The sequence below is a fragment of the Bradyrhizobium sp. BRP20 genome, from assembly GCF_020194215.1.
Lineage (GTDB): Bacteria > Pseudomonadota > Alphaproteobacteria > Rhizobiales > Xanthobacteraceae > Bradyrhizobium > Bradyrhizobium yuanmingense.
In genome coordinates this window covers 1-114,758 of record NZ_JADYVY010000021.1, presented here as the reverse complement: position 1 = coordinate 114,758, position 114,758 = coordinate 1, and the positions used below count along the sequence as shown (strand labels likewise).

The following is a 114,758-nucleotide window of genomic DNA, read 5'->3' as shown; positions in this document are numbered from 1 at the left end:
CGATTGATAAAGGTCGAAACAACGCGGTGTTTGCGAATAGTTTCGGAGACCACTTCTGGAACATAGACGTGCGTATAGATGTCCGCCTCGGGATACATCTCGCAAAGAGCTTCGAGGACTTTCTCGCCCCCGCGCATCCCCACAAGCCAATAGTGAATGATCGCGACTTTCATGCAGTCAATCCTTCGCGAATTGATCAAAGATGTGCTGTGATTGCGCATTGGGATCGAGCGGACATCTATGCTTCAGCGTGGTAGGACTTTAGGGGCAGGCGGACAGCCTTCGGCCGGACCAGGCCCGCGCCCGTACACATGGACATAGTCGATCAACAGCGTGGAAGGATTGGGTGTCTGATCGATCGGCCAACCACCGCCGAGGGCAAGGTTCACAAGAGGGTAGAGTGGACCGTCGAGTTCAGGTGGGGTTGGTTGGCTCCAGACCGGGGTTCTGTCGAAGAAGAACACAACGGCCTGGGGCGAGATATCTACGCCGAAAGTGTGGAAGTCTTGCACGAGCGCATCGTTCGGTACCGTGACCTTCTGCCCCTCGCCCCGGGTCTTCTGCGGTTGTTGCTTGTACCAGATGTGCGTGGCGGCCTGATAAGCGGATGTGAACTGCCCATAATACTCGATGACATCGAGTTCGACGTTTCCTTCCGTCACCGTGGCGGGCTTCAGAGCGGCAAGCCAGAATGCGGGCCACGTTCCCGGACCGGGCGGCATCTTCATACGTGCTTCGAAATAGCCGTACCGGGTTCCGGTCCCGGCGCCGGAAGCATCGGCTGCCGCCAGAAGACCCGACGTCCACTTACCGTTCCGATCCTTTGAAGCGGTGATGGTGAGAACTCCGTCTTCCACCTTGAATGGCCCCCTCGGTCCCGGATTGGCAAATGCCGCGTCGCCGAAATCGCCCGACCAAGGGGTGTGTGCGGTCCAACGGGCAGCGCCCAGGCGGGTCGCTGAGACACTGAGGTCGTTGAAGTCTTCAAGCAAGACGGGGTGAAGTTCACAGGATGCAGGCTGCTCGGCTGCGATCACAGAACTGAGTGAAATCCCGACCGTGAGCACGACCGACGTAGCTGCCCAGGTCGGGCGTTTTGTTGCATGCCCCTTCTCGGTCATCTCGCTCTCCTTGATCCTGCATCGTGCACTTCGACCATCACACCGCCCCTGCGCGGCTGCTGACCCGAACACCAAAGCCAAACAGCGCGCCGACATACACACTGGCGCCGAACAGAGAGATCACTCCCAGTTCAAAAAAGGCAGCCAGATGGATTTCAGGCAGCTTGTATCGCAGGCCCATCACCAGAAGGGTCATCACCGCAGATGCGGCGGCGATTGGCCATAGATTGGACGCCTCAGACGCGACGCTGGTTCCGACCAATTGCCGGGCTCCCATCAAGGAGAGGACGAACATGATGAACGAAACCGCGGCCCGTGCCGCCACCACGCCTGCAAGCGAATAGAAGTAGAAGCCCAAACACATAAGAACGATCTTGGTGCACAGCTCGACCATTGTTAGGCGAAACACCAGATGGGTTCGATTGGTGGCCAGCGCCAACGAATGCAGGGGCTGATAGAACGCGCTGAGGACGGTCGATAATGCGAGCCACCGCAAGTAGATTCCAGCCTCGCCCCACTGCGGGCCCAGCAGGACCTCGGCGATCAAGTCCGAGGTCAATGACATTCCGATGCAAGCCGGCGCGGCAAGTGACATCGTGAGCCGAGACGCCTTCGAATAGGCCTGACGGAGCCGATCCTGGTTATGGTTGATCTGCGACAGTGCGGCCATGAGAGGCTGCATCGCCGGGCCGATCAGGCTCTGCGTTGGCATCACCGATAGATCGCTGGCGATGGTGTATTGACCCAATGTGGCTTTGCTCGATGAATAGCCAAGCAGGATTCGATCAAACTGCCAGCTCAGGGCGATGATGATCTGGGCGCCGCTGAGCCAACCGAGAAAGCCCGAGAACTCCCGAAACTTCGACAGCGAGAGGTTTGGTCTGTAAGGGGCCAACAGGTAAGATATTGATGTGGCCCCTACGGACGCTGCGACGCCGCTGGCGACAATGGCCCAGTAGCCAGCGCCAAGTTCCACTGCTGTCGCGGCAATGATCGCCGCGGCGAGTTTGCCAAAGATCTCGGCAACAAAGACCGGCTTGAAAGCCAGGCGGCGGGTGTATTCGACCATTCCCGGACTGTACAGGCTGCGAGCTGAGGGTCCGATGGCGCCTACGATGATCAAGCTGGCCAGGCGGGAATCCTGGTAAATCTGCGCAAACGGCCACGCCACCAGCAAAAGCACCAATGTCAAGACGAGGCCTCTGAGAGCGCTCAAGGTGAAGGCAGTATCCAAGTGCGACTTCGTTACACTTGGCAAGCGGGTCAAGGCCTGCAGCGTTGGTACCTCCAGCACCATATCCGCGATGATCGTCACGGTCGCGGCGAGGGCGGTGAGGCCGAAGTCAGCGGGCGTCAGGATGCGTGCGAGGACCAAAAGAGTGACGAAATCGATAGCCCGGGCTGTTAGCCTGGACGATACAGTCCAAGCGGCTCCCAACAGGGTTTTGCGGGCAAGCACGACTCAATGTCCGCACGTTGCGACGAGGTACTGCCTGGTCGTCGATGCGGAAAGAGTGCCGGCTAGCGCGGCTTCATGAGGCAGCGGCGTCATCGCGAGTGCCTTTAGTTGGAGTTGCTGGTCGTGGGCCGGAGCTCTTGTCGGTCGGCATGATGGTTGCTGCGCGCTCGGGTTCAAGACGGCCCCTCAGAACGTCGGCGAAACCGAGCACGTTGCCGTGAAGTCGGCCCCGCCGATCGATGAAAGGTTCAGGTCTGGCGGCGCGCGCCAGGTTGATGGCGACGTTCCGAAAGATTTGCATGGTTGCCTGCCGAGGCGTCATCGTGCCTTTGCGCAGCAAGTAGATTGGATTGACGACTTGGGAATAGCCCAGTCGGTCTCCGGCAACACGGCCCACCTTCTGGCCCATATGCACGCCGCGGGCGCGGGGAGATTTGATCAGGCGGCCGCCTCGCTTTGCAAGCGCCGCGCCAAAATCCCGGTCTTCCTGCCATCCATAGAGGACGAGCCGCTCATCAAAGGTTATGTTGCCGATCGCAGACATGCGGAAAGCCATGTTGCAGCCGTACGGGCTGAATGGTTCGATGCGCGGTGCTTCGGGCGATAGCGTGCTTTCCGTCAAGATGCGCAGCGCTTCATCAAAGGTGAGACCCGGTCCGAGGATGCCGTCAGCATAGAGATAGCCAGTGAAGCCGACGACCTCTGGCTCGTCTCGGAACGTTTGCGCGGCCGCGGCCAACCAATCAGGATCCGCCAAAAAATCATCGTCAAAGAACACGATCACGTCGGCCTCATTATTGAGCGCGGCCAACGCGGTATTCCGCTGAGCCGGTAAGCCGCCGGGGCCGGTGACGAGCTGAACGCCGGGCAGCTTGGCGGCATCGCCCGCATCCTCACGGTTGACACAAGACACGATGACGGCGTCCGGCTTAAGGGTTTGGGTCTCCAGCAAGTGAGTCAGGGTAGCCGTCACCGTTTGGGGTCGTCCTCGTGTCGCGATTGCTACCGCCACTCTGGGCATGCATCCAACCGTGGTCTCACGCGCTCTCAGGCCCGATGTAGGCTCTCGCATCAGCTCGACATATCCAGCAGCAGTGCGCGCCCAGGAGAACATCTTAATGCGCTCGCGGCCACGCCCGACCAGTTCATCGCGCCGATCGCCGGATGTCGAGAGTTGCCGAATGCACTGCACCCATCGTTGTGGATTGTCGGGGGGAGCGAGCAAGGCGGCATCGCCGCACACTTCGCTCATGCTCGCCCGATCCGAGGCAATGACAGGACAATCACGCGCCATGGCTTCGACGATCGGAAGCCCGAAGCCTTCTGTCCACGATGGAAAGATCAAGCACAAGGCGCGATCCATGAGATAGGCGAGATCGTCATCCGTGACGCGGCCGAGCAGGGTCAGGCCGCGTGCGTCGGTTAGACGTTCAGGAGAAAATATGTCGGCGCCGCCGCCGGCGACGATCACGCCGATGTTCATTGCGGCGAGCTCCGGCGCGATGGTGCTAACCAGCTGCAGGTTCTTATGCGGAGCGCGCGATCCGAGCGCCAGCACGAACCGACCCTCGGCCGCAAGCTGGCAATCCACGCGCGCGAGGCTGGGGTCCCAGGCCAAGGCGTGCTCATGTCCATTCGGAAGCACTGGAATGTCCGCGGCGCGTAGCGGCAGGTGCTGGGCAAGTTGTCGGGCCGAATAGGCTGAAACGGTGCTGATCCTTGCCGCGCGCTTCGCCAGCAGCGGTTGCAGGGCGCGATAGATCGCGCGAAACGCTGGCCGATAGCTCTCGGGTGCATCGAACACGTTGGCGTCGTGAATACACACGACCTGATCCGCTTTGACGGCCGGCGCTGTGTTGCCGAGATTGAGCAACCGTCCGGGCCACCGCCCGGGAAGAACCAATTGCTCCCAGAGGTGTCCGCCGAGCGGCCCCGCCGGGATGAGCGGCATGGCCTGAAGCCGAGGATCGGGGGCGGCCGTGGGGGCAATGATCGGAACGCTTGCGCCGGACCCGACGAGTGCCTGATTCATTGCCGCCGTGACGCACCCGGCGTAGCGCTGCACGCCGCTCGTGGGCTGCGTCAGATAGCGGCCATTGACGGCAAAACTGCTGGATGCATTCATGCTTTGGCTCCCGATGGTTCGGACCGCGTGAGCAACACTCCTTCGAGGTGATCCCGCGGTGAAGCGCAAGCCAGCGCGGCGAGGGCGTAGAACAGCAGACCTTGCTCCACGGATGGAGCCGCCAACGTGTCACCGATGATGAGAGCCAAACATGCATTGCGCGCGGCTAGGCGAGCGTCGGTCTCATAAGTACGCGGGCCATTCAATGGTGCGAACAGGGCTGTTGCCGCGAAAAGGAGGTAGAAGGCAGTTCCAGGAATACCAACGTTGGCAAGCAGTGCGATCGGAAAACTCGATGTGCGGATAGTTCCGAGCCCAACGCCGAAACCAAAGGAGTCAAAGAAGTTCTGTAGGGCAGCCGCGTTCCACGAGCTGCGCTCGACGGCCGAGGTCGAAGAGGATTTGTTGAGAACCAACGTATCGACATAGCTACGCGCCGTTTCGCTGGCTCGCTCGTCGAGGAGCACGCCCAAGATCACGATGACCAAGAGGATCGGCGTGCATAGCACGGCCGCGGAACTGAGCGGACGGTTCGGTTGAAAGCCCGATCGCCGCAGAAGGCCGGCGTAGAGCATCAAGCCGACCAGTGGAGCCCCAGCAAATCCTGTCGAGGAGGTTGACAGAACGACCAGCGCCAGCGATGCAAGCGCCATCGGGCCGGTGAGCATTGGCATCCTGCCGCTCAGAAAGAGGGTGCCGGTGAACGCGAACGCTCCGAGAGTGGCGCGCGCGAATGCGGAAGCTTCGGGAAATGAACCGACGATCCGCTTTACACCGTTGACCTGATCATCGGCGTGCATTGTGTACCGGGCATTCCGCATGAAATCGAGGAGACTTTGAGTGCCTGTCGCATACGTTCCGATGTCCAGCATGGCGAGCAGGACGTTTCCGGCGCAATAGCCGAGTACTGCGGCGACAACGGCGCGAAAGCCGGCATGAGTCGTTGCGATCGCGGCCGTGATCCCGAAGCAGGCAAGATCCGCTGCCATGTAGACGGACTGAGTAAAATTGCTGGACACGGGCCCAAGCGGGACGGTTGAGCCGGTGTCCGCGTATTCCGATGCGCCAAGAGGAACGATCTGCGTTGTGCCAGCCAGTAAGCGCGGCATCAGGACAGCAGAGCCGACGCCAAAGATCACCAAGCACAACAGCCAGAATCCGGGTTGGCCGAAGCTGATGGCTCGCATCGCAGCGGCAGCCTCGTGGCGCCGAGCGAGCACTGCCGCCATGGCAAAACTTAAGAACAGGTGTGCCGGTTGAATGTTTGCGCCGCCGACGAGGACGGCGGCGGCCGCGCCAAACAGGGCAGTGGCCATCAGCACGCCGAAAGTGGCGCGATAACCGAGCGGCAGGCAGAGCAACCCGAGTAGGATGGTCAAAATCCCGATCGGTTCTAGCGACATGGCGCACCGCCGGGGTTTGACTCGAGTACGCTGCGACACGTCCTGACCATGGTCGCGGAGCCAGCGCGGCTGACCGGAGACGGCACGTGAAGTGCTGCTGGATTCGGCATCGGCTTTCTCAATGCTGGCGAGCCATCATGCCCCTGATAGAATGTATGGAATCAAGCATCGGCAGCAGAGCGTGCTTAAGGACGGGGAATTGCCGAGCTATTGCGCCCTCACGCCAGAGTTCAAATCGCAGCGATGCCAGCCTGCTCAACACCGGCTGGGGTTGCTCGACGCGCAATGCCTGCAGCACATCGGATCTGCCAAAGTCGACGGATCGGCCCGGCACTTCGAGGCATCGCAATTCACCGGCGGTAGGCCGCGTAATGGCCCGCTTGAGCCGAACCCAGGCGGCATCGGCATCGCGTAATGCCGCTGCCCCGCCGTCGATCGGAAGGCTGTCTACGTAACTGAGCGCGCCGGACAGCAATTCGTTTCCGAGGCTGGCATCGCTGATCCCAAACCGGATGTCGCCGCAATTGGCCGCGACATCCTCTCCCTCGTCGAAAAAAGAAGTGACCGAGGGGATCCTTGGCTCGAACAGGCTCTCAATCAGATGCCAATACCGCAGGACTGAGGAACGGACGTCGAGCGGACTATAGCGATTGCGCTCAACCAAGAGACCGAAAACCTGCTTGAAATGTTCTTCGCTGTGTCCCTTATAGTTTGATCGGGCAAACTGAATGGTTTCAATTTGTAGCGTCGGAAAGGCACTGGCCAATAGCCGCTGTGTGCTTCCGTAGAGACCGGTATCGCACAGCAGAATTCGGCGAGCATCACCCCGGAGTTTGGCAAAGTGCCGCTCGAACAACGCGTTCTGCACGCGGATGTCAGACAAAACCGCCTTCGCGCGATCGTCGAACAACATGGTCAAGAATACGTCTGCACGAAATGGCTGCTTCCATTCCTCTGGCAGCTCGTAGCGTCCTCCACCAAGGGCACAAGCTACATCAAGAAACGAGCGGCCGCGAAACTCACGGGCAATCTCCTCGAGCGCGGAAGCGCTGCGAACCAACACCGCAGAGCGCGCCGCAACGAGGCGTGAGACCATGAAGTTCTGCCGTGGCATGCCGAGCGGCAGCGAAAGCCGAGCGACGACTCGTTCGAAGACTTCCCTTATTCCAACACCGCCGCGGGCGCAAAACAGCAAAGTCGCCTCGTCGCATGCGTCCACTTCGGCGGCGTATAGCCAAATCAGCAAACAAAACTGAGTGACGATGGGCCCAAGGACAACACGTCCAAACGCGTACGCATTTTCGGGTGTCTCCGCTGCCGAGCATTTGCCGCGCCTTCGTTGCGACAATGCAGCCCCAGCGGCAACCAAACCGCCATTCGCCTTTCGTAAATAGCTGAACCAGACGGGCCGGGGTGTATGAATGACAGCTAGTCCATGTGCCGCGGCGCGACGGACGTCGGCGTGCAGATCATCGCCGATGTGCAGAATTCGGCTTAAGGACACCCCTTCTGCTTCGGAAACCCGGGCAAACAGGGCACCGTCACGCTTGGTGCATCTCTGATCGGCGCTGCTGTAGATCTGATCAACAACATCGCGCCCATGAAAATGCGAGATTAGTCTATCGAGGTCTGCAGACGACAGCATGGTGTCGCTGACGGCGACAACGCGGTTGCCCGCCGCTCGGCGTGCGCGCAGAAACCCGGCCAAGGTCCGGTTTGCAACGAGCGAGGTCTTCTCGATGTCGAGTTCAATTGCCAAGCGCGCAGCGCCCAAGGAATCCGGAAGACCCAGCAAGCGAAGTTGCCGATCGATCACGTCGGGCAGTCGGACTTCACCGGATCCGCGCACGGCGAGCGCTCGGAAGGCAATTCGCTCGGCTTCTTGTCTGGCTCTCGCCAGCAGAACAGGTTCGATTTGCCAGCCGCGCTCCCGAAGAAAGTTGCTGAATAAATGCTCACCTTGCACAATACGTGAGCGAGCGGAGCGCACGGTTCGCAGCAGAAGCGTATCAAAGACGTCGACGGATATCAGATCGATTCCATCGGCGGCTCTGACGCGCTCGGCTAGCCTATGTGATTTCATAAATTACCAAACTCCAACGCACCGAATGACGCAAAACACGCGTAACGGTCGCAAATTGATTTGTGCTTAGGCGGGCTCCGCAATTAGATGTTGCTCAGATCAATAAATTGCTTGTAGCATTTTGCGTGCCAACTCTGAGAGGGTTTCTATTTAAGAATTATATGGATTGGCGATTACTAGCGGAACTCTCGCGATCTCAGCTGACCATTCCAGTGATGGGTATTTAGAGCACAATGATGCGATCGCTTACTAAGCATGGAATGTCCGCGGTTGCTTCTGTTGCCTCCAAGGCTGCACAAAGCGCGTCGTTGCGCAGGATGATCTTCAATGGCATCCGGTTGCGGCGCCCTGAAGTGGAACGTTTTGGTCGCTTGGACGAGATCCGCTTCTTGGCCTATTGCTTTCTGAATCGCGATCGATCGCGATCGCAAATATTTCAAGACCTCTGGGTCAGCTACGAGCTCGGAGAGAAGCAGGGCGGGTTCTTTGTTGAGTTTGGTGCAACCAACGGCGTTACGAATAGCAACACCTGGCTGTTGGAAAAGGAATACGGCTGGCAAGGAATTCTAGCTGAGCCAAATCCAATCTGGCACGACGCGCTCGCACAGAACCGGGCTTCGCGCAAGGATCATCGGTGCATCAGCTCTAGTTCAGACAAGAAGGTACGCTTCTTGGTAACGAACGAAGTGGATCCGGAGCTCAGCGGGGTAGCCGAATTCGCCTCGGGTGATCATTTTGCAGCTGTGCGTTCAGCCGGACAAGAGATCGAAGTCGAGACGGTTTCGCTTAACCAGCTGCTAGCGGACTGCAATGCTCCTCGCAGGATTGACTACATGTCGATCGATACCGAGGGGAGCGAGTACGATATCCTAAAGAGCTTCGATTTCTCCCGCTACAGCATCGATCTACTCAGCGTGGAGCAGAATCGGCAAACGGAAGCTGCGATTCAGGCGCTTCTTGCGACGCACGGATACAAGCGGGTTTTCGAGGAGTTCTCGCAGTGGGACGGCTGGTATGTGCATTCGGAGCGCATGACCTCTCGGCGTGGCACGAATCTTGACGGGCAATTGGCGTAAGCCCCGTGCAGGTAGCGTTGGTCGAGAAAGCGAATGGCTGACCAGACCCGGACTGAGCTTGAATGAAAGAGTTTTCAGCACGAGCAAGAATGCCGCACATGTCATCGTTAGAGCCCGCGGCTGAAGCAAAGCGCGTCAATGTCGCGATGCTGCTCAGCTGCAGTTCCTTCGAAGGGTTTTTTGGATGGGTGCAGGGTCAGACGCGCGCCAGTTATCTCGAGCGCTATCGAAACGATTGGGCGTGGTACTATGCTCGCGGTTTGAGCCGAAACGGGATTAGGCCGATGCTCTACATCCCCTCACTGCGGGAGTCGGGAAAGTTCGCCACCGATGTTGGGGTAGACGTTCGATTTCTGCCGCTCGAGAATTGGTACCAGCTGATCGAACGGGTATGGGTCAAGCGCCTGTCGCGCCGTTCGCGTTGGTCCCTATATGCTGAGGAACGGTTGAACACGATTGCATTTATGCAACCGCTTCGGAAAGCGCTGGCTGCGGATAGAATTGATCTGCTGTACGTGCAGGAATATTGGAGCGGCAGGTTCGATCACCTCGCAGGACGAATTGATCTGCCAATCGTCGGTGCAGATCATGGTGGACTATCGGATCGTGTCGTGAAGCTGTTTAAACGCGATAGCTTTCGCAAGGCGGCGTTGCTCTATGGTCAAACCGAGCAGGAATGTCGCATCGTCACTCGACATGGCGGTCGATCCCGTTTGCAGCCGAACGGCTGCGACGTATCGGAATTCTTTCCGGATGCGGCCGCGAGCCGTTCCAAGACAATCCTGACGATCACGCGTTTGACCAACAGGCAAAAACGCACGACCGACCTAATTCGCGCACTCGCCAACCTCCCCGAGGAATGGACGCTGGATATCGTCGGCACGGGGCCCGACAAGGACCTGATGCAGGGGGTTGCGGCCAAACTCGGCCTGTCGCATCGGGTGCGATTTCATGGATTTGTGGACCGATCCGAGGTGCGCGCGTTGCTGTGCCGGTGCGGCGTATACGTGATGCCCTCGGCGAACGAGGCGGTGGCACTTGCTGTACTGGAGGCAATGGCTTGTGGTGCGGCGGTGGTTCTGAGCCGCATACGGGCGTTTGAGCAATTGGTCACGCACGGAGTCAATGGAGTGCTGTTTCCCGTCGGTGACGTCAGAGGTCTATCCGCTGCCATCCTAGATGCCTGGCGCGATCGCCAATCACTTGGCCGGGCAGCAAGCGAAACCGTCCACGAAAGCTACAATGCGGAGAAGTTGTACGCGGAGCTTGCAGATAGTTTGCGAAGATCCGCTCATCAAACTGTAGCTACCCCGACGGAATCAAGCTTGAACTTGGAGTCTTTATCTTAGCGGCATGAGGCGGGAAATCATAGGCGACGGCTCCCTCATCGTTTGAGAAGGTTTGCGCAATGAAGGAATTATACGAGGGTGATGCTTACGGAAAGAACAATCCGACGTGGCACGAGGAGGATGCGCCGTGGAAGGCCAGTCACGTCGCGCAGATGATCCGGCGAAACAATATCCCAACCCAGCGCATATGCGAGATTGGCTGCGGGACTGGCGAGATCTTGTTGAACCTGGAAAGGACGTTTCCGGATGCGCGGTTATCGGGGTACGAAATCTCGCCCGATGCGTTCAGGCGCGCAGCAGAAAAAAGTACTCAACGCACAAAGTTTCACTTAAGCAACCTTCTCGGCGAACACGATTTGGAATTTGATGTTATCCTCGCAATTGACGTGATCGAACACGTTGAGGACTACATTTCATTTATAAAGCAGTTGCGTCGGTTCGGAACATTTAAAATCTTTCACATCCCGTTGGATCTCTCCGCGCAATCCATCCTGCGGGCTTGGCCGATTGCCGACCTCAGACGCAATGTCGGACATATTCACTACTTCTTCAAACAGTCGGCGTTGGCCACGCTCGAGGATTGCGGCTACACGATTGTCGATCATTGTTACACCGCCAGTCGGTTGGAATTGCCCAATCAGGCATTCACAAGTCGTCTCATGCGACTCCCCCGCCGCTTGATGTTTGCGTTCAATGCGGATCTCGCGGTGCGTTTGCTAGGCGGCTACTCGCTGTTGGTCCTCGCAAAATGAGGACCGGCGCAAGTCGGCTGGGTTGCGGTCATAGGCTGAGCCGGGTGATCGGCCTCAGTTGGAGGCGATCGATCCTGAATTGGAGCTGCGCTTATCCGCTGCAGCCAGCTCGTCTGGCGCAATCAGCTTGCGCTGATAGGCACGAAACAGCGCGCGGATAATGACGCCGACAAAGTAGCCGCCTTGCAAGATGGCTTGGGTGGCTAAGACGGCAAGAACGGTTTCAAGCCCGCCGAGGCGCTGATTAAGTGTCAGGAAGATCGTGACAAACAGGACAAGCAAGGCAAAGGGGAGCAATGCCCGAAATCGGAAGCGCAGCCCCAACACCGCTCCGAAAATTGCCAGTCCGATAGCCGCGTATTCCATTACAGTGCCCCGCGATACGCGAAGTCCCTTCGAAGAGCTGAGCTGAAACAACGTCCTTGCGATCGGTTTCGCACCCCCTCGCGCCGGCCGGAGTTCGACACCTCGCCTCGCTTGCCCAACCGACGAACCCGTCAAGTGACAGATCACCTGTTGCGAGAACGTAAACTCGCAGTGTGGCAAGATCTTGTGGCGGTGCAGCACTCTCGGAGCGCCAAAGCCAGTTTGGTGCATCCGAACAACAGCTTAGGTCAGCTTGCCAGGCCAAGCTCTGTGAAAGCCGCCGACGAGCCACAATAGCAAGCAGAGGAACCAGATCAAGTTAGAGGTTCCCCCCGTCAACGGATTTTTTCGGCACGGCGCTTTGGTGTTTCGGCCGATGTCACCTTGGCAGGGTATTTGCAGCGCAAGCATCGTTGGTTGTTTTTTAGCTTGAGGTCAATCGTCCCGGTGAACGCGCCGGACCAAGCACTGGGGTGTCTTGCCTCTTCCCTGGCTATTTGCCGCAGGTGTGCATGCGTATTGTACAATTACTCAATCATACACGCCGGCTGAATGGTCATGTGCATGCCGCCGTGGACCTCGCCTGTGCGCAGGTGAAACTCGGCCATCAGGTCGCGATGGTGAGCGGCGGCGGCGATTTTGATGCCTTGCTCGCGGAAAACAATGTCGAAAACATCCGCATTGGGTTGGAGCGGCGACCGAAGCAGCTGCTGCAGGCCACGCTGTCGCTCTATCGGCTGATGCGCGATTGGCGGGCAGAGGTGGTTCATGCCCATATGATGACCAGCGCTGTCGTCGCCTGGCCAATTTGCAAGTTGCTCGGAATCCCGCTCATCACGACCGTTCACAATGAATTCCAGTCAAGCGCAGTCCTCATGGGCCTCGGAGCGAGAGTGATCGCGGTTAGTGCAGCCGTTGGCAAGTCAATGCGAAGACGAGGGATCCCACAGTCCAGGATCCGCGTGGTCCTGAATGGAACAATCGGTGCAGCGCGTTTCGAGCAAAAGGATCGCACGCCAGCCTCGCTTCAATCACCGGCGATTGTGTTCGTTGGCGGACTGCATCCGCGAAAAGGGCTATCGGACCTCTTTTCTGCGTTCGATATGGTTTACGCGGCGCTCGGAGCAGGACGCTTATATATTGTCGGCGACGGTCCGCACCGCGAGCAATATGCCGTCCAGGTCAGCTCGATGGCATGCGCGTCGGCGGTGACCTTCTTGGGTCCTCAAGATAATCCTTTTCCGTTCCTGTCAGGGGCCGACATATTCGTGTTGCCGTCGCACGCTGATCCCGCTCCGCTGGTGCTGTCGGAAGCGCGGGAAGCTGGCTGCGCCATCGTCGCGACCGATGTCGACGGAATTCCTGAATTGCTTGAACAGGGACAAGCAGGCGTTCTCGTTCCCGTGGGCAACCCGCAAAGACTTGCCGAAGTATTGCGCTGTTTACTCCAGGACCGACAAGCCGTGCTGGAGTGGAAAAAGAAAAGTCAGTTCAATCTAGAGTTTCTTACAATTGAGCGAGTCGCTCGTCAAACGCTGGCGATTTACGAAGAGGCCTCAGGTCCCACTCATGCTCACGCCTGAAGCAAGCGATGTCAGTGACCCAGCTACAGCGACGACGTGCTCGAGAATAGAGGCTAGCGATGCTCCCCAGCTCGCCGTCATCATCACCTGCTTCAATTACGAGGCTTACATTGAGCGAGCGATCAAGAGCGTCTTAGACCAGAACTGCGATGCCTGCGAACTCCTGGTGGTGGACGATGGCTCAACTGACGCCTCCTGGGAGACGATCACCCGCTATGCGGTGACTGCATTTAAGATCCAAAACCGCGGGCAGCTAGGGGCCTGCCTGTTTGGGCTGGAAAAGACCCAAGCAAGATTCATCTTGTTTCTCGACGCCGATGATGAGCTCAAGCCAGGTTCACTGGCCAGAATCTTGGCGGAATTGGACGAGCGGGTTGCAAAACTTCAATTTGGTCTGACGCTCATCGATGCCGAAAGCAGGCCTATCGGATCGTTTTCGTCGCTCGAATCGTTTCGGGAGCGCGACCGATTGGTCAATGAGGTGCTCAAACGCGGCGTCTACAAGACGCCACCGACGTCTGGGAACGTATTTCGTCGGGACGTCTGCGAGCTGCTGCGCGAAGTGGACTATGACAAGGCCGTTGACGGGGTGGTTTTGTTTGTTGCTCCGTTCCTTGGGGACGTTGTCAGCCTTTCCGAAGAGCTGGGAAACTACCGCGTGCACGGCCTCAACGATTCGCAGCTCGGACAGCTTCCAAGCGCTTCGTTGCTACAGCGCGATATCAAGAGGTTTGTGGCGCGTACAGAGCATTTGCGCGCGATTCTCGCTCGAGTGGCTCCGGGCCGAAGATTGGTTGAGCCGGAGGGCGCCTTTTACTATCGCGAGCGCAGCTTCTGTCTCCAGATTGTATCGGGAAGCAGCTCACGCGCTTCGATGTTGCCGAAACTGATGGCCAGTGTTGGCTCTGAGCCTTTCCCAATCGTTCAAAAAATTGCGCTGGTTGCTTTCTTTGCGCTTGCGGCCATGCTGCCTCGCGAACCAGCCAGAGCATTGATGGCCTACAGGTCCCGAAACCGGAGACGATCGGGACTGCTCCGCTTTGCTTCGCGGCGCTAGATAGGGCGTTGCTAGTGGCCCGGTGGCGGTCCTTCTCGATGCCGCTGTTTAGGCCGTCGGACCGGTTGCCGCCACGTGCCGAGCTATCGGTTCCACCCTTCTATCAAACTAGATCATGGAAGCTGAAGAGTTGGCCGAGCACGTTTCCGATCGCGCCCGGCGGCAGGTTCGTTCCGTTGAAGCTGACGGAGTCCACGTAAAGATTGCGGTCAGTTTCGGGGGTGCCGTCCCAGCGGTCGTTGAGAAGGTGGACCAGGACAGTGTGATCGCCGGGTCCCCAATCGCCGTGCACGGCAATAGTCTCGGATTGACTTGCCGCATGCGATGCATGGGCCGTCAATGTCCCGCCGACCTGGTTGCCATCGACCGAGATGGTGTAGAGCGCGTCTCCAAGATAGGCATCTTCGCTGATCTTGAACACGAGTTGATCCGGACCGGCGCCGATCGATGTTGATGAGCCGTTTTGTGTTTGTGGAGGCGTACCGGTTGAATTTGTCGGCGGTGGGGGCGTTATCACCGGCGTGGTCGTGTCGGCCGATGCAGCATCATGGAAGCTGAAGGTCTGTCCGAGCGCGTTTCCGATGGCACCTTGTGGAAGGTTCGCTCCGTTGAAGCTGACGGAGTCCACGTAAAGATTGCGGTCGGTATCCCGGGTGCCATCCCAGCGGTCGTTAAGGAAGTGAACCAGGACAGTGTGATCGCCGGATCCCCAATCCCCGTGCACGGCAATGGTGTCGGATTGACCGGCCGCATGCGATGCATGGGCCGTCAATGTCCCGCCGATCTGGTTGCCATCGACCGAGATGGTGTAGAGCGCGTCTCCAAGATAGGCATCTTCGCTGATCTTGAAGATGAGTTGATCCGGACCGGCACCGATCGATAGTGATGAGCCGTTTTGTGGTTGTGAAGGCGTACCGGTTGAATTTGTCGGCGGTGGGGGCGTTATCACCGGCGTGGTCGTGTCGGCCGATGCAGCATCATGGAAGCTGAAGGTCTGTCCGAGTACGTTTCCGATGGCGCCTTGCGGAAGGTTCGCTCCGTTGAAGCTGACGGAGTCCACGTAAAGATTACGGTCGGTATTCGGGGTGCCATCCCAGCGGTCGTTAAGGAAGTGAACCAGCACGGTGTGATCGCCGGGTCCCCAATCCCCGTGCACGGCAATGGTGTCGGACTGACCGGCCACATGCGATGCATGGGCCGTCAATGTCCCGCCGACCTGGTTGCCATCGACTGAGATGGTGTAGAGCGCGTCTCCAAGATAGGCATCTTCGCTGATCTTGAAGACGAGTCGATCGGGACCGGCGCCGATCGATGTTGATGTCGGCGTTGCTTGGGGTGTGCTCGACGCAGTCACAGCACCGTAGGTCCCGGGATCATCACCTGCGGGAGACGAGACTGGCTCTAGAGAAACGGCTGTGGCCGACGGGTCGGCAGAATAAACGCGGATGTAATCGATCTTAATGGTGATAGGTACCTGCGCGAGGCTTGCGGGCTCTTGCGTAGCCAGATTCGCCAGAAGGTACATTGGTTGATGCATGTCGCTCGGCGTTGCGCGACTCCCAACCAGCTCCCCATCGATATAGAAACTGATCTGCTCATTCTGCCAATTCACGCCATAGGTATGATAGCCACCAGGATTTGGCAATTCGCTGTAGACCTGGAGCTGCGTCTGCCAGTTTTCATTCAGCATTCGGTCGGTTGTGTGAATGGTGCTGTATACCCCTTTGCTCCAGACGCCATAGTGCTCAACCACATCGAGTTCTTGCCACCGCCCGAGCCCGTTCGGGTCAGGAAGAGTTTTCACGGGCAGCAGCCAAAATGCATCCCAAGCACCCGGTAAGGACGAGAGCTCTGCCCGCATCTCGAAGTAGCCGTACTGTTGCGAGAAATTTCCCTGGGTTGTTATCAGTCCGGACTCCCAACTTCCCGGAACTCCGAATGGAGTACGATCCGGAACAGCGGTAATCGTAAGCGCTCCTTGGGAAACGGAGAAAGGATCGTATCCCGAGCTGGGGTCGACGAATGAGCTGGTGCCGAAGCCAACGTCGGACGCCGCATCGCCCCGCCATTCGGCTCTGGTGTCCGCCCATTTCGTGCCGGCGCCAGTAAGTGAAATGCTCCTGGAATTGAATTCATCGTCGAACGTCAGCTTGTAGCCGCTAAGATCGATCATCGAAAATCTCCGCGAGTAAAGCCCTGAGCGGTACGAACGAAATATCTGCGCGAGAAACGAATGCTTCGAAGTTGCTGCGGTGAAAGGTGCGAGAGACTTGATCGCGATGCGTTGATCGTTCGACGGCTCCGAGTATCAAACTTGCGTCAGTACACAGTTCACACGAATCGGATCGTTAGTGTCGGCATGTGAGGCCTGACATACCGCACGCCCTTCGAGAGCACTTAATGGACCGGATCACCGCGATCCCTCTCGACTATACGCCCGTTAAGCCTGGAAGTGCATGGTGACGGAAGCGCATCCCTGCACCAATTTTAGGCGATCGCCCCGGCGCGGACGCTGACCACGCGGTACTGCGTCAATTCTCTTGAAGCACAACAGACGCAGAGCAGTGGGCTTGGGCCGAGCCAGTCAGCTGCGGTCGGCTGATAGCGCGTCATAAGCCAACCCGCCATGACTTCGGACCAAGGCGCGCATGGACCAGGTCTCGTCGACTCTCGGCCATTCCACGGACTTACGATACGGTAAGCCTACGCGTCCAGAGTTGCGGGTCGTGACGCGATTGTATGCGCAGGGAAGCGTATTGGTCGGAAGCTTCGTTGACGTTGAGAATGGCCGTACTCAGATTGTCGAGAACCAAAATAGCTCTGCCTTCTCGGACAAGCAGAACCAGGTGGTTTTCTCCGGTTGCCCGAATGCCAACCTCCGCAAGGAGAAGAGACGAACTCGGCCAACCAGCTCGCAGCAGGAGATGGCGCTTTGTGACAGCATAGTCCGCGCAGTTTCCCTCGCTGGGAAAGATCTGCCAGTCATGGTCATTCCGGCTTGCCGCTAACGCCTTCGGCATAATGCTGAAATTGACCATGGAATTGATCTGGTTGAGCTGTCGCCATCGCTGACTACGAGAACGGAAATCTGTGATGCGCAGATCGCCATGTTGCTGGCAATCTTGGGGATATCGGACGCAGAACAGCGCGAACGAAAGGGGAGCGGCGACTTGCTGTTCAAAACCGCAATAGGCCGGTTGGCCGCAAATCCAATACATTATGGCAAGTGTGCTTGCAGCATATCGGATCATCACTTGGGTGCCTGACAGAAACGACTACACCATCGCTCCATATTGCAGGCGCAAAAATGGGAACGCTATATCAATTATGGGGCAACTGATGCCTAGCCTTGAAGCGTCGCTGCCGCAGCTGTTTGCCTAACCAACAACGCGGCGCTGGCGCGCGAACGTGGTCGCAAGGACGCAATCACCGCTCCAGAGAAACGGGACAGACTTCCACCTGAAAAATTGGCTTCGCTGTCCAGAGAATTGCTTAGTACACTGAGGGCGCCAGCGTCGTTTCGAGCAGCCGCCGGCCCAATTTGCGGTGCCATCGCGGTGGCTGTTGGACCCGCAGAATGCACCCGGCTCTCAAGCCGAGCGACAACATAGCTGCGATCAGCCAGAGATCGTCCATGACGGGCTAGCCTTGTTATTCGCGCCGCCTGAGCTTGTAGCGGTCGCTAGGAGCAGACGTGGAGCCGAGCCGGTCACCCGCGTGATACGATCTTAGTCATTGCCTGAGTGATACCGACGCGCGCGAGAGTGATGACCGAGATCCCGCAGACACCTCCAGCCACTTTGACCAGCCCATCCATGAGGTCACCATGCCTATCAGCAGTCAGCAGCTGCAAGGCCTCGAGGATAACTGCGCTGCCGACGACGATCAGAGTTATGAGGATAGTGCGATTTGAGTAGGCCAGCACGAGCACGAGACCGAGGACGAAGAATCCGGCAAAGCGCTCGAACTGAGGGGGCGCAATCATGGGACGATCGTGAATGGGAGCGAGCGTCACAAAAATCACGATGGCGAGAGCCAACCATCCCGCCGCGAGATACAGTTTGGCCATGTCTGTTTTCTAGAGTTCGAGATCGGTGGATGAGCCGAGGTGCGAACATTTGGCCTTGTGTCGTGAGGATTATCAAGCTTGTTCGACGATCAAAAGATAGGCAGATCGCAGCACAGTCGGTCGGCAGAGCCTGCTGCTCCTGCTCATCATCCCGTCCTGCCGTTTATTGAAATAACCTAGCGGGGCTTCGTCAGTAAGACCTCTCCGTAGAAAGGTAGTTGTAGCCTGGCCGATTTGTGCGCCCACCAATATCGGAAAGCTTTGACAGTTTCGAACGTCGAATGTTGCTGCTTTCCTTCAACAACATCAAGCGCCGAAGTTGTGCTCCGTTCAGGAGCGAGTCGAACAGGACGAGGATCTCCCGCGCTTGAACGTACACTTCCATACTGATGGCGTGTTGATCGAAACCGTACGATCGAAGGCGGGCTTCGATATCAAGCGCAGCAGCGCCGTCTAGTTGCCAATCCAGGGCGTTATTGATGGTATAGAGTTCGGCGACGTCCTGGAATTCCGGCGCAATACCGGTGAGGTCGACGCGGCGAAGCGTCATCTCGATAGCCTTCTGGCGGTATGTGCTCAAGAGCCTATGCCGCAGGATGCGATATCGCTGCATTTCCCACGAAAGTTCTGCGATGTATATCGCGAGCAGCCATTCGACGGCAGATCGGGGATTGAGGTCGCGGAAGATTGCGGACTGGATCGCTTGATAATGGTCGATATTCTCCCCAGGCAGAAGTTGCGGCGGAGGACAGAGCGCCTCGAACTCGGACGGTAGCGCGCCCGCAAACTGCGGCTGAGGTAGGCTGACAGGACCATTCATTGACCTTGTGCCTCCGATAGTAGATGCGAAGGCGGTGCAGCCCCTGTTGTTCCGTTCGCCAGATGGACGGCGCTGCCATCCCAAAGCTGCTTTGCAATCGGCAGCGGCGAAATTTGCAAGTTGGTCCACCAGGCTCTTTCGTCTCCGTGTCGGTGCAAGGATCGATGATGCGATCGGCAAAGCGGCACCGTGAACTCGTCGCTGACTTTGCGTCCCAGGGTCCGCGGCTGAACGAGAATGCCAGTCCTTTTTGCAGCAATCTTATTGCTCATGCTGCGGCCAAATCTGCGCCCTCCTATAAGTCACAGATCGAAGCCAATGGAGCGCGGTAACCCATTTGAGGACCCAACTTGCGCTCGCTCGCTCGCCACTCGGGACTCCGCTCGACTCTGAGGCTGATGCGGTCAATCGGGTCGACACAAGCATCGTCTTACGTATCCAAGCAACTTTCAGATAGTTGTACGCAATATCCGTGCGGCGAGAACAGCTATTGATCGCAGCGCCGATTGCGCCGAAGCTTGACGCCGACTGGAGGCAAGCCGAAGGGAGCGGCTGATGCCACAAACTCTCCAAGAGCAACTAGATCACGTTGAGCGTGAGATCGAACAGTACATCGAATTTGATAAGGCAGAAAAAACTCGCTTCAATCGCGAGTCTCACTTATGGACCGCGGAGGATCGCATCGAATGGCAGGAGACACAATCTGACAATGCCCAAAGACTTCGCGAGCTCTTCGAAATACGAGACGCATTGCGCGGCCAGCTAGGCCAGTAAAGCCGCAGTCGGATGTTGCGCCAAGTCGGAGAGGGCTTTGACCGAGAGCGCAAGAACCCCGGGTACGAGACCACGTTCGCACCAACTGCGCTGGGGACGTCAGGACAGACGGCATGACTTCAGAACAAAGAATGGAAGCGAACCGGCTGAATGCCAAGCGAAGCACCGGGCCAGAACGGATGCCGGAAAAGCGCGATCGAGCCGCAATGCCCGTCAACATGGGCTGTCGCGTCTAGGCATGGAGGACGACGTCAACTCCAGCCCATTGGCGCGCACAATCACGGCAGGCTACCCGGAGCATCAGAGCTCGTTCGCCATGGATGATCTCGTTCGAGCCAATCTGTGGCTCGGTCGCATCCGCCAAGCCCGCCAGGACATGCTTACTGCATTCATGGAATGTCCGAGTACGAAGCTGGCGAAGCGTCTTGCTGGATTGGAGCGCTATGAGAAACCGATCCGGGCCGCACAACGGCGGGCGCTGAAGCGCTGGCTTCAAGAGATGTGATAAAGAAGGGACGCGCGGGCGGCTGGACGCTGAACGTCGGGGCCTCGCGTCTAAAGAGCCTGTCGAAACCCGTGTCCTGTCAATCGCACGAACGATGAGGATTTCAATCTGGCTCAATCGTGCGCCAATCGAGCAAGGAGCGTGGCGGCATCGTGAATTCGCCACGCACGAATCGCTGGGGCTACCGCGCTCGTCTAAGCCAATGTGGGGCCATGCCGCGCCTCAAGCCCGCTCTCGACCGCTCTTCGTTCGCTGCTGTGCTTTTGCATGAACCGGTGAAGCTTGCCGTGCACCTGGCCCTGGATGCACATGCACAGCCTTGGCGGCCAGCGGCTCGCCGCATTCAGAGCAAACCATGACGGGATCGAACATCCTCTTGCAGCTCTTGTGCTCGTGCAGCATCGGCCGTCCGCGCGAGTCGACCATGTGCACGTTGCCCCAGTGCACGATCGACATGATGATGGGGTACAGATCCAGGCCCTTCTGCGTCAGGATGTATTCGTAACGCTTTGGTGCGTCCTGATAAGGGATTTTCCGCAGCACGCCGAAGCGCACTAGCTTCTTCAGCCTGTCGGCGAGCAGATGGCGGGTAATCCCTAGCGACGCCTGGAAGTCGTCGAACCGTCGGATGCGAAGAAAGCACTCGCGAAGGACGAGCAGACTCCAACGATCACCGATCACAGCGACGGTGCGGGCCAGGGAGCACGGCTCCTCTTCAAGTGCATCCCATTTCATCAAATTCCTCCACTTTTCCGACTGCCGTAAAATAAATTCTAAAACGGAACTTATATGATTTCAATAAGATACCTTTCTTAGCGGCATTGGATGACGACTATCATTATTGACAGTTCTATAACAGAACTTATGGTTCGGGCCGGGTCAGAACGAGGCGGCAGTCGAACGAACCGCCAGTATCGAAGGGAAGAGCGTTCCATGGCTGCTGCGCTGAAGGCCGAGTTTCACTTCGATTTCGGAAGTCCCAACGCTTATCTGGCCGAGCTCGCATTGCCGGATATCGAGACGCGCACCGGGATCAGGTTCGACTATGTCCCGGTCCTTCTTGGCGGCGTCTACAAGGCGACGGGCAACATGTCTCCGGCGGATTCGCTGCGCGGGATCAAGAACAAGCCGGAATACAATGCGCTCGAGACCGCGCGCTTCCTGCGCCGCCACGGCATCACGAAGTTTACGCCGAACCCGTTCTTTCCGGTGAACACGTTGAGCCTGATGCGCGGGGTCGTCGCGGCGGAATTTGAAGGCCTGTTCGAGCCCTATTTCCGCGCCGCCTATCATCATATGTGGGTCGAGCCCAAGAAGATGGACGACCCGCAGGTATTTCGCGCGGCGTTCCTGTCCTCTGGTCTCGATATTGACCGCATCATCGCGCGCGCCCAGCAGGATGACGTCAAAAAGAAGCTGATCGAGAACACCACGCGTGCCGTGGAGCGCGGCAGCTTCGGCTCTCCGACCTTCTTCGTCGGCGACGAAATCTATTTTGGCAAGAACAGTCTGCGCGACGTCGAAGAGGAAATCCTCGCGCAGCTCGCCAGCGCCCGGCGCAAGACGGCGTGATCATAACATCAAGGCAAAACTAACAGGCAAAAAGCCGTTTCTCAGGGAGGATGCCGTGGTCTCATTGACCCAGGAGACAATCGGGAGCGTGGACGGTCTGCCGAGCCGGATCCATCACGTAATGGCGCCGCACGTCGCAGCAACGCCGGATCGCGTGGCACTGGTCGACGACACGGCGACGCTGACCTATCGTGAACTTGATGCGGCGGTTCAGGCCACCGCTGACAAGCTGCAGACGCTTGGCATTCGCGCCGGCGACCGCATGATGATCGTCAGCGAGAATTCGATTCCGCTCGCTTGTCTGCTGCTCGCCGCGAGCTTGCTCGATGCTTGGGCGATCGTTGTCAATCCGCGGCTGTCCCCGCGCGAGGTCGACCAGATCCGGAATCACAGCGGCGCAAGGCGGGTGTTTTTCACTGCCGGAGTGTCGCAGGAAGCCGCTACCCATGCTGCACGGTGCGATGCGCCGGTGCAGGAGCTTGGGCCGTTGCGCGATATCGGGGCGACCGCCCTGAACACGGACACGGCGGCGGAGCCGGTCGAAGCCGATGGCGCCAAACAAGTCGCAGTTCTCATCTACACCTCTGGCACCACGGGCACGCCCAAGGGCGTAATGCTGACCCACCGCAACCTCCTGTTCAGTGCGCGCGGCACCGCCGCGTGGCGCAGGATGACCGCGGCTGACGTGCAATATTGCGTGCTGCCGATCTCGCACATCGTGGGCGTCTCGCTACTCACCATGACCTTGATGGTCGGCGCGAGGGTGCGCCTGGTCGCAAAATACGATCCGGCAGCACTGGTGAAGGCGATGGCGGAGGAGGGCATCACCATCCTCAACGGCGTGCCTGCGACCTATCAACGCCTGTTGGAGTACCGCCGCAATGCCGGCCTGCCAAAGCTCGATCGCGGCGCCCTGCGCTTGATCGCGGTCGCCGGCGCGCCGCTTGACCTCGAACTCAAGTCGCGCGTCGAGCAGGAGCTGGACTTACCGCTCCTGAATGGCTACGGGATCACGGAATGCTCACCGGGCATCTCGGGCGTGCGGAGCGAGTCGCCCAGGGCGGATCATGCGGTGGGGACAGTCCTGCCGGGCCTCGAGGCCAAGCTCGTGGGCCGCGACGGCAAACCAGTGGCGGGGGATGCGGTCGGCGAACTCCATGTCCGTGGGCCGAACGTGATGCGCGGCTATTATCGGGCACCGGATCTGACCGCGAAGGCGATCGATCCCGATGGCTGGTTCAATACCGGCGATCTGGCTCGCTTTGAAGGCGATGTTCTCTACATCGTTGGGCGCACCAAGGAGATGATCATCCGGTCAGGATTCAACGTCTACCCGGCTGAGATCGAGGCCGTGCTGAGCACGCACGAGTCGGTGGTGCAATGTGCCGTCGTCGGCCGGCCGGTCGAAGGCAATGAGGAAGTTGTCGCCTTCGTCCAGCTCATCCAGGGTTCGAAGGCGACGGCGCAGGATCTGCTAGCCCACATCGCTCCGCAACTCACCTCATACAAGCGACCCTCGGAAATCATCCTGATCGACGCGCTGCCAGCGACGTCCACCGGCAAGATCCTGAAGCACAAACTGGCTGAGTCGCTGCGCAGTCCTGGCTGACGCCTTGCCTGACAAGAAGCTCTCTCGGAACGGAGGAAAAGGCATGCAAAAGAGACACGAGACCGCAGCCGTGATCGGTGCAGGAGACTACATCGGTGCCGAGATCGCCAAGAAATTCGCCGCCGAGGGATTTTCGATCTATGCCGGCCGCCGCAACGGTGACAAGCTGGCGCCGTTGGTCAAGGACATCGAAGCCGCGGGCGGCGAAATTCACGCCCGTTCGCTCGATGCCCGCAAGGAGGAGGAGATCATCTCCTTCCTGAACGACGCGGACAAGCATGCGCCGCTCGAGGTCTGCATCTTCAACATCGGTGCCAACGTTAACTTCCCGATCCTCGACACCACCGAGCGGGTGTTCCGCAAGGTGTGGGAGATGGCCTGCTATTCCGGTTTCCTGGCGGGACGTGAGGCGGCGCGGCTGATGACGGCTCGCGGCGGCGGCAAGATATTCTTCACGGGCGCGACGGCGTCGCTCCGCGGCGGCAGCGGCTATGCCGCCTTCGCCAGCGCGAAGTTTGGCCTTCGAGCGGTCGCGCAGGCGATGGCGCGCGAGCTGGGTCCGAAGAATATCCATGTTGCGCATCTCATCATCGACTCCGGCGTCGATACGGAATGGGTGCGCCAGCGCCGCATCGAGGCGCTTGGCCCCAATGCGCTCGACAATCCCGACCTCTTGATGCCCCCGGCAGCCGTCGCCGGCGCCTACTGGCAGCTCTACCAGCAGCCAAAGACTGCCTGGACATTTGAGCTCGAGATCCGTCCGTTCGGCGAGAAGTGGTAGGGAGCCGGTTCGATGGAGTTGGCACTGTCGCCGCAAGATGCTGCGTTCCGCGACGAGGTTCGTGCATTCATCAGGGATCATTATCCCGAGGAAATGCGCGTTCCGAATCCCGAGACCGATCTGACCAAAGAACAGTCGCTGCTCTGGCATCGCATTCTCTACAAGAAGGGCTGGATCGCGCCGCTGTGGCCCAAGGAGTATGGCGGACCCGGCTGGTCGATCACACAGCGCTTCATTTTCGAGCAGGAGACCTCCCGGGCCGGGACGCTTCCGCCGCTGGCTTTCAGCGTCACCATGGTCGGACCCGTCATCTACACCTTCGGCAACGAGGCGCAGAAGACAAAATTCCTGCCGCGGATCCTGTCCGGCGAGGATTGGTGGTGCCAGGGCTATTCGGAGCCGGGCTCCGGCTCGGACCTTGCGACGGTTAGAACAAAGGCGGTGCGCGAGGGAGACTACTACATCGTGAACGGTCACAAGACCTGGACCACGCTGGCGCAGCATGCCGACTGGATCTTCTGCCTTGTGCGCACCGATCCGAATGCGAAGCCGCAATCCGGCATCTCCTTCCTGCTGATCGACATGAAGTCCCCGGGCGTCACCGTGCGGCCGATCATCACGATCGACGGCAGCCACGAGGTCAACGACGTCTTCCTGGAAAATGTCCGCGTGCCGGTCGAGAATCTGGTCGGCGAGGAGAACAAGGGCTGGACTTACGCCAAATTCCTGCTCGGCAACGAGCGCACCAGCATGGCCGGCATCGGCCGCTCCACCCGCTACATCAACAAGCTGAAGCAGATCGTAAAGGCCGAGATACCGGCCGACGATCCGGCGCATCTCGAATTTCTGCGCGACATCGCCCGCGTCGAGCTCGACGTGCTGGCGCTGGAGGCAACTGAACTTCGCGTGGTGGCACAGATGGCGCGCGGCATCGATCCTGGTCCGGCGGCCTCGCTGTTCAAGATCCGTGGCACCGAGATCTTCCAGGACATCACCGAGCTCACGCATCGCGCCATCGGAAATTACGGGCTTGCCATCCGCGAGCACCCGGCCAGCGCCAACCATTTCATGCCGGGTCCCGATTACGGCCACACGGCGTCGGAGAAATATCTCAACTCGCGCAAGCTCAGCATCTACGGCGGGTCCAACGAGATCCAGCGCAACATCATCGCCAAAGCCGTGCTCGGGCTCTAGCCACACGGATCGGGAGGAGCGGATGGATATTCAGTTCACGGAAGAGCAGGAATTGCTGCGATCCAGCGTCCAGCGCCTGCTGCGCGACCACTACGATTTCGAGGCGCGGCGCAAGATCGTGGCGAGCGAAGAGGGCTTCAGCCGCAAGCAGTGGGACGCCTTCGCCGAACTCGGACTGCTCGCTGCGCCGTTTCCGGAAGACGCCGGTGGCCTGGGCGGCGGCCCGTTGGCAACCATGATCATCATGCATGAGTTCGGCCGTCACCTCGTCGTCGAGCCTTTCGTCGAGACGGTGGTGCTGGCCGGCGGCCTGATCGAGCACGCCGGCACGCCGGAGCAGAAGCAAGGCTTCATCCCGGGCATCATCGACGGGAGCAAGATCTGGACACTGGCCTGGACGGAGAAGGAATCTCGCTTCGACCTTGCCAAGGTGACCACAAGGGCGCGGCGCGAGGGGAGCGACTACGTTCTGACCGGCGCGAAGACCATGGTGATCGCGGCGCCCTGGGCCGACTATCTCATCGTCTCGGCACGGACCTCCGGCGACGACCGTGACCGCGGCGGCGTCAGCCTGTTCGTGGTCGACCGGCGCGCCGCTGGACTGGATCTCCAGAGCTTCAAGACGATCGACGGGCGCCGGGCCGCCGAGGTTGGCTTGCGCGAGGTGCGCGGGCAATTGATCGGGCGGGAAGGCGACGGCGTCGCCTTGCTGGAAGCCGGTCGCGACCGCGCCATCGGCGCGCTCTGCGCGGAAGCCGTCGGCGCCATCGGCGAGCTGAACGCCGCGACACTGGATTATTCGAAGACCCGGAAGCAGTTCGGCACCACCATCGGCTCATTCCAGGTGCTGCAGCATCGCATGGTCGACATGTTCATTGCCCATCAGGAGGCGCTCTCCCTGATGCAGCATCTCAGCCTCAACCTTTCCGCCGGTGATCCCGGCCTGTCGCGGCTCGCCTCAGGCGCCAAATCGAAGATCGGCTATGCCGGCAAGTTCGTCGCTGATCAGGCGGTGCAGCTTCATGGCGGGATGGGAATGACCGACGAGCTCAACGTCGGGCACTACTTCAAGCGTATCTCCTCCATCAACATCCAGTTCGGCGATCCCGCGTTCCACGTGCTGCGCTACGCGCAGCTGGACGCGGCCGCGTAAACAGAAGAGGTCAGCATGACGATTGAGGCAGTCATCGTTTCCACCGCAAGGACCGCCGTCGGCAAGGCCTATCGCGGCGCGCTCAACAACACGGACGGCCCGACCATGGCCGGGCATGTGATGGCCGAAGCCGTGAAGCGCGCGGGCATCGCACCGGATGAGGTCGAAGACGTCGTGATGGGCTGCGCCATGCAGCAAGGCACCATGGTGATGAACGTGGCCCGCAAGGGCGCGATCCGCGCTGGCCTGCCGGTCACTGTCGCCGGCACCACCATCGACCGGCAATGCGCGTCTGGCCTGCAGGCCATCGCGGTGGCCGCACGGTCGGTCATGCTCGACGGGGTCGAGGTCGCGATTGGCGGCGGAATCGAGTCGATCAGCCTCGTGCAGAACGAGCACATGAACAAGTTCCACGCCATCGACGACGAGCTGATGGCAATGAAGCCTGAAATGTACATGTCGATGCTGGATACGGCGGAGGTCGTCGCCGAGCGTTACCAGATCGGTCGCGACAAGCAGGACGAATACAGCCTCGAGTGCCAGCGCCGCGTCGGCGCTGCGTTGCAGGCCGGCCGTTTCGACGACGAGATCGTGCCGTTCACGACCAAAATGGCGCTGCTCAACAAAGACACGAAGGAAGTCACCTTCGAGCAGGTGACGCTCACCAAGGACGAAGGCCCGCGTCCGGAAACCACCGCCGAAGCTCTCGCCAGGATCAAGCCGGTGTTCGAGGGCAAGACCATCAGCGCCGGCAACGCCAGTCAGCTCTCGGACGGCGCTTCGGCCTGCGTGATCATGAGCGACAAGATCGCAGCCAGGAAGGGGCTGAAGCCGCTCGGCATCTTCCGCGGCTTCGTCGCCGCCGGCGTCGAGCCGGACGAGATGGGTGTCGGCCCGGTTGCCGCGATCCCGCGGCTGCTCAAGCGCCATAATCTGAAGATCGACGATATCGATCTCTGGGAGCTGAACGAAGCCTATGCGGTGCAGGTGATCTATTGCCGCGACAAGCTCGGCATCGATCCGGACAGGCTCAACGTCAATGGCGGCTCGATCGCGATCGGTCACCCCTATGGCATGACCGGCTCGCGCCTCACCGGGCACCTCTTGATCGAGGGTCGTCGGCGCAAGGCGAAGTACGGCGTGGTGACCATGTGTATCGGCGGCGGCATGGGCGCGGCCGGTCTGTTCGAAATCGTCCACTGAGCGGCAAAGGGGAGATCATTCGTGAAGACAGCAATCACTGAACTGTTCGGCATCCAGCATCCGATCATCCAGGGCGGCATGCACTATGTCGGCTTTGCCGAGCTCGCCGCTGCGGTGTCCAATGCCGGCGGCCTCGGCATCATCACCGGCCTGACGCAGCGGACGCCGGAATTGCTGGCCAAGGAAATCGCGCGGTGTCGCGACATGACCGACAAGCCGTTCGGCGTGAATCTCACGTTCCTGCCGACCTTCTCGGCGCCGCCGTATCCCGAATATATCGCAGCGATCAGAGAGGGCGGCGTCAAGGCGGTCGAGACCGCTGGCCGCAGTCCCGAACAGTACATGCCCGCGCTGAAAGCGGCGGGCATCAAGGTAATCCACAAATGCACGTCGGTCCGGCACTCGCTCAAGGCCGAGAAGATCGGCTGCGACGCCGTCAGCGTCGATGGTTTCGAGTGTGGTGGCCACCCCGGCGAGGATGACATCCCGAACATGATCCTCCTGCCGCGGGCCGCCGATGAGCTCAAAATCCCGTTCGTTGCCTCGGGTGGCATGGCCGATGCGCGCAGCCTGGTCGCTGCGCTCTCGATGGGCGCCTCGGGCATGAACATGGGCACCCGCTTCGTCGCCACCAAGGAAGCGCCGGTCCACGACAACGTGAAGCAGGCGATCGTCAAGGCCAGCGAACTCGATACCGTGCTCGTCATGCGCGCGCTACGCAATACCGAGCGTGTCCTCAAAAACAAAGGGGTCGCCCAGCTCGTGGAAATCGAGCGCGAGAAAGGCGCCAGCCTGAAGATCGAGGACATCCACGACCAGGTCGCAGGCGTCTACGCCAAGGTGATGGTCGACGGCGACATGGACGCCGGCGCCTGGAGCTGCGGGATGGTGGTCGGCCTCATCGACGACATTCCGACGGTCAAGGAGCTGATCGATCGCATCATGAGCGAAGCGGAGACGATCATCCGTCAGCGGCTGACCGGCTTCCTCGAGGGCGAGGTCGAGACGGAGAAGGCGCGCGCAGTCGCCTGATGCTGTGCCTCCGGGCACGGCATGGTCGCGAGCCGGCATGACGTGCCGGCCGAACATGGAGATCTGATCGCATGGGCGCACCTGTCTGTCTGATATCCGGCGTTGGCCCAGGCACGGGATCGGCGCTGGCGAGACGATTCGCCGAGGGCGGGTATCGCCTCGCGCTTCTCGCCAGGAATGAGGAGCGTGTCGCCGCGCTGGCGCAGGAGCTACCGGGCGCAAAAGCTTATCGATGCGACGTGTCTGATGCCGCGCAAGTCGAGGACGCGGCATCCGCCGTCGAGCGAGATCTGGGCAGTCCCGGTGTCGTCATTCACAACGCGGTAGGTGGCGCGTTCGGCCGGTTCAGTGAGATCGATCCGCAAATTCTCAACCGGAACTTCCAGGTCAACACGATGGGGCTGCTCTATCTGGCGCGGCGGTTTGCCCCCTCCATGACGCAGGCCGGCCATGGGGCCATCGTCGCGACCGGAAACACATCGGCGTTGCGGGGCAAGCCGGGCTTTGCCGGCTTCGCGCCGACCAAGGCGGCACAACGTATCCTTGCCGAGGCAATCGCGCGTGATCTCGGGCCGCAGGGCGTCCACGTCGCCTATGTCGTTATCGACGCCGTAATCGACCTTGAATGGACAAGGAAGCGTTGGCCGGACCGGCCGGACGACTTCTTCATCAAGCCGCGGGCCATCGCGGATGAGATCTGGCACGTCGTTCACCAGGACCGCAGTGCCTGGTCGTTCAATGTGGAGATCAGGCCGTTCGGTGAAGCCTGGTAGTTGGTAAGTCAGCAGGACCGCCACTCAAATCATAACAAGCTCAGGAGGAAATTTAGATGTTGATGAGGAAACTCGCGCTTTCCATGGCCGCGCTTGCGGCATTTGCCGCGATGCCGGTTCATGCCGACACGCCCGGTGTGACGGAATCGGAGATCAAGGTTGGGGCGACATTCCCGTTCAGCGGCCCGGCGTCTCCGCTCAGCAACACCGGCAAGGGCCTCATTGCGTACGTTCGTTCGATCAACGACCGTGGCGGCGTCAATGGCCGCAAGATCAACCTCATGACCTATGATGATGCCTACAGCCCGCCGAAGGCCGTCGAGCAGACCAGGAAGCTGATCGAGGGTGACGAGGTGGCACTGCTGTTCAGCCCGCTGGGGACACCCGGTCTCAGTGCGACCGTCAAATATGTGAACGGCAAGAAGGTGCCACACCTTTTCGTCGTCAGCGGGGCGACCAAGTTTGCCAATTTCACCGACTTTCCGATGACGACCACGGGACTGCCGAGCTACAACACCGAAGGCAAGATCTACGCGAAGTACATCAGCGAGACGAAGCCCGACGCAAAGATTGCGATCCTGTACCAGAACGATGACCTCGGCCGGGATTTCGTCGCGGCGTTCAAGGAGGCGCTGAAAGCCGATTTCGACCGGAAGGTGGTCGCCTCGCCCTACGAAGTTACCGAACCCACCATCGAGTCTCATGTGGTGTCGCTCAAGGCCTCGGGGGCCCAGGCCTTCGTGATCGCGGGCACGCCGAAATTCACCGCGCAGGCAATCAAGAAGGCGAGCGAGATCGGCTGGTCGCCGCTGACCATCATCAACTATGTCTCGAGCTCGGTCTCCGCTACCATTGTGCCTGCCGGAGCGGACAAGGCGGTCGGGGTTATTGCAGCCACGGTTACAAAGGATCCGAACGACAAGCGGTGGGCCGACGACCCGGGTATGAAGTGGTATCGCGAACACTTCGAGAAATATCTTTCCGGCTCCGACATTGGCGACAACAATTACCTGTTCGGGACCCAGCAAGGTCAGATCCTGGAGCAGGTGCTCAAGCAATGCGGCAACGACCTGTCGCGCGAGAACATTCTGAAGCAGGCGCGCAGCATCAAAGGACTCGTGCTTCCGACGCTGATGCCTGGTATTGCGATCAACACCGGCCCGAGCAACAGTATGGCGTACACGCAGCTTCAGCTGCAACGCTGGACCGGAAGTTCCTGGGAGCAGTTCGGCAGTGTTCTGAGTGCTGACCAAAACTAATCAGCACCAGAGCGCCCGTGATGCTGGGCTCTCCGTATCGGAGTTGGGGGCTTGGAGATTGATTTTCGACCTCAAAGACTCCGCTTCGACACGGTCGGCTGACCGATTTCAGCCGAGCATTCTCGGACATCCAAACAACGCGGATTAGTCGGTGCAGCCGAGGTTGATGGCATCGCAGGCGCAAATGGAACCTGCATGGGGCTGCCGGTAGTCATACACTCGGCCGGCAGCCCCATCGACAGTCCGCATTCGTCGTAAGCAGGCGCTGAACTCCGGCCAGACGTCTGGTCAACCTTCCGCAACCGACATCTCGATGGCTTGAGCGCGGGCGATGAAATCCGGCCGACCAGGAAAGGCCACAAGAAGATTGAGTGGACTATCTGCCGTAAAGAGCGAGGAAAATCCAACCCAACGCTCGGGAGCGCCTTTCGGCGCTCCCTTTTTCCTGTTCGGAACGCTTTGCAGGTTTGAGAGCCGGGATGTGCCGCTTATCTTGATGCGGTGCTTGAGAGCGGTGGTCCGCTCGTTGCTGCGCTGTTCGCAAATACTGTTCAGTGGTGACCCGCAAGATGACGGGGCAACCTGCGAGTCTACGATCCCGTTCCTGGGCGCAGACCTGCCCAACGCGCTCACTTGCATCGTCACGGCCACTCAGGCAGCGACAGCGATCAATTGCTTCCGCGGGGACTAACTTAGTGCCGCCAAGATCTTCGAGCTGTAGCCCGAGACCAGGGATGAAGAGCTCGGCGTCCCTGGCTGGAGGTTCGGGCGTCGCGCTGGCAATGACATCATCTCTTAAAAAATGCTAGCAAATAGAATAAGTTGATATCAACGCAATCAGTTTTGAGGCAGCGCCATCATGGCGGCCGTCACCATTCGAAACCTCTCCGAGGAGGCACACCGCGCCCTGAAAGTCCGCGCGGCGCAGCACAATCGCAGCACGGAGGCGGAAATGCGCGCCATTCTGGAGGCCGCCGTGCGTCCCGAGAGCCGGCTGCGGCTCGGCACCGCCCTTTCGGAGATCGGCCGGAAGATCGGCCTCACCAATGCGGATGTCGAGGCGCTTGAACGTGGCCGCGACGCTCGTGCCGCCGAGCCGATGCGGTTCGAATGATCCTGCTCGATGCCAATGTCCTCTCCGAGGCGATGAAGCCCGAGCCGGATCCATCGGTCCGCGACTGGCTCGACGCCCAGGCAGCCGAAACAGTGTTTCTCTCCAGCGTCAGCATCGCCGAGCTCCTGTTCGGCATCGGCGCTCTGCCGCGCGGCAAGCGCAAGGACAGGCTGGCAGCTGCGCTCGATGGCGTCTTGGACCTATTTTCGGCCCGCATCCTGCCCTTCGATACCACCGCGGCGCGGCGCTATGCCGATCTCGCTGTCAAGGCGCGCGCGGCCGGAAGAGGCATCCCAACCCCCGACGGCTACAACGCCGCGATCGCCGCCGCGCACGGGTTTGCCGTGGCATCGCGCGATACGAGTGCGTTCAATGCTGCTGGTCTGACGGTCATCGATCCCTGATGGTGACCAGCTGAGAAGAGGTATCGAGCAAGCGCATTTACCGTGACGGCAGAAGCGGCGAGCTTCATGAGACCTCGCTTGCGCGCCTATAGATTGCGGACGTCTGGGTTCTCCGGCGCGTTACCGCACGTACCAATATCCCCACCAGCGCTGGGACACCGGCCGTGCCTGCGCCTTCATCGCTGCGACTTCTTCGGCCGGGCGAAGCTGCGGGCCATAGACCGCCGGCGGGTAAACATCATCCCACAGCACCAGCCCGCCCTGGGCGGCGGCCGCCCGGTGTGACGGAGCAAGTGCGAGCTCGGCGGCCGGCGCGACGGAGACCGTTACGGCAAGGCCAAGGGCGGCCAGGGCAATGGATGGAATAAGGGGACGGAAGTTCATTGGATTGAATCCCTCATGAAATGCGATGGGTGATAATGCGACGGGTTCCGGATGGTTGCAAGGGCACGGGCAGGCCGGCTGACGCCGAACTTCCGGTTGCAGGGGCGCATGGTCTCGCAAGGCGCTCCGGATCGACCGCGACGGGCCTTGATGCATTGGGCTGCGAGAACGTCTCTTGGATAGGTGGTCATCATATATAGAGAGTGTTCGATGATCACCTCCGGCCGAGACGAGATCAGGCGGAGGCTGGCAGCGTTGCCGCGCGTGCGGCATGCATGCAAAGGAGACCGAACCTTGAACATTTTTTCGGCGCTCGTGAATCCTCGAGAACCATGATGTCGACACACTGCTCACTCTTGATAGGACGCGCACGATCCAGGACGACTCTCATGACTTCTGCGTTTGTCTCCGCTTCCATTTTCGGCGCTGGCCTCATTCTCGGATACGCGCTGCGCGCCTGGCGCGTCCAACGAAGAGCCGTGAGCTCATCCAGCAGCGCCTCGCGCCGGGCGTCGCGGCCCGCTCCGACCTCGACGTTCGGCCACGCCCGGCGAGCCTTCTAGGCATCGTCCCATTCGATGGCGGCATCCAGCTTCACACCGAACCGATGGGACATGACGACATGAGTGAGCCCAAGAAGGATGCGCCGCGACGCTACATCGTGGACGGCGCCGGACAGCGCGTGCTTGTCGGTCTGACGATCTCGGAAACGATCGAGTTCGAAGCGCTGGACAAGCCGGACACCCGTCCCGGCGCCGAGCTGCTCGGGGAGGCGGCGCGCGTCCGAGAGGCCAGGCATGGCGAACGTTGGGTGGAGCTCTACGTCAAGCACGAGCGAGCTTGGAGTGACTGGATGGCCCAGACGCGTGCGCGGCCGGCGCAGTCGCCGTTGCTCAACTAGAGATCGCGAACGTCCATTTCCTCCTCGAGACGGTCTCGCGCATCGGTGGCAGGCGGCTGAAGCTCATCACACCGCGAGCATTCGGCTTCCCTGGATGCTCATCAGGGTGAGGTTGCCGGTCGCATAGGCGCCGGTGTCGATATTGGCGCGGTTGGCCAGTAGTTCGGCGCTCCGGACCGGCGTATGGCCGTGGACGATATATTTGCCGAACTGCTCCTCGCTCTGCAGGAATTCCTCGCGAATCCAGAGCAGATCGCGCTCGGTCTGCTCGGCGAGCGGCACGCCCGGGCGAACGCCGGCATGGACGAAGAAGAAGTCTCCGCAACTGAAGCTCAGCCGCAGATTGTCCAGGAATTCCAGATGCTCGGTCGGCATGGCGCGAATCAAGTCGCGCAGGATCGATGCCGGCTCGTCGCGCCTGAGATCGGGCGGAGCAAGCCCGTAGGACATCAATGTCTGGGTCCCGCCGAAGGCGATCCAGTCCTCGAACAGGGAAGGATCTTCGAACACCCTCACCAGAAAGGCCTCGTGGTTGCCCTTGAGGAAGACCGCATTCCCCCGGCGGCTCCGCTCGACCAGGATGTCGAGGGTTGAACGCGTATCCGGGCCGCGATCGATGTAATCGCCCATGAAGACTTCGATGGCATAGCGCGGCCGGCTGCGCGCAACGTCGGCGTCGATCACCCCCAGCATGGGCTCGAGCAGATGCGCGCAGCCGTGGATATCCGAGATCGCGTAAATGCGGACGCCGTCCGGCAATTGCGGTTTGGGAAGCGACGGGTGGGATCGCGCGAAAGACTTCATGGCGCTCATCGATCGGGTGGTCGGAAAAATATCCCCAAGTCACCGGCACCGGAGAGCGTCCATCCAACGCGAACAACGCGAGTTCCGTGGGGCCGCAACTCGTTTTCGGTCCCGATCATGCCAAAAGAAGGGCACGGCATTTTTTGCCGAATTGTTTTTAATGGCGGCAGGAACGAGATGGGGCCGCAGGAATTGCATCGCTGCTCCGAAGTGCGCGGCAAGTATGCATGACTCGCCGCAGATTCTCGCATACATCCGCAGATAGAAAATTCGAGGAAGCTCTCGCGAGATATCCGATGTTGCGTTCGTCGGCAGCAAGCAGCGCCTCAAACTTGAGCGAACAGCGGCTCGTGCAACGGTAGCGTCGCATTGGATGCGGAACTTGATTCAAAATAGGGCAGTTCGTTCGCTCGTATGTCAGCACTGTGACGAGATTTTCGGCGCATCGAATTTCGCCGCTCATCTCAACGCGACACATCGTTCGTGCGCCGCAAAAGTTTCGCGTGCAGCGCCACAATGTCGCTGCGATCGAGCAACACTTTCCGTGCGGGGAAGTGACGAGTCTTCAGCATCACGATGAGCGTCAGACACTCTCTCGATACGCAGAGGTTCGAATGGCTGTTGCAACTTACGGTTCTGAAAGCGCTCATGCGCTGTCATCTGCGCGCGGCAGTGCGCTTCAGAGGCCCTTTCAGGTCGTCGTCATCGCTGCTGACTTTCTGTTGATCCTGCTGAGTTACGCGGCGGGGGCTTCGCTGTACGGCGTAGCGGTCGCGTCGCCGCCCGACGGTGCATCGGTGGGAGCCGGATTGTTTGTCGGTGTGGTGTTCGTCGGGATCGCCTATTTCCGGGACGTCTATTCCACGCACCGCCTGCTCAATCTGGTTTGGCAGCTTCGAATGGCGGCCTTTATCTGGCTGACGTCGCTCACGATCCTCGCCGTTGCGGCCTTCCTGCTGAAATCGACGGACAATCTGTCGCGCGGCACCGTCATCGTCTTCGCCGTGATCGGCGGGCTCGGCCTGATCAGCCTGCGCTTCGTCTGGCAGGCCGTGTTCGGCACGAGCTTTGCCAGAAGCCGCCTGGTCGACCGCAAGGTGATCCTGCTCAGCCTGAAGCCGCTCGACTTCACCTCGAGCCGCTTCAAGGATTTGCGCAGGAACGGCTTCGACGTCATGCGCCATTTCGTGCTCGGAGAGGACCGGGATGACGGCCAATGGGAGCGGCAGATTCGCGACGTCATCCGTCAGTCGCGCGCGGCCGATGTCGACGAATATCTGCTCGCGATCGACTGGAACGAATTGCCGATGCTGCGCAAGCTCGGGCCATATTTGCGCGCCGTTCCGCAGCCCATTCGCCTGCTGCCGGACGATTCCGTTGCCGACCTCGTGACCCGTCCGTTCCTGCCGGTCAGCGGAACCGTCGCGGTCGAGATCCAGCGGCCGCCGCTAACGATTCTCGAGCGGCTGCAGAAGCGCTGTCTCGACGTCGGCGTCGCTCTGTTCGCGCTCGTGCTGCTGACGCCGCTGCTGCTGACGGTAGCCGTGCTGATCAAGTTGGATTCGCCGGGACGGGTCATATTCCGGCAGTCGCGCCGCGGCTTCAACGGCAAGCCGTTCGAGATCTGGAAGTTCCGCACCATGACGGTGTCCGAGAACGGCGAGACGGTGACCCAGGCGACCAAGGGGGATGCTCGGGTCACCAAGATCGGGCGCTTCCTGCGCATGACCAGCATCGACGAGCTGCCGCAGCTCTGGAACGTGCTGCGTGGGGACATGTCGCTGGTGGGACCGCGTCCGCACGCGCTCGCCCATGACAATTACTACGACGAGCTGATCAGCAAGTATGTCTACCGCCATCACATGAAGCCGGGCCTGACGGGCTGGGCCCAGGTGAACGGATTCAGGGGCGAAACGCCAACGATTGATCTGATGGAAAAGCGGGTCGAGTACGACGTCTGGTACGTCAGCAATTGGAGCATCTGGCTCGACCTGAAGATCATGGCCCGCACCGCGTCCGCAGTGATGTTCCAGGAGGCCTACTAAGCGCTTTAATCTCTCAATCGCCGGAACCCCAGCCCGAGGGCCTCAGGTTTTATTTCGCGGCGGCCTGCGGAAGAGCCGCATGATCGCATCGCGCAGCGCGAGCAGCGGCGGCACGAGCACGAAGAAGGCTCCCATTGCGACGGAGACGATGACATGGCGGATCGAGAAAGGTTCGTCCTGCTCGATCTGGCGCCGGCTCGGGTCGATGGGCGCGGGTGAGAGCGTCGTCGCCATGGGGTGGCGGAGCGGCTTGCGTGGAGGGACCACGATCAACACGAACAGAATGTTGAGCAGGACCCAAATAGTCAAAATCGTCAGGACGATCAGCATCCGAGCCTACCGGAAAAATAACTGCGAGTAATGAGCCGAGATTAGCCCCGGGGAACCGAGAAAGAAAGATGCCTAAAGTTTTGGCATTTTCAGGCATCAAGGCTCGGATCGTCTCGTCTTATCGACGGATGATGGCCCACAAGCGCACTCTCTTAGCGACCACCGTATCCGTCAATCCTTGCTTTTGGCTAGAGCAATAACTGCAAGTTGTGGATTCCGGACGAATACGGACTGGCGAGCAGTTCCGGTGCGCCCGGAGTATGATCCGGAAGGTGCGTAGCGGTTTTCCGAAAAGATCATGCTCAAACAATAACCCAAGGCGCGATGACGATTCGTCCTAATCGCATTCGCGCTTTGGCGCGATCTCCGGTCGCGTGCGTGAAGGGCGCGTGTGACGCCATTCCAGCGACAATTCGCCAGGCACGAACAAGGCCCGCTGCCAGAAATGGCCGCGGGCCTTGAGGGCGCTCCAGCTCGGCTGGACTTCGCTCTAGGCGTGCTCGACGTAATAGCTGTTGTGGTGCTTGCCCTTGTAGGCCTCGATGCGCTTGAGCATCTTCGGGTTCGCGCGGTTGAGCACGGCGCCGATCAGCTTCTTCTGGAGGACCTCCGAACCCGAAACCGACTCCTGCAGAGCGGTTCGCGTGGTCTGGCCCCATTCGATCACGTAGACCATGGCGTCGATCAGGAAGCTGACGGCCTTGGAATCGGCCACCGGCATCACCGGGGCGAGATCGATCACGATGTACTCGTAGTGCTCCCTCAGCACCTTGAGCAGCTCGGCCATTGCCTTGGATCCGATGACGTCGGCCGAATTGACCATGCGCGAGGCCACTACGGAGGGCAGGAAATCCAGTCCCGTCTCCTTGCTTCGCTGCACGTGGTAGCCGAGGTTCGCGGGATCGTTGAGAGCCTCCACGAGGCCGGTCTTGGCGTTGGGCGCGAGCTCCCGCGTCAGCGAGCGCGTGTGCAGATCGCCGTCGATCAGAACCGTGCGATGCCCGGTGAGGGCGATCAGCTGCGCGAAATTGGCGGCCACCGTCGTCTTGCCCTCCTTTGGAAGCGAGGAGACGATGCCGATCACCTTGATCTCGCGGGTCAGACGCGCGACGTCGATTGAAACCTTGATGTTGCGCAAGGTCTCGGCAAAGCGTGAGAACGGATGATCGACGACGTAGCGGGAGAGATCGGGAGGGCCGGTCTTCGCTGACGTCGCGAGCAACGCGCCGGCCTTCGTCGGCGGACGTATGTCCGGCAGCACGCCGAGGCATTTCACGCCGAGCTCATCCTCGACCTCGCCGGGCGTCCGCAGCACGTCGCTCAGCAGTTCACGCGCAAATGCCGCGCCGAAGCCGAGGCAGAGGCCGCCGACCAGGCCGCCCACGAGGGCGAGGACCGTTCGCGGCGAGCTCTTGCGGTCCGGCTTGGTGGCGGTGCTGATGAGGCGGGCCTCGCTGAGGGGAAAGCTCTGGTTCTGCGTCGCGCTCTGCAGCTTTTCCAGGAAGTTGTTGTAGAGATTGCGGTAGGTGTCGGCGGCACTTTCGAGATCGCGCAGCTTGACCTCGGCCTGGCCCTTGTTGCCGGCCTGGGCGACGAGGTCCTTTACGTTCTTCTCGAGCGAGGCCTCCCGGCTCTTCGCGATCTCGTAGTCGCTGCGATAGGCGTCTGCGATCCGACGCACCTCGTCGGCGATGTTCTTGCGCAGCTCGTCCATCTTGTTGGCCAGATTGACCGCCGCAAGGTGGGTCTTGCCGTAGCGCCTGGACCAGTCGGAATATTGGGCCTGTAGGTCTAGATATTGAGCGCGCAGACGGGTGATCACCGAGTTGTTGAGGGCATCCGTCACGGTCGACTGCGCAACATCCTGATCGGAAATCGTGTCGATCCGGTCAAGCCGGGCCTTGGCTTCGGCGGTCGCAGCCCGCGCCTGAACTAGCTGCGTGTTGAGGTCGGACAATTGCTGCTCGGACATCAGGCCGCGGCTGGTTCCGACGATGTTGTTCTCGGCCTTGAAGGTCTGGACGGCGCGATCGCTGGCCGATGCCTGCTCGCTCAGCTCGAGGCTGCGCTGCTGCAGCCATTCGGTGGCCCGCTTGGTGGACTGATATTTGGCCTCCAGGGCGCCGACGAGATAGGCATTGGCGATCGCGTTGGCGATCTTGGCGGCTTTGTCGGGGCTCCGCGCTTTATAGCTCAGCGACAGGACATATGTCGTCAGCACGCGCTCCGTACGCAGATTCTTCTGGAGCTGCTGGACCACCGCATGCTCGATTCGTTCCTGGCTCGCCGGCTCGCGGGAGCCGAACAGCGAGGTCACCTTGCCGATGATGATAGAGAGCAGGCCGGGCTTGGAGCCGTTGAACTCCGGGTCTTCTGTCAGCTTCAGGCGGCGGACGACGGACAGAATGAGGTCGTCCGAGTTGATGATCTCCACCTGGCTGTCGACGTAGCCCGTGTCGATCAGGGCGCTGCTGGCGTTGCTGTCCTTGTCCAGAACTTGCGTCTGCCGCGTATCCATCATGATGCGGGCATTTGCCGTATACATGGGCTGCGCCATGGCCAGGTAGGCGATCACCAGGGCCAGCGAAGCTCCCGTGCAGACCGCGATGATCGGCCATTGGCGGCGAAGGACGTCGGCCACGCGCTCGAAGCTGAGGACCGCCCCGCCGAATTCGATGCCGAATCGGTGCCCCGACTGGAAATGTTCCCTAGGCTGGTACATGTGCTAATTCGCTGCCTTTGACGATCATGGATCAATTCGGAAGGGGGACGGGCTTGAATGGATTGGCCAGCTTGGTTCTCCACTCGCCTTCGAGCAGTGCTCCGCCGCGGCCCGGCTGCGGCGAGGTCTTGATTTGCGATTGGACCTGGACGCCGGAGCTGTCGTCTCCTGCGGCGGAATAACCGGCCTGCACGTTGAGATCACCGATCCGCTGCACGAAATCCCTGATCTTGCGCGAGGCGTCCGGCTTGGTCGACGTGCAACGTGTTTCGGCAATGCGCAGCGCAGCGCCGATGGACGAGCGATCGGTTGAGGTCGAGGCCGAGATGAGCGTCTGCACGGACGGCAGCACCGACGGATTTGTGGCGACATAGCGCGCGAGCCAGTACCGCAACTTCTCCTTGTCATTGCGCAGCCGCTCCAGGAGCGAGGAGGGCGACTTCACGAAGGTGTCGAGTTCGAGTTGCGAGGCGCGGTCCGAGAATTCGACGCACTGCGCGCGGCAAGCTTCGACACTCGAGACAATCAGCGCAAAACCGATCAAGACAATCGCCAGCCATCGCGGCTGTGCATGACGACGTGTTAGTCCGCGGCCCATCCGTGTTCCTTGCTTCTGTTGCAATCGGAGAACAGGCGAAACTTGGCAGGTAACTGTGTCATCTTTTTGTGCGACGCAAAAGCCGATGCAAACCGTCGACAGAACCAACGGCGTTGCCTGCCTTCTCGCCGGTTGCAGAAGAAAGATTTACAATGCCTGCGAGATCGGCAGATCGCGCTCAGGAATCTTGCAAACTGAAAATATATCGGGCACGCGGCACGGCCGCTCGTCGCAAAACCGGCACAAGTCGTGACGCGCGCTTATTGTTCCCCCGGGCGAGAGAATTTTTCGTGCGACATGTGCACGCAGACAGATCAATGGTGCTGCGAAGAGCATCGATCGCAACAGTGCCGAATTTCGCGCACACTTTGCGCGCAAATACTCGCAATCATCACATCCGGATCGGCTTGCGCGCCGAAGCAGGCGCGCATCGGATGAAAAGTGGCATGAACTTGGCGCTCGCATGTCCGAATGATCTGCAAGCTTTGAAATTATTGTCGGTCGTCATGCATCGAATGCGGCTCCGTGATTGCAGAGATTGATCACGCGTTGAGACCTGATACACACTGCTGCGGTGCAACAGCTACGGAATGTTGATGTGACGGAGTTGGTTCATCGTGAGAAGGCGCACGTCCTGCCGCTCGACAGCATCCGGGGGATCGCTGCGACTTCCGTGGTGATCCACCATCTGCTGCTGATGCCGACCTTTCTCGCGGCATTCCCGCACAACGCCTGGATCAACTGCTCCTTCTTCAGGAGTGCATGGCTGCTGGTCGATCTGTTCTTCGTTCTCAGCGGAATGGTCATGGCGCTCAGCTATGTCGAGAACGACTTCACGCGCTTCTCGCTGCGCGAATTTATGGTACGGCGCCTGGCGCGAGTCTACCCGCTGCATATCGTCATGCTGCTGGCAAACCTCGTCTTTCGCCTGCTGCGGATCGGCCTGGTCATGGCGGGGGTGGTCGTCGCCGCGCCTGCGGCGTTCGAAGTGAACAATGCCTATTCCTTCGGCCTCAACGTCCTGCTTCTCCACTCGATGGGGTTCATCGACTATCTCAGCTGGAATGCGCCGAGCTGGAGCATCAGCGTTGAGTTCTACACCTACCTGGTGTTTGGTCTGATCGTTCTCATTGCCCTGCGCATGCGCTCGCTGCCGTGGTTCTATGTCCTCTCCGGGCTGCTCGCGGTCGGAAGTCTCGTCTTCATCATCTTCGTGCTCGAAAAGAAGAGCATCGAGCTTCAGACGGATTTCGGCTTGCTACGCTGCTTCGTCGGCTTTTTCCTGGGCGTCTTGATGGTGAGGATCGTCGATCGCCTGCCGGCCAAGCCGGGGCCTGCCGCGCAGGGCGCATTGCAATTCGTCGCCATGATCGCGAGCATCGTCCTGGTGTCCCTGGCGGAGGCCAATCCTGCCGCGACCTTCCTCGCGCCAGTGATGTTCGCGATCTTCCTCGGCAGCCTGCTGGCCTTTCCGGATGCGCTGTTGGTGCCGCGGATCCTGGTGGCCAAGCCGCTGATCTGGTTGGGGCGTCGTTCGTACTCGATCTATATGGTGCACGCGCTCGTGGTGCTGCTGGCCGAGTATTTCGTGCGGGGCGTCGGGGCGGGGCGAATCGCCGCCCTGGATTCGATCTGGGCAGGCCTGCCGGCGACGCTGAATCTGGTTGTTTCACTGGCCGCCGTGCTGGCGGTTTCGCACCTCACCTATCTCTACGTCGAAATTCCCGGCGGCAGGCTCCTGCGAAATGCATTCGGAAGCCCCCCGGATTTTGCGCCATCCCCCGCCCGATCGGCGCGGCTGAGCAACTGAGCCGCGCATGAGCACCTTCGCGCTGCAACCCCGCAGGATGATGCTGATCAGCCTCAATATCGAGGCGATCGCGCTCGCAGCCTATCTGGTCCGGGATGCCTTCGGCGGTATGATGCGGTACTACACCAGCATCATGCATTTGGACGCGCTTTGGTTCGTGCCGGATGGCATTGCGCTTCTGTGCCTGGTCCAGTTCATCGTGCATTGCATCTTGCGCAATCGCAGCATCATGGCTGCAGTTGTCCTCGTGCAGATCATGCTGTCGCTGGTGCTCGGCTACTTCATGCTGGGGACGGTCAACGCGGCGATGTCGTCGTTTAAGATGATGCTGCCGGTGTTCGTCGGATTTTGTTTCTGCGACACCAGTCTGGGCTCCTACAAGAAGTTGCTGTCGGTCATCGCCGCGACGTTCTACCTCTCGCTGATCGGCGTGCTGCTGACGAAATTCTACTTCATGCCTTGGGTCGGATACAAATATGAGTCCTTCGGCGCCGTTCGTGAGGCGGGTCGCTTATGGTGGGCCTATGGCGGTGACGATCAGCGTCTCACGGGCTTTGCTGCCGAGAGTACCATGGCGGCCTTCTTCATACTCGTGTCCTTCGCAATTACGTCGATCCGTAAGAGCACGATTTGGTGCCTTCTGTACGGCTCTCTTGCGGTCTACATCATCCGTCTGACGACCAGCAAGACGACCATGATCGTCCTCGTGCTCTACTTGATCCTGCTGGTATTCGTGCGGATGCTGCCGGAGAAGTCGCGCTTCCCCGCGATACGGAACATTGCGTTGTGGTCGTTTGCCGCGATCCTGGTGCCGTTCTTCATGATCGTGCTTGCTTCGGGTACCGCCGCGGTGCCGCACACGACCCTGTTCAGCATCGTCGACCGCATCAACAACAGCTGGCAACTGCCGTTCGTCTATCTGAGCCAGCTCATGCCCGTTGGTCTCGTGACCGGCTGCGGCGTGGGCTGCTTCAACTATCCGCAGAAGCTGTTCTCGCCGCTCGCCCCCTTCTGGGTTCCCGTCGACAATTTCTACATCGGCACGTATCTGATGTTCGGACTCCCGTTCGTCGCATTCATGGTGATGGTATTCCGGGCGACGTTCGGCACGACCGACGTCTACAAGCTGACGCTGATCTTCGTCGTCAATTTGTTCACCATAACAGTCCTGAATTACGGTCCGGCGTCCGGCCTGCTGATCATCGCGTTGAGCTTCAGCGAGGTGTTCTCGCGGCGTGCGACCTTCGCGCGGGCAGGCGACGCCGTGCCAATCATCATGCGGCCACCGATGCCGTCATTAGAAGGCTTCCGCCCGGATGTACCGGCGGCGAGCGGAAGCAGGTGAGAACGAACAATGCATAAACGGCTCGCATTCATCGACACACTGCGCGGCATTGCCGTGCTGGCCGTCCTGGTCCAGCACGTATTCGAGGTCATCCTGGAAAAGCACCCGACGGGTGTCTATTACGGGCCCCTCCACGACATATTCGGCTACTACATGAACTTTGGCCGGTTCGGCGTCGTGTTGTTCTTCTTCGTGAGCGGCTTCGTCATTCCGTTCAGCTTCCCGGACAGCGCCACGCCTGTGCGCGATTTTACGATCAGCCGCTTCTTCCGGCTCTATCCGGCTTATTGGACTTCGATCGTTGTCGGGCTCGTGTCGGTGCAGCTGCTGGATTCGAAGAGTTTTCCGCTGGGGCAGATCGCCGCTAACGTGACGATGTTGCAGACTTTCGTGAACGTCCCGAATCTCTGGGTGTTCTATTGGACGCTGGCGATCGAGCTCTTGTTCTACGTCGGATGCACCATTCTCTTTGCGATGGGGCTGCTCAACCGGCGCTTCACGGCGGTGACCATCGTCGTTGCCGCCGCGCTGGTGGGAACCACAGCTGCACTTTTCGTTGAGAGCAGGGCGGTCTCCTCGGTGATGGAGGTCGGCTTGAACCTCTCGGCGATGTTCCTGGGCAAGATCATCCGCGACACCGTCATTGGTGGCAAGCTGCGTTGGACGCATGTGACCGTCTGCACGCTTCTGTATGCGGTCTTCGCCGCCACCCTGTCCGACCGCCGGTTCGGCGGCGTGTATCACGAGAATTTCTTCTACAGTTATTCGATCGGATCGGCCTATATCTGCGCGGCGCTTGTCTTCATCGGCTTTGCCGTGTTCGGCGAACGGATGGCCTGGCGCCCGATGGCATTCGTCGGCGTGATCAGCTATTCGGTCTATCTGATGTCGCCGTTCGTGATTGTCTACGTCCATCGCCTGGTATGGTTCGGCGACGGACCCCTCGGATGGTCGATCTTCCTGGCCGTCATCCTGGCATTGTCGATCCTCGTCAGTTGGATGACATACACGTTTATCGAGAAGCCCAGCATTTCCTTCGGGCAAAGATTCCGCTCCGCGCGAAGAAAGCCTGTCGTCCTCGAGCCAGTGCTCAGTACCCAGGGTGCCGCAGAGTGATCAAGGCACCTCACCAGCCGGGCGCCGCCTATGATGGATCGTTCCTTCCGTCGGTCCAGGGCCTGCGCGCCATCGCGGCGCTGAGCGTGCTGATGGACCATTTCTACGATATGCCGAAGGGCGGGATGTACGACATCCCGAATCCCGGCTTCCTGCCGCCGCTCTGGTCCTGGCTGCAATCGGTGATCAATGTCGGCGGGCACGGCGTCGAGCTGTTCTTCATGATCAGCGGATTCCTGATCCCGGCCAGTCTGATACGCCACGGTTCGCTGTCGCGGTTCTTCTTCGACCGTATCCTGCGCATCATGCCGGTGTTCGTGGTGCTGCACCTTGCGCTGTTCGCGATCGGGCCGATCGTGGCCTACAAATTCTTCCGCGGGATCGATCTCACCAGCTATCTCGGGATCTTTGCGGCCAACCTGTTCTTCGTGCAGGACGCGCTCGGGTTGCCCATTGCCCAGCAGAATGCGTGGACGTTGACCTATGAGTGGGCATTCTACATCTGGTTTGCGCTGACATTCTCGATGTGGCGCGCTGGGGGCAGGCTGTTGGCGGCGCCTCTCATCCTGCTGGGCGTGGCCTGTCTGATGCGCTGGCCGATCACCGCGTTCTTTTGCATTGGGATGCTGTTCAGCGCGACGGGATTTCGCATTTCCATTCCCGGACGGCTCGGTCTGGTCGCAGGGCTCGTCTGCGGGGCCGCGCTGTATGCGAGCCTGGTGCTGTTTCATCCGTTCGTAGGCCTCATTCCCGGATTTCTGCTGTTCGCCATGGTGCTCGCCCCGGAATCAGGCCTCGGGAAGGCCCTGAGCACGCCGGCGCTTCAATACATCGGCAAGATCAGTTACAGCCTCTATCTCGTGCACCCCTTCGTGCTCTTCCCCTTGCAGGTGATTGGCCTGAAGCTGGTTGCCGCCGGCGTCGACCGCTGGCTGCTATGGGCGGCTTTCATCGGACTCGGGCTGGTGATGTCACTGGCTGCAAGTGCGATCAGCTATGAACTGATCGAAGTCCGGCTGAGGCGCTTGCTGGACGGCGCGTTCCGCAGCACGTTCTTCCGACCGCTGAAGGTGGGGCAATCGGCATGAGAGAGCGCGTGTCGCGCTCACTTCACGGTACGACCGGCGACCTTGTGATAGGATCCAAGCAACCGTTCGGCAATGTGGTCCCAGTTCAGGGGGCCGGCCGCGGTCTGCCGCGCGCCGTCAGCCAACGTTGCGGCGAGTGAATTCGACGTCAGTACGCACTCGAGTGCATCGGCGAGCGCAGTGGCATCGCCGGGAGGAACCAGGAGACCATTGACGCCGTCCGTCACGACGTCGGGAATGCCACCGGTGGCGCTGGCGACGACGGGACGCGCATTCCCATAGGCGGATGCGAGCACTCCGCTTTGTGATGCATCCTTGTAGGGCAAGGCAACCACTGTAGCAGATTGAAATAGACGTCCGGTATCCGCAGGCGAAATGTAGGCATTGATGGTCTTGACCGTCGGCATTGCCTCCATCCGGGCGCCGAGCCGTGTCATCTCGGGGCCGCGCCCGGCGACGATCGCTTCATGCGCGACACCGCGCTGGGCCAACATATCGATCGCGTCGATGAAGACGTCGAGGCCCTTGTAAGCCCACATCCGTCCAAAAAACAGGATGCGTCCGGGTTCGGGCTCGGTGAACGAGCTTTTGTCCGGCGGAACCATCAGCACGCCGTGCATGCTGGAAACCGTCTCACCCTTGAAGTCGGGCGAGGCGCGATGAAAATCGGCAATGCAGCTCTCGCCGTGCGTCGTGACGATCGAGGCGGCCGCACGCATGCGCCCGCGCCAGGCATCTTCACGGGGCGAGGTGCCGGAGCCGCCCTCCGAGTGCGGGATAGCATCGTGAACGGTCAGCACCAGGGGAATGCCGAGCGGACGCAGGAGCTGAATCAGCTTGGACGTGTAGATCTCCGGAACTTCGTGACAATGGATCACGTCCGGGCGAAAGGAAATTATGTCGATGAACGAGGCAGGGATGCCGATTGCGCCGCCGCGCCGCAGGCTGAGGTCGCGAATTCGTGTCTCGAACGGCGCCGTCACGGCGATATCGGCAAGCTCCCATTGCTGGTTCGCGTCTTTGCGGTTGAGCACAAGCCGAACGTCGCAATGATGCGCCAATCCCGATGCGAGGCGGTAGGAATATTCCGCAAAATGCGGCGCGTAGATGGCCACGCGGAGGCGCTTGGCCATGTTAGTTCTTTCCGCTCCAGAGGTCGATCGGGAATGCATTCATCAAGGCACGATGATCAAAGTTGAGGCGCGCAGCTCCCCCCATCTCGCGACCTTCGTCAATACTCGTCGCAAACTCGACGGCGAACCGGCCGGTGCCCTCATAATAGTCATGATACTTGAACTCAGCCTCTCCGCTGCTCAGCCGTACGTATCGAGCCGGTATCCCGAATGCCTCGGCGACGATGATGCCGTGGAGCGAGCTGGCCAGAACCAGTTCCGCTTCGAGAATGGCGTCAATTCGCCGGTTCCAGGATCCCAGCGGTGAGACCACCGTATCGGCGGCAGGGTCGACGATGTTCAAATCGTGCAAATTCGGAACAAACACCCACGGCTTCTTGGCAGTAGGGCGAAAACGATTTGGAAACAGCTGAGGAAGCAGCAACGCCGGGTCTCCGAACACTTCGGGAACCGCGATGCCCCGGCGCTGCAGAACCTCCCGGGTACGGGGGCCGCGCACGGCTCGCACGTCCAAATGCTGCACGCGGTGGTTGAGGTCGCCTTGGCCGGGGCGTCCGTTTACGCCGCTTCCCCAGATCACATCGCCATTTCGCGCGTAATGGAGCACGGAGCCGATCGCGAACAAGCGCGCTTGCCGCGGCACCTCATCGGCGAGCGTATAGCCGAATTGCCGCACGAGCTGGTCAACGACGACGATCGAAAGATGATCGCCGAAATTGATCGTTCCGTCGTCGGGACGCCAGAAGAACAAGTCCACGTGCGGATAAGGCAGTTGATGAATAAAGTCGCAACCGACCTCGTTGATCAGCCGTCGTAGATTGCCTCGAAAATTCATGCTGCCTCGGATGTAGCTGCTTTCTTGCCGTAGTGTCCTCGTAAACAAGGCGACTATTGGACCATAGCAGCCAATGGCTCGTCGACGAATGTCGACCTAACCCCGAATTGTGACAGGCTTCCAATTGCGCCACGAGATTATCAAGCCGCGCTCGATCGTTTCGGGCGTCATTTGGTCGGCGCTCGATTCCGCGGTCGGGCAGGCGCTCACGCTCGCAATCTACATGATCATGGCGCGGCTGCTGTCGCCGCAGATTCTCGGCATCGTGGCAACGGGTGCGCTGGCGCTCGAGTTCTGCCGGGCAGTCCTGATCGAGAGCATCGCGATTGCCGTCCAAGCGCGTCCGGATCCGAAGGATGAGGATTACACTGCCTCGTTTTGGCTCATCGCGGGCCTCTCCTTGTTTGCAGCACTCGCACTGTTCGCCTCGAGTGACGCCATCGAACGATTCTCCGGTCTTTCGGATCTTGCCATCGTTCTCAAAGGATTTTGCATCGTGGTGGCCGTGCAAGGCCTGTCACGGACGCACGAAGCCTGGCTGACGCGCAATCAACTCTTTCGATCCCTCGCCATCCGTTCGATTTCTTCAATCTCGGTTGGCGGAGCCGTAGGGATCGCGCTGGCGATACAGGGGTACGGGGTCCTTGCGCTGGTCGGACAACTCGTCTCGACTTCGTTGATCTCGCTGGTCAGCCTTTGGGTCTTGACGCCCTGGCGCCCTCGGCTCCGGGTCAGCCGGCAGGCTGTCATCGATCTCCTGAGCTATGCGCGCTACGTGGCGCTGACGGGAATCACGAACTTTGCCAATGCCAATTCCGATCTGATTTTCGTCACTTGGTATACCGGCGCCGCCGGCGCGGGCTTCTACAGCCTTGCCAAGCGCCTGGTCAACGCCGTGAGTACCGTGATCGGGAATGCGTTGAACCGCGTGTTCTTCTCGACCATCGCCGGCCTCCAGCATGACCGGGAAGCATCGCGTTCGACGCTGGTCGACTTCGTCAAGTACACGTCACTGCTGACGGCCCCGCTTTTCGCGGGCATAGCGGCTCTGGCGCCGGATCTCATCGTCGGTTTCTTCGGATCCAAGTGGGGTGAGGCCGCCCCTCTACTCGCGATCATGTCGATCACCGGGTTTTTGACGACGATCGGCCTCTACAATCACTCTGTGATCCTGGCATTCGGCAAACCGCACTGGCAGACTTGGCTGACGCTGATATACGCGGTTTCGAACATAGCGATCTTCATCGTCGCTGCGCCGTTCGGCCTTGTCGCGATCGCTGTCGGCTACGTCGTTCGCGCCCTGTTGCTGTATCCGCTATCCGCCGGAGCCTCGATGCGGATCTTGTCGCTCGGCATTAGGCCCTATGCTGCGGCGCTGATGCCCGCACTTGCGGGCTCCGCAGTGATGGCATGCGCGGTGGTTGCCGCCTCCATTACCATGCCGGCCATGTCGCCATGGCTGCGTCTCGCCGCGCTCGTGCTGCTTGGTTCTTCGGTCTATCTTGCCGTCGTCATGGCGGTCGCCCGGCCGGCCGTGGTGCGGATATGCCAGGAAATCTGGGGTCGTGTGCGGCGATCGTCGAGGACCTAGCCGCAAGATCCGGCCTGCACGCACCAGCTAGCTTGCGTTGGCTGCCTGTCTGGCCTCGGCAAGACCGAGCGGCTCGGACTTCGGGACGCGGGCTGATCTTGCCCCGCCAGGCGCAAGCCGGTTGATCAATCTTCTAGCGGGATCTTCGACATAGCGATATGTCACGTCGGCAACGACTGTCAGAACGATGCAGCAGACCAATGCAAACATTGGAAACACACTCGGTTGAAGTCCGAAATAGTGCCAGGCCGGCTTGAAAAGCAGGATCAGCAGCACTTCGTGAACCATGTAGATCGCATAAGACGTATTGCCGAGGCGGCCAAGCCAGTCGGAGCCGGGAAACCGCGCGAAGGCGCTTTCTCCAATGGCTGTGACGAGGATTGCGAGAGAGAACAGTATGATTGCAAGGTCGGGCTTCGCAAAGAAGTTGAGGACCAGGATCGAGACGGCAAACAGCGCTATTCCGGCGAATGCGACCGGCTTCTTGCGATAGTCGCTCGAGAGCCTGAACAGGACAGTCAGGAGAATTCCGTTCAGGAAGCTCGGAAGCGCCCGTAACATCCCGAAATCGAAAGTTGCCCCGTACATCTGTGAGCGTTCCTGCCAGATCGGCAGGTGAGCATGGGCAAGGATTCCGTAAGAGAGCGCGACGATGATCGCGAGCATCAGCGGCGAGATCCTCCCGGCCAGCAGCATGAACAATGGGAATAATAGGTAACAGAACAGCTCGGCGCTGATGGACCAAGCCGGCGAGTTGAAGCTGAGATGATCTGTGATGCCCCATGCTTGCACGAGGAACAGGTTCTGAATGAAATCCGTCCAGCTCGCGTGCGAGGTCGGACCGGATATGCCCATGAGGGCAAGGCCCGCGAATATCAACAATGTGAGCAGATGCAAGGGGTAGATGCGCGCGATCCGCCTAACGAGGAAGCGCGTATAGGAGCGCAGGCCGGTCGAGCTTGAAGGATAGGAATAGGAGATCACGAAGCCGGACAGGATGAAGAACATGTCCACGAACAGGCCATAGGACCCGTTCCAGGCCGGCGAGATGCCCTTGTCGATCAGCTTCAGGTGGAAGATGAAGACCCCGAGCGCGGCGACGAAGCGGTAGAAGTCGAGAACGACAAAACGTCTTGCTTCACTGGCTTCCATCGGGGCTCGGTTTCCTTGCACGGTTCGTCGCTTTTCTAGAGACGAATTGTGACGCAAGTTCGCAAGCGCGGCGGCCGATGCGGCACAATCCGACCATCCCTCCGAATTCATGGGGCTCATCCAATTGCAGATGGCAGAGAGCCCTTCGCTCATCGATGAGGCAGGCGCCCGACCAACGAGCGATCAGGGGCCGGGACATGGTCCCGGCCCCCAGCGACGTTGGCGCCCGTTTGGGCAGATTTCGCCGTGCTTAGACGAACACGAAGTCGTGGCTGGTCAGGCTGGAGACGTAGACGTTCTTCAGCAGAATCGAGTCGGTGGCCGAGAACGTGATGAGCGCGTTCGTGCCGGACTGCGTGATCTGGAGGTGGCTGTAGTCCTCCGCCAGCAGTTTCGAGATCGCGATCGTGTCGTGCGTCGTCCCGCTGCCGGCCTGGAAGTTGAGGATCTGGTCCTGGCCGTGGTCGTACGCGATGGTCGTCGAGTTCGGCGCCGCCGAGAACACGTCATTGCCGGCCCCGCCCTGGATCGTCACGCCGCTGGCGACGGCCGTGACGTTGTGGGTGCCATCGGACTTGGTCTGGTCGATGAACTGGAGCGCCTTGGCGGTGTTGTAGTTCTCGTGCTGCGTGACGCCGGCCTGTCCGTTGAAGTTGAACAGGAAGACGTCCCTCGAGCCGTCGGCGTGACTGGCGATCTCCTGGGTCTTGATGCCGGCACTGTCATAGATGTCGGTCAGCTTGCTGCCGTCATTGTTGATGACCTGGGTATAGTCCAGAGTGCCGTCGGCGTGGGTCCTTGTGATCTCAACGATTTTGCCCGAGGCATCGAGGTGCTGGTGCTGCGTCGTGTAGGACTGGCCGGTGATGTTGTAGTTCCAGTTGTCCGACGTGCCGTCGGCGTTCTTGATATAGGCAGCGGTCTTGATCCCGCCGGTGTAGACCGTGGTGGAACTGTAGCCGTCGCTCTTGGTCGTCACCTCGCTGGTGATGATTCCGTTGGCGTCATACCAGCCCGAGGTCTTGGTGCCGTCGGCGCTCTGCACAAGGGTGAATGCCAGGCTGTCGTCGGCGTGGGTCCGCACGATGTGCGTAAGGAAACCGGTGGTATCGTAGGTATCGTGCTCTTTCGTGTAGTTCTGACCGATGACGTTGAAGAGATAGACATCCCTCGAGCCGTCGGAGTGATAGTCGGTTTGTGTCTTCTTGACGCCTGAAGCGTCGTAATTGGTCACGACGCTGCCACCGTCGCTGCCGACGACCTGGGTGTAGTCGAGCGTGCCGTCGGCGTGCCAGCGGGTCACCTCCGTCGTCTTGCCGGTCGGATCGAGATGCTGGTGCTGCGTGGCATAGCTCTGGCCGGTGATGTTGTAGGTGTAATTGTCTTGGCTCAGGTCGGCATTGGTGATGTAGGCCGCAGTTTTCAGGCCGTTGGTATAGACCGTTGTCGAGCTGTAACCGTCGGCCTTCGTGATCACCTCGCTGGTGAGGACTCCCTTGGCATCGTACCAGTCCGTTGTCTTGGTTCCGTCCTTGCTCTGCACCAGCTTGAACGCCATGCTGCCGTCCGCGTGCTTCCGGATCAGCGTCGTGAGGAAGCCGGTTGCATCGTAGACATTGTGTTCGGTCGTGTAGTTCTGGCCGGTGATGTTGTAGAGGAAGACATCCTTGCTGCCATCAGCGTGGTACTCGGATTGTTTCGTCCGTACTCCCGTCGAGTCATAGATGGTGACGACGCTGCTCCCGTCGTTGTTGACGACCTGGGTATAGTCGAGCGTGCCGTCCGCGTGCTTGCGGGTGACGGACGTGACCTTGCCGGACGGATCGATGTGCTGGATCAGCGTGGTGTAGCTCTGGCCGGTGATGCCATAGGCATAGTTGTCCAGACTACCGTCGGCGTTCTTGATGTAAACTTTTGTCTTGACGCCGTTGCTGTAGAGGGTTGTCGAGGCGAAGCCGTCGGCCTTTTGGACCACCTCGCTGGTGAGGCTGCCGGCGGCATTGTACCAGTTGGTCGTCTTGGTGCCGTCGGCGGTCTGCATCAGCTCGAAGGCCAGGCTGCCGTCGGCATGCAGGCGCGTCAGGGTCGTGAGGAATCCGGTCGAATCGTAGACGTCGTGCTGGGTCGTATAGTTCTGGCCCTTGATGTTGTACGTCCAGACATCCTTGCTGCGATCGGCATGGTAGGCGGTCTCGACCAGTTTCACTCCCGTGGCGCTGTACAACGTGATCACGCTGCTGCCGTCACTATTGTAGACCTGGGTCGAGTCCAGCGAGCCGTCGGCATGGCTGCGGATCACCGAAGTGACCTTCCCCGAAGCGTCGAGATGCTGCACCTGGGTGGTGAAGCTCTTGCCCGTGATGTTGTAGGTATAGTTGTCCTGCGAGCGGTCCGCGTTCTTGACGTAGGCGGCTGTCTTCACGCCGTTCGTGTAGAGCGTGGTGGAATAATAGCCGTCGGGCTTCTGGACGACTTCGCTCAGCAGGGTGCCGGACGTGTTGTAGGTGTCTGTTGTCCGGGTTGCGTCGGTTCCGACATGAACGAATTTCGTCTGCACGCCGCCGGTGTAGCTGATCACGTCCTTGGAGCCGTCGCTGTATACGACGGTGGTCGAGGTCGGCTGCCCGCTTGAATTCAGGCCGGTGTCGGATTTCGAGAGCAGCTTTCCGGTCGAATCGTAAGCCCGCGTGCTGGTCCAGGTCGCCGCCGAGTTCGTCACCGAGAACGAATATCCGCCCTGGATCTTGGACAGCGCATTGCCGTAGTGGGCGATCATGTAGTCCATGGTCGCCTTCGAGGCGACCTGCAGGACGTGGGAGTCGGTCAGGGTGATGGTCTGCAGCGCCGTCGATTCGCTCAGATCCGACAGTTGCGGCACGATCTCTGCAGCCGTCCCGCTGACGCTGGTCCTTGTGTCCGGCGCCGGCGGCGTGGTCGGGGGCGCGTCGATCTCGATGATCAGAGGATGATCGCTGACCGGAATGGTGATGGTGCTGACGTCGGTGTAGCTGGCGATCGCTGTAGTGCCGGTCAGCGTGTCGTACACCTTCACGGTATGATGGACCGCGCCGAGGTTCACCGTCACCGTCTGGGCCGCATTGGACAGCTCGGTATCGGTGGCATCGTTCCAGAGCTTCGGCTCGGCCCAGACGACGAGTTCGTAGGCGCCATTGCTCTTGCCGAGCACCATGCTGTTGCCGGTGGCCGGCATGTTGCTCAACGTGTAGTTCAATGGGTCAGTCGGCTGCAGGCCGCCCTTGCCGTCGTCGGCCAGAATGGTCGTCAGGTTGTGAATCGCCGTCGCGGCGAGCTTGGGCGTGCCGTCGGAGTTGAACAGGCCGAAATTGGCTTCGGGATTGGTGTTGGCTGCAGACGAGTCGCGGTCGAACAGCTCGTAGAGGTAAGTTGCACTCACGCCGGCCTTGTAGGCGACGACAAGCGTGTTCAGGATCGATTTGGCCTGCACCGTCTCGTTGGCGCCGAGATACTGGGTGTTGTTTTGCGTGGTGTAGCCGGTTTCCGTGATGACGACAGGCTTTCCCGGAGCCGCGGCCATGACGGCGCTCAGCGTCGCCGCAATGGAGTTGCTCGGATTGACGCCGGTGCTGACATAAGCGTGGGCGTTGGCATAGTCGACCGAGCCCGACATGTTGCCGAGCTGGCTGTAGCCCTGGGGGTCGTTGTAGGCCAGTGACAGATTGTAGACGGGGATGCTGGCGAGCGTCGCGTTGGCATTGACGGCCTGATAGAGCGCACTCTGGAACTGGGCCGCGGCAGTGAGGCTCGAGCTGCCATTGTAGCTGAAGGGCTGGTGATTGGCCTCGTTGAGCCCCTCGATGGCGCTGATGCTGCCCGCGTGGGTCGTCGCGAACTTCTCCAGCGAGGCGATGTATTTCTCAAGTCCCGCCGTCCCCGTCTGCGGCAGGGCGGAGGAGACCAGGAAGTCGAACTTGTAACCGGCGGCGGCAAGACCCTCGACCACCGGCTGCGCAGCGGGGCTGGTTCCCATCGCGTCGCGGAGATGGGTGACGCCGAGATACTTGAGGTCGTCGACCATCATCGCGAGATTGTTGTAGCCGGTCCACCCGAAGCCGGCATGCGTGTTGACGCCGATGGAGTTGATGAAGCCGCTGGCGGACAGGATGGTTTGATCGGACATTGCTCACTCGAATTTCAGCGCGAACGAAATTGCTCGCAGGGATTTGCGTTCAACCTTCTCTGTCGAGTGTGAATTTCAGATAAAAATGGAAGCTACAAATCGCGAGGGAAACGCGGTTCCTTGCGTAGGAACAGATCGACTCGACTCGCAGCAGAATGTTGATGCGATGCCTGTGCAGCGTGGCGTCAGGAAGGCGCTTTCAAGATTTTCGCGATCTGCGTTGCTGAATGTATGCGCATGAGGTGCGAGATCATCGGATTTGCACAGCGAGCCGGCAGCCATGCCGCTTTCATGGACGCGTAAGTTGATTGTATTTATCGTACTGGTTGTGTCCGTATTTTCACGGATGATGGCCCCGCCGCTTCTCGAAAGGTTGACGGTTCCACCCAGGAACAGGCAAGCGATGAGTGCGGCGAATTAGCTGCGGCGGGCCAGCATCAAAAAGTCGCCGCGCCATCCGACGATCGCCGTTGCGAGCGCGGCGATCACGATCTTGCCGGCGAGCCACGCCGCGGGCTCGGTCGGCATCGCGCCGAGCGATCCGATCAGCACCGCGGCCGCGACCGCCTGCGCGACCAGGGACCAGCGCGGGAATGCCTCGAACCGCAGCGTGGGGCCGAGCGCGGCCACGATCGTCACGAGCGTGGCGAGGCAGGCGCAGCCGACCGCCTGTCGCGGCGACAGGCCGGCCCATGCGGCGGCCAGCGCGACGGCAGCGACGATCGCGAGCTGGCCGGTCGCGACGGCCACGAGCCTCGTTGCGAGCTTCTCCAGGTGCGGAACGACCGCGACGGTTGCCTGGAGATGCGTGTGCAGGAAATAGAAGACGGCGACAACGGGTGCCGTCGTCAAAAAGCCGTCCAGGCTCTCCCGCGGCACCAGGATACGGGCTGCATCCGGAATGAAGCCGATGAGACCGCCGAGCAGCACGAGAGTCGTGCAGACCATGAACTCGAACATCCGCCGCGTCGATTGCACTGACTTCACGACGGTTCCGTGCTCGAAATCCTTCACGACATCGGGATAGCTGACGGTGTGGATCGCTGCATTGAGGACCCAGAACGGGCGTTGCAGCAGGTCGAGCGCGATCGAAAATCCGGCGCCGGCGCCCGTCGCGCCCAGCCGGCCTATGATGATGAAGCGAAGCAGCACCGGCACCGACAGATGGATGACGGACGCCCCCGCCGCCAGCATGCCGTAGCGGGAGAAATCCCTCCAGTCGGCCAGCATCGTCCGCAGCGGAACGCGCTCCAGCGGAGTGCGATAGGCCACGAGCCCCGCGAGCAGGCCCAGGGCGTGGCCCGCACTGACGCCGAGCAGCGCCGCTTCCGCCGTTCCCCAAATCGCCGCTCCCGCGGCAGCTCCGGTCAGAAGAGCGGTGGCGCGAAACGCCAGAAGAGAGGAGGCGACACCCAGCCGGTCGGACAGGCGGACCGACAGCAAATAGAGATCGGTCAGGCCCTGCAGCACGGAGATGCCGAGGCCGAGCGCGATGATCCCGGCCGGGAGCACGCTGGCCAGAGATGCGCAGCTGCCGACCACGACGAGCGCGCCCGCACTCGACAGGCCTGCGGCAAAGAGCGACCATCTCAGCCGCGCCGCCTCGTTCTCCCCGGCTGCTGCCAGAAAACGCAATCCGGCGAGCTGCAGCCACTCGAACATCAGGACGCAGAGCAACTGGCTTGAGGCCAGTGCCAGCGAGAAATTGGTGTAGTCGGCGGCGGGCAACAGATGGCTGATCGCGAAGATCAGGATGATCGCCGCGGCGCTCTGATAGAGGTAGCCCGCCATCGCGAAGAGGCGTGTCATCTCGGAATGAGGCGCTCCTTGCCGACGGCCCGGGGCGCGTCAGTCGTTGCTGCGCGCACGCGCGACATTCGCTGCTCGCGCAATTGCTCATACAGATTCTTGTAGGATGACAGCACGTCGGCAAATATCCACTTGTTGGTATCGGCGATCAGGCGCCGGCTGATCTCGTCGATCTTGTGCGGATCAGAGGCGACTGCGAGCATGCTGTCGGCCAGGGATTGCGGATCGGCTTCGGTCAGCCAGCCGGTCACGCCGTGCTCGATCACCTCGGGCATGCCGCCGAAGCGCGTTCCGAGCAGCGGCCTGCCGGCCGCCTTGGCATCTGCGACGACGAGTGGACCGGGGTCGTGCCAGATCGATGGCGCGACCACCACGTCGACCTGCCTGTAGAAATCGTCCGGCGCCACGAAGCCCATGAACTCGATGCGCGCATGCGGCGCGATGGCCTTTAGGCGGCGCTGCTCCTCCTCGCTGACCCGGCCGGCGATCATCATCCGGATGCGGTTGGGGGGCAGCATGGCCAGAGCATGCATCAAATTGTCGATGCCCTTCTCCTCGGTGAGCCGGCCGATGAACCCGAACGTCACTTCCGTGGTGCAGACCGGGCGAGGGTAGGGCTCGCGCGGCGGCTCGGTCGAGGCGTTGCGGATCACGGTTAGGATCGGCGTCTCCGCGAACATGCCCATGTCGGTGTGAATCGACAGCACGCGCTCGCTCACGCCGACCACCGCGCTCAGCCAATGCGTCGCGCGCTTGCGATGAAAGGTCAGGATTCCGCAGCTCGTGCAGGTGTGCTCGCAGGAGCGCCCCTTGTCGAAGCGCGAGCAGCGCGGGCAGGTCAGATAATAGTCGTGAAGCGTATGCAGCACCGGCACGCCGAGCTGGGCGGCAACGCGCCAGATCGCGGTGGTGAGACCCGACAGATTGTTGGAGTGCAGCACGTCAGGCTTGAAGGCCCGGATGCGTTCCGCGATCAGCGGCGCCTGCATCTGCCAGTCGTCGACCGCATGCCAGATGCTGCGCTTTACGATGTTCTTCGGAAGCGAGAAGGGCAGATGGAAGTTGCGCACTGGCGCAGAATAGACGTTGATGCCGTTGCAGCTTTCACGAACCTGCTCGGGCGCGGATGCGCTGCGGATCACCTCGACCTCATCTCCGCGCTGCACCAGGCCTTCGGCGAAGCGCCGCGCGAAGATCTCTGCACCGCCGACGATCTTCGGGGCCTGAGGCGTCGGATAAAGCGTGGACGTCAAAAGAACTTTCATCACCTAACCTCATGTCTTGCAAAATCGCGCTTACCGCGCCGGCCTTATCTCCAGGGCGGGAATGGCACCGTTGCTCGCTGCAATGAGAACCGGTGTGCTCGAAACCGGAATCCAGGCACCGGACGCGGGTCTTGCGGCCGAGTCGCACGGCATCGCAAACGTTACGCCGTCCTGATCGCCCTTGATCCGGACCTCGTAACGCCGGTCGGGAGTCTCGGACCAGACCGCAACTCTGCCGCCGGACGTCGTTGTTGCATTGATCGACACGACGCCGTTGGCGAGCTCGCGCTTCTCGGCGCTCAGGCTGGAGCGGATGAAAGCCCAGGCGCCCTGGACCGCGCAGGCGACGGGCTTCGGCGAATTGTCGAAACGGTAGAGCCCGAAATTGTGCTCCAGGTCCGATGGATTCTGCCCGCTGTCCTTGAGCTCGTAGAACCACATGCCTTTGAGCCAGCGCGTCGCGGTCGACGCCCACAGGATGAGCTGCGCACTGTTGTCAGCCTGGGCCTGCTCGCTGACGCCGCACTTGTTGGTGGCCGCGGTGGTCCAACCCGTCTCGGTGACATAGATCGGGAAGTCGGGGTTTCCGCTGGCTTGGCCGACGAGCCGGTGAAACGCCGTGAGTCGCTCGATGATCTCGGCCGAAGTCCGTTTGCTCGGGCCCATGCAGAAATTGTAGAGATGGATCGAAGCGCCGTCGGCATACTGCAGAATGCCCGTCCGCAGCATCTTCTCCGTCCATGTCCAGCCCAGATCATCGCCGAGGGCGCCGACCAGAAACGGCGCATTCGGCGCGGCGCGCTTGACCGCCGGGCGCGCGACTTGCGCCAGCGCCAGATAATTCTCCGGCGAGAACGCGGCGTCTTTCTTTGCCGCCAGGTTCCACTCGTTCCAGAGCTCGAACAGGGGATGCTGCGCTACGACGGATTGCGCCGCCGCTGCCGCATAGTCGGCGAACCGCTGCCGCGCCTCATCAGTCGTCGGCGGCGAGGAATTCGGAACGAGATGGTGGCCGAAGGCGAGGATCAGCAGCGGACGTGCGACGCCGGACCTGACCTGCGCTTCGAGCCTGCCAAGTCGGGGTGTGAAGCCCATCCGGCGTCCCCCAACCTCGAACTCGGACCAGGGAAAATCATCGCGAAAGGAATTGAGACCGAGTTGCTTGATCTGGGCGACGTTTTCCGAAGGCACGTATCCGCGCGCGCTCACCGGGCCGCCCAGCCCCTGATGCGTGCCGACCCCCAGCAGGAATCGGGCATCGAGCGGTTGCGCCTGCTGTGCGCAGACCGAGACCGGCAGGAGGATGGATGCGATGAGGCTCGCGAGGCGGAGACTGTCGCGGACCAAGGTGCGTGGGGGCGGTGCAGCCATCAGAAATTCTTGGAGAGATCCGACTGCAGTCCCGCCTTCGCCTCGACCGGCGTCCGCTCGCCCTGGAGGAGATCGGCGTAGACCTGCTGCAATTGTCCATGCGTCTTCTGAACGTCATAAAACTGCTTGAACCGGTCGTAGCCGCGCTGCCCCAGCACCTTGAGATCGAGATCGAGTGCGCGCCGGAAGCCATCCACGAGCGGCTGCACCGCGACGGGTTCGCAAAGCACGCCGGTCACGCCATCGACGACGATCTCGGGCAAAGCTCCGCTACGGAACGCAAGGATGGGTTTGGCCGCCCGCATCGCTTCGAGCGCAACGAGGCCAAAGGCTTCCCAACGTGACGGGATCACGACGAGGTCGGCGGCCTCGAGCTGGGTCTCGATGGTCGGGCGGTCGAGCCATCCCAGCAGGGACACGTTGGACGGGACGGTCGGACCTTCGTACTTGTTGACGACGGAGGCGCCGATCATGCGGACGTCCAGCACATCCTCGAGCGCGCGTGCCGCTTCGATCAGCAGATCGAACCCCTTCTGCCGGTCCAGGCGTCCGATGAAAAGGACCTTGACCTTCTTGGAGGTCCAGTCAGCCGCGACGGGCTGCGGCGTGCGGCTCTTCGAGATGCCGTTGTGGACCACGGTGAGGCGGTCGGCGGGAATTCCCGCGCGCACCGCCTCGCTATACTCGTCGCCGGAGATGCAGATGATTCGGTCTGACGTGCGCGCAAGCAGGTTCTCCACCGCCTTCGTCAGCAAATGACTGAAGCGGCCGGTCTCGCGCGAAAATGCCCAGCCGTGCGGACAATAGACGACGCGCGGTCCGCCCGAGCGGGCCGCCAGCGCGGGCCGGAGCACGAGCCCCGCAAGGGACGAATGCAGGTGCACCACGTCCGGTCTGAAGGCATCCAGCGCTTGCATGCTTGCACGCAACATCTGGAATAGGCCGGCGACGCTGCGTCCGGATCGCTCGAATGTCGTGATCTGGTTGTCATCGATCGCGCCGAGGTCGCCCCGATGATCCGACGGCACGACATAATGCACGTTCTCGGCACCGAAGCTGGCCTGCTGCTGAGGATGCAACTCGTTCAGATAGCTCGCGATCCCGCCACGGATCGTTTCGGCGATGTGCAGCACTTTCATCGTCTGCCTTGCATAGGGCCGCGTTGGAGAGCCGGACATCTGTATCCCTGTTCTGTGTTCGCTAGTGCGAAACACAGTTCCTCGAATACGTAGCGATATTGGGGCAGCGATGTGGTCATGTTGCGCCAAGGCGCTCGCGCTTCCGATCATCGCAAGAACGAAGAAGAAGTTTCATGGAACCGTGTTGAGAGGCGCGAGTTGCAAATCGTTTGTGCAGAAACCATTGCGCGCAATAGGCGAACCGCGCCGTGTTTCACGCAGCGCTGGCGACGTTCGCCGGCGCTGCGAGGTGATCGAGCAGCGCCTTCGCCGATTTCTTCCATGAATAGAGTGCAAGCCGATCCTGTTGCCGCCTGCGTTCCTGGTCCGAGATTGCGCCGATTGCCAGTCTTTCGAGCATGAGCTGCTTCAGCGCTTCGGCATCCGTGGCGCCAAAATATGCAGCCGCGTCGCCGCACGTCTCCACGACGGCGTCGGCCGTCGAGGCAATCACCGGGCAGCCGAAGATCATGGCTTCGAGTGGGGGCACGCCGAACCCCTCGTAGAGCGAGGGAAACACGAAGGCCGATGCGTGTGCATAGAGAGCTGCAATCTCGCTGTCGGTCAGACGGCCGGCCTGCAGCAGGCCGGAGACCCCTTCGCCAGAATTGTCCTGAAAGACCTTGCTGTTGTCGCCGCCGACGATGACCAGCGGAACGTCGGGCCGATCGAGCAGCTGGATGGCGCGGATCGCGACGGCCAGATTCTTGTTCTTGGTTTTCGAGCCCACGAAGAGGAAGAACTTCTGCGGCCGAACGCCGAGCCGGGCGAGAATGCCGGGATCGGGCTTCGTGGCCGCAAAGTGTTCGGCACTGTTGGGGAAGACCGGAATGCGCGATGGCGAGAGATTCAGCACGCCTGCAAGTTCCTTGCGCGAAAATCCCGACACCGTTGCGATGCTTGCGTGCCGGGCGAGCATCCGCCCCATCGTGCGATGGACGGTCAGATAGCGCCAGTTGAAGAAGTCGGGCCTGCGAAAGACCTGGGCATCGTGAATCACGACAATGTGGTCGCGATGGAGGACGGGCCCGGAATTGGCCAGGCTGATCAAGCGGCCTCCGGCGGCGGCGCGGGCGAGATCGATTTGATCCCACGCGTGCCCATGCAAACGGCCGACAGCCCGAATCTTGATCCGGTCGAGGTGAAGTTCCTCGCTTGCATCCGCAGGCTTGAGCAATTGCCAGTCCGCGTTGCGCAGCGAAGCCGGAGTCTGTTCCGACGCGAGCAGCCCGTCCATCGCTTTGACCATTTCGGCGGCATAGCGCTGCACGCCTGTGAGCTTTTGCGACAGAAAGCGGCCGTTGATGGAGATCTTCAGATGAGTGCTGTTCGTTGGAGAGCTTCTTGAAGTCTGTATCGTCATATTGTCCTAGCTGTGCGCGGATCGGGCCAGGCTATGGCCGGTACAAAGCAGCGCATCGGCACGGAAATATGACAGTCCGTTTCTCGTGCCTGAGACCCATTCATATTTTGGGCTTGCGGACGCCTGAAGTTTGATTTGGTTCCGACTCATATTCCTAGCTGCATCAGCGGATTACTAGGGTCGCCCTCCGGCCCCTTCCTTCAATCGCCCTTTGAGCGGCTAAGCCGCTCAACTTATTCCGGCGGATTTGTACGTCTCGCCAAGGCCGTGTTGTAGAGGAAGCCGACGGCTTTGGCCCGCTGAATGGCTACTTTGTGCCGATGACGAGCGGACCGTGCATCGTCCCCGCTCATCAGCGAGCCCCACAGCTCGTCATCAGCCCTCTCAAATAGATCTCGAAGGATTCGAGCCAGGGCGATGTCGCTGGTCTTCAGGGATAGCTTAACCGTGTGTCCTCGTACGTCGACATCTCGAAGCTCTGTCGGCACCCGGCGCCGATAATAATAGTTGGCCTTGAGGCAAAGGAGAAAACGGTCGGGATCGGAAGCGCTCTTTCGATGTCTGCCCATGTCCTGAATCTTTTCGTGGAGCGCCTGGTGAGGGCACCAGCTCATCAACGTCCGGCTGTGCGGGAACTCGTCCCGTGTCTGGGGCAGAACGCTGGCGGGGATGGATGTCAATTGGCGGTGCCTTTTAAAGCCGCACGGTCGGCTTGCCTCGTTTCCGTTTCGGTTTTTCCGGGCCTGCGCTCGACCTCACGACGAGCTTGATTCCTTCTTCGATTACTGACGTCGAGTACTTTCCGCCGAAATGTTCGCGTTCCTTCAGCACTTGATGCGCTGCTCGGCGGAGCGCTCCATTCACGATTTTCTCCAGGCCTGCCGCATATTCGAACTCGCGGTTGCGCTCCGAATTTCCTCGCGACAGTTCAACTTCTGGAAGACTGAGTGTTCGCTTCTCGTCCTCAGCCGCAAGAAAAGATCCGCTCAAAGACGCGAGCTTCCTCTGGGCACTGACCAGCCTCAAAACGATTGGCATGATCGGTGCGGCCGATCCGCTTCCAGCTAGCGTCCTCAGCACTGCCGCAGCAAGATCGGCCAAGTGACTCAGGGCTTGCTGTTTTGCATGAAGGATTTCGATGTCGCGATCAGAGTTTTCGCTCACGACCCTGAAGGTAGTCGGCTTTTCCTCATCGTTTGTCACGGCAAGAATCTCCTGCTGAATTGCCCATAAGATTTGAGCTTCGCAGGGTTTCATTGGCTGGCGTCATCGTCCATAGGGGTCCATGGTTTCGAAGGAGATCCGTTTTCATCATCCAACTGGGCAGGTGTAGGGAGAGGATATCTCGGGAGTTCGAAGCCCAAGATTTCAGAGACCCAAGCGATTCGTACGTCGTTGATCATGTCGAGATGTTGCGAGTGAAGGTGATACAAGTCGGTCGCCGGAGATGGCACGATGTGTCTCCACCAGGTCGTGCCATTCACAAGATGCACCAAGAAGTGTACCTGGTTGCCTTGCCGAGATAGAACCTCTCTTGACATTTGTAGTTGCTCGGCTTGTTGGTAGATCAAATACAGGCCACGCATTTTGCCGATCTTGATGTGAAGCGCGACGCAGCCTTGGGGGAGATGCGCACCGCCAGCGATACGGCGATCAGTCTCTACAAATTTGACTTCGTCGTTTGCGGTGATCTCGCCCACGACAGGGACGGCCTTAGTCGCCCAGGCATAGGCATCGGACGCGTAGCTAAAGCCTAGTAGTTCGTGGGGTACGCGAAGGATGCGACCAATTTCCACCGCGCGGTTGGCGTCGAGCCATGTGTCGCATTGCTCTAATTTCCGAACGGTTTCTCCTGACACTCCGAGTTTACGCCCTACCTCCTGTCTTGTGAGGCCAGCCCGAATACGAAAGAATCGGATCGAGTTAGGAGGCGGTGGCGTTACGAGCCGGCTTCGCTCCTTTTGTGAAACAGGACTCATTGTCTTTGCGCCTCCACACTGGTGGCCGCTTCAGTGAGAGGAGACGTCTCCCCGGCGTGCGAATGGGCTGGGCTTGTAGCCCATAGCTCCTTTGCAACTTGCAAGGGTTCAAGTTGCAGGTTGGTCCACCATGCGCGCTCGTTCCCGTGGCGATGCAGAGCCAGGTGGTGAGATCGACAGAGTGGAACGGTGAATTCATCGCTTACTTTCCTTCCCAACGTGCTTGGCTGGGCAAACTTCAGGTGATGAGCATCAACTGGCGATTTTTGACAAACGAGACAGCCTTGTGCGCGGATGAAGGCAAGATGAGCTTTGCTTCTCTTTCGCGGGCGCTCCTTGGGAAAGGCAAGAACCTGATCTTCATGGCACACGTCGTGAGGATCGCCGCGCTTCTCGCTGGTAACCTCCCGCTGTAGACTGGTGTGCTGAGGCTTTGTCGGATCGGCGGAAGTCCGTGACGCTGGGTTCACATCCGACAGACCTATCGCCTCATCCTCGACAATGAGGCCGACCAAGCTGAGGAGCGCGTAGTGGCGAGCGCCAGTGAGGGTCGATTGCGGCGCCTTAACGTCCACGAGGACGGGGAGATCAGAGGAGATCCATTCTCCAGAAACGTGTGCGAGTAGGGTCCTGAGGCACATTTGTCCCGTCACCTGCTCGGTCCGGGTGGCCTGAATGATGGCAATCTCCTGCCGACCCAGTGTTCTCCGCACGATGTCAAAGCTGGTCGCCAATGACGACTGTGCAAGGTTCAGCAGTTCAGCGTGAGCGCGGGCGATGGCGGCCGCAATGGTGTCGATGTGTTCGCTGGACTGATGCATGATGGTCTTACTTTGGTGAGCGGGAAGTTTGGCTCGCGCGGAACGTGTGAGTCTGGCGCGCTGAGATCCCACCCTGTTTCCCGGTGGAATCATCTTCGAGCCTGCTTTGAGTTCTCTAGCTCGCCGGGTGCATCGCGGGCTCTGAGGTGTGAGGTTGGAAAGTTCGCCCACTGTCCGGAAGCGGACATGTCGATGACCTTGATCGAACTTGGCCTTGGTCTAGGGGCTTCAATTCCGAAAAGAGCGGGCGACTCGCCTGTCTGAACGCAACGGACAAATTTCTTCTCAGCTGTCAGGAGAAGATGTTGATAGAGCGGATCGGCAGGTACGGTCATTTCGATCCATTTCCCGTCTCCGGTGATGATCGAGAGAAGTGCAGACCGTGCAGCCATGACCCACATGGAATGTTGCAGATGCGCCATGTGTAGGTCCGCAATTTCCGGCTCGGAGAAATGCCCGGATGGCAAAAAGCACGCGCGGAAGACCGCCCCCGTATCTCGGACAAGGCCATTAAGGTCCGCTCTCATCCACTTGTGGATCGGATGTCGGACCGGACGCCGGAGTTCTTGGACTTTGTGGCCGCTCGCACGCTCATACAGCCTGCGATTGAGGTGCTCGGTGACGTTGCCGAGCTGGACGATCAGGTCGTTACCGAGGTCCAGCGGAAAGGCCTCTCCGCGCTTTTCACGCCAAAGCCCGATGAGCTTGTCTTGATCGTCTCCCATAATCACCTCAGCGTCGGATCCGCCAATGAAGTCCATCCGGGAGTATAGGCGTCGCGTCGGGACAACCATTGTCCTCTCCATCTAAAAACGACAGATATGATTATAATGTACATTTTGGACAAATCAATCGCTTTTCGACATATTTTCTTAGAAAGGTGATTTGGATGATTTCTCCGATGCAGTGCCGTGCCGCGCGCGGTCTTCTTGATTGGAGTCAGCAGGATCTTGCTGATCGGGCCAGAATTGGGATCGTAACCGTACGACAATTGGAGGCGGGGATTCACGAACCGCGACGATCCACACTCCAGGTCGTTCGAATGGCTTTCGAAGCCGCCGGTGTGCAATTTATCGAAGAAAATGGGGGAGGGCCGGGCGTTCGGCTGAGCAAGCCTATGCGGTGACTACCAGTCGCTGGTCCAACAAGAAGAAGACCTCGACGATCAAGGCTGAACGCTTACACAATCCGGACGCGGTTCTAGTTCGAGACTGCCACAGTGGTTTTTTTCATCGCAAAGGGCAGCGTTACATCGCTGGCTTGCGTCGGATGCGGCTGCCCCCCTTGGAACTACACCCACTTTTACCGGTGGCACAGCCCTTTCGGCAGAACCGCGAAGTCATTTCCTCTCGCCGCCAGCATGAGCGCTAAGAGAACCAAGAGGATGAGAAGTCCTCGCATCTCAATGCTTCGAGCTAAGGCAAAGCTGCGCGTCCTTCCCGGTTCGCTCGAACGCTAGGATAGCTGAAATGGCAGCGCCTCATGTGATTGGCCTTCAAACCTTGTCGGCGAAGAGTTGCGCGCGGAAAGCGAGCACGGTCACGCCAACGGACGCACTGTAATTGTTGAATATCGCTGGGCGGACGGCGAGAAAGACCGCCTGGGAGCGCTTCGCCACACGAAGACCGCCTTCACGACTGCAGGCGATTTAGGACCCAACGTCATCGTCACGAAAGCGAGAACTACCGGCAACGGGGTTCTAATGAGGGGACATCCCGGGAAACCTTCTGGTCAAGGGACATCGCAAGTCGATGATACGAATTCGGCACTTCGTGACACGGCAATCGCCTTCACGCGCCCAAGCCGCTAGGACACGAAGGTCAGCGCCACAATGGCGAACCCACCCGCAACGGGTTGTTGGGGGAGGGGACAAGGGGATATCGCACCTCCATGAGACGAACTAGACTCATCCCGAAGACTGCGCACCACTTAAGACGAATTCAGCGCGCATGATTGGCGGCTATGTCAGCTAATCTTACATGTGGCAACCAGATGCCTTGATAACGAAACGAAGAGATCCTTAGTCAGCGTCGCGGCGCGCGTGTTGAATGCATTGACCTCGTCCATAGTATTGACTCATGCAGTGCGCAGCAGTCGGTACTTGTAATAGCGGAACACGTAGGACCCAAACGGAGGATCTGCGTTTCAACTCATCGGCTGGATCATTCGTTAATGGAAATCAACCTGGAAATCTAAATTAGCGCATCGCCCCGCTTGGATATACGCGAATCGCTGTATCGTTGCTTCGACGGGCCGAGCAGTTGGAGTAACAATGGCAGTACCAGTCGACGCGCAGAACTAGTGCTGCGTACGTTTCGCCGGCCAATATCCCAGATCATACGCCGCTCGTATTGCATCCGATGCGCAGGCGTTCGCCCTCTTGGCAAAACTCGCCAATTTTTGATCGCTTAATAAGTAGCGTGTGCGACTCGCGCGAGCGAGTTCCTGCATCAGAGCATTGCCCCTTCTTATGGTTTCTACCCACCACGCGTGAGAACGGGGTGTAGAAAGTTGAACGCAGCGGTTCGGAAAAAAGTTCGACTTCACCAGATCACGTTTACTTTGCAGAAGGGAGAAATCATCAATTTCGGAAAGGGCGATCATGGTTGCCTTCTTGATTCGCCGGACAAACCCACACTCTCACTCACCACACCTGCACCGGAGCGATAACCAAGTGCGAGACGACATGCAGAGGAAAGCGGCGCACCCGTTAGGTGACAAGCTACCAGCCCACCTCATCGGAATCTTCAACGAGCCAGCTCTTCTGAAGGGCGAAAATTCTGCTCTCTATTGGGACATGGTTTCGGCCATCATCGACGAGCAACAGCCGCACACATTCCTCGATTGGATCTGCATACGAGACCTTGCCAGCAGCCTTTGGGAAGAGGACATTTTTCGACGCGCTACACACGCGATAATCAGCGGCGGACAACGCCTGGCAGTGCAACAATTCCTCGCGGAGATTGCCCCAGGCGAGGAGGGCGTCGAGCGACTCAATAAAATCAAAGATACGCCCGCTCATAGGGCGGCCAGGTTCTTTAGCGCCCGCAAGAACGATAGCGAAGAAATCTGCTCTCAGCTGACCAAGTATGGTATCGGGGAAGCGGAACTCTTCGCTCGATCGGCGCAGAATAACAATGACGCCATCCTGATGTTTGAGGGAATGGTCACAAGACGCGAACGCGGCCGGCGAAAACTCCAAAAGGAAATGAGCCGACGCGGGTCTTCCCAAGAGGTGAAGTCGGAAGCATATGCCGGTGCAAATGCGCACAGCCAGCGGCCACGAGGGTCTTGCCAAGAGGTGGAAACGCCAGAGAGCATGGGTTTCGAAGCGCATCATCGTGGTCAATCCGCGGCATCCCGAGAGGTCGCAGCGACAACGAGCGAGGAAGTTCGGGATGAAGACCAGCGCAATGTGGAGCGGTTGGGGTCTTGCCAAGAGGTGACAGCAAAAATGGTCGGCTCCCATCATCATGGCCACTGAAAAGCAGATCAAGGCGAACCGGGAGAATGCAAAGCGGAGCACGGGTCCGAAGACCTTGGCCGGACGTCTGAAGTCGAGCCGCAATGCCTTGCGCCATGGCCTGTCTATTCCTGCATGTGCGGACACTTCGCCGCTCCCCTCTAGGTTCGTGGAGCTTTTGGCGCTGGAAGCCGCCAGCCAGTTACAGAAGTTGGCGGTGGTCGAATTTGCGCAAGCGCAAACTCTCTTGCAGCGCGTGGCAGCTGTTCGCAAAGGGCTGCTGAGCGAGCTAGATTTTCAAGCTCCCTCTAACGAACAGATCCGCCGCTTGGCAGCATTGGAGCGGTACGAGTGTCGAGCCCACCGGCAACGCCGTCGAGCGGCCGATCGACTTCAGGACACGGAACTGATGAGATGATGCAGGTGAGAGACCGATCGCAAAATTTGGCAGAACGAACCCAATTCGACCAAGCTTATAGGCCCGTCTTCCAATGGTGAGTTGCTTGATCCAGTTGGGTGTCGGAGAACAGTTTGCAACGTCTGGAGATTGGTCCCCATGACCGAGGACACCCACTCCTTCCGCTGCGGCTCGCTCAGCGTGACCGTCAAGGCGCACGGCGCCGAGCTCTGCTCGCTGAAGCGCGGCGGCACCGAATTCCTCTGGCAGGCGGGGCCGGAATGGCCGCGTCATGCGCCGCTGCTGTTTCCGATCGTCGGGCGCCTTGCCAACGACGAATTGCGGCATCAGGGCAAGACGTATCGGATGACGCAGCACGGCTTCGCCCGCGACAGCCGCTTTGCGTGGGCAGAACGCGGCGAGAGCCGCTGCACCCTGGTGCTCGATGATAATGAGACGACGCGCGCGCTCTATCCGTTCCCGTTCCGGCTGACGGCGGCCTATGCGATCGATGAGTCCGGCCTCGATCTGACGCTCACGATCGCCAACACCGGCAAGGAGACGTTGCCGGCTTCGCTCGGCGGTCATCCCGCCTTCAATTGGCCGCTGCAGCCCGGCGCGGCGAAGGAGAACCATGCGCTGACTTTCGCGAGCGCCGAACCGTCTCCGGTCCGCCGTCTCGAAGGTGGATTGCTGCGGCCGGCGGCGGAGCCGAGCCCGGTCAGAGGCACCTCGCTTCCCTTGTCGGACTCCCTGTTCGTCGACGACGCCATTATCTTCGACCGCATCGAGAGCACTTCGGTCCGCTATGCCGCGGCGGGCGGTGCATCGACCGGGCCATGGCTGAAAATGTCCTGGCGCGGATTTCGCGAACTCGGCGTCTGGTCGAAACCGTCAGGCGCGCCGTTCCTCTGCATCGAGCCCTGGCGCGGCTACGCCAGTCCCGCCGGCTTTCAGGGCGAGTTCACCGACAAGCCGGGACTGATGCACATCGCAGCCGGCGCGGAAGAGCAATTGTCGTTCCGCATCGAGGTCGGATCGTCCTGACGCCGGCGAGCTGATGATGCCTAGACCTCGATGCGCGTGAGATCCTCGCCGATCACGACCGGTCCTGCATAGTCCCGCCTGACGTCATCGAGCAATGCGCTCAGCATGGCATCGTCGGTGCGCGGGCGGTGATGGGTCAGCGCGAGCTTCTTGACGCCGGCCTTGGCCGCGATCTTGCCGACGGTGTCGCCGCAGGCGATCGTGTGTTTCGCAAGCCGGCGGAAGTGCTCGTTGTTGATCTCGGGCGTTGCGAGAAAACAGACCTGGACCAGCAGGTCGGCGCCTTCGGCCAGGCGCTCCAGCCCTGGGCAAGGGACCGTGTCGCCGGAAATCGCAATGACCTTGCCCTCGGCATCGAAGCGGTAGCCGAGACACATCCAGCGCGCCAGGAAGGCCGGCGACATGTCGAGGCCGTCGCCATGCGAGACCAGTTCGGCGCTGATCTTCCAGCGACCGGTGTCGAGCACGGGGCCTGGAATGATGTCCGTTGCGGCGACAGGCTTCCAGCCGCCGAAGGTCGGCTCGCCCTGGTCGCGCCAGGCGATGTCCTTGTCGTAGACCTGCGTGACCAGCGTGTTGACGAGGCGTTCGGTGTCCGGCGGGCCGTAGATGCGCAACTCGTCCTTGCGCCCGTGCATCCACGAATTCAGCATCACATCGTAGAGATCGCCGATGTGGTCGAAATGGTGATGGGTGAGGAAGACCGTGTTGATGGCGCCGAGCGGCACGCCGGCCTTGTGAAGCTGCACCATGACGCCACGGCCGGCGTCGAACAGGATGTTCTCCTCGCCAAGCCTGATCAGCGTGGTCGTCGCCATGCGGCGCGGGTCCGGGCGCGGGCCGCCGGTGCCGAGCAGTATGACCTCCATGCGCCACCTCCGAGTGCAGGCTTTTGGAGGCACAGTAGATGCGAAGCTCACAGGGGAGCAAGCCGCAGAGCGCCGCCCGAAGTACGATCTGCTTTTCCGAAAATCGGGAGACTGCCGGCGCGACGGTGCGCAAAATGAGAATTGTGGGCCAATTCATACTTAATGTGCCAAGAGCATGACCAATATTGTTTGCGCATCACAACGCGCCTAGTATCGCGGCAGGCAATTTCGGGGGCTCGAACAGGCTGTGAATGCCCGTTCACATGACGGCGCGTTGCGCGGCGACTTGAATCTGCAGGTCGGGACGCAGGCACATGGGACCGCCAGGACGGCGGTAGCTTCCGCTCGTCCGCCCGGCCGCGAGCGGCTGATCGTCGTCGAGGACGATCCGGTGACGCGGACCATGCTGGTCGACTATTTCAGCGACAACAATTTCGACGTGGTCGGCGCCGGCACCTGCACGGAGTGCCGTCAGGCGCTGCGCGCGCGCACCGATCTCGTCTTCCTCGACGTGCAACTGCCTGACGGGGACGGCTTCGAGCTCGCCAAGGAGATCCAGGCCACCAGCAACGCGGGCATCATCTTCGTGACGCGGCGCGACACCGACGTCGACCGCATCCTCGGCCTCGAGGTCGCCGGCGACCATTACGTCACCAAGCCGATCAACCTGCGCGATCTGCTCGCGCGTGCGCGCAGCGTGCTGCGGCGTCGCTCGATCGACCGCAAGGCGGCGCGCAACCACAATTCGATCGCGTTCGGCGACTGGATCATCGACCTGACCCGGCGCGAATTGCTCGGCAACGACGGCAAGCCGGTGGCGCTGACGCGCGCCGAATTCGACCTGCTGGCGGCGCTCGTCGGCGCCGACGGCAGGCCGCTCAGCCGCGACTATCTGATCGAGGTGGTCAGCAACCGCCAGGCCGAAGTCGACATCCGCACCGTCGATGCGCTGGTGGCGCGGCTGCGCCGCAAGCTCGTCGGCAGCGGCACGCCCGTGATCGCGACCGTCACCGGCGTCGGCTACAAGCTCGCGCTCAGCGAGCGGCTGTAGCGCAAGATCCGGAAAAGCGTGCAGCGGTTTTCCGGCAAGATCATGCTCAGACAATAGCAACATCGCCGTCAGCGCGATGCGACGCGCTTCCAACGTGCTTCGATGCGCGCCTTGATCCGGCTGACCCTGGCCTCATGGGCCGCCCAATAGGCGCGGCTGGCGGCCGCGGTGCCTTGACGATAGCGGGCATAGACCGCCTTCGGCTGCACCGGCATCTTCGGGCGGCTCGCCGGTTTCACGGGCGCCGCAGCCGCAACCGCAACGGCAGCTGCAACCTTGGACGCCGGATCCGGAGCAGCCGCAGCTTCGCGCTCTCCCGGCATCGCGCTCATCGCGACAAGCCGGTTGCGGGCCCGGTTGCAATAGACCTGCGACCGCGCGCTCATCTCCACTTCGCCATGACCCGCCCGGTATTTCATCAGCGCGCGGCAGAGGTCCCCGCCCGAAAGCCGCCAGGCTTGGCTGAGATAGAGCACCCCGTAATGGATGTTGACGTCGGGTTCGGCCAGCTCCGCGCTGCTGCCGCGGAAGCCCAGCATCGCCGCGGTCTCGGGGCGCACCTGCATCAGGCCGATTTCGCCCGCGCTGCCGATGACCGCCGGGTTGTAGCCGCTTTCGACGAAGACGACCGCCTCGGCGATATCGGCCGGCAGATTGGTGCTCTTGGTTTCCCTCTCGATGATCTTCCGGATCGTGGTCCGCGACGACGGCGTTTCCCCGGCGCCGAGCTCGCTGCTGCCGTCAGCCGCATGTGCGCCGATCGGAGCCGACACGAGCAGGACGACCGCGACGTGCCTCCACGTCGCGCCGAGAATGAAGCGTGCCCAATCCCGCAGCATGGGCTTGTCATAGAGCGCCGGAGTTAACAAACCGGCCTCAGGCGTGTGTGCGTCACGGTCGCGCGCGGGCGCTCTGGTCGGTGGATCTGGCCTGCGACGGCTCCTCCAGCTGGTCATCGACCGCATAGAGCGTGCAGCTGGGCGACCATTTCATGCAGGCTGCCAGCGAGTCGCGCCGGGCCTCCTCAGTCGTCGCCCGTCCGGCGCGCCAGCCGTAGCCGCCGTTCGGCGACACCGCAAAGGCCTTGTGCGGCAGCAGGCTGGCGAGATAGCGCGCGAACTCGGCCCGCGCGGCCTCGTTGAGCTGGCGTGGCGGCGGCAGCGGATCGGGCAGGCTCAGGAGGTCATGGCCGAGCCCGCGCTCGCGCAGGAAGGCGTCGAGATACGGTGTCCATTGCGGCCGGCCCGCGACCGAATAGAGATAATGCCCGTCTTCGCCGTAAGCCGGCGCCGCGACGAACCTCGCATTGCCGCCGCCCGCGCGAAATCCGTCATGGAGCCGGCGCGCGAAGTCGGGACCGAAATAGGAATCGTTGCTGGCATAGACCCACAGCATGGGCACGTGCGAGGTCTTGCCGAAGGTGGCGAAGGCCTGCACCAGCCCATCCGGATTGCAGACATCGTCGTCGTTGCGCGAGCCGCGGCCGCCGGCAAAATTGATTGCGGCGACGAGGCCCGCCGGCGCCTGTGCGCTCAGCGCCACCGTTGCAAGGCCGCCTGCGGAATGGCCGGCCGCGATCATGCCCGATGTCGTCACGTCGCCCCGGTGCGCCATCGCATCGATCGCGGCGCGCAGATCGGCAACCGCGACGGCGGCCGCCGGCAGGTACGCGGCCTTTGCGCAACCGCCGACGCTGTCGACGCGCCCGCCCGGCGAGGTGCCGTAGCCGCGCCGCATCACCACCAGCGCCGCAAAGCCGCGCCGGGCGTATTCCAGCGCGATGCCATAATATTTGTGCGCCGACATGGTCGCGCGGTCCTCGAACTTGCGCGGCGAGCCATGGCTGAGCAGCGCCAGCGGATAGCGCTTGGTCCCGACTGGTCGGACCAGAAAGGCCTCCAGCCCCTGCGGTCCGGCCTCCGCCATCGGGATGCGCAGGTCCTCGGTGTAGAACTCCGCGGCGCGCGCCGGTGCACCGGCCAGGATGAGGCCGGCGATCAGCACGAGCAGCTTGCGCGATGGGATCATCAGACGATTCGAAAGGGCGGTGCTGCCGAGCATAGCACGAACCTGCTCATGGGGACTGCAGCGCCTCCAAGGAACGCCTTCCCCCTCGCGCGTGTTGTGGCCTTGGCGGGGGCTTAGCCGATGCTATGGTGTCCCGCACTCACGACAGGACGAGGGTATTCCAGTGGCTGATGTTCATCCCGCGGCGGGCAAGCAGGCCTCGCCGGACGCGCTCACCAATATTCCGCAGCTGGTGACGGCCTATTTCGCCGGCAAGCCGGATGCGTCCGATCCGGCACAGCGTGTGGCATTCGGCACGTCGGGCCATCGCGGCACCTCTTTCAAGAACACCTTCAACGAAGGCCACATCCTCGCGACCACGCAGGCGATCTGTGATTACCGGAAAGAGAAGGGCCTGACCGGCCCGCTCTTCATCGGCATCGATACCCATGCGCTGGCCGAGCCGGCGTTGGTCAGCGCCATCGAGGTGTTCGCAGCCAACGGCGTCGAGGTCATGATCGACAAAGATGGCGGCTACACGCCGACGCCCGTCATCTCGCATGCGATCCTCACCTATAACAAGGGCCGCACCTCTGGTCTTGCTGACGGCGTCGTCATCACGCCGTCACACAATCCCCCCGAGGACGGCGGCTACAAATACAATCCGCCTCATGGCGGCCCGGCCGATACGGACGTGACCGCTGCCGTCGAGAAGTGCGCCAACGCCTATCTCGCCGGCGAGCTCGAGGACGTGAAGCGCATCGACTATGCCAAGGCGCGCAAGGCCGCGAATGTCCACGCCTACGACTTCATCACGCCTTACGTCGCCGATCTCGGCAATGTCGTCGATCTCGACCTCGTCAAATCCGCCGGCGTCAAGATCGGCATCGATCCGCTCGGCGGCGCCGCCGTGCATTACTGGCATCCGATCATCGAGCGCTATGGCCTCAACGCCAATGTCGTGAACGAGGCGATCGACCCGACCTTCCGTTTCATGACGGTGGACTGGGACGGCAAGATCCGCATGGACTGCTCCTCGCCTTACGCGATGGCGAGCCTGATCGGCATGCGCGACCGCTTCGACGTCGCCTTTGCCAACGACACCGACGCCGACCGTCACGGCATCGTCACGCGCACCGGCGGGTTGATGAATCCGAACCATTACCTGGCGACCGCGATCTCCTACCTGTTCGCGCACCGTCCGGACTGGGGCAAGGATGCGGCGATCGGCAAGACCGTGGTGTCGAGCTCGATCATCGACCGCGTCGCCAAGAAGCTCGGCCGCAAGCTGGTGGAGACGCCGGTCGGCTTCAAATGGTTCGTCGACGGCCTCGTCACCGGCGGCTTCGGCTTCGGCGGCGAGGAGAGTGCAGGGGCCTCGTTCCTGCGCCGCGACGGCGCGGTGTGGACCACCGACAAGGACGGCGTCATCCTCGGCCTGCTCGCTGCCGAGATCATGGCCAAGACCGGCCGCGATCCCAGCCAGATCTTCAATGATCTCACCGCCGAATTCGGCATGCCGCATTACGCGCGCATCGACGTCGCCGCCACCGGGCCGCAGAAGAACATCCTGAAGTCCCTCACGCCGGAGCAGCTCGGCCTCAAGGACCTCGCTGGCGATCCGGTTCGTGCGACGCTGAGCAAGGCGCCCGGCAACGGCCAGCCCTTCGGCGGCATCAAGGTCGAGACCGATTTCGGCTGGTTCGCCGCGCGGCCGTCCGGCACCGAGGACGTCTACAAGATCTACGCCGAAAGCTTCCGCAGCCCCGAGCACCTGAAACGGATCCAGGAGGAAGCCCAGGCGGGCCTAGCCAAGGTGTTCGCGGCGTAAGTTGTTCCGAGAGGTCGCCGCTGTCTTACCCTCCCCAGGGGAGGGTAAGCGGAGCCGGAGCCGGACGCGGTCATTCCCCCGTTATGTATACAATCACAAGCATAAAGGTATTAAGGTAGAGCTGATTCCATCTTGAACAATTCCATCCCTCAGCTATTGTATACATAACGTATTCATAAGCCGTGGGAGTGAGACATGACAAAACCCTTCCCCATGAACGCCTGGTACGCCGCGGCGTGGGACGCCGACGTCAAGGCTGCGCTGCTGCCGCGGACCATCTGCGGCAAGCATGTCGTGATGTATCGCAAGGCCGACGGCACGGTGACCGCGCTGGAGGACGCCTGCTGGCATCGCCTGGTGCCGCTGTCCAAGGGCCGGCTCGAAGGCGACACCGTCGTCTGCGGCTATCATGGCCTGAAATACAACGCGCAGGGCCGCTGCACCTTCATGCCCTCGCAGGAGACCATCAACCCCTCGGCCTGCGTGCGCGCCTATCCCGTGGTCGAGCGTCACCGCTACGTCTGGCTCTGGATGGGCGATCCCGCACTCGCCGATCCCGCGCTCGTCCCCGACATGCACTGGAATCACGACCCGGCCTGGGCCGGCGACGGCAAGACCATCCACGTCAATTGCGACTACCGCCTCGTGCTCGACAATCTCATGGATCTCACCCACGAGACCTTCGTGCACGGCTCCTCCATCGGCAATGATGCCGTCGCCGAGGCGCCGTTCGACGTCACCCATGGCGAGAAGACGGTGACGGTGACGCGCTGGATGCGCGGCATCGAGCCGCCGCCGTTCTGGGCCAAGCAGCTCGGCAAGCCCGGCCTCGTCGACCGCTGGCAGATCATCCGCTTCGAGGCGCCGTGCACCATCGCGATCGACGTCGGCGTCGCGCCGACGGGCACCGGTGCGCCGGAAGGCGACCGCTCGCAGGGCGTCAACGGCTTCGTGCTCAACACGATCACGCCGGAGACCGAGAAGACCTGTCACTATTTCTGGTCCTTCGTCCGCAACTATCGTCTCGGTGAGCAGCGCCTCACCACCGAGATCCGCGAGGGCGTCTCCGGCATCTTCCGCGAGGACGAGCTGATCCTCGAAGCGCAGCAGCGCGCGATGGACGAAAACCCCGATCGCATCTTCTACAACCTCAACATCGACGCCGGCGCGATGTGGTCGCGCAAGCTGATCGATCGGATGGTGGCGAAGGAAAACGCCCCAAAGCACCTTCAGGCCGCGGAGTAGAACATGGCCGAGCGTGAGGTCGACCGCTCCATCTCGCAGACCGTGAAGGCGCAGCTCGCGCTGCGCGACCAGATCCTGTCGGGCGCCTTGCGGCCGGGCGAGCGCATCTCCGAGCTGCAGGCGGTGGAGACCACAGGCGCTTCGCGCACACCGGTGCGCATGGCGCTGGTGCGGCTGGAGGAGGAGGGGCTGTTGGAGGCGATCCCCTCCGGCGGCTTCATGGTGAAGGCGTTTTCGGAGCGCGACATCTCCGATTCCATCGAGCTGCGCGGCACGCTGGAAGGCCTGGCGGCGCGCTTTGCCGCCGAGCGCGGCGTCTCTGCGCGCGAGCTCGAGCCGCTGAAGGAGTGCCTTGCTGCGATCGACGAGCTGCTGCGGCAGGTCCCGATCTCGGTCGATGCTTTCTCGGCCTACGTCGCGCTGAATGCGCGCTTCCACGCCCAGCTCACGGAGCTGTCGCGCAGCCCCCCGCTGATCCGGCAGATCGACCGCGCCTCGGCGCTGCCGTTTGCCTCGCCGAGCGGCTTCGTGATGGCGCAATCGGCGTTGCCGGAGGCACAGCAGATCCTGATCATCGCCCAGGAGCACCATCGGGTCGTGATCGACGCCATCGAGAACCGCGAAGGCGCGCGCGCCGAGGCCGTCATGCGCGAGCATGCCCGGCTGGCGGTGCGAAACCTGCGGCTCGCGCTGCGCAACCGCACCCATCTCGACCTCTTGCCGGCGCTCGCGCTGATCAAGACCGCAACCGATTGAGGGCAGTCACCATGCGCTTCATCGAGACCTGGACCCCAGCAACGCTCGTCGCCACCCGCGATCTCACCCCGAACGTCCGCGAATTCCTGATCAAGCCGGATCAGTTCGAGGCCGCGGCCTATCCGGTCGGCAGCCACATCAATGTCAGCGTCACCATCGACGGCCTGCCGGAGACGCGGTCCTATTCGCTGGTTGGCGAGGCCTCGTCGCACGGCCTCCGAATTGCTGTGCGCCGCGCGGAGGATTCCCGTGGCGGCTCCCGCTACATGTGGTCCTTGCAGCCGGGCGCGCGGCTCGACATCACCCAGCCCGCCTCGCTGCTCGCGGTGGACTGGACTCGCGAGAATTATTGCCTGATTGCCGGCGGCATCGGCATCACCCCGATCCTCGGCGCCGCGCAGGCGCTGGCGCGGCGCGGGGCGGATGTCACGCTGCATTATGCCGTACGCTCGCGCCGCGAGGCCGCCTATCTCGACGATCTCGCCGCGATGCTTGGCGATCGCCTCGTCGTTCATGCCAGCGAGGAAGGCAGCCGGCTCGATATGGACGCGCTGTTCGCCTCATTGCCGCAAGGCACGCTAGCGCTGTTCTGCGGCCCGATGCGCATGCTCGACGCCGCACGCCATGCCTGGATCGGCGCCGGCCATCCGCTCCCCGATCTCCGCTACGAGACGTTCGGCTCCAGCGGCACGCTGCCCACCGAAACGTTCACGGTGCGCCTCAAGGACTCCGGTGTCGAGCTCGAGATCCCGCGCGAGCGCTCGATGCTCGACGTGCTCAATGCCAGCGGCTTTGAGGTGATATCCGATTGCAAGCGCGGCGAATGCGGCCTCTGCGCCATCGACGTGGTCGATGTCGACGGTGAGATCGACCATCGCGACGTCTTCTTCAGCGACCATCAGAAACAGAGCAACCAGAAGATCTGCGCCTGCGTCTCCCGCGCGCGCGGCACGATCACCGTGGATACGCTGCTGCGCGCGGATGCGGTTTGAAGGAGGCCGGAGCGGGACTCTCCTAGGAGCAAGTAGACGGCGCCGCGGGCTCCACCTCTCCCGCTTGCGGGAGAGGTCGCGCCGAAGGCGCGGGTGAGGGTTCTCTCCTCTGGGGGAATCCCTGTAGCCCGGATGGAGCGGAGCGAAATCCGGGGCGGTGTTGCTCCGGCGCACACTCGTCCCGGATTGCGCTCCGCTCCATCCGGGCTACGAAGGACCAATCGGTAGAGCCCTACGCCGCGTAAATCGCCCGGTACTTCTTCGTCTCCAGCAGCGCCATCACCCCGTCCGCGGCCACCGGCCGGCTGATGAGATAGCCCTGCACCTCGTCGCAACTGATCTGCCTGAGATATTCGAGCTGGTCGGCGGACTCGACCCCCTCCGCCACGACGCCGATCCGCAAATCGCGCGCAAGCGAGATCACCGATTTCACGATGGCCGCGCAGTCCGGCTGCACCAGCATGTCGCGGATGAAGGACTGGTCGATCTTAATGCGGCTGAACGGCAGCTTGCGCAGGTAAGTCAGCGAGGAGAAGCCGGTGCCGAAATCGTCGAGCGCGAGGGTGACGCCGAGCTCCAGCAGCGCGTTCAGGACCGTCGCGGCCGAACCGTATTTCGCCAGCAGCATCGATTCCGTGATCTCGATCTCGAGCCGATGCGGGGCGATCCTGGCGTCGGCGAGCGCCTGCACGATGGTCTGGAGGATGGCCGTGTTGTGAAACTGCGCGGCCGAGAAATTCACGGCAACCCTGATGTCTTCGGGCCAGTCCGCCAGCGTCGCGCAGGCGCGGCGGATGACCCATTCGCCGATCTCGTGGATCAGCCCGGTCTCTTCGGCGACTGGTATGAATTCACTCGGCGGAACCAGCCCGCGCGAAGGATGCTGCCAGCGCAATAGCGCCTCGAAGCCGGTGATCCGGTTGGTGCCGAGATCGAGGAACGGCTGGAACACCAGGAACAGCTCGTTGCGCGCAATCGCGCCTGCGAGGTCCGCTTGCAGCGCCTTGCACTCGCGGGACGATCTGTCGTCGGCCTGTTCGAAGAAGCAGACCGTGCCCGGCCCCGCCTTCTTGGCGCGGTAGAGCGCGGCATCGGCATTCTTCATGAGGTCGAGCGGCGTGTTGCCGTCGCGTGGCGCCAGCACGATGCCGACGCTCGTCGCGCCGACGATCTGCCGGCCTTCGATCTGGAACGGCTCGCTGAAGGCCGCGACGAAGCGTTCGGCGATCTCGAGCGCATCCTCGGGCCGTGTCAGATTGGCCATCACCAGCGCGAACTCGTCGCCGCCGATCCGCGCGACGTGCTCGGCGGCGCGCGTGCAGCGTTGCAGGCGGCTGGCGACCTGGACCAGGAATTCGTCGCCGGCGGGATGGCCGAACTGGTCGTTGACCTCCTTGAAGCGGTCGAGATCGAGCAGGAGCACCGCGAATTCCTCGCCCGATAGCGCCAGCCGCTTGAGCGCGGCATCGAGCGTTTCGTTGAAGGCGACGCGGTTGGGCAGGTGGGTCAGGGGATCGAGCCGCACCGTGCGCTCGGCCTCGATCTGCCGCATCATGCGCCGGGCGAACGAGAACGAATTGACGAACACGCCGCGCAAAAGGACGCTGCCGTAGACCACGACGAGAAAGGCGATGAGGAGAAAGGCGAGATCGCCGTTCTGGCCGAGGCAGATGGCGATGCCGAGGAAGATCGGCGCCGTGAAGGCGATCGCCGCGATCGGAATGGTGGCGAAGGCGAGCGCGCCGCCGGCCAGCATGCCCGCGCACAGGCAGGTAATGACGAGCTGGCCGCCGCTGGAAGCGTCGGCGAAGAAGGCGACCGGGACGATGCCCCAGGCGGCGCCGAGGATGAAGGCGTTGCGCACCAGCCGGTACATCGCGCGACGCGAGACGAATTGCGGCTTGGTGATGCGGCGCGCGACGTGGGATTGCAGGCCAAATCCGATCGCGGCGGCGGCGACAGCCGCCGCCCAGATCAGGGCGGGCATCCTGTCCGGCGACTGCCACAGCGCGATGGCGAGCACGATGGCGTTGCAGGCATTGGCCAGCATGATGCCGACCGAATAGCCGAGCACCAGCGACATCTGCTCGGCGCGGATATGCCCGGCCACGGCCTCGTCCGTTGCGGGGCCGCCGAAGGCCGACAGATCGCCGGCGAACAGCCGTGCGACATAGCTGGTCGTTTGAGTCCGCATTCAATAGCCTAGCAGCACGGGCCGTTCTTTTCGGCTCGATCCGGAGAATTCGCCGTAAACCTTTGACGAACTATGAATTATCCCCGCTTGCCGCGCCGGCCGCGACCACTACTGCGTGCTCTTCACGCAGTATCGATAACAAATCGATACAAATGCCCGACAGGCCGGACATCAAACGGGGCGGGGGCGCGGTCTCAGCTGGGCGATGGCGACCCCGGAGATCGCGAGCAGTCCGCCGACGATCAGCTTGGGCGTAAGCCGGTCGCCGAGAAACAGTACGCTCGAAAGCAAGGCAAACACCGGAAGTAGCAGACCGAAGGGCGCGACGCGCACCATCGAGCAACGGGCGATCAGCCAGAACCAGAGGCCAAACCCGACAATTCCCCCGGCGAAGATCGTGTAGGCGAGCGCCAGCCAGCCAAGTTCGCCCGCCGTCACAAGGCTCGCCGCTTGTCCATGTTCAAGGAGCAGCGACATCAACATGACCTGCGGTACCGTGAGCAGCGAGGACCACCCCATCAACATCAAGGGATCGAAGGGGCCATAACGCTTCGTCAAGACGTTGGACACCGCGAAGGCGAAAGCCGCTCCGACTACAAGCAGCAGCGGAAGCGGGTTGGCGGACTGGTCAGGCTCCGCTGCCAACACCGTCACGCCGACGAAAGCAAGCATCACTCCGGCGCAGGTGGCGAGTGACGGTCTCTCCGCGAGCAGCAGCCATGCGAGCAGGACGGTGAAGGGCGTGGCGAGTTGGTATGCGACGGCCGACATGCTTCCCGAGCCGAGCCCAAGGCCAACGTAGAACAGCCCGAAATTCAGTCCACCAAGGAAGAGCGAAATGGCTGCGACAGGGCCGAACTGTTGACGCGTGGGCCTGTCCACGAACGGAACAAGCAGCAGCGCAATGGCCAGAAAGCGCAGTGCGAGGAAGAAGAGCGGTGGAAACTCCGCAACGCCCACTTTGATGGCCACGAACTGATAACCCCAGATCAGGGGAACGGCGATCGCGCAGACGATCTGGATGGCAGACATGGCGGATGTCCTTTTTAAAGACCGATCAGTCCAAATATGGGCGCACCATCAGCGGAGGCGTCACGGGGTTGCTTACCTGAGGAAACGACCGATGAGAGCGTCGACGGCCGCTTGCGATGTGGTCCGTGCCGGTGCCGTCTTGCCGACCACGCGCAGCCCTTCAACGAAACAGACGAGAACCCGGGCGGCCGTTGCGGGCTCAACACCATCGGCCAACCTGCCCGCCGCTTTCGCGCGGGACAGTGCATCGGTCACTTTGGCCTCCATCGCCTTGAAGAAGCCCGCAACGCGTCGACCGACGTCGGCATCCCCGCCAGCCAATTCCATGGCCGTGGCCACCAGGAGACATCCACGCCGACCGTTGCTCCCGCTGGTGCGCTCGACGTAACCGGCGAGGTAAGCCTGCAGACCCTCGACCGGATCGTTTCGGGGGTCGAATTCGCCATCCATCCGCGCCAAGGCATCCGCGATGTAACGATCGAGCGCCCGCAAGAACAGCGAATGCTTGTCGCCGAAAGCGGCGTAGAGGCTGCCCCGCGACAGCCTGGTCGCGCGCAGGAGATCGGGCAGCGCCGTGGCGTGATAGCCGCGCGACCAGAACACATCCATCGCGCGTTCGACGGCGGCGTCCACGTCGAAACTTCGCGGCCGGCCACGGGGCATCGGCGTTGCAGTATTTTGCCTCATGCCGATATATAGACCGATCAGTCATTAAATGACAAGCCCAAGCTCCGGGATCATCAGCCTCCTATCCGGACCTCAACACCGGAATCTGCGCTGATGTTTTCTTCTCGTCAGCGGATCGAGACGCCTCCTCGATCGCGTGATACGTTTCGTGGACCGGCAGGTCACCGTGCGCCGCGTCGGCACCGGATGCGTTCGAAATTCCGAGGGCCTGTCCATGAGCGAGCCTTCAGCCGATGTGTCGGCAACGGTCGAATACACGATGGACAAATGGCGGATGGACCGGGTCCCCTGGGCCCTGTGGGCTTGCGTCGCCGGCCTTGCGATCGCGGTTCACGCCGAGAGCCGTGGCCAGAATGGAGCCGTTTTGGCCCTCGTCTATCTGGCTCTGCTGGCTCTGGCGTTCGCAGGCTATGCACTGACGAGCCTGATCGGGCGGTCCGGCCTGCCATTGCTTCTCGAATTATTTATCGGCCTCCTGGTCCTGATCATCGTCTCTGCCCTCATCGGTGGGATCAGCCTGATGGTCAGCGGGTCGACCGGCGGCTCCAGCTATGTCGGCACGATGCGCAGTCACTATTGGACTCATCTCGTGAACCCATCGCTGAACGTTTTCGGCTGGATGTTGCTCTATCTGGGTTTCGGATGGATCGCGTTTTCAGCTTACCGGCACTTCTACGCGGATCGGGCGGTCGTCTCCATGTCTTCCGCGGGCATCCACTTTCACAGGCCATGGCTCAAGGGTCTCTTCATTCCCTGGCAGGAGGTGCGCGGGGTGGGCCATCTGGTCGTTCCCGGCATCTCGGGGGTGCCGTATGTCAGTCCATACGCTGCGGCCGTCACGGTCGGTCAAAACTTCTATGAGCAGCATATCGCCCCGAAGCTGGGCTTCCTCGCGCCACCCGGGGCCGAGGCCATGTTCCAGCCGAAAGGCGAAAGGATGCAGGTGGTGCTGAGCAGCGCCGACATGGCGGTCAAGCCGGAAGATTTTCTCAGGCCTGCCGAGGCGCGGTGGAAAACATTTCGGGATCAACCGGCATCGCCGCCCCAACGCGGCGGCACCGTCTTCTACGGACGCTGGTCGATCGATGGCTCGCGGTGGCAGGCCGTTCAGTTTCTTGCGCCTCTCGTCGGTCTCGCCGTGGTCGTGCTGTACCGATAGGTCCCGCTCAGCGTCCGAGCTGCTTCGGATCGTAGAAGAAGCGCTCCTCGATGATCTCATTGCCTCGCCAGGTCTGCCACGCGATCTCCTCCAGTGTCCGCGTCGCGCCCTCGGCGTCGGTGAAGGAGAACTTCCAGCGGCTGGCGACGACGTCGCCATCGATCAGGCTCGGGCCGAGGCGCACGGCAGTGACCTCCTTGAACGCCGCCAGCACGCCGCGCTCCTTATCCGCGAGCTTGTCGCGCCCGACCACCGGCGCGGCGAGGTTCTCATAGGTCGCGGTATCAGCGGTGTAGTAGTCGAGGATCGCGCCGACGAAGTCGCCATCCTCCAGCCGCTTCGCAAAGGCTTCGACGATCTCACGGCTCGGCATGGCGACCTCACAGCTTAACACCGACTGATAGTCGGTAATTACCGACCGATAGTCGAAAAGTCAACTGGCCGGCTCTCGCGAATTCGACTAGACGAGAGCTTATGGCCAAACAGGCGGAGCGGCGGGCGGCGACATCGAAGGCGATCCTGACGGCGGCGCGGCGCCTGTTCGGGACGCAAGGCTTTGCCGCGACCACTATGGACGACATTGCCGAAGGCGCTTCGGTCGCCAAGGGCGCGGTCTATCATCACTTCAAGACCAAGGAGGCGGTGTTTGAGGCTGTGTTCGACCAGGTGTCGCGCGACCTCGTTGCCGAGATCGACCGCACGGCACGCGCCGAGAAGGACGTGCTCGCCGCCATGGTCGCCGGCACCCAGCATTACTTTGCCGCGACCGCGAAGGGGCCGACCGGCCAGATCATTCTGCGTGACGGCCCCGCCGTGCTCGGCTGGGAGCGCTGGCGCGAGATCGACGCGCAGCACTTTGGCGGCAAGATGCCGCGCGCGCTCTCCGCCGCGATGGAGGTCGGCCTGATCGCGCGTCAGCCGGTCGAGCCGCTGGCGCGCCTCCTGCTCGGCGCGGTGACGGAAGCCGCAGTCGCCTGCGCTGGTCGCGCTGACATCGCAAGGGCGGGCGCGGAATATGCCCGTGCGTTCAAGTCGCTGGTGGAAGCGCTGCGTCTGCCCGCATGATTGTGGTAGTGACGAACCGGAAACGCCCACGCCAACAAGAAGAACAGTAGCGCATGAACGCAACTTCCTCTCTCGCACCCACCGATCCCGAATTCGACTACATCATCGTCGGCGCCGGCTCCGCCGGCTGCGTGCTCGCCAACAGGCTCTCGGCGAACGGCAAGCACAGCGTGCTGCTGCTCGAGGCCGGCCCGAAGGATTCCAACATCTGGATCCACGTCCCGCTCGGCTACGGCAAGCTGTTCAAGGAGAAGAGCGTCAACTGGATGTACCAGACCGAGCCGGAGCCGGAGCTGAAGGGTCGCCAGGTGTTCCAGCCGCGCGGCAAGACGCTGGGCGGATCGAGCTCGATCAACGGCCTGCTCTATGTCCGCGGCCAGCACGAGGACTACGACCGCTGGCGCCAGCTCGGCAACGCCGGCTGGGGCTATGACGACGTGCTGCCCTATTTCAAGAAGGCCGAGAACCAGTCGCGCGGCGCCGACCAGTATCACGGCACGGGCGGGCCGCTGCCGGTGTCCAACATGATCGTGACCGATCCGCTGTCGAAGGCCTTCATCGACGCTGCCGTCGAGAGCGGTCTGCCCTACAATCCTGATTTCAACGGCGCGACCCAAGAAGGCGTCGGCCTGTTTCAGACCACGACGCGCAACGGCCGGCGCGCCTCGACGTCGGTGGCCTATCTCGGTCCCGCGAAGGCGCGCAGCAATCTGAAGATCGAGACCTCCGCCCACGCTCAGCGCATCCTGTTCGAAGGGCGCCGAGCCGCAGGCGTCGAATACCGGCAAGGCGCCACCTTGCGCCGCGCCCGCGCGCGGCGGGAAGTCGTCGTGTCGAGCGGCGCCTACAACTCGCCGCAGCTGCTTCAGCTCTCCGGCGTCGGGCCCGGCGATCTCCTGCGCAAGCATGGCATCGAGGTGGTGCTCGATGCTGCCGGCGTGGGGCATGATCTGCAGGATCACATGCAGGTCCGCATCGTCATGCGCTGCTCGCAGAAGATCACGCTCAACGACACCATCAATCATCCGCTTCGCCGCACGATGGCCGGCGCACGCTATGCGCTGTTTCGCAAGGGATGGCTGACGATCGCAGCGGGCACGGCGGGCGCCTTCTTCAAGACCAGTCCGCGCCTCGCCTCGCCCGACATCCAGGTTCATTTCCTGCCGTTCTCGACCGACAAGATGGGCGAGAAGCTGCACGATTTCTCCGGCTTCACCGCTTCGGTTTGCCAGCTCCGTCCTGAAAGTCGCGGTTCCCTCCGCATCAAGAGTGCCGACCCGGCCGTGCCGCCGGAAATCCGCATCAACTACATGTCGACCGAGACCGATCGCACCACCAACGTCGAGGGCATCAAGATCTTGCGCAAGATCCTGAACGCTCCGGCGCTGAAACCGTTCGTGGTCAGCGAGTACGACCCCGGCGCGAAAGTATCTTCGGATGCCGAGATCCTGGATTATTGCCGCGAACGCGGCAGCACCATCTATCATCCAACCTCGACCTGTCGTATGGGCAATGACGCGCTCGCGGTGGTCGATCAGCGGCTGAAGGTGAGGGGGCTCGACGGCCTTCGCGTCGTCGACGGCTCGATCATGCCCGATCTGGTGTCAGGGAACACCAATGCGCCGATCATCATGATCGCCGAAAAGGCCTCCGACATGATATTGGAGGATGCGCGTTAGTTTCGCGCTTTGAAAGGATCCGGACTTGGCTACGCGACTGAAGATCGGCACACGCAAGAGCGCCATGGCGCTGGCACAGACGGAAGAGATTGCGCGCCGCCTGACCGCCGCCGTGCCCGGTCTCGACGTCGAGATCGTCAAGTTCGATACCACGGGCGATCTCGACCAGACCAGCAAGCTGCTGCCGCATGGCGGCAAAGGCGGCGCCTTCGTGGCGCAGATCCGCGCCGCGGTGCTGTCGGGTGAGCTCCAGGCGGCGATGCATTCGTTAAAGGACATGCCTGGTAACGAGGACACGCCCGGCCTCGTCATCGGTGCCACGCTGTCGCGCGATCCGCCCAGTGATGCGCTGGTGCTGCGCGAGGGTGTGACGCTGGAGGCGCTGCGGCAGTCCCGCGGCAAGGGTTTCAAGATCGGCACCAACGCGGTGCGCCGTGCAGCCTATGCGCGGCGGCTGTTCCCTGATGTCGAGGTGATTCACTTCCGCGGCGCCGCCGACTCGCGTGTGCGCAAGCTCGACAATGGCGAGAAACAGCGCCTGCCGGATGGCGGCGCTGTGGGGCCTGCGGATGCGCTGATCATGGCGCGCTCGGGCCTCGATCGCGTCGGCCTGTCCCATCGCATCGCCTACGAATTCACAGCAGTGGAGATGTTGCCCGCGGCAGGGCAGGGCATCGTCGCGGTCGAATGCGCCGCGCAGGATTGGCAGACGCGACAGATCCTGTCGTCGATCGACGACGCCGCTGCGCACGCCTCCGCCGACGCCGAGCGCGAGGTGCTGTGGGTGCTCAACGGCCACTGCAATTCACCGGTGGCGGGCTTCTCGACCATCACGGGCGATCGGATGTCGCTCACCGCCTCGGTGCTCGATCTCTCCGGCAACACCATCATCGAAGCCTCGCATACGGGGCCGGCCAACCGTCCGCGCGAGCTCGGCCGCGCGGTGGGATTGGACCTGCTGACGAAGGGTGCGGCGGAGATCATCGAGCGCAGCCGGCCGCGGTAAGCATGCCGAAATCACGATCTCTGATGACGTCATTTTGCACCTGCACGGGCGAGTCATGCCCGCCTAATATTTTCAACGACTTGCCTACTGTGCATGGGGTTGTTTTTTGCACTTTTTGCAAGACCCGATCACAACGGCTCGTCATCCCCGGGCTTGCCCCGGGCATCCACGTTCTTCGCGTCGCATGGCAAGGCGTGCATGGCCGGGACAAGCCCGGCCATGACGACGTGGATAGACGGCCCTCACCCCCGCACGCGCCGGATCATCTGCTCGACATGGGCGATCGGCGTCTCCGGCTGGATGCCGTGGCCGAGGTTGAAGATCAGCCGCCCGGCAGCAAAATTGGCCAGCACGTTGTCGACCGCGCCATCGAGCGCGGCGCCGCCCGTGATCAGCACCAGTGGATCGAGGTTGCCCTGCACCGCGACCTTGCTCTGCACCCGCTCGCGGATGAAGGCGGGCTCCGCGGTCCAGTCGATGCTGACGGCATTGACGCCGGTCGCTTCGACATAGCCGGGCAGTTGCGCGCCCGCACCGCGCGGGAAGCCGATGATCTTCGCGTCCGGCACTTTGGCCCTTACGCCCTCCACGATGCGCCGTGTCGGCTCGACCGACCAGCGCGCGAACTCGGTGGGCGGCAGCACGCCGGCCCAGGTGTCGAAGATCTGCAACGCGTCGGCCCCGGCGTCGAGCTGTGCCAGCAGATACTGAATAGAGTTCTCGACCAGGACGTCGATGATCTGCGAAAAAGCTTCCGGATGCCGGTACGCCATCATCCGGGCCGGCGCCTGGTCCGGCGTGCCGTGGCCTGCGACCATGTAGGTCGCCACCGTCCACGGTGCGCCGCAGAAGCCGATCAGCGCGGTCCTGGGATCGAGCGCGCCGCGCACGATCTTCAACGCGTCGAACACCGGCTCGAGCTTGCCGAAATCTGCGTGCGGCGCCAGCGTCGCCACCTTGGCCGGATCGTCCAGCGGCTCGAGCCGCGGGCCCTCGCCGACCTCGAACCGCACCGAACGTCCGAGCGCATAGGGGATCACCAGGATGTCGGAAAAGATGATCGCCGCATCGAAACCGAACCTCCGGATCGGCTGCAGCGTCACCTCGGCGGCAAGCTCCGGGTTGAAACAGAGATCGAGGAAGCCGCCCGCCTTGGCGCGCACCTCGCGATATTCCGGCAGGTAGCGCCCGGCCTGGCGCATCATCCACATGGGCGGGACGGTCTGGCGCTGGCCGGAGAGGACGTCGATGAAGGGTTTCGTCGAAGACTGGGGCACGAATGGTCCTGAAGCAGGTTGTGCTTCCTGATACACCGCCGCGGCCCGCAGCGGAACAGGGGAACCTGGATGATCGGGCCGCGTTGACCAGCCAATGGAGGAGATCATGGCTGAGACATTCAATCCCGCGCCGCACGACAAGCACGCCGAGGACCTGCGCGAGGCGCTCGCTGCCGATCGGCAGTCCAAGCTCGACGACGGGCTGAGGGACACGTTCCCAGCGTCCGATCCCGTGAGCGTGGCGCAGCCGACGCCCTCGAAGGCCGACGCCGATGCCGAGCATCCTTCGCTCTGGGCCAAGGTCAAGGCCATCTTCAGCTAGCGGCGGCGGGCGCCGGATTCCGATCGGCTCGCTAATATCTTGTTAGCGATGCACCGATCGCCGCGTCCGTAAGACTACTGGAAAGGGCGGAAACCGCCGCGTAGTCCGGTAGCGATTTCAGAATTAAATAACAGAAGCGGCAGAGGTTTCCGAACGATCGGAGAACCCTGCCACATGAGCGCTACCCAACGAGCCGGATGGAGCCGCCTGCCGCTGCGCGCGGCGGCCTTCGTGGCGCTGACCTGCGCGACGATCCTCGGCGTCAGCGGTTGGCGTGAATGGACGGCACGCGATGCGGTGCTCAAGGCCGCCGAGATGGAGATGGCGAACGTGGCCCGTTCGCTGACCCAGCATGCCGAAGACAGCCTCGATCTCCTGGATTCCGGTGTCGTCGGCGTGGTCAGCCGGTTGGAGATGGACGGCACCGCACCGGTCACGATCGCGAAGCTGCGCACCTTGCTGGATGTGCGCAAGAAGGCGATCGCGCGCATTCACAGCCTCGCCATCATCGACGATCAGGGCAACTGGCTGACCTCACCCGGTACGATCGGCACGACCTTCAGCGACGATGCCTTCTTCCGACATCACCAGCTCTCGCCGAAGCGCGAGGCCCATGTCGGCCGTCCCGTGAAGAGCCTGCTGGACGGCGAATGGGTCGTCACCCTGTCACGCCGCTTCAGCAAGCAGGACGGCAGCTTCGGCGGAGTGGTGCTCGCGACCATCAGCTCGAACTATCTGTCGCACTTCTACAAGCAGTTCGAGATCGGCCGCAACAGCTCCGTGTCACTGGCGCATGGCGACGGACTGATCGTCGCGCGCAATCCCAGCAACGAGACATTCGTCGGGCGCAGCGTCGCCGACAAGCCGTTGTTCCGCGAGCCGAGCCTGCAACGGCCGAGCGGCGCCCATCATTTCACCTCGTCGCTGGACGGTGTCGAACGCGTCAGCTTCTTCAATCGCAGCGGTCGGTTCCCGCTCCTCCTGCTCGCCACCGTCGACAAGGACGAGCTGCTCGCGCCGTGGCGCGCGGCGGCGATCTCCCGCATGCTCTACGTGTTCGCGCTGGTGATGCTGATCGCAGTCATCGGCGGCGTGCTGGTGCGGCAGTTGCAGCGCGGCCAGCGCATGGCTGTCGCGCTGACCGAGACGGAGGCGCATTTCCGCCTGCTCGCCGAAGGCTCCAGCGACATGGTGACGCGGATCGGCCTCGATGAGCGACTGCGTTATGTCTCGCCCTCGTCGGTCCGCATCGTCGGCTGGCGTCCCAATCAACTGGTCGGTTCGCCGGCCCTCGCGGGTATCAATCCGGAGGACCTGCCGGAAGTCCAGGCGATCGTCGACGCGATGAAGCGCGGTGAGAAGGAGGAGGCGCGTCTCACCTACCGCAACTCGCATCGGCAGAACGGCGAGATCTGGCTCGAATCGACCATGCGGGTGACGCGCAAGGACAATGGCCAGGTCGATGGCGTGGTCGCGATCTCCCGCGACATCACCGAGCACAAGAGGCTGGAAACCAGGCTCGAGACGCTGGCAATCGAGGACAGCCTCACCGGCCTTGCCAATCGCCGCCGCTTCGACGAGCGCCTGAAGGAGGAATGGGCGCGTGCCTATCGCGACCGCTCAAGCCTTGCTTTGCTGATGATCGATGTCGACCACTTCAAGGCCTACAACGACGAATATGGCCATCCCGCGGGCGATGCCTGCCTGCGCCTGATCGCCAAGATCATCGCGGCCGAAGCGCAGCGCGCCGGCGATCTGGCGGCGCGTTACGGCGGTGAGGAATTCGCCATGCTGCTGCCGAACATCGATGCCGCCGGCTGCGCCCGGATCGGCGAACGGATCCGCAACGCCATTCACGAGGCCGGCCTCGCGCATGGCAGCAATGAGGCGGCTGGATGCGTCACCGCTTCGCTTGGCGGCGCAGCCTGCCGGCCGGCGTTCGAACGAACCGCGGGGGTCGCTGCGCTGGTCGAAGCTGCCGACCGGGCGCTCTATGCCGCCAAGGCCGCAGGCCGCAACCGCCTGGCAATGTCCGGCCAGGTCATGGATCTGCTGCCCAAGGCGTCCGGCCAGTAACACCGTTCAATAGTGCGGCGGAGGCTCGTTGACAGGCCCTGGCGCATTTGCCTCGGCGTCCTGCAGCCGAGCATTGAGCTCGGTGATCTGCCGCGTCAGCCTGTCGATCTGCTTCCATTGCGCGGTGATGGTCTGGTTCAACGTCTCGATCGTATCGTCCTGATAGGCGAGGCGCGTCTCCAGCGTGTCGATGCGCTCGCTCAGCGTCTTGATCTCATTCGTCACGCGTTACGTCCTTGTTTCGCTCGCGCAAGCCGTGGCCGAGCGCCATGCGCTCGTCGAACACGAAGCATTCGCCGCGCCAGCGGCTCTCCGCCTCCGGCACCTCTTCCAGATATCTCAGGATGCCGCCCTTGAGGTGATAGACCTCGCCAAAGCCGCGCGCGAGCAGATGCGCGCCCGCCTTCTCGCAGCGGATGCCGCCGGTGCAGAACATCGCGATCCTGCGGTGCCGTGCCGGATCGAGCTGCTCGGCGGCAAAGTCCTTGAACTGGCCGAAGCTCTTGATGCCGGGATCGAGCGCGCCCTCGAACGTGCCCATCGCGACCTCGAAGGCGTTGCGGGTGTCGAGCACGAGGGTATCGGGTGCTGCGATCAGCGCGTTCCATTCGTGCGGATCGACATAGGTGCCGACCTGACGCGTCGGATCGGCGGCCGCATCGCCCAGGGTGACGATTTCCTTCTTCAGCCGCACCTTCAGCCGTCCGAACGGCATCGCCTCCGCAGCGGAGAATTTCAATTCGAGATTGTCGAGCCTGCCGCAGAACATGTCGCCGCGTGCGAGCTCGTGAGCGAAGGCGTCGATCGCCTCCGGTGCGCCGGCGACCGTGCCGTTGATGCCCTCCTGCGCCAGCAACACGCTGCCCTTCAGCCCAAGGCCGGCGCAGCAGGCGCGCAGCGGCTCGCGCAGCTCGCGGTAATCCGGGAGGGCGACGAATTGATAGAAGGCGCAGACCTTGTAAGGCGTATTGCTGGACGTCATGGCCGCTCGTTTAGCAGGCGGCCCGCGCCCGGAAAACCCGCATCGCAAGAGCCTGCAAAAGGTCCATACGCCCAGCGGATAGCAGCCATTTTCCTGGTATGCCAGCATTGCCCCGCGGGGCGGGAATGTGCCATGTAGACGCGGTTTTCGAGATGGCGCGCCAACCGCGCCGACGGCCAAGAGAGCAAGACATTCGATGAGAAACTTCCATTTCCCCGGCAGGTCCACGGTCCACGCCACCAACGCGATGGTGGCGACCTCGCATCCGCAGGCCTCGCTCGCCGCGATCGAGGTGCTGCGCGAGGGCGGCACCGCGGTGGACGCGGCGGTTGCCGGCTCGGCCCTGCTCGGCGTGATCGAGCCGCAATCGACCGGCATCGGCGGTGATTGCTTTGCGCTGATCCAGCCGCGGGGCGAGGGCAAGATCGTCGCCTATAACGGCTCCGGCCGCGCGCCAAAGGCGGCGAATGCCGACTGGTATCTCGAACGCAAGATCAATTCCGTGCCGCTCACCTCGGCGCATGCGGTCTCGATCCCTGGCGTGATCGATGCCTTCGCGACCGTGCTGCGCGATCACGGCAAGTTCGGCTTCGACCGGCTGCTCCAGCCCGCGATCAAGGCGGCCGAGGAGGGCTACGTCGTCGCGCCCCGCATTGCCTTCGATTGGAAGAACCAGTTCGAGAAGCTGAAGAACGGTACCAACACCGTGCGCTATTTGTTGCCGGGCGGCCAGCCGCCGGTCGCCGGCGACGTCATTCGCCAGGCCGAGCTCGGCAAGACGCTGCGCGCGATCGCCAGGGACGGCCGCGACGCGTTCTACAAGGGCGAGATCGCGGAGGACATGGTCGAGACCCTCAGGGGCATCGGGGGCCTGCACACGCTCGACGATTTCGCCGCGCACATGACCGAAGTGACCACGCCGATCGGCACCATGTACAAGGGCTATGACGTCTGGCAGTGCCCGCCGAACGGCCCGGGCGTCACCGCGCTGTTGATGCTCAACATCCTGTCGCGGTTCGATCTGACCAAGTACGCGCCCGTGAGCGTCGAGCGCTTCCATCTCGAAGCGGAAGCGGCGCGCATCGCCTACATGAACCGCGAGATGCATGTCGCCTCTCCCGAGCACATGAAGATCAACGTCGCCGAGATGCTCGAGAAGGGCTTTGCCGACGAGTACATCAGCAAGATCCGCCTGGACGGCATGCTCGACCTGCCGAACGTCGCGCCGCCGATGAATCCCTCGACCATCTACATCACGGTCGTGGACAAGGACCGCAACGTCTGCTCGTTCATCAACTCGGTTGCGCATTCCTTCGGCTCGGCGATTGTCTCGAACAAGACCGGTGTCCTGTTCCAGAATCGCGCCGGCGGCTTCCGAATCCAGCCGGGCCATCCCAATTGCATCGAAGGCGGCAAGCGCCCGCTGCACACGATCATGCCGGGCCTGCTCACCAAGGGCGGCCGTTCCACGATGTCGTTCGCGGTCATGGGCGGCCAGTACCAGCCGACGGGCCAGACTCATCTCCTGACCAACATCCTCGACTACGGCTGCGACGTGCAGGAAGCGATCGACATGCCGCGCGGCCTGCACTACGAGGGACAGTATCAGCTCGAGGACAGCGTGCCGGCGGCCGTCGTCGAGGGCCTGAAGAAGCTCGGCCACAAGACCACCAGCGTGGTCGGCCCGCTCGGCGGCGCCCAGGCGATCTGGATCGATTGGGACAAGGGCACGCTCACCGGCGGCTCCGATCCGCGCAAGGACGGCTGCGCGCTGGGTTATTGATCGCCGGCGCAGTTCCCCACGCGAGATCAGGAAAAGTTGACGAAGGGCGGCGCGGCATTTGCTGCGCCGCCCTTCTCTCATCCGGAACTGCGCCCATTGCTCCAGGTTAAGGGGGCGATGAGCGGTGCAGGCGTGCGCTGCTTTGCAGATCAGCGGCGGAGGCCTGCCATGCCCGACAAACCAGGTTCCAGACCATCCGGATTCGACCGGCGCGCCTTCATGACCGGCGCGGCGGGCAGCGCGCTGATCCCGATCACGGCGCGCGCGGCGTCGGAGGATGCCCGGGCGCCGGCCGCGCAGGATCCGTCGCTTCCCGTCGAGGTCACGCTGCGCGTCAACGGCAAGGACAAGCGCCTGAGCATCGATGCGCGCACCACGGTGCTCGATGCCTTAAGCGAACATCTCAAGCTCACCGGCAGCAAGAAGGGCTGCGACCACGGCCAGTGCGGCGCCTGCACGGTGCTGATCGACGATCGCCGCGTGGTGTCGTGCCTGACGCTGGCCCTCGCCGCCGAAGGGCAGGAGATCACGACCATCGAGGGCCTCGCCACCGACGACCGCCTGCATCCGATGCAGCAGGCCTTCATCGACAACGATGCGTTCCAGTGCGGCTATTGCACGCCCGGTCAGATCATGTCGGCGATCGCGTGCGTGAAGGAGGGCCATGCCGGCAGCGAGGCCGACATCCGCGAATACATGAGCGGCAACATCTGCCGCTGTGCCGCCTATCCCAATATCGTCGCTGCCGTGAAGCAGGCCGCGCCCGAGATCATGAAAGGCTAGGCGCATGCGACCGTTTTCGTATCAAAGGGCATACCCCGTGCAGGCGCTCGGCGTCGCCGCAGCTGCAAACAATCCGCTGACGAAGGCGGCGGCGCAGCCGCTTGCCGGCGGCACCACCCTGATCGATCTGATGAAGCTCGACGTGATGAGACCCACCGCGATCGTCGACATCAATCCGCTGGCCCCCGCCTGGTCGGCGATCGCGCCAGGCGGCGACGGCTTGCGCCTCGGCGCGCTCGCCAAGATGTCCGACGTCGCCGCGCACGCCGAGATCCAGCGCAGCTATCCCGTGATCGCGGATTCGCTGAAGCTCGCCGCGAGCGCCCAGCTGCGCAACATGGCAACGCTCGGCGGCAACGTGATGCAGCGGACGCGCTGCAACTACTTCCGCGATGTCTCCTATGAGAACTGCAACAAGCGCAATCCAGGCTCCGGCTGTGCCGCAATGGACGGCGTCAATCGCATTCATGCGGTGCTCGGGACCTCCGATCAGTGCATCGCGACGTATCCTGGCGATTTCGCGCAGGCGCTGATCGCGCTCGATGCCATGGTCGAGATCACCGGCAAGGCCGGTACGCGCAGCATGCCGTTCGCGCAGCTTCACAGGGCACCAGGCAGCACGCCCGACATCGAGACTGCGCTTCAGCCCGGCGAGCTGATCTCGGCGTTCTCGATCTCCGGCCGCTGGCCACGCTCCGTGTATCTGAAGGCCCGCGACCGGCAATCCTACGAATTCGCGCTGTCGTCAGCCGCGATCGCGCTCAACGTCCAAGACGGCACGATCCGCGACGCGCGCGTCGCGCTCGGTGGCGTCGCCACCGTACCGTGGCGGGCGCGTGAGGCCGAGGCGCTGTTGAAGGGACAGAGGTTCGACGAAGCTCTGGCACAGCGCGTCGCCGATGCAGCTTTCGCAGACGCCCGCGGGCGCCGGCACAACAGCTTCAAGATCGCGCTCGGCAAGCGTGTCGTGGCACGCGCGCTCCAGCAGGCCGTAACGATGGAGATCTGACCATGACCGCTGCAGCTCCCGGGCCGAGGACGAATATGGGGCAGCCCGTGCCTCGCTATGATGCGGCCGCCAAGGTGACGGGGCGGGCGACCTATGCCTCGGACATGCCGCTGGACAATCCGGCCTACGCATTCCTGGTCACCAGCGCCATCGCCAAGGGCCGGATCGACCGCTTCGACCTCGACGATGCCAAGCGCGTCCGGGGCGTGATCGACATCGTCACGCACGAGAACGCCCCGAAGCTGAAGGAGTCGAAACTGTACAGCAATGGCGGCTATGCCGGCACCACGATCCAGCCGTTGAAATCGGCCGAGATCGCCCATGACGGCCAGATCATCGCCGTGGTGGTGGCGGAGAGTTACGAGGCCGCGCGCGAAGCGGCCAACCGCGTCAAGGTCAGCTATAGCGCTGCTGCGCCCACCGCGACTTTCGATTCGCCGGGGACGACGACGGCCGCCGCGAAAGGACAAAACTCGCAGTTCAAGGAAGACCCGAAGGTCGGGGATTTCGCCAAGGCGTTCGACGCGGCCGAGGTCAAGCTGACCGCCTCCTACGAGACGCCGACGCAGCATCACAATCCGCTGGAGCTGTTCACGACCAGCTGCACCTGGATGGGCGACAATCTCGTCATCTACGAGGGCAGCCAGTATGTCCATGGCCTGAAGCACGGCGTGGCCGAGCAGCTCGGCATCGACGCCGACAAGGTGCGCGTGGTCAATCCCTATGTCGGCGGCGGATTCGGCTCGCGAGGTTCGATGACGCCGCGCACCGCCATCATCGCCGCCATGGCCAGGCGCCTGAACCGTCCGATTAAGCTGGTCCCGACCCGCGACCAGGGCTTCACCATTACCACTCATCGCGCCGAGACCCGTCACGAGATCAAACTTGGTGCGAGCCGCGACGGCAGGCTGGTCGCCTTGAGGCATGAGGGGGCCGAAGTCTCCTCGCGCCCCGACGCCTATTGCGTCGGCGGCACCAAGACCACGACCCGCCTCTATGCCTGCCCGAACGTGGATAGTCTGGTCTCGATCGTGCGTGCCGATCGCAACACGCCGGGCTTCATGCGCTCGCCCCCCGAGGTGCCGTACCTGTTCGCGCTGGAGAGCGCGCTGGACGAGCTCGCTGTGAACCTGAACATGGATCCAGTCGAGCTTCGCCGCATCAACGACGCCGCCAGGGATCCCATCGATGGCAAGCCCTACACGTCGCGATCGCTCATGGCGTGCTTCGACGAAGCCGCCAAGGCGTTCGGCTGGTCGCAGCGCTCGCCACAGCCGAAATCGATGTCGGATGGCGACTGGTTGATCGGCTACGGCTGCGCCGCCACGTGCTATCCGACGCTGGCGGGACCGTCCGCCGCGCGCGTGCGCCTGCAGCGCGACGGCCGCACGCGCGTCGAGATCGCCGGCCATGAGATCGGGACCGGCGCCTACACCGTCATCGCCCAGACGGCTGCCGAGCGGCTCGGCGTGCCCCTTGAGAAGGTGGCGGTCTTCATGGGCGATAGCGACCTGCCGCCCGCGCCGGTTGCCGGCGGCTCCAATTCCACTGCCAGCACCTGCTCGGCCGTGATGATGGTGTGCGACCAGATCCGACAGCGCCTGTTCAAGGCGCTGATGCCCAGCGACAGCCTTGCCGACAAGGCCAAGGAGACCGTCGGCATCAGCCCGGCTCCCTCGACCCAGGCCGCCAAGGGCGATCGCTCGCTCGACATCGAGAAGGCGTTCGATGCGCTCGGCGTCGGCGTGGTCGAAGAATATGGCGAGTGGAAGCCGGAGGGCGCGCCGCTGGACTCCTTCAGGGCCATGCACAGCGGGCAGGTCCGGCTGGTCGGCGGCCATCAAATGAAGGACCAGATCGCCTATGCGTTCGGCGCCGAGTTTGTCGAGGTCCGCATCAACCGCTTCACGCACGAGATTCGCTGCCCCCGTCTGGTCGGCGCGTTCGCGGGAGGCAGGATCATGAATCCGCGCACCGCGCGCAGTCAGCTCATGGGTGGCCTGATCTGGGGCATGTCCTCGGCGCTGCTCGAGGCCACCGAGATCGACGAGCGCAATGCGCGCTACGTCAACGACAATCTTGCCGATTACCTCGTGCCCGTGAATGCCGATGTGCCCGGTGTCGAGGTCATTCTGCTCTCCGAGGAGGATGATCGCATCAACCCCGTCGGCGTGAAAGGCCTCGGCGAGCTTGGCAATGTCGGCACCAATGCTGCGATCTGCAATGCGATCTACCATGCCACGGGACAGCGTATCCGCAAGCTGCCGGTCCGGCTCGAAGATATCGAGCTCTAAAGGGGGTGGAAACGGCGACCGCCTTGGGTTAGACACCTCCCGCCTCAAACGGAAGGTGTTTTATGCAGCGTTTCCAGCGCGCGCTCCTCGCCCTGATGTCGGCACTCGCGATCACCGTGATCGCCAGCGTGTCGCATTTCGTTTCCACCACGGCCTCGGCCCAGACCGCAGGAAAGACCATGACCACAGCTTCAGGCTTGCAGATCATCGACTCCACCGTCGGCACCGGCGCCTCGCCGCAGCCCGGCCAGATCTGCGTGATGCACTACACCGGCTGGCTCTATGAGAACGGTCAGAAGGGCAAGAAATTCGACAGCTCCGTCGATCGCAAGGAGCCGTTCGAATTCCCGATCGGCAAGGGCCGCGTCATCGCCGGCTGGGACGAAGGCGTTGCCTCGATGAAGGTCGGCGGCAAGCGCACGCTGATCATCCCGCCGCAGCTAGGCTACGGCGCCCGCGGTGCCGGCGGCGTGATACCGCCGAATGCGACGCTGATGTTCGACGTGGAATTGCTCGCGGTGAAATAACTGACGTCGTCACGCCCGGGCTCGTCCCGGGCATCCACGATCTTCGTGCCGCGCGGTCAAGACGTGGATGGCCGGGTCAAGCCCGGCCATGACGGATGAAATCGATACAAGCAAAAGACCGGCCTTAGGGCCGGTCTTTTCACTTTCAATCTTACGCGCGTCACTCCGCCGCGCGGCGAGCCGCAGCGGCGGCGCGATCCATCGCGTCCTTCGCGGCGTCCTTGGCATCGCCCATGGCCTGCTGGCCCTTGCCCTTCACTTCCTGCACCACGCCCTCGCCTTTCATGCGATCGGATCCGGTGGCTTCACCGACGCCCTGCTTGGCCTTGCCGATCGCCTCGTTGGCGGTGCCCTTGATCTTGTCGGTCGTGCTGCCCATGAAAATCTCCTTTCGATTTGCTTGGAATGACAACGCCTGATGGCTACGAGGGTTCCGATTTTGGCATGGCTTGCGGCTGCGGCTTTGGGTTAGTTTGCCGCGCACGGAACCAACAGAAAGCAAGTCCCATGACCGGCCCTGACCATTCGCATTCCCACCATGACCATGGTCATCATCATGATGACCGCTGGAAACATGACGGCGTGCGGGTCATTCCCGGCAATCAGCTCGATACCAACGTGCCGTCGACAGCGGGCATGGACCGTGCGGCCGCGATCAATTTCGCCCGCGTCGGCGCCCAGAAATTGTGGGCGGGCACCGTCAGCATCAAGCCGGACGCCAAGACCGGCGCGCATCACCACGGCCATCTCGAAAGCGTCATCTATGTCGTGAAGGGCAAGGCGCGCATGCGCTGGGGCGAGCGCCTGCAATTCACCGCGGAAGCCGGCCCCGGCGACTTCATTTTTGTCCCGCCCTACGTGCCGCACCAGGAGATCAACGCCAGCCCCGACGAGGTGCTGGAATGCGTGCTGGTGCGCAGCGACGGCGAGGCGGTGGCCATCAACCTCGACATTGAGCCGGTCGAGAAGCCCGAGACGGTGCTGTGGATCGACCCGGTGCACCGGGATCCCAACGAGAAGAAGTAAGTCCCCTTCAGGGGCGCGGAGAGCGGCGCGACAGGGCCCCGCAGCCGGGGTCCGAAAAATTTGTCGGAAGTCATGTCGGATGGCGGCCTGGCCATCCGTCCTTGGCCAGAACCCCGCCAAGGAGCGTCCGATGCCCAAGATGATCTTCGTCAACCTGCCGGTGACCGACCTCAAGCGCGCGACCGCCTTCTATGAGGCGGTCGGCGCGGTCAAGAACCCGCAATTCAGCGACGAGACCGCGAGCTGCATGGTCTTTTCCGAGACCATTTTCGCCATGCTGCTGACCCACGACAAATTCCGCCAGTTCACGCCGAAGCCGATCGCGGACGCCAGGACCTCGAACCAAGCGTTGTTCTGCCTGTCCGCGGACAGCCGCAGCGAGGTCGATGACATCGTTGGCAGGGCGGAGGCTGCAGGAGGCGTTGCCGATCCCAGCCCGAAGGACGAATACGGCTTCATGTACGGCCGCAGCTTCGAGGATCCGGACGGCCACATGTGGGGCGTGAACTGGATGGACCTTTCAGCCGCCCCTCTGCAGCCCGACCTGGCGAACGCCTGAGCCGAAACAGCAGACCTCAAGAGGAGCATTCACCATGTCCAAGCTCGTGCCCTGCATGTGGTTCAACGGCGATGCCGAGGACGCTGCAAAATTCTACGTCTCGCTGGTCCCGAATTCGGCGATCACACACGTTCAGCGCAACGTTTCGGACGGCTCCTCCGGCAAGGAAGGCTCCGTGCTCGTCGTCGAGTTCACCGTGGCCGGACAGAAGCTGGTCGCGCTCAATGGCGGCATGAAGATGGAATACACCCACGCCATTTCGCTGATGATTCATTGCGACGACCAGGCAGAGGTCGACAGTGTCTGGAACGCGTTCCTCGCCCATGGCGGCAAGGCGGAGCAGTGCGGCTGGCTGAGAGATCGCTGGGGCGTGGCCTGGCAGATCGTGCCAAAGGTGATGTTCGAGTTCCTGTCGAGCCCGGACAAGGCCGCAGCCGCGCGCGCGATGCAGGCGATGATGAAGATGGTCAAGCTTGACGTCGAGGTGTTGCGGCGGGCGTTCGAGGGCAAGTCGGCGGCGTGAGGGCGGGTCGCTCTCGCCACATACTCACTGTCATCGCCCGGCTTGACCGGGCGATCCAGTACTCCGAGACGGCAGTGATTAAACCGATGGGCCGCGGCGTACTGGATGCCCCGGTCAAGCCGGGGCATGACAGCGGAATGTGAGGCGGGATTCTCGCCGCTAATAGTTGATCCGCAGCCCCACGCCGCCGTGGATCGTGTTGCCGACCGGCTGCGGGCCCAGCGTGCCGTTGGCGAAGAGGTCCACGATCCAGCCCTTCTGCACGCGGAAACCGAGGCGGCCGCCATATTCGAACCAGCCCTGGTTACCCATGGTCGGCACCACCGTGCCCTGGCCGGTCACTGTGGCGACGATGCCGCTGTGGCTGGCGAAGGACTGCACCCAGCCGCCATTGATGTTGGTCTCGATGCTGCTGCCGAACAGATGCGTCCACTGGCCGCCGATCTTGACGAGGCTGGTGCGGTCGGTGCCATCAGCGATGCTGGCGTCGAACGGATTGAACGCCACCGCGCTGTCGCGATAGCCGGAGACGCGTTGCCAGAGCTGCCAGACCTCGATCGAGGCCGCGACCTCGTCGCGCGGCGAGAGGCGGCTCATCCAGCCGGCGCGGCCGTAAACGGCGTAGTTGGACGCGTTGGTCGAGCTCGTCACGGTCACCGGCCCGAGGCTGGTGTCGTAGCTGCGCGTGTAGCGCGCCTTCTCCCATGGCGTCAGGATCGCGCCGACGTCGAAGAACGGGCGCGACGAGCCCCAGTCGGTGAAGTCGTAGCGCAGCGCGAAAGCGCCGATCGGTGCGCTCGTGATCTTGTAGCCGCCCTCGTTGTAATGCGTGTAGGCAATGCCGGCGAGCAGCGACAGATTGTTGGTCAGCTGCTTGCGGCCGTGGATGCCGGCCGAGAATGAGCCGGCCGAGCCGAACGCGCTGATGCAGTCGCCGCAATTGATCTGCTCGTTGACGCCGAGCAGCACGGTGCCGAGCACCCGGTTGGTGATCATCTGATTGAAGCGCTGATTGGCAAGGCCGCCGATCGAATTGCCGCTGGAATCCGCGCCCGTCGGTCCCGACGGCGACGGAGCCGGGCTCGGTGAAGGCGACGGATAGGGGCTGGGCGATGGGGAGGGGGTCGGCGTGGGCGAGGGATTCGGCGACGGGGAATAGGTCGGGGACGGATATGGCGACGGCGAATAGGTTGGGGACGGAGTGGGCTCTGGTTCACCGCACTCGGACCCGCACTCCGAGGCCTGTGCAGCCGCCGGGCGGGCATCGAACGTGACGAGCGCAAACGCCGCAGATGCGGCCAGCGCAGCGGCAAGGATGAGGCGCCGAACGGTGAATTTCGCCATCGTCAGCGCCCGCACAGCATGGCGTCGTCCTCGACGGCAGGCGTGATGGTCGGCGAGGCGCCGGCATACTGGTTGACTGCGCACAACCCGGCGCTCGCGGCGCAATTGGCGGCGAAGGTCCAGGGCGGCGTGTTGCTCTTGGTGATGCTCACCTTGCCGCCAGTCGAGGTGATGATGGCGGTGTCGCCGGGCTGGGTGAGTTGCACGCACTGGGCGCTCCTCGTGCACACGCTGGCCGCGCCGTCCTGAAGCACAACGACGGAGCGCCCGCGCTGCGAGAGAATGTCGAGCGTGGTGCCGCGCACGCCGATGGTGGCGAGCGGTGTTGTGATCTTGTAGGCGGCCTTGTCGGAGCGTCCGGTGACGAAGCGGAAGGCGCCGGTGGTCATGCGGATCGCGACGTCACGATAGCTGTGCTCGTCGTTGAAGACGGTGCGGTCGAGCTTCAGCGTGGCGCTCGGCCCCAGTGATAGATTGGTGCTGTCGGCCATCACGAAACGCGCCGCGCTGTCGGCGCCGGTTCGCACGGTCTCGTCGCGCAGCATGCTGTCGCCGACATTGATCGGCGTCGTGGTCGCGGCGACGCGCACCACTTCGTTCTGAATGACGACAGCCTGGCCGACGCGCGTCTGCGCTTCGGCGCCGGATGCCGCACAGATTGCGGCCGTGAGCAGTGTGGAGAAAAGGCAAAAACGCAAATTCATTTCGCAACCGATCGATGTGTCCCTGATCGTACCGGATCGCGCGCGCTTCTGATGTGGCGGAATTATCACAAGCGGCGCAGGACCTGCGTCATGCTTAGTGACAGTTGCGGCAGAATGCGTTCAATGACGGGAAGCAGTTTATTTTTCTCCGCGGTGAAGCCAATTTGCCACGCAAGACAGCCCCACAAAAGATGCGCGAATTGCCTGCGGTTCCTGAGGTGTCGCGGAGTGCAGTGATTGCTGTCGCGATCTTCCTGATCGCGCATCTGGCGCTGTTGATCGGCGTCGTCACGCCGGAAAAATTCGTGTTCGATGAGGTGCATTACGTGCCGGCGGCGCGCCAGATGCTGACGCCCGCGATGTCGCAGCCGATGCTCAATCCGATGCATCCGCCGCTGGCCAAGGAGATGATCGCGGCATCGATCGCAACGTTCGGCGACAACGCGCTTGGATGGCGTTATCCCGCGACCTTGTTCGGCGCGCTCGCGATCGTCGCGATCTATCTGTGCGGACTCGCGTTGTTCGCCGCGCAGGGGCCGGCGATCGCCGCCGCGCTGATCGCAGCCTTCAACCAGATGCTGTACGTCCAGGCGCGCATCGCGATGCTCGATGTCTTTGCGCTCGGCTTCGGCCTGCTCGCCACCGCCGCCTTCATGCATGGGTTTCGCAGAGAGCGGCCGCAAGCGCTGTTCGCGGTGGCGGGCAGCCTGTTCGGCCTTGCGGCCGCGTGTAAATGGAGCGGCCTGTTCCCGCTCGGCGTCTGCATCGTCATTGTTGCGGTGATCCGCCTGATGCAGGGCTGGCATACGCTGTTCGCCGACGCGAAGCCGGACGACTGGTATCGGCCGGAGCTTTGGCCCGGCCTGAAGCTGCATCATGTCGCGCTCTGCTTCGCCGTCCTGCCGGCATTGGCTTATCTTGCCGCCTTCGTTCCGCTCTACGGGTTATCGCTGCCGGACTTGATCGAGGCGCAGCGGCGGATCTTTGCCGACAACACCACGACGGCCATCGCCGGCCACACCTATATGAGCGCATGGCCGTCCTGGCCGCTGCTCGCGCGCCCGGTCTGGTTCCTGTTCGACAAGACCGCGGAGGACCACATCGCCGCGATCGTCTTCCTCGGCAATCCGCTCGTGCTGTGGCCGGCTCTGCCTGCACTCGCCATGGTGCTGCGCGATTTCATCGTGGCGCGGCGCTGGGATGCATTCCTGATCGCCACATTCTATTTCGGTCCCTGGCTCGCCTGGGCGTTGCTGCCGCGCACGCTGGGCTTCATCTATTACTATCTGCCGGCCGCGACCGCGGCGTCCCTGGCACTGGTCTATGTGCTGCGCCGCGAGGGTTTGCCGCGCTGGCTGTTGTGGGCTTATGTCGGCGTCGCGGCGGCCGGCTTTGCGGTGATGCTGCCGATTTCCGCGGCCTTCGTCGGCACCTCGATGGGGGGCTTCAACCGGCTGATGCTGTTCCAAAGCTGGATATGAGTTCGCCGCCCGCCGGGCTGCGGCAGGCGGCGTGTTTTACTCCAGGAGCCGAGAATCATTTCGCTGCGGTCTTGGTGTCCATGTTCACGACCTGGACCCGGCGGTTCATGGCGTCAGCGCCGTTGGCGGCATCCTTCAGCTTGGTCTCGCCGTAGCCGACGGTGACGAGATCGTTGCCGTTGAGGCCGTAATTCTGCATCAGGTACTTCTTGATGGTGTCGGCGCGCCGTTCGGAGAGACCTTGATTGTATGCTTCGCCACCGGTCGCGTCGGTGTGGCCGGCGACCACGAAGGTCGAGCCCTTCAGCGCTGGATCGGACAGCGCCTTGCCGAGCGCCTGCACCGAGGCCATCGAGGTCTTGGCGATGTCGGCCGAATTGTAGTCGAACTGGATCTCCAGATCGATCTTCGGCTTGGTGGCAGCGAGCTCGGCGATCTGCTCGCGCTCGCCTGTCGAGAGCGACCGGGTCGAGCGGTTGCGCACGGTGTTCAGGAAGGTCGCCTCCTTGGCCTGCACGGTCGTATCGGTCTGGGGGCCAACGGACAGGCCGCGGGTCGCCGGCTTCGGCTTCAGCGCATCGACGATCTGGCCGGCGGAGATGTTGTTGTCGCCAGCCAGCGCAAGGCCGGCCGTCATCGACAGGACGGCTGTCAGGGTGATCGCCGTCAGTCCAAAAGACTTATTGAAATGGGTCATGGTGGTATCCTCGCTGTTACGCCTGATGGCGATTTGATGCTGCGAGCGTAGGGCAGGTTCAACGGCTCTGATGTGATCTTGGTCACATTCGAAACGGCGAGCCGAGGTCACTTTGCTCCGGTTCGAATCATTCGCACTTTGCTTTCGAGCCGGCCGTATTGGGTTCCGGGAAACCCGAACGTCGCAAAGGCGTCGCCTCACCGCCCGCCCGCGAACAAGAATTCGTCCAGATGTCCGCCTAACACACTTCAATCATTCGATAATTTGACGCGAGGGGAGCCGAGTTCCGTCGTGTGCCGAGGCCAAGTGACTATCAGCGCGACTATCAATTCCATCGCAGCGGCCCGACGGATCGGACAGTGACTCTGAACGCAATGCCCATCTATATCGGTGCGGCGATGATCGCGGTGGCCATCCTGCTCTCGACACTGATCACCGGGATGACCTCCCGCTATGTCGGGCTCGAAGGGCCGACCGACGAGAACGTCTGGCTGGTCGATCGCCTCACCGGCAGTGTCTATCGCTGCCAGGCAGAAGGACGTGGCAAGGCCATCTGCGACCCGGAGGTCGCCACCGGCAGCGTCGGGGAGCGCCCAAAAGCCGCACGCTGAAAAGCGGGTATCACTGCAGCGCAGCAACGAAATTGTCTTTTCCCTGCAAACTTGTGGCTGAAGAATGGCGGTGCGTTGGCCGGCATCAGGCCGGCTGCCTACTCGAGGAGAGAACTTGATGAAGACCCTGTTGCTCGCGACGGCATTCGCCGCACTTGCTCTGTCCCCCGCATCCGCCGCCAAGATGGCGTGCACCAGTGCAAACATGGCAAAGCTCGTTGCCGGCATGGGCGGCGAAGACACGCCCGCCAAGATCGCGGCGAGGAAGTCGATGGCCGCGGCCAATTCCGACATGAGCAAGGGCAACATGCGTGGAGCATGCAAGCACTATATGAACGCCGAGAAGTCGATGGCGATGAAGAAGTAGGCTTCCGCCTGATCCCCACACGTCATGGCCGCGCTGGCAGCAGATGGCAGCGCGGCTTTTTCGCGTCCCTGCTTCTTTGCCTCGCGGCGAATCCCGCTACATTGCACGCTGCAATGCCCCGCACGTCCAAACCGCTTCCGCTCTCGACGACACAGGCCCGGCAGATCTGGCTGCATGCCCAGCGGCTGACCGACCGCGCTCCGTTCGGCGAAGGCGCAGAGGCCGTCTCGGCCGCCGTCGCCCATCTCGGCTATGTGCAGATCGACACCATCAACGTCATCGAGCGTTGCCATCACCACATCCTGTTCAGCCGGATCCCGTCCTACCGCCGCGCCGATCTGCGCCACGCCCAGAGTGTCGACAAGACCGTGTTCGAGTACTGGACGCACGCGCTCTCCTACGTGCCGGCGAACGACTTCCGCTTCTTCCTGCCGGCGATGCGCGAGCACCGCCGCGAGGGGCACAAATGGTTCGCCGCGGTGAAGCCGGCCGACACGCGCAAGGTGATGCGGCTGCTGCGCGGCGGGCCGCTGACGATCCGTGACATCGACGACGACGTGCTCGTCGAGAAGGAGCATCTGTGGCAGAGCCGCAAGCCCTCGAAGCGGGCGCTGCAGCTCGCCTTCTATACCGGGGCGGTCACCATCAGCGCGCGCCAGGGCATGCTCAAGACCTACGAGCTGACGACGCGTCATTTCGGCTGGGACAGGCTGCCGAAGCCGGCGCCGGCAAGCGAGATCACGGCTTATCTGCTCGACCGCGCGCTGCGCTCGCAGGGCGTGGTCAGCCTCGATTCGGTCTGCCATCTCGATGCGCCCAGCAAGAAGCCGGTCGCGCGCCTGATCGCCTCGCGCGTCCGCCGCGGCGAGCTCGTGCCCGTCGCGATCGAGGGCGCCGGTAAGCAGGAGCACTGGGCCTCGCCTGCAGCGCTTGAGCCGCATGAGGTGTCGCCCGATCTCGTCCACATCCTCTCCCCGTTTGATCCCCTGATCATCCAGCGCAAGCGCACCAACCTCATCTTCGGCTACAACCACCTGTTCGAAGCCTATGTGCCGAAAGCCAAGCGCAAGCTCGGCTATTTCGCGCTGCCCGTGCTGGTCGGCGACGAGATCGTCGCCGCGCTCGATCTCAAGACCGACCGGCAGAACAAGAAGCTGTTGATGCAGAAATGGACCTGGGTCGGGCAGGGCAGGAAGACGGCGGGCCGCAAGGAGCTGAAGCGCGTGATCGAGGAGGAGCTCGACCGTTTCGAGCGGTTTCAACTGGCGGAGTGAGGCTCCGACGGCAGTCTTGTAGGGTGGGCAAAGCGAAGCGTGCCCACGTCTTGCCTATTCGATGACGAGACGTAGGCACGGCGCTACGGCGCCTTTGCCCACCCACCGCGCATGGCAACGCGATCGATCCACATGCCAAACGCAATCCCAACCGCATAGGCCAGCAAATTCCAAAGCGAGAAGATGCGGCCGAGCAGCAACGCGCCGGCGGTGGTGAGGCGGAACGCATCGAGCCAGGGAGTATGCATCAGGCGGGAGAACTCGACGACTGCCGCGATCACTATCGCGATGGCTGCGAGCTGGCTCCGTGTCAGCCGCGGCAGCACGACTCCTGCCAGCAGAAACACCATCGTCGCCCACAGCAGCGAGCCGCCGTACTTCACGATGAACGCAGGCAGGCCGAGCGGGAAGCCGTACCAGCGAAGGGACAGCCCACAGGCAATCACTGCGAGCGCGAAAGCAGCGCGCATCAGTGAGGTCTGTAGAGGCGCAACAGGCGTGCCCGGCTGCGTCTCGTGCATTGCTTGCTCCATTGACTCTTTGCTCGCGATGCTGAAAACGGCCGCAAACCCGAAAAAAGCAACAACCCCGGGGGAAGCCATGAGCCAGACCACGACCTATGCCGGTTCCACCGGTGCCACCAAGTCGGAGATCGAAACCTCGACCATCCGCGCCATCTCCTGGCGCCTGATTCCGTTCCTGGTGCTGGCCTACTTCTTCTCCTATCTCGATCGCGTCAATCTCGGCTTCGCCGCGCTGACCATGAACGCCGATCTGAAATTCACGCCGCTGATCTACTCCTGGGGCGCCGGCATCTTCTTCATCGGCTATTTCATCTTCGAAGTGCCGAGCAACCTCGCCCTGGAGAAATTCGGCGCGAGCCGCTGGATCGCCCGCATCATGGTGACCTGGGGCATCATCTCGGCGCTGATGGCGGTGGTCAGCGGGGTCACCAGCTTCTACGTCCTGCGCTTCCTGCTCGGCGTCGCCGAGGCCGGCTTCTTCCCCGGAATCATCCTCTATCTCACCTATTGGTATCCGGCCGAATATCGCGCCCGCTTTCTTGCGGCCTTCGCCATCGCGGTGCCGGTCTCGACCGTGATCGGCGCGCCGATCTCGGGCCTGTTGCTCGGGCTCGACGGCATGATGGGCCTGAAAGGCTGGCAGTGGCTGTTCATCATCGAGGGCATCCCGTCGGTGCTGCTCGGCATCGTCACCTGGTTCTATCTCACCGACAAGCCGGAGAAGGCGGACTGGCTCTCGGCCGAGCAGAAGGCCTGGCTGAAGGCGAAGCTGGATGCGGAGATCGCGGCCAAGCAGGCGGTGAAGCATTTTTCGCTCGGCGAGGCGCTGTCTTCACCGAAGGTGATCGCGCTCAGCCTGGTCTATTTCGGCTTCGTCGGCGCGCTCTACGGCATGCAGTTCTGGCTGCCGCAGATCGTCAAGGCGTTCGGTCTCACCAACGCCCAGACTGGATTCGTCACGGCGATCCCGTATCTGTTCGGCACCATCGCCATGATCCTGTGGGCGCGGCATTCGGATGCGAGCCGCGAGCGCGTCATGCATGTCGGCGCGCCGCTGCTGCTCACCGCAGTCGCGCTCGGCATCTCCTCCTATCTCACCGATCCCACGCTGACGATGGTGGCGCTGACGGTGGCCGCGATCGGCGTGTTCTGCTGCTTCGGTGTGTTCTGGACCCTGCCGACCGCCTGGCTGTCCGGCACGGCCGCAGCCGGCGCCATCGCGCTGATCAACTCGATCGGCAACCTCGCCGGCTTCGGCGGGCCGTACCTGATCGGCTGGGTCAAGGAGGCGACGGGCCAGACCTCGACGGGCCTCTTGGTGCTCGCCGTGCTGCCGTTGATCGCGGGCATCCTGGTGTTCGTCGGCGGACACGACAGCAAGCACGAATTCGCCGACCTGGGGCGGTGAGGGGGCACGCACGTCGCGCGCTGTACCCACCATCTTCGCCGCAGAGCGGTTCTGGTGGGCACGCTCCGCTTTGCCCACCCTACAATAACACCTCGCGGCCAAGCCTATCCCTCCTTACCACTCCTTCACGATCACGCATTCCTGATGACTGACGATTATTGACTTTTATCAGTGAACAGTCGACATTACTCTCAGTCGAGATGCAGGAGTGTCCTTCGATGTTCGTCCGGTCGATTTTGTCGAGCTATTCCAAGCTTTTCGCAGGAGCCGCGCTCGCCCTGATGGCCGTTTCGCTGGCAGGGTGCAATGATACTGTCGCCGAGAAGGCCGAGCCGCCGCGGCCGGTTCTGGTGGCAACTGCCCATTACGCTGCCGAGACCCCGGAGCGCAGCTTCGTCGGCACTATCCGTCCCAGGATCGAGAGCGATCTCGGCTTCCGCGTCGCCGGCAAGGTGGCCAAACGCCTCGTCGAAGTCGGCCAGACAGTCGAAGTCGGCCAGCCGCTCGCCACCCTCGACGAGGTCGACCTGAAGCTCCAGGCCGAGCAGGCCGTTGCCGAGCAGACCGCCGCAACCGGCGTGCTGGCCCAGGCCGCCGCCGCCGAGCAGCGCGCCAAGGATCTCAAGGCCAAGGGCTGGACCACGGACGCCCAGCTCGACCAGAGCCGCGCCGCCGCCGATGAAGCCCGTGCGCGCTTGAACCGGGCCGAGCGCTCGGTCGAACTGACCAAGAATTCCCTTTCCTACGCGACGCTGGTTGCCGACGCCCGCGGCGTCGTCACCGCAACGCTGATCGAGCCCGGCCAGGTGGTTGCCGCGGGCCAGGCTTCGATCCGTGTCGCCCGCTTTGCCGAGAAGGAAGCGGTCGTCGCGATCCCTGAAACGCTGGTTGGACGTGCCAAGTCGGGCGTCGCCAGCGTCACTCTCTGGTCCGAGCCGAACAAGAAATACACGGCCAAGCTGCGCGAGATCGCGCCGGCAGCCGATCCCGCCACGCGCACCTATCTGGCAAAGTTCTCGCTGCCCGAGGCCGACGACAAGGTCGCGCTCGGCATGACGGCGACGCTGACGCTGTCGGATGCCGCGACCGAGCGCGTCGCGCGGTTGCCGCTGTCGGCGCTCTTCAACGAAGGCGGCAAGCCCTCCTTCTACGTCGTCGACGACAACGGTGGCGTCACCCTCAAGCCGGTCACGGTGAAGTCCTACGAGAGCAAGGACGTCGTCATCACCGGAGGCGTGGACGAGGGCGCCAAGATCGTCGCCCTCGGAGTGCAGAAGCTCGATCCCGGCCAGCGGGTGCGGATCGTGTCGTCCTTGTCGTTCTGATCCGTCGTTTGAAAGTCTGGTCCTTCGGGCCATCCCGGAATGACAAGAGAAGTGAGTTACGTCGTGTGAGGTGAGTTTCGGCCTTTGTCCCTAAGCAAAGGCTGAAGCGGCGAAGCGATCCAGAACCTGCCCAGCCCCCTGGATTGCTTCGCTGCCTCGCGACGACTGTTTGAACAGAGCGGCTGTCGTTGTTTGCAACTGGATCGTCTTTCGGAGAGTGCGATGAAGCGCTTCAACCTTTCGGCCTGGGCCGTCAGCCATCCGACGCTGGTGCTCTTCCTGATGATCATCCTCGGCGTCGCCGGCTTCTTCTCCTATGAGAAGCTCGGCCGTGCCGAGGATCCGTTCTTCACGGTGAAGGTGGTCAACGTCTCCGTGATCTGGCCCGGCGCGACCGCGCAGGAAATGCAGACCCAGGTTGCCGATCCCATCGAGAAGAAGATCCAGGAGCTGCCCTATTTCGAGAAGGTGCAGACCTATTCCAAGCCCGCCTTCACCGCGCTCCAGGTCACCTTCCGCGACAACACGCCGCCGAAGGACGTGCCCTACCTCTTCTATCTCCTGCGCAAGAAGCTGGTCGACGTGCAGGGCCAGCTGCCGTCCGGCATTCTCGGGCCCGTCGTCAACGACGAGTTCTCCGACGTCGATTCCATCCTCTACATGATGACCGGCGACGGCGCCGATTATGCCCAGCTCAAGAAGGTCTCCGAAGGTTTTCGCCAGCGCCTGCTCAAGGTGCCCGGCGTGACCAAGGTCGACGTCTACGGCAACCAGGATGAGCGCATTTTCGTCGAGTTCAGCCACGCCAAGCTCGCCACGCTCGGCATCACGCCGCAGGCGCTGTTCGATTCGCTCGCCAAGCAGAACAACGTGACGCCGGCCGGCACGGTCGAGACCTCCTCGCAGCGCGTGCCGCTGCGCGTCACCGGCGCGCTCGACGGTGCCAAGGCCGTCGCCGAAACGCCGGTCGAGAGCAACGGCCGCGTGTTCCGTCTCGGCGATATCGCCACCGTCACTCACGGCTATGTCGATCCGCCGAGCTTCGTCGTGCGCCAGGAAGGCAAACCCGCCATCGGCATCGGCGTCGTCACCGCCAAGGGCGCCAACATCCTCGATCTCGGCAAGGAGGTCGAGAAGGCCACCGCCGACTTCATGAAGGCGGTGCCGCAGGGCATCGACGTCAAGCTGATCGCCGACCAGCCCAAGGTGGTCGAGCACGCCGTCGGCGAGTTCGTGCACTCCTTCATGGAAGCGCTCGTCATCGTGCTGTTCGTCTCGTTCCTGGCGCTCGGCTGGCGCACCGGCATCGTGGTCGCGCTGTCGGTGCCCCTGGTGCTCGGCATCGTCTTCATCGTCATGAACACGATGTCGCTCGACCTGCATCGCATCACGCTCGGCGCGCTGATCATCGCGCTCGGCCTGCTCGTCGACGACGCCATCATCGCGGTTGAGATGATGGTGGTGAAGATGGAGCAGGGCTGGGACCGCATGCGTGCGGCGTCCTTTGCCTGGGAATCTACTGCGTTTCCGATGCTCACGGGGACGCTGGTCACGGCCGCTGGCTTCCTCCCCATCGGCTTTGCCAATTCCGCGGTCGGCGAATATGCCGGCAGCATATTCTGGATCGTGGCAATCGCGCTGGTCGCCTCCTGGTTCGTGGCGGTGATCTTCACGCCCTATATCGGCGTCAAGCTGCTGCCCGAGATGAAGGCGCACCACAACCATGATCCGCATGCGGTCTACGAGACCCGCATGTACCGCGGCCTGCGCGCCATCGTGAAATGGTGCGTCAACCACCGCATCACCGTGGTGGTCGCGACCGTCGGCGTCTTCGCCGCCTCGATCGTCGGCTTCGGCCAGGTCCAGCAGCAGTTCTTCCCACTCTCGGAGCGCCCCGAGCTGTTCCTGCAGCTGCGCCTTCCGGAAGGCACCGCCTTCAACGTCACCGAGAAGGCGGTGAAGAAGGCCGAGACGCTGCTCAAGGACGACAAGGACATCGAGACCTATACCGCCTATGTCGGCCAGGGCTCGCCGCGCTTCTGGCTCGGCCTCAACCCGCAGCTTCCGAACGAGGCCTTTGCCGAGATCGTCATCGTTGCCAAGGGGGTCGAGGCGCGCGAGCGCATCAAGGCCAAGATCGAGACCGCGGCCGCCGAGGGCTTCCTGACCGAGGCACGCGTGCGCGTCGACCGCTTCAATTTCGGTCCGCCGGTCGGCTTCCCCGTGCAGTTCCGCGTGATCGGCCCGGACGCCAACAAGGTCCGCGAGATCGCCTACCAGGTCCGCGACGTCATGCGGGAGAACAAGAGCGTCAAGGACGTCCAGCTCGACTGGAACGAGCAGTCGCCCTACCTCAAGCTCGTCGTTGACCAGGACCGCGCCCGCGCCATGGGCCTGACCCCGCAGGACGTCTCGCAGGCGCTGGCGATGCTGATCTCGGGCTCGCAGGTCACAACCGTGCGCGACGGCATCGAGAAGGTCGGCGTGGTCGCCCGCGCGATCCCGTCCGAGCGCCTCGACCTCGGCGGCGTCGGCGATCTCACCATCACCTCGCGCAACGGCGTCGCCGTGCCGCTGCAGCAGATCGCTCGAATTGAATATGCCCATGAGGAGCCGATCATGTGGCGGCGCAACCGCGACATGGCGATCACCGTGCGCTCCGACGTTGTCGACGGCGTGCAGGCCCCTGATGTCACCAACCAGATCACGCCGAAGCTGAAGGCGATCAAGGATCACCTCGAGCCGGCCTACCGGATCGAGCCGGGCGGCGCGTTCGAGGAATCCGCCAAGGGCAACGCCTCGATCTTCATCCTCTTCCCGGTGATGGTCATGGTGATGCTGACGCTGCTGATGATCCAGCTGCAGAGCTTCTCACGCCTGATTCTGGTGTTCCTGACCGCGCCGCTCGGCATCGTCGGTGCCTCGCTTGGCCTCAACGTCGCCAATGCCCCGTTCGGCTTCGTGGCGCTGCTCGGCCTGATCGCGCTCGCCGGCATGATCATGCGCAACACGGTCATCCTGGTCGACCAGATCGAGACCGACGTCAGCCACGGCCTGACCCGGCGCGAGGCGATCGTCGAGGCGACCGTCCGCCGTGCCCGGCCGGTGGTGCTGACGGCGCTCGCCGCCATTCTCGCCATGATCCCGCTGACGCGCTCGGCCTTCTGGGGCCCGATGGCGATCACCATCATGGGCGGCCTGTTCGTCGCGACCTTCCTGACGCTGCTGTACCTGCCGGGCCTCTACGCCCTCTGGTTCCGCAAGAGCCTGGACGAGGCCGGAACGCCCGAGCAGCCGGCCGCGCCGCAGCATGGGAGCGATGACCCGCACGCAATTCCGCTTGCCGAAGCGGCTGAATAGATGAGAAGACTGTTGACCAGCGAGTCCTGACTGATGGCCCTTGTTTCGGAACATATTGAAGTCGACACCCGGGATCGCATCCTCGAGGTGGCCGAGCGGCTGTTCCGCCAGATCGGCTACCAGAAGACGACCGTCGGCGACATCGCCAAGGAGCTCAGGATGAGCCCCGCCAACGTGTATCGCTTCTTCGAATCGAAGAAGGCGATCCATCAGGCGGTGGCCCGCTCGCTGATGGGCGAGGTCGAGCTGGAGGCGCAGCGGATCGTGGCAAGGCCCGGTCCGGTGCTGCCGCGCTTCCGCGAGCTGCTCATCACCATCAATCGCATGAACACCGAGCGCTATGTCGGCGACAACAAGCTGCACGAGATGGTCGCGATCGCGATGGAGGAGGACTGGGAGGTCTGCGTCGCCCATATGGAGTGCATCGCCGGCGTCATCGGCCAGATGATCGCGCAAGGCGTCGCCTCCGGCGAGTTCGAGGCGCCGGACCTGCAACTGGCCTCGCTGTGCGCCTGCACCGCGATGATCCGCTTCTTCCACCCCCAGATGATCGCCCAGTGCGCCACCAAGCCGGGCCCGACCATCGACCAGATGATCGATTTCGTCATCGCGGGTCTGTCGCCGCGCCACTGACGGGCGGGGCGTTTTCTCCTATAAGCAGACTGATCGCCCCGGCACGACCGCCGGAGGCGGACCGGGACGGACCCACAAACTCCGTCATTGCGAGCGCAGCGAAGCAATCCAGACCGTCTCCGCGGAGGGATTCTGGATTGCTTCGCTGCGCTCGCAATGACGAAAGGAAGCAGCGCGTGACCGACAAAGACCTGTACTTCTACGAACCCTCCAAGGGCCACGGACTCAAGCACGACCCCTTCAACGCCATCATCGCGCCGCGGCCGATCGGCTGGATCTCCTCGCGCGACGCCAGGGGCCACGTCAACCTCGCGCCCTACAGCTTCTTCAACGCGTTCTGCTACGTGCCGCCGATCATCGGCTTCTCCTCGACCAACTGGAAGGACACGGTCGAGAACATGCAGCAGACCGGCGAGTTCGTCTGGAATCTGACGACGATGGATCTCGCCAAGCACATGAACGCGACCGCGGCACATGTCGCCCCCGAGGTCGACGAGTTCGAGGTCGCGGGCCTCACCGCCGTGCCCGGCAAGCTCGTCAATGTCCCGCGCGTCGGCGAGAGCCCCGTCGCCTTCGAGTGCAAGGTGTCCGACATCGTCCGCCTCAAGGGCGCCAATGGCAAGGAGGCCGACGCCTGGCTGACGCTCGGCGAAGTCGTCGCCGTCCACATCGACAAGGCCTTGATCAAGGACGGCGTCTACCAGACCGCCGCCGCCCGCCCCATCGTCCGCGCCGGCCGGCGCGGCGATTATTTCGAGATCAAGCCGGAGAACATGTTCGAGATGGTCCGGCCGGACTAGGCCACTTCCGTCATTCCGGGGCGACGCGCAGCGTCGAGCCCGGAATCCAATCATCGACCAACGCTGCGGCACGATGGATTCCGGGCTCACGCTTCGCGTGCCCCGGAATGACAGTGGAGAGACATTCAGCCCCCACCCCCTCCCGGAACTGCAC

Annotated in this window: 104 protein-coding genes and 1 pseudogene (1 of these 105 running past the window's edge); 57 read left to right on the top strand and 48 right to left on the bottom strand. The window is 62.1% G+C overall.

The window, feature by feature from the left end; translation table 11 throughout:
• The 6 genes from I6F33_RS33010 to I6F33_RS32985 form a co-directional block, all read right to left on the bottom strand.
• On the bottom strand, nt 1-173 hold the 5' portion of the coding sequence (locus I6F33_RS33010) for a glycosyltransferase (protein ID WP_225145314.1). It extends 985 nt beyond the left edge of the window; 173 of the gene's 1,158 nt are visible here — the first part of the coding sequence; the start codon lies at nt 171-173; the stop codon falls past the left edge of the window.
• 72 nt (nt 174-245) lie between these two features.
• A complete protein-coding gene (locus I6F33_RS33005; protein WP_225145313.1) occupies nt 246-1,121 on the bottom strand; it encodes a glycoside hydrolase family 16 protein in 876 nt (291 codons plus the stop codon).
• A 37-nt stretch (nt 1,122-1,158) separates the two neighbouring features.
• The gene (locus I6F33_RS33000; protein ID WP_225145312.1) at nt 1,159-2,580 is read right to left on the bottom strand and encodes a lipopolysaccharide biosynthesis protein; all 1,422 of its coding nucleotides are present in this window, start codon (nt 2,578-2,580) and stop codon (nt 1,159-1,161) included.
• A 73-nt stretch (nt 2,581-2,653) separates the two neighbouring features.
• Nucleotides 2,654-4,705, bottom strand: coding sequence for a glycosyltransferase (locus tag I6F33_RS32995; RefSeq protein ID WP_225145311.1), 2,052 nt, complete (start codon nt 4,703-4,705; stop codon nt 2,654-2,656).
• Entirely contained in the window at nt 4,702-6,108 is a 1,407-nt protein-coding gene (locus tag I6F33_RS32990) for a hypothetical protein (RefSeq protein ID WP_225145310.1), read from the bottom strand. Before I6F33_RS32990 ends, I6F33_RS32995 begins: the two co-directional genes overlap by 4 nt.
• A 118-nt stretch (nt 6,109-6,226) precedes the next feature.
• A complete protein-coding gene (locus I6F33_RS32985) occupies nt 6,227-8,191 on the bottom strand; it encodes a hydrolase (protein ID WP_225145309.1) in 1,965 nt (654 codons plus the stop codon).
• A 260-nt stretch (nt 8,192-8,451) separates the two neighbouring features.
• Between I6F33_RS32985 and I6F33_RS32980 the strand changes: the two genes are divergently transcribed.
• The 3 genes from I6F33_RS32980 (at nt 8,452) to I6F33_RS32970 (ending at nt 11,368) form a co-directional block, all read left to right on the top strand.
• Complete coding sequence (locus I6F33_RS32980) at nt 8,452-9,267, top strand: FkbM family methyltransferase (protein ID WP_225145308.1); 816 nt, start codon at nt 8,452-8,454, stop codon at nt 9,265-9,267.
• 62 nt (nt 9,268-9,329) lie between these two features.
• Nucleotides 9,330-10,616 (top strand): glycosyltransferase family 4 protein, encoded by a 1,287-nt coding sequence (locus I6F33_RS32975; RefSeq protein ID WP_225145307.1) that lies wholly within the window; start codon nt 9,330-9,332, stop codon nt 10,614-10,616.
• A gap of 59 nt (nt 10,617-10,675) precedes the next feature.
• Nucleotides 10,676-11,368, top strand: a complete 693-nt coding sequence (locus I6F33_RS32970; protein ID WP_225145306.1) for a bifunctional 2-polyprenyl-6-hydroxyphenol methylase/3-demethylubiquinol 3-O-methyltransferase UbiG — start codon at nt 10,676-10,678, stop codon at nt 11,366-11,368.
• Nucleotides 11,369-11,422: 54 nt separating this feature from the next.
• On the opposite strand, the gene I6F33_RS32965 is transcribed toward I6F33_RS32970, so the two are convergent.
• Entirely contained in the window at nt 11,423-11,734 is a 312-nt protein-coding gene (locus I6F33_RS32965; RefSeq protein ID WP_157286778.1) for a hypothetical protein, read from the bottom strand.
• A 512-nt stretch (nt 11,735-12,246) separates the two neighbouring features.
• On the opposite strand from I6F33_RS32965, the gene I6F33_RS32960 reads away from it, so the two are divergent.
• On the top strand, nt 12,247-13,317 hold the full coding sequence (locus I6F33_RS32960) for a glycosyltransferase family 4 protein (protein ID WP_225145305.1): 1,071 nt from the start codon (nt 12,247-12,249) through the stop codon (nt 13,315-13,317).
• Nucleotides 13,304-14,374 carry a glycosyltransferase family 2 protein gene (locus I6F33_RS32955; RefSeq protein ID WP_225145304.1) on the top strand — a complete coding sequence of 357 codons (1,071 nt, stop codon included), beginning with the start codon at nt 13,304-13,306 and terminating at the stop codon, nt 14,372-14,374. Before I6F33_RS32960 ends, I6F33_RS32955 begins: the two co-directional genes overlap by 14 nt.
• A gap of 103 nt (nt 14,375-14,477) precedes the next feature.
• On the opposite strand, the gene I6F33_RS32950 is transcribed toward I6F33_RS32955, so the two are convergent.
• The 5 genes and pseudogenes from I6F33_RS32950 to I6F33_RS32930 form a co-directional block, all read right to left on the bottom strand.
• Entirely contained in the window at nt 14,478-16,547 is a 2,070-nt protein-coding gene (locus I6F33_RS32950) for a carbohydrate-binding domain-containing protein (protein ID WP_225145303.1), read from the bottom strand.
• A gap of 514 nt (nt 16,548-17,061) precedes the next feature.
• Nucleotides 17,062-17,625 (bottom strand): transglutaminase-like cysteine peptidase, encoded by a 564-nt coding sequence (locus I6F33_RS32945; RefSeq protein WP_225145302.1) that lies wholly within the window; start codon nt 17,623-17,625, stop codon nt 17,062-17,064.
• 458 nt (nt 17,626-18,083) lie between these two features.
• Complete coding sequence (locus I6F33_RS32940; protein WP_225145301.1) at nt 18,084-18,443, bottom strand: VanZ family protein; 360 nt, start codon at nt 18,441-18,443, stop codon at nt 18,084-18,086.
• Between the two features lie 190 nt (nt 18,444-18,633).
• Nucleotides 18,634-19,263: a hypothetical protein gene (locus I6F33_RS32935; protein WP_225145300.1), complete on the bottom strand. Its 630-nt coding sequence runs from the start codon at nt 19,261-19,263 to the stop codon at nt 18,634-18,636.
• Nucleotides 19,260-19,493 (bottom strand): annotated as a pseudogene (locus I6F33_RS32930) (single-stranded DNA-binding protein); the annotation flags it as partial. The gene I6F33_RS32935 and the pseudogene I6F33_RS32930, both read right to left, overlap by 4 nt.
• Nucleotides 19,494-19,818: 325 nt before the next feature.
• On the opposite strand from I6F33_RS32930, the gene I6F33_RS32925 reads away from it, so the two are divergent.
• Both I6F33_RS32925 and I6F33_RS32920 read left to right on the top strand, forming a co-directional pair.
• Nucleotides 19,819-20,037 carry a hypothetical protein gene (locus tag I6F33_RS32925; protein WP_225145299.1) on the top strand — a complete coding sequence of 73 codons (219 nt, stop codon included), beginning with the start codon at nt 19,819-19,821 and terminating at the stop codon, nt 20,035-20,037.
• Nucleotides 20,038-20,275: 238 nt separating this feature from the next.
• Nucleotides 20,276-20,542: a hypothetical protein gene (locus I6F33_RS32920; protein ID WP_225145298.1), complete on the top strand. Its 267-nt coding sequence runs from the start codon at nt 20,276-20,278 to the stop codon at nt 20,540-20,542.
• A 222-nt stretch (nt 20,543-20,764) separates the two neighbouring features.
• On the opposite strand, the gene I6F33_RS32915 is transcribed toward I6F33_RS32920, so the two are convergent.
• Entirely contained in the window at nt 20,765-21,277 is a 513-nt protein-coding gene (locus I6F33_RS32915; protein WP_225145297.1) for a helix-turn-helix domain-containing protein, read from the bottom strand.
• Between the two features lie 198 nt (nt 21,278-21,475).
• Here I6F33_RS32915 and I6F33_RS32910 point away from each other — a divergent pair, with 198 nt between their 5' ends.
• The 11 genes from I6F33_RS32910 (at nt 21,476) to I6F33_RS32860 (ending at nt 32,636) form a co-directional block, all read left to right on the top strand.
• The gene (locus I6F33_RS32910) at nt 21,476-22,114 is read left to right on the top strand and encodes a 2-hydroxychromene-2-carboxylate isomerase (protein WP_225145296.1); all 639 of its coding nucleotides are present in this window, start codon (nt 21,476-21,478) and stop codon (nt 22,112-22,114) included.
• Nucleotides 22,115-22,169: 55 nt separating this feature from the next.
• Complete coding sequence (locus tag I6F33_RS32905; RefSeq protein WP_346657220.1) at nt 22,170-23,723, top strand: AMP-binding protein; 1,554 nt, start codon at nt 22,170-22,172, stop codon at nt 23,721-23,723.
• A gap of 43 nt (nt 23,724-23,766) precedes the next feature.
• Complete coding sequence (locus I6F33_RS32900; RefSeq protein ID WP_225145295.1) at nt 23,767-24,504, top strand: SDR family oxidoreductase; 738 nt, start codon at nt 23,767-23,769, stop codon at nt 24,502-24,504.
• Between the two features lie 12 nt (nt 24,505-24,516).
• On the top strand, nt 24,517-25,698 hold the full coding sequence (locus tag I6F33_RS32895; RefSeq protein ID WP_225145294.1) for an acyl-CoA dehydrogenase family protein: 1,182 nt from the start codon (nt 24,517-24,519) through the stop codon (nt 25,696-25,698).
• A gap of 22 nt (nt 25,699-25,720) precedes the next feature.
• Nucleotides 25,721-26,851 carry an acyl-CoA dehydrogenase family protein gene (locus tag I6F33_RS32890; RefSeq protein ID WP_225145293.1) on the top strand — a complete coding sequence of 377 codons (1,131 nt, stop codon included), beginning with the start codon at nt 25,721-25,723 and terminating at the stop codon, nt 26,849-26,851.
• 15 nt (nt 26,852-26,866) lie between these two features.
• Nucleotides 26,867-28,054, top strand: coding sequence for an acetyl-CoA C-acyltransferase (locus I6F33_RS32885; protein ID WP_225145292.1), 1,188 nt, complete (start codon nt 26,867-26,869; stop codon nt 28,052-28,054).
• A 21-nt stretch (nt 28,055-28,075) separates the two neighbouring features.
• A complete protein-coding gene (locus tag I6F33_RS32880; RefSeq protein ID WP_225145291.1) occupies nt 28,076-29,086 on the top strand; it encodes a nitronate monooxygenase family protein in 1,011 nt (336 codons plus the stop codon).
• A 71-nt stretch (nt 29,087-29,157) separates the two neighbouring features.
• Entirely contained in the window at nt 29,158-29,859 is a 702-nt protein-coding gene (locus I6F33_RS32875) for an SDR family NAD(P)-dependent oxidoreductase (RefSeq protein ID WP_225145290.1), read from the top strand.
• 56 nt (nt 29,860-29,915) lie between these two features.
• The gene (locus tag I6F33_RS32870) at nt 29,916-31,118 is read left to right on the top strand and encodes an ABC transporter substrate-binding protein (RefSeq protein WP_225145289.1); all 1,203 of its coding nucleotides are present in this window, start codon (nt 29,916-29,918) and stop codon (nt 31,116-31,118) included.
• Nucleotides 31,119-31,977: 859 nt separating this feature from the next.
• Nucleotides 31,978-32,232: a plasmid stabilization protein gene (locus I6F33_RS32865; protein ID WP_225145288.1), complete on the top strand. Its 255-nt coding sequence runs from the start codon at nt 31,978-31,980 to the stop codon at nt 32,230-32,232.
• Complete coding sequence (locus I6F33_RS32860) at nt 32,229-32,636, top strand: type II toxin-antitoxin system VapC family toxin (protein ID WP_225145287.1); 408 nt, start codon at nt 32,229-32,231, stop codon at nt 32,634-32,636. The genes I6F33_RS32865 and I6F33_RS32860 overlap by 4 nt, the downstream gene beginning before the upstream one ends.
• A gap of 120 nt (nt 32,637-32,756) precedes the next feature.
• Here I6F33_RS32860 and I6F33_RS32855 read toward each other — a convergent pair whose 3' ends face one another.
• Nucleotides 32,757-33,020 (bottom strand): hypothetical protein, encoded by a 264-nt coding sequence (locus tag I6F33_RS32855; protein WP_225145286.1) that lies wholly within the window; start codon nt 33,018-33,020, stop codon nt 32,757-32,759.
• 622 nt (nt 33,021-33,642) lie between these two features.
• Between I6F33_RS32855 and I6F33_RS32850 the strand changes: the two genes are divergently transcribed.
• A complete protein-coding gene (locus tag I6F33_RS32850) occupies nt 33,643-33,921 on the top strand; it encodes a hypothetical protein (protein WP_225145285.1) in 279 nt (92 codons plus the stop codon).
• 66 nt (nt 33,922-33,987) lie between these two features.
• Here I6F33_RS32850 and I6F33_RS32845 read toward each other — a convergent pair whose 3' ends face one another.
• A complete protein-coding gene (locus I6F33_RS32845) occupies nt 33,988-34,725 on the bottom strand; it encodes a metallophosphoesterase (RefSeq protein WP_225145284.1) in 738 nt (245 codons plus the stop codon).
• A 614-nt stretch (nt 34,726-35,339) separates the two neighbouring features.
• Between I6F33_RS32845 and I6F33_RS32840 the strand changes: the two genes are divergently transcribed.
• The gene (locus I6F33_RS32840; RefSeq protein ID WP_225145283.1) at nt 35,340-36,770 is read left to right on the top strand and encodes an undecaprenyl-phosphate glucose phosphotransferase; all 1,431 of its coding nucleotides are present in this window, start codon (nt 35,340-35,342) and stop codon (nt 36,768-36,770) included.
• Nucleotides 36,771-36,812: 42 nt separating this feature from the next.
• Here I6F33_RS32840 and I6F33_RS32835 read toward each other — a convergent pair whose 3' ends face one another.
• The 3 genes from I6F33_RS32835 to I6F33_RS32825 all read right to left on the bottom strand — a co-directional run bounded on the left by I6F33_RS32835 (nt 36,813) and on the right by I6F33_RS32825 (nt 40,528).
• A complete protein-coding gene (locus I6F33_RS32835) occupies nt 36,813-37,100 on the bottom strand; it encodes a hypothetical protein (protein WP_225145282.1) in 288 nt (95 codons plus the stop codon).
• Nucleotides 37,101-37,590: 490 nt separating this feature from the next.
• Nucleotides 37,591-39,822, bottom strand: coding sequence for a Wzz/FepE/Etk N-terminal domain-containing protein (locus tag I6F33_RS32830; RefSeq protein ID WP_225145281.1), 2,232 nt, complete (start codon nt 39,820-39,822; stop codon nt 37,591-37,593).
• A 31-nt stretch (nt 39,823-39,853) separates the two neighbouring features.
• Nucleotides 39,854-40,528, bottom strand: coding sequence for a hypothetical protein (locus I6F33_RS32825; RefSeq protein ID WP_225145280.1), 675 nt, complete (start codon nt 40,526-40,528; stop codon nt 39,854-39,856).
• A gap of 490 nt (nt 40,529-41,018) precedes the next feature.
• Between I6F33_RS32825 and I6F33_RS32820 the strand changes: the two genes are divergently transcribed.
• Genes I6F33_RS32820 through I6F33_RS32805 form a run of 4 tightly spaced genes read left to right on the top strand, consistent with a single transcriptional unit; the run spans nt 41,019 to nt 45,779 of the window.
• Nucleotides 41,019-42,230 carry an acyltransferase gene (locus I6F33_RS32820; protein ID WP_225145279.1) on the top strand — a complete coding sequence of 404 codons (1,212 nt, stop codon included), beginning with the start codon at nt 41,019-41,021 and terminating at the stop codon, nt 42,228-42,230.
• 7 nt (nt 42,231-42,237) lie between these two features.
• Nucleotides 42,238-43,575 carry a hypothetical protein gene (locus I6F33_RS32815; RefSeq protein ID WP_225145278.1) on the top strand — a complete coding sequence of 446 codons (1,338 nt, stop codon included), beginning with the start codon at nt 42,238-42,240 and terminating at the stop codon, nt 43,573-43,575.
• Between the two features lie 9 nt (nt 43,576-43,584).
• Nucleotides 43,585-44,691 carry an acyltransferase gene (locus I6F33_RS32810; protein WP_225145277.1) on the top strand — a complete coding sequence of 369 codons (1,107 nt, stop codon included), beginning with the start codon at nt 43,585-43,587 and terminating at the stop codon, nt 44,689-44,691.
• Nucleotides 44,688-45,779, top strand: a complete 1,092-nt coding sequence (locus tag I6F33_RS32805) for an acyltransferase (RefSeq protein WP_225145321.1) — start codon at nt 44,688-44,690, stop codon at nt 45,777-45,779. Before I6F33_RS32810 ends, I6F33_RS32805 begins: the two co-directional genes overlap by 4 nt.
• Before the next feature lie 17 nt (nt 45,780-45,796).
• Here the strand turns inward: I6F33_RS32805 and I6F33_RS32800 are convergent, their stop codons facing one another.
• Nucleotides 45,797-46,912: a glycosyltransferase family 4 protein gene (locus I6F33_RS32800; RefSeq protein WP_225145276.1), complete on the bottom strand. Its 1,116-nt coding sequence runs from the start codon at nt 46,910-46,912 to the stop codon at nt 45,797-45,799.
• 1 nt (nt 46,913) lies between these two features.
• Nucleotides 46,914-47,747: a polysaccharide pyruvyl transferase family protein gene (locus I6F33_RS32795; RefSeq protein ID WP_225145275.1), complete on the bottom strand. Its 834-nt coding sequence runs from the start codon at nt 47,745-47,747 to the stop codon at nt 46,914-46,916.
• Nucleotides 47,748-47,871: 124 nt separating this feature from the next.
• On the opposite strand from I6F33_RS32795, the gene I6F33_RS32790 reads away from it, so the two are divergent.
• A complete protein-coding gene (locus I6F33_RS32790; protein ID WP_225145274.1) occupies nt 47,872-49,338 on the top strand; it encodes a lipopolysaccharide biosynthesis protein in 1,467 nt (488 codons plus the stop codon).
• A gap of 27 nt (nt 49,339-49,365) precedes the next feature.
• Here I6F33_RS32790 and I6F33_RS32785 read toward each other — a convergent pair whose 3' ends face one another.
• The 12 genes from I6F33_RS32785 to I6F33_RS32735 all read right to left on the bottom strand — a co-directional run bounded on the left by I6F33_RS32785 (nt 49,366) and on the right by I6F33_RS32735 (nt 65,229).
• Entirely contained in the window at nt 49,366-50,490 is a 1,125-nt protein-coding gene (locus I6F33_RS32785; protein ID WP_225145273.1) for an acyltransferase, read from the bottom strand.
• 250 nt (nt 50,491-50,740) lie between these two features.
• Nucleotides 50,741-54,649, bottom strand: coding sequence for an RHS repeat protein (locus I6F33_RS32780; protein ID WP_225145272.1), 3,909 nt, complete (start codon nt 54,647-54,649; stop codon nt 50,741-50,743).
• 417 nt (nt 54,650-55,066) lie between these two features.
• Nucleotides 55,067-56,458: a hypothetical protein gene (locus I6F33_RS32775; protein WP_225145271.1), complete on the bottom strand. Its 1,392-nt coding sequence runs from the start codon at nt 56,456-56,458 to the stop codon at nt 55,067-55,069.
• Nucleotides 56,455-57,723: a glycosyltransferase family 4 protein gene (locus tag I6F33_RS32770; RefSeq protein ID WP_225145270.1), complete on the bottom strand. Its 1,269-nt coding sequence runs from the start codon at nt 57,721-57,723 to the stop codon at nt 56,455-56,457. The genes I6F33_RS32775 and I6F33_RS32770 overlap by 4 nt, the downstream gene beginning before the upstream one ends.
• Nucleotides 57,724-57,753: 30 nt before the next feature.
• On the bottom strand, nt 57,754-59,094 hold the full coding sequence (locus I6F33_RS32765; protein ID WP_225145269.1) for a hypothetical protein: 1,341 nt from the start codon (nt 59,092-59,094) through the stop codon (nt 57,754-57,756).
• Nucleotides 59,094-60,233 (bottom strand): glycosyltransferase, encoded by a 1,140-nt coding sequence (locus I6F33_RS32760; protein WP_225145268.1) that lies wholly within the window; start codon nt 60,231-60,233, stop codon nt 59,094-59,096. The genes I6F33_RS32765 and I6F33_RS32760 overlap by 1 nt, the downstream gene beginning before the upstream one ends.
• 253 nt (nt 60,234-60,486) lie before the next feature.
• Complete coding sequence (locus I6F33_RS32755) at nt 60,487-61,590, bottom strand: glycosyltransferase family 1 protein (RefSeq protein ID WP_225145320.1); 1,104 nt, start codon at nt 61,588-61,590, stop codon at nt 60,487-60,489.
• A gap of 278 nt (nt 61,591-61,868) precedes the next feature.
• The gene (locus I6F33_RS38675; protein WP_369418192.1) at nt 61,869-62,204 is read right to left on the bottom strand and encodes a DUF6538 domain-containing protein; all 336 of its coding nucleotides are present in this window, start codon (nt 62,202-62,204) and stop codon (nt 61,869-61,871) included.
• 124 nt (nt 62,205-62,328) lie between these two features.
• Nucleotides 62,329-62,838, bottom strand: coding sequence for a hypothetical protein (locus I6F33_RS32750; RefSeq protein WP_225145267.1), 510 nt, complete (start codon nt 62,836-62,838; stop codon nt 62,329-62,331).
• Between the two features lie 50 nt (nt 62,839-62,888).
• Nucleotides 62,889-63,614 (bottom strand): helix-turn-helix transcriptional regulator, encoded by a 726-nt coding sequence (locus I6F33_RS32745; protein ID WP_346657219.1) that lies wholly within the window; start codon nt 63,612-63,614, stop codon nt 62,889-62,891.
• Complete coding sequence (locus I6F33_RS32740; RefSeq protein WP_225145265.1) at nt 63,611-64,435, bottom strand: hypothetical protein; 825 nt, start codon at nt 64,433-64,435, stop codon at nt 63,611-63,613. Before I6F33_RS32740 ends, I6F33_RS32745 begins: the two co-directional genes overlap by 4 nt.
• An 89-nt stretch (nt 64,436-64,524) precedes the next feature.
• Nucleotides 64,525-65,229, bottom strand: coding sequence for a YqaJ viral recombinase family protein (locus I6F33_RS32735; protein WP_225145264.1), 705 nt, complete (start codon nt 65,227-65,229; stop codon nt 64,525-64,527).
• 95 nt (nt 65,230-65,324) lie between these two features.
• On the opposite strand from I6F33_RS32735, the gene I6F33_RS32730 reads away from it, so the two are divergent.
• A complete protein-coding gene (locus I6F33_RS32730; RefSeq protein ID WP_225145319.1) occupies nt 65,325-65,561 on the top strand; it encodes a helix-turn-helix transcriptional regulator in 237 nt (78 codons plus the stop codon).
• Between the two features lie 1,172 nt (nt 65,562-66,733).
• Here the strand turns inward: I6F33_RS32730 and I6F33_RS32725 are convergent.
• A complete protein-coding gene (locus I6F33_RS32725; protein ID WP_225145263.1) occupies nt 66,734-67,039 on the bottom strand; it encodes a hypothetical protein in 306 nt (101 codons plus the stop codon).
• An 82-nt stretch (nt 67,040-67,121) separates the two neighbouring features.
• Between I6F33_RS32725 and I6F33_RS32720 the strand changes: the two genes are divergently transcribed.
• The 3 genes from I6F33_RS32720 (at nt 67,122) to I6F33_RS32710 (ending at nt 69,342) form a co-directional block, all read left to right on the top strand.
• Entirely contained in the window at nt 67,122-67,919 is a 798-nt protein-coding gene (locus I6F33_RS32720; protein WP_225145262.1) for a hypothetical protein, read from the top strand.
• A complete protein-coding gene (locus I6F33_RS32715; RefSeq protein WP_225145261.1) occupies nt 67,909-68,316 on the top strand; it encodes a hypothetical protein in 408 nt (135 codons plus the stop codon). Before I6F33_RS32720 ends, I6F33_RS32715 begins: the two co-directional genes overlap by 11 nt.
• A 138-nt stretch (nt 68,317-68,454) precedes the next feature.
• Nucleotides 68,455-69,342, top strand: coding sequence for an aldose 1-epimerase family protein (locus I6F33_RS32710; RefSeq protein WP_225145260.1), 888 nt, complete (start codon nt 68,455-68,457; stop codon nt 69,340-69,342).
• 20 nt (nt 69,343-69,362) lie between these two features.
• Here I6F33_RS32710 and I6F33_RS32705 read toward each other — a convergent pair whose 3' ends face one another.
• Nucleotides 69,363-70,211, bottom strand: coding sequence for an MBL fold metallo-hydrolase (locus tag I6F33_RS32705; RefSeq protein WP_225145259.1), 849 nt, complete (start codon nt 70,209-70,211; stop codon nt 69,363-69,365).
• Between the two features lie 247 nt (nt 70,212-70,458).
• On the opposite strand from I6F33_RS32705, the gene I6F33_RS32700 reads away from it, so the two are divergent.
• Nucleotides 70,459-71,262: a response regulator transcription factor gene (locus I6F33_RS32700; protein ID WP_036024738.1), complete on the top strand. Its 804-nt coding sequence runs from the start codon at nt 70,459-70,461 to the stop codon at nt 71,260-71,262.
• A gap of 68 nt (nt 71,263-71,330) precedes the next feature.
• On the opposite strand, the gene I6F33_RS32695 is transcribed toward I6F33_RS32700, so the two are convergent.
• A complete protein-coding gene (locus I6F33_RS32695; protein WP_225145258.1) occupies nt 71,331-72,101 on the bottom strand; it encodes a transglycosylase SLT domain-containing protein in 771 nt (256 codons plus the stop codon).
• Nucleotides 72,102-72,153: 52 nt separating this feature from the next.
• A complete protein-coding gene (locus I6F33_RS32690) occupies nt 72,154-73,290 on the bottom strand; it encodes a S9 family peptidase (protein WP_225138976.1) in 1,137 nt (378 codons plus the stop codon).
• Nucleotides 73,291-73,453: 163 nt separating this feature from the next.
• Here I6F33_RS32690 and pgm point away from each other — a divergent pair, with 163 nt between their 5' ends.
• The 4 genes from pgm (at nt 73,454) to I6F33_RS32670 (ending at nt 78,093) form a co-directional block, all read left to right on the top strand.
• On the top strand, nt 73,454-75,100 hold the full coding sequence (gene pgm, locus I6F33_RS32685) for a phosphoglucomutase (alpha-D-glucose-1,6-bisphosphate-dependent) (protein WP_225145257.1): 1,647 nt from the start codon (nt 73,454-73,456) through the stop codon (nt 75,098-75,100).
• Nucleotides 75,101-75,295: 195 nt separating this feature from the next.
• Nucleotides 75,296-76,345, top strand: coding sequence for an aromatic ring-hydroxylating dioxygenase subunit alpha (locus tag I6F33_RS32680; RefSeq protein WP_225131482.1), 1,050 nt, complete (start codon nt 75,296-75,298; stop codon nt 76,343-76,345).
• A 3-nt stretch (nt 76,346-76,348) separates the two neighbouring features.
• Complete coding sequence (locus I6F33_RS32675) at nt 76,349-77,101, top strand: GntR family transcriptional regulator (protein WP_225138974.1); 753 nt, start codon at nt 76,349-76,351, stop codon at nt 77,099-77,101.
• Nucleotides 77,102-77,112: 11 nt separating this feature from the next.
• Nucleotides 77,113-78,093 carry a PDR/VanB family oxidoreductase gene (locus I6F33_RS32670; RefSeq protein ID WP_225145256.1) on the top strand — a complete coding sequence of 327 codons (981 nt, stop codon included), beginning with the start codon at nt 77,113-77,115 and terminating at the stop codon, nt 78,091-78,093.
• Between the two features lie 232 nt (nt 78,094-78,325).
• Here I6F33_RS32670 and I6F33_RS32665 read toward each other — a convergent pair whose 3' ends face one another.
• From I6F33_RS32665 to I6F33_RS32655, 3 genes are all read right to left on the bottom strand, one after another.
• The gene (locus I6F33_RS32665; RefSeq protein ID WP_225145255.1) at nt 78,326-80,287 is read right to left on the bottom strand and encodes a bifunctional diguanylate cyclase/phosphodiesterase; all 1,962 of its coding nucleotides are present in this window, start codon (nt 80,285-80,287) and stop codon (nt 78,326-78,328) included.
• Between the two features lie 171 nt (nt 80,288-80,458).
• The gene (locus I6F33_RS32660; protein WP_225145254.1) at nt 80,459-81,319 is read right to left on the bottom strand and encodes a DMT family transporter; all 861 of its coding nucleotides are present in this window, start codon (nt 81,317-81,319) and stop codon (nt 80,459-80,461) included.
• Nucleotides 81,320-81,391: 72 nt separating this feature from the next.
• Nucleotides 81,392-82,006, bottom strand: a complete 615-nt coding sequence (locus I6F33_RS32655) for a TetR/AcrR family transcriptional regulator (RefSeq protein WP_225145253.1) — start codon at nt 82,004-82,006, stop codon at nt 81,392-81,394.
• 148 nt (nt 82,007-82,154) lie between these two features.
• Between I6F33_RS32655 and I6F33_RS32650 the strand changes: the two genes are divergently transcribed.
• Nucleotides 82,155-83,165 (top strand): hypothetical protein, encoded by a 1,011-nt coding sequence (locus I6F33_RS32650; protein ID WP_225145252.1) that lies wholly within the window; start codon nt 82,155-82,157, stop codon nt 83,163-83,165.
• Nucleotides 83,166-83,172: 7 nt separating this feature from the next.
• On the opposite strand, the gene I6F33_RS32645 is transcribed toward I6F33_RS32650, so the two are convergent.
• Nucleotides 83,173-83,538, bottom strand: a complete 366-nt coding sequence (locus I6F33_RS32645; protein WP_036013913.1) for a nuclear transport factor 2 family protein — start codon at nt 83,536-83,538, stop codon at nt 83,173-83,175.
• A 101-nt stretch (nt 83,539-83,639) separates the two neighbouring features.
• Here I6F33_RS32645 and I6F33_RS32640 point away from each other — a divergent pair, with 101 nt between their 5' ends.
• The 3 genes from I6F33_RS32640 to hemC are packed head-to-tail and all read left to right on the top strand — an operon-like array spanning nt 83,640 to nt 86,915.
• A complete protein-coding gene (locus I6F33_RS32640) occupies nt 83,640-84,230 on the top strand; it encodes a TetR/AcrR family transcriptional regulator (RefSeq protein ID WP_225145251.1) in 591 nt (196 codons plus the stop codon).
• 53 nt (nt 84,231-84,283) lie between these two features.
• Complete coding sequence (locus I6F33_RS32635) at nt 84,284-85,909, top strand: GMC family oxidoreductase (protein WP_225145250.1); 1,626 nt, start codon at nt 84,284-84,286, stop codon at nt 85,907-85,909.
• A 25-nt stretch (nt 85,910-85,934) separates the two neighbouring features.
• Nucleotides 85,935-86,915, top strand: a complete 981-nt coding sequence (gene hemC, locus I6F33_RS32630; RefSeq protein ID WP_225145249.1) for a hydroxymethylbilane synthase — start codon at nt 85,935-85,937, stop codon at nt 86,913-86,915.
• Nucleotides 86,916-87,157: 242 nt separating this feature from the next.
• Here hemC and hemE read toward each other — a convergent pair whose 3' ends face one another.
• A complete protein-coding gene (gene hemE, locus I6F33_RS32625) occupies nt 87,158-88,192 on the bottom strand; it encodes a uroporphyrinogen decarboxylase (protein ID WP_225145248.1) in 1,035 nt (344 codons plus the stop codon).
• Between the two features lie 106 nt (nt 88,193-88,298).
• Between hemE and I6F33_RS32620 the strand changes: the two genes are divergently transcribed.
• Nucleotides 88,299-88,514: a hypothetical protein gene (locus tag I6F33_RS32620; RefSeq protein WP_036013926.1), complete on the top strand. Its 216-nt coding sequence runs from the start codon at nt 88,299-88,301 to the stop codon at nt 88,512-88,514.
• Between the two features lie 174 nt (nt 88,515-88,688).
• On the top strand, nt 88,689-90,590 hold the full coding sequence (locus I6F33_RS32615) for a diguanylate cyclase (protein ID WP_225145247.1): 1,902 nt from the start codon (nt 88,689-88,691) through the stop codon (nt 90,588-90,590).
• A 6-nt stretch (nt 90,591-90,596) separates the two neighbouring features.
• On the opposite strand, the gene I6F33_RS32610 is transcribed toward I6F33_RS32615, so the two are convergent.
• Both I6F33_RS32610 and I6F33_RS32605 read right to left on the bottom strand, forming a co-directional pair.
• Complete coding sequence (locus tag I6F33_RS32610) at nt 90,597-90,815, bottom strand: SlyX family protein (RefSeq protein WP_036013906.1); 219 nt, start codon at nt 90,813-90,815, stop codon at nt 90,597-90,599.
• Nucleotides 90,805-91,572: a rhodanese-related sulfurtransferase gene (locus I6F33_RS32605; RefSeq protein ID WP_225145246.1), complete on the bottom strand. Its 768-nt coding sequence runs from the start codon at nt 91,570-91,572 to the stop codon at nt 90,805-90,807. Before I6F33_RS32605 ends, I6F33_RS32610 begins: the two co-directional genes overlap by 11 nt.
• 196 nt (nt 91,573-91,768) lie before the next feature.
• On the opposite strand from I6F33_RS32605, the gene ggt reads away from it, so the two are divergent.
• The 5 genes from ggt (at nt 91,769) to I6F33_RS32580 (ending at nt 97,968) form a co-directional block, all read left to right on the top strand.
• The gene (gene ggt, locus I6F33_RS32600; protein ID WP_225145245.1) at nt 91,769-93,355 is read left to right on the top strand and encodes a gamma-glutamyltransferase; all 1,587 of its coding nucleotides are present in this window, start codon (nt 91,769-91,771) and stop codon (nt 93,353-93,355) included.
• 168 nt (nt 93,356-93,523) lie between these two features.
• Complete coding sequence (locus I6F33_RS32595) at nt 93,524-94,138, top strand: (2Fe-2S)-binding protein (protein ID WP_225145244.1); 615 nt, start codon at nt 93,524-93,526, stop codon at nt 94,136-94,138.
• A gap of 4 nt (nt 94,139-94,142) precedes the next feature.
• Entirely contained in the window at nt 94,143-95,147 is a 1,005-nt protein-coding gene (locus tag I6F33_RS32590; RefSeq protein WP_225145243.1) for a xanthine dehydrogenase family protein subunit M, read from the top strand.
• Between the two features lie 2 nt (nt 95,148-95,149).
• Nucleotides 95,150-97,441, top strand: a complete 2,292-nt coding sequence (locus I6F33_RS32585) for a xanthine dehydrogenase family protein molybdopterin-binding subunit (RefSeq protein ID WP_225145242.1) — start codon at nt 95,150-95,152, stop codon at nt 97,439-97,441.
• A gap of 62 nt (nt 97,442-97,503) precedes the next feature.
• The gene (locus I6F33_RS32580; protein WP_036013901.1) at nt 97,504-97,968 is read left to right on the top strand and encodes an FKBP-type peptidyl-prolyl cis-trans isomerase; all 465 of its coding nucleotides are present in this window, start codon (nt 97,504-97,506) and stop codon (nt 97,966-97,968) included.
• Nucleotides 97,969-98,128: 160 nt separating this feature from the next.
• On the opposite strand, the gene I6F33_RS32575 is transcribed toward I6F33_RS32580, so the two are convergent.
• Nucleotides 98,129-98,347: a CsbD family protein gene (locus I6F33_RS32575; RefSeq protein ID WP_036013900.1), complete on the bottom strand. Its 219-nt coding sequence runs from the start codon at nt 98,345-98,347 to the stop codon at nt 98,129-98,131.
• Between the two features lie 128 nt (nt 98,348-98,475).
• Here I6F33_RS32575 and I6F33_RS32570 point away from each other — a divergent pair, with 128 nt between their 5' ends.
• From I6F33_RS32570 to I6F33_RS32560, 3 genes are all read left to right on the top strand, one after another.
• Nucleotides 98,476-98,994, top strand: coding sequence for a cupin domain-containing protein (locus I6F33_RS32570; RefSeq protein WP_225145241.1), 519 nt, complete (start codon nt 98,476-98,478; stop codon nt 98,992-98,994).
• Between the two features lie 130 nt (nt 98,995-99,124).
• Nucleotides 99,125-99,553: a VOC family protein gene (locus I6F33_RS32565; protein WP_225112441.1), complete on the top strand. Its 429-nt coding sequence runs from the start codon at nt 99,125-99,127 to the stop codon at nt 99,551-99,553.
• Nucleotides 99,554-99,587: 34 nt separating this feature from the next.
• A complete protein-coding gene (locus I6F33_RS32560) occupies nt 99,588-100,076 on the top strand; it encodes a VOC family protein (RefSeq protein ID WP_225145240.1) in 489 nt (162 codons plus the stop codon).
• Between the two features lie 159 nt (nt 100,077-100,235).
• Here the strand turns inward: I6F33_RS32560 and I6F33_RS32555 are convergent, their stop codons facing one another.
• Nucleotides 100,236-101,420, bottom strand: coding sequence for a hypothetical protein (locus I6F33_RS32555; protein ID WP_225145239.1), 1,185 nt, complete (start codon nt 101,418-101,420; stop codon nt 100,236-100,238).
• A 2-nt stretch (nt 101,421-101,422) separates the two neighbouring features.
• Entirely contained in the window at nt 101,423-102,124 is a 702-nt protein-coding gene (locus tag I6F33_RS32550) for a FecR domain-containing protein (RefSeq protein ID WP_192893324.1), read from the bottom strand.
• A 191-nt stretch (nt 102,125-102,315) separates the two neighbouring features.
• On the opposite strand from I6F33_RS32550, the gene I6F33_RS32545 reads away from it, so the two are divergent.
• Nucleotides 102,316-103,605: a glycosyltransferase family 39 protein gene (locus I6F33_RS32545; protein ID WP_225115085.1), complete on the top strand. Its 1,290-nt coding sequence runs from the start codon at nt 102,316-102,318 to the stop codon at nt 103,603-103,605.
• 55 nt (nt 103,606-103,660) lie between these two features.
• On the opposite strand, the gene I6F33_RS32540 is transcribed toward I6F33_RS32545, so the two are convergent.
• Entirely contained in the window at nt 103,661-104,302 is a 642-nt protein-coding gene (locus tag I6F33_RS32540) for an OmpA family protein (RefSeq protein WP_225115083.1), read from the bottom strand.
• A 374-nt stretch (nt 104,303-104,676) separates the two neighbouring features.
• On the opposite strand from I6F33_RS32540, the gene I6F33_RS32535 reads away from it, so the two are divergent.
• The 3 genes from I6F33_RS32535 to I6F33_RS32525 all read left to right on the top strand — a co-directional run bounded on the left by I6F33_RS32535 (nt 104,677) and on the right by I6F33_RS32525 (nt 106,554).
• Complete coding sequence (locus tag I6F33_RS32535) at nt 104,677-104,913, top strand: hypothetical protein (protein WP_036013890.1); 237 nt, start codon at nt 104,677-104,679, stop codon at nt 104,911-104,913.
• Between the two features lie 118 nt (nt 104,914-105,031).
• On the top strand, nt 105,032-105,280 hold the full coding sequence (locus I6F33_RS32530) for a hypothetical protein (protein ID WP_036013887.1): 249 nt from the start codon (nt 105,032-105,034) through the stop codon (nt 105,278-105,280).
• 113 nt (nt 105,281-105,393) lie between these two features.
• Complete coding sequence (locus tag I6F33_RS32525; protein ID WP_057026236.1) at nt 105,394-106,554, top strand: winged helix-turn-helix domain-containing protein; 1,161 nt, start codon at nt 105,394-105,396, stop codon at nt 106,552-106,554.
• 83 nt (nt 106,555-106,637) lie between these two features.
• On the opposite strand, the gene I6F33_RS32520 is transcribed toward I6F33_RS32525, so the two are convergent.
• The gene (locus I6F33_RS32520; RefSeq protein ID WP_225131509.1) at nt 106,638-107,075 is read right to left on the bottom strand and encodes a DUF2809 domain-containing protein; all 438 of its coding nucleotides are present in this window, start codon (nt 107,073-107,075) and stop codon (nt 106,638-106,640) included.
• 79 nt (nt 107,076-107,154) lie between these two features.
• Here I6F33_RS32520 and I6F33_RS32515 point away from each other — a divergent pair, with 79 nt between their 5' ends.
• The 5 genes from I6F33_RS32515 to I6F33_RS32495 all read left to right on the top strand — a co-directional run bounded on the left by I6F33_RS32515 (nt 107,155) and on the right by I6F33_RS32495 (nt 114,604).
• Nucleotides 107,155-108,486, top strand: coding sequence for an MFS transporter (locus I6F33_RS32515; RefSeq protein WP_225131497.1), 1,332 nt, complete (start codon nt 107,155-107,157; stop codon nt 108,484-108,486).
• 218 nt (nt 108,487-108,704) lie between these two features.
• A complete protein-coding gene (locus tag I6F33_RS32510) occupies nt 108,705-109,811 on the top strand; it encodes an efflux RND transporter periplasmic adaptor subunit (RefSeq protein ID WP_225131499.1) in 1,107 nt (368 codons plus the stop codon).
• 222 nt (nt 109,812-110,033) lie between these two features.
• The gene (locus I6F33_RS32505) at nt 110,034-113,171 is read left to right on the top strand and encodes an efflux RND transporter permease subunit (protein WP_109145020.1); all 3,138 of its coding nucleotides are present in this window, start codon (nt 110,034-110,036) and stop codon (nt 113,169-113,171) included.
• A gap of 33 nt (nt 113,172-113,204) precedes the next feature.
• On the top strand, nt 113,205-113,804 hold the full coding sequence (locus tag I6F33_RS32500; protein WP_036013870.1) for a TetR/AcrR family transcriptional regulator: 600 nt from the start codon (nt 113,205-113,207) through the stop codon (nt 113,802-113,804).
• A gap of 176 nt (nt 113,805-113,980) precedes the next feature.
• Nucleotides 113,981-114,604: a flavin reductase family protein gene (locus tag I6F33_RS32495; RefSeq protein ID WP_036024785.1), complete on the top strand. Its 624-nt coding sequence runs from the start codon at nt 113,981-113,983 to the stop codon at nt 114,602-114,604.
• Nucleotides 114,605-114,758 lie beyond the last annotated feature (154 nt).

Coding starts and splice junctions, on each gene's coding strand:
- I6F33_RS32770 (WP_225145270.1), bottom strand. CDS start 57,723: ATGAAAGTTCTTTTGACGTCCACGCTTTATCCGACGCCTCAGGCCCCG.
- I6F33_RS32720 (WP_225145262.1), top strand. CDS start 67,122: ATGCAGAGGAAAGCGGCGCACCCGTTAGGTGACAAGCTACCAGCCCAC.
- I6F33_RS32740 (WP_225145265.1), bottom strand. CDS start 64,435: ATGCATCAGTCCAGCGAACACATCGACACCATTGCGGCCGCCATCGCC.
- I6F33_RS32965 (WP_157286778.1), bottom strand. CDS start 11,734: ATGGAATACGCGGCTATCGGACTGGCAATTTTCGGAGCGGTGTTGGGG.
- I6F33_RS32645 (WP_036013913.1), bottom strand. CDS start 83,538: ATGCCGAGCCGTGAGATCGTCGAAGCCTTTGCGAAGCGGCTGGAGGAT.
- I6F33_RS32865 (WP_225145288.1), top strand. CDS start 31,978: ATGGCGGCCGTCACCATTCGAAACCTCTCCGAGGAGGCACACCGCGCC.
- I6F33_RS32690 (WP_225138976.1), bottom strand. CDS start 73,290: ATGATCCCATCGCGCAAGCTGCTCGTGCTGATCGCCGGCCTCATCCTG.
- I6F33_RS32955 (WP_225145304.1), top strand. CDS start 13,304: ATGCTCACGCCTGAAGCAAGCGATGTCAGTGACCCAGCTACAGCGACG.
- I6F33_RS32890 (WP_225145293.1), top strand. CDS start 25,721: ATGGATATTCAGTTCACGGAAGAGCAGGAATTGCTGCGATCCAGCGTC.
- I6F33_RS32810 (WP_225145277.1), top strand. CDS start 43,585: ATGCATAAACGGCTCGCATTCATCGACACACTGCGCGGCATTGCCGTG.
- I6F33_RS32840 (WP_225145283.1), top strand. CDS start 35,340: ATGGCTGTTGCAACTTACGGTTCTGAAAGCGCTCATGCGCTGTCATCT.
- I6F33_RS33005 (WP_225145313.1), bottom strand. CDS start 1,121: ATGACCGAGAAGGGGCATGCAACAAAACGCCCGACCTGGGCAGCTACG.
- I6F33_RS32775 (WP_225145271.1), bottom strand. CDS start 56,458: ATGACACGCCTCTTCGCGATGGCGGGCTACCTCTATCAGAGCGCCGCG.
- I6F33_RS32845 (WP_225145284.1), bottom strand. CDS start 34,725: ATGAAGTCTTTCGCGCGATCCCACCCGTCGCTTCCCAAACCGCAATTG.
- I6F33_RS32550 (WP_192893324.1), bottom strand. CDS start 102,124: ATGAATTTGCGTTTTTGCCTTTTCTCCACACTGCTCACGGCCGCAATC.
- I6F33_RS32975 (WP_225145307.1), top strand. CDS start 9,330: ATGAAAGAGTTTTCAGCACGAGCAAGAATGCCGCACATGTCATCGTTA.
- I6F33_RS32870 (WP_225145289.1), top strand. CDS start 29,916: ATGTTGATGAGGAAACTCGCGCTTTCCATGGCCGCGCTTGCGGCATTT.
- I6F33_RS32680 (WP_225131482.1), top strand. CDS start 75,296: ATGACAAAACCCTTCCCCATGAACGCCTGGTACGCCGCGGCGTGGGAC.
- I6F33_RS32945 (WP_225145302.1), bottom strand. CDS start 17,625: ATGATCCGATATGCTGCAAGCACACTTGCCATAATGTATTGGATTTGC.
- I6F33_RS32745 (WP_346657219.1), bottom strand. CDS start 63,614: ATGAGTCCTGTTTCACAAAAGGAGCGAAGCCGGCTCGTAACGCCACCG.
- I6F33_RS32735 (WP_225145264.1), bottom strand. CDS start 65,229: ATGGTTGTCCCGACGCGACGCCTATACTCCCGGATGGACTTCATTGGC.
- I6F33_RS32985 (WP_225145309.1), bottom strand. CDS start 8,191: ATGAAATCACATAGGCTAGCCGAGCGCGTCAGAGCCGCCGATGGAATC.
- I6F33_RS32850 (WP_225145285.1), top strand. CDS start 33,643: ATGAGTGAGCCCAAGAAGGATGCGCCGCGACGCTACATCGTGGACGGC.
- I6F33_RS32920 (WP_225145298.1), top strand. CDS start 20,276: ATGGAGGACGACGTCAACTCCAGCCCATTGGCGCGCACAATCACGGCA.
- I6F33_RS32860 (WP_225145287.1), top strand. CDS start 32,229: ATGATCCTGCTCGATGCCAATGTCCTCTCCGAGGCGATGAAGCCCGAG.
- I6F33_RS32555 (WP_225145239.1), bottom strand. CDS start 101,420: ATGGCGAAATTCACCGTTCGGCGCCTCATCCTTGCCGCTGCGCTGGCC.
- I6F33_RS32530 (WP_036013887.1), top strand. CDS start 105,032: ATGAAGACCCTGTTGCTCGCGACGGCATTCGCCGCACTTGCTCTGTCC.
- I6F33_RS32590 (WP_225145243.1), top strand. CDS start 94,143: ATGCGACCGTTTTCGTATCAAAGGGCATACCCCGTGCAGGCGCTCGGC.
- I6F33_RS32980 (WP_225145308.1), top strand. CDS start 8,452: ATGTCCGCGGTTGCTTCTGTTGCCTCCAAGGCTGCACAAAGCGCGTCG.
- I6F33_RS32795 (WP_225145275.1), bottom strand. CDS start 47,747: ATGAATTTTCGAGGCAATCTACGACGGCTGATCAACGAGGTCGGTTGC.
- I6F33_RS32970 (WP_225145306.1), top strand. CDS start 10,676: ATGAAGGAATTATACGAGGGTGATGCTTACGGAAAGAACAATCCGACG.
- I6F33_RS32665 (WP_225145255.1), bottom strand. CDS start 80,287: ATGCGGACTCAAACGACCAGCTATGTCGCACGGCTGTTCGCCGGCGAT.
- I6F33_RS32710 (WP_225145260.1), top strand. CDS start 68,455: ATGACCGAGGACACCCACTCCTTCCGCTGCGGCTCGCTCAGCGTGACC.
- I6F33_RS32535 (WP_036013890.1), top strand. CDS start 104,677: ATGCCCATCTATATCGGTGCGGCGATGATCGCGGTGGCCATCCTGCTC.
- I6F33_RS32660 (WP_225145254.1), bottom strand. CDS start 81,319: ATGTCTGCCATCCAGATCGTCTGCGCGATCGCCGTTCCCCTGATCTGG.
- I6F33_RS32765 (WP_225145269.1), bottom strand. CDS start 59,094: ATGGCTGCACCGCCCCCACGCACCTTGGTCCGCGACAGTCTCCGCCTC.
- I6F33_RS32515 (WP_225131497.1), top strand. CDS start 107,155: ATGAGCCAGACCACGACCTATGCCGGTTCCACCGGTGCCACCAAGTCG.
- I6F33_RS32725 (WP_225145263.1), bottom strand. CDS start 67,039: ATGATCGCCCTTTCCGAAATTGATGATTTCTCCCTTCTGCAAAGTAAA.
- I6F33_RS32875 (WP_225145290.1), top strand. CDS start 29,158: ATGGGCGCACCTGTCTGTCTGATATCCGGCGTTGGCCCAGGCACGGGA.
- I6F33_RS32950 (WP_225145303.1), bottom strand. CDS start 16,547: ATGATCGATCTTAGCGGCTACAAGCTGACGTTCGACGATGAATTCAAT.
- I6F33_RS32730 (WP_225145319.1), top strand. CDS start 65,325: ATGATTTCTCCGATGCAGTGCCGTGCCGCGCGCGGTCTTCTTGATTGG.
- I6F33_RS32585 (WP_225145242.1), top strand. CDS start 95,150: ATGACCGCTGCAGCTCCCGGGCCGAGGACGAATATGGGGCAGCCCGTG.
- I6F33_RS32695 (WP_225145258.1), bottom strand. CDS start 72,101: ATGCTGCGGGATTGGGCACGCTTCATTCTCGGCGCGACGTGGAGGCAC.
- I6F33_RS32855 (WP_225145286.1), bottom strand. CDS start 33,020: ATGAACTTCCGTCCCCTTATTCCATCCATTGCCCTGGCCGCCCTTGGC.
- I6F33_RS32925 (WP_225145299.1), top strand. CDS start 19,819: ATGCCACAAACTCTCCAAGAGCAACTAGATCACGTTGAGCGTGAGATC.
- I6F33_RS32605 (WP_225145246.1), bottom strand. CDS start 91,572: ATGACGTCCAGCAATACGCCTTACAAGGTCTGCGCCTTCTATCAATTC.
- I6F33_RS32635 (WP_225145250.1), top strand. CDS start 84,284: ATGAACGCAACTTCCTCTCTCGCACCCACCGATCCCGAATTCGACTAC.
- I6F33_RS32580 (WP_036013901.1), top strand. CDS start 97,504: ATGCAGCGTTTCCAGCGCGCGCTCCTCGCCCTGATGTCGGCACTCGCG.
- I6F33_RS32815 (WP_225145278.1), top strand. CDS start 42,238: ATGAGCACCTTCGCGCTGCAACCCCGCAGGATGATGCTGATCAGCCTC.
- ggt (WP_225145245.1), top strand. CDS start 91,769: ATGAGAAACTTCCATTTCCCCGGCAGGTCCACGGTCCACGCCACCAAC.
- I6F33_RS32910 (WP_225145296.1), top strand. CDS start 21,476: ATGGCTGCTGCGCTGAAGGCCGAGTTTCACTTCGATTTCGGAAGTCCC.
- I6F33_RS32715 (WP_225145261.1), top strand. CDS start 67,909: ATGGCCACTGAAAAGCAGATCAAGGCGAACCGGGAGAATGCAAAGCGG.
- I6F33_RS32595 (WP_225145244.1), top strand. CDS start 93,524: ATGCCCGACAAACCAGGTTCCAGACCATCCGGATTCGACCGGCGCGCC.
- I6F33_RS32525 (WP_057026236.1), top strand. CDS start 105,394: ATGCCCCGCACGTCCAAACCGCTTCCGCTCTCGACGACACAGGCCCGG.
- I6F33_RS32830 (WP_225145281.1), bottom strand. CDS start 39,822: ATGTACCAGCCTAGGGAACATTTCCAGTCGGGGCACCGATTCGGCATC.
- I6F33_RS32960 (WP_225145305.1), top strand. CDS start 12,247: ATGCGTATTGTACAATTACTCAATCATACACGCCGGCTGAATGGTCAT.
- I6F33_RS32640 (WP_225145251.1), top strand. CDS start 83,640: ATGGCCAAACAGGCGGAGCGGCGGGCGGCGACATCGAAGGCGATCCTG.
- I6F33_RS32915 (WP_225145297.1), bottom strand. CDS start 21,277: ATGAAATGGGATGCACTTGAAGAGGAGCCGTGCTCCCTGGCCCGCACC.
- I6F33_RS32655 (WP_225145253.1), bottom strand. CDS start 82,006: ATGAGGCAAAATACTGCAACGCCGATGCCCCGTGGCCGGCCGCGAAGT.
- I6F33_RS32675 (WP_225138974.1), top strand. CDS start 76,349: ATGGCCGAGCGTGAGGTCGACCGCTCCATCTCGCAGACCGTGAAGGCG.
- I6F33_RS32995 (WP_225145311.1), bottom strand. CDS start 4,705: ATGAATGCATCCAGCAGTTTTGCCGTCAATGGCCGCTATCTGACGCAG.
- I6F33_RS32835 (WP_225145282.1), bottom strand. CDS start 37,100: ATGCTGATCGTCCTGACGATTTTGACTATTTGGGTCCTGCTCAACATT.
- I6F33_RS32620 (WP_036013926.1), top strand. CDS start 88,299: ATGGCTGAGACATTCAATCCCGCGCCGCACGACAAGCACGCCGAGGAC.
- I6F33_RS32705 (WP_225145259.1), bottom strand. CDS start 70,211: ATGGAGGTCATACTGCTCGGCACCGGCGGCCCGCGCCCGGACCCGCGC.
- I6F33_RS32560 (WP_225145240.1), top strand. CDS start 99,588: ATGTCCAAGCTCGTGCCCTGCATGTGGTTCAACGGCGATGCCGAGGAC.
- I6F33_RS32785 (WP_225145273.1), bottom strand. CDS start 50,490: ATGGAAGCCAGTGAAGCAAGACGTTTTGTCGTTCTCGACTTCTACCGC.
- I6F33_RS32670 (WP_225145256.1), top strand. CDS start 77,113: ATGCGCTTCATCGAGACCTGGACCCCAGCAACGCTCGTCGCCACCCGC.
- I6F33_RS32780 (WP_225145272.1), bottom strand. CDS start 54,649: ATGTCCGATCAAACCATCCTGTCCGCCAGCGGCTTCATCAACTCCATC.
- I6F33_RS32885 (WP_225145292.1), top strand. CDS start 26,867: ATGACGATTGAGGCAGTCATCGTTTCCACCGCAAGGACCGCCGTCGGC.
- I6F33_RS32615 (WP_225145247.1), top strand. CDS start 88,689: ATGAGCGCTACCCAACGAGCCGGATGGAGCCGCCTGCCGCTGCGCGCG.
- I6F33_RS32565 (WP_225112441.1), top strand. CDS start 99,125: ATGCCCAAGATGATCTTCGTCAACCTGCCGGTGACCGACCTCAAGCGC.
- I6F33_RS32540 (WP_225115083.1), bottom strand. CDS start 104,302: ATGACCCATTTCAATAAGTCTTTTGGACTGACGGCGATCACCCTGACA.
- I6F33_RS32575 (WP_036013900.1), bottom strand. CDS start 98,347: ATGGGCAGCACGACCGACAAGATCAAGGGCACCGCCAACGAGGCGATC.
- I6F33_RS32800 (WP_225145276.1), bottom strand. CDS start 46,912: ATGGCCAAGCGCCTCCGCGTGGCCATCTACGCGCCGCATTTTGCGGAA.
- I6F33_RS32505 (WP_109145020.1), top strand. CDS start 110,034: ATGAAGCGCTTCAACCTTTCGGCCTGGGCCGTCAGCCATCCGACGCTG.
- I6F33_RS32940 (WP_225145301.1), bottom strand. CDS start 18,443: ATGGCCAAACTGTATCTCGCGGCGGGATGGTTGGCTCTCGCCATCGTG.
- I6F33_RS32760 (WP_225145268.1), bottom strand. CDS start 60,233: ATGAAAGTGCTGCACATCGCCGAAACGATCCGTGGCGGGATCGCGAGC.
- I6F33_RS32520 (WP_225131509.1), bottom strand. CDS start 107,075: ATGCACGAGACGCAGCCGGGCACGCCTGTTGCGCCTCTACAGACCTCA.
- I6F33_RS32500 (WP_036013870.1), top strand. CDS start 113,205: ATGGCCCTTGTTTCGGAACATATTGAAGTCGACACCCGGGATCGCATC.
- I6F33_RS32900 (WP_225145295.1), top strand. CDS start 23,767: ATGCAAAAGAGACACGAGACCGCAGCCGTGATCGGTGCAGGAGACTAC.
- I6F33_RS32895 (WP_225145294.1), top strand. CDS start 24,517: ATGGAGTTGGCACTGTCGCCGCAAGATGCTGCGTTCCGCGACGAGGTT.
- I6F33_RS32510 (WP_225131499.1), top strand. CDS start 108,705: ATGTTCGTCCGGTCGATTTTGTCGAGCTATTCCAAGCTTTTCGCAGGA.
- I6F33_RS32990 (WP_225145310.1), bottom strand. CDS start 6,108: ATGTCGCTAGAACCGATCGGGATTTTGACCATCCTACTCGGGTTGCTC.
- I6F33_RS32545 (WP_225115085.1), top strand. CDS start 102,316: ATGCGCGAATTGCCTGCGGTTCCTGAGGTGTCGCGGAGTGCAGTGATT.
- I6F33_RS32570 (WP_225145241.1), top strand. CDS start 98,476: ATGACCGGCCCTGACCATTCGCATTCCCACCATGACCATGGTCATCAT.
- I6F33_RS32935 (WP_225145300.1), bottom strand. CDS start 19,263: ATGAATGGTCCTGTCAGCCTACCTCAGCCGCAGTTTGCGGGCGCGCTA.
- I6F33_RS38675 (WP_369418192.1), bottom strand. CDS start 62,204: ATGGGCAGACATCGAAAGAGCGCTTCCGATCCCGACCGTTTTCTCCTT.